Origin of the sequence: Malaciobacter halophilus (assembly GCF_002837275.1) — a bacterium.
Classification (GTDB): domain Bacteria; phylum Campylobacterota; class Campylobacteria; order Campylobacterales; family Arcobacteraceae; genus Malaciobacter; species Malaciobacter halophilus.
Map to the genome: position 1 here is coordinate 1 of NZ_NXIF01000023.1, position 115,343 is coordinate 115,343.

Annotated in this window: 117 protein-coding genes, 1 tRNA gene and 1 pseudogene (1 of these 119 running past the window's edge); 72 read left to right on the forward strand and 47 right to left on the reverse strand. The window is 28.5% G+C overall.

What is annotated here, in order from left to right:
* The 12 genes and pseudogenes from glyA to CP960_RS05640 all read left to right on the forward strand — a co-directional run.
* Positions 1-267, forward strand: a pseudogene (gene glyA, locus CP960_RS05585) (serine hydroxymethyltransferase); the annotation flags it as partial.
* A 12-nt stretch (positions 268-279) separates the two neighbouring features.
* Positions 280-1,212, forward strand: a complete 933-nt coding sequence (locus tag CP960_RS05590) for an SPOR domain-containing protein (RefSeq protein WP_101184431.1) — start codon at positions 280-282, stop codon at positions 1,210-1,212.
* Between the two features lie 12 nt (positions 1,213-1,224).
* Positions 1,225-2,637 (forward strand): anthranilate synthase component I family protein, encoded by a 1,413-nt coding sequence (locus CP960_RS05595; RefSeq protein WP_101184432.1) that lies wholly within the window; start codon positions 1,225-1,227, stop codon positions 2,635-2,637.
* Between the two features lie 86 nt (positions 2,638-2,723).
* The gene (locus CP960_RS05600) at positions 2,724-3,503 is read left to right on the forward strand and encodes a pyridoxine 5'-phosphate synthase (RefSeq protein ID WP_101184433.1); all 780 of its coding nucleotides are present in this window, start codon (positions 2,724-2,726) and stop codon (positions 3,501-3,503) included.
* Positions 3,500-4,426 carry a 4-hydroxythreonine-4-phosphate dehydrogenase gene (gene pdxA / locus CP960_RS05605; RefSeq protein WP_101184434.1) on the forward strand — a complete coding sequence of 309 codons (927 nt, stop codon included), beginning with the start codon at positions 3,500-3,502 and terminating at the stop codon, positions 4,424-4,426. The genes CP960_RS05600 and pdxA overlap by 4 nt, the downstream gene beginning before the upstream one ends.
* Positions 4,423-5,490 (forward strand): ATP-binding protein, encoded by a 1,068-nt coding sequence (locus CP960_RS05610; protein ID WP_101184435.1) that lies wholly within the window; start codon positions 4,423-4,425, stop codon positions 5,488-5,490. The genes pdxA and CP960_RS05610 overlap by 4 nt, the downstream gene beginning before the upstream one ends.
* Before the next feature lie 65 nt (positions 5,491-5,555).
* Complete coding sequence (gene pyrH / locus CP960_RS05615; RefSeq protein WP_101184436.1) at positions 5,556-6,263, forward strand: UMP kinase; 708 nt, start codon at positions 5,556-5,558, stop codon at positions 6,261-6,263.
* A 12-nt stretch (positions 6,264-6,275) separates the two neighbouring features.
* On the forward strand, positions 6,276-6,497 hold the full coding sequence (locus CP960_RS05620) for a DNA-directed RNA polymerase subunit omega (protein ID WP_101184437.1): 222 nt from the start codon (positions 6,276-6,278) through the stop codon (positions 6,495-6,497).
* Between the two features lie 42 nt (positions 6,498-6,539).
* On the forward strand, positions 6,540-8,684 hold the full coding sequence (locus tag CP960_RS05625; RefSeq protein WP_101184438.1) for a RelA/SpoT family protein: 2,145 nt from the start codon (positions 6,540-6,542) through the stop codon (positions 8,682-8,684).
* 20 nt (positions 8,685-8,704) lie between these two features.
* Positions 8,705-9,913: a tyrosine--tRNA ligase gene (gene tyrS, locus CP960_RS05630; protein WP_101184439.1), complete on the forward strand. Its 1,209-nt coding sequence runs from the start codon at positions 8,705-8,707 to the stop codon at positions 9,911-9,913.
* An 11-nt stretch (positions 9,914-9,924) separates the two neighbouring features.
* Complete coding sequence (locus tag CP960_RS05635) at positions 9,925-11,001, forward strand: nitronate monooxygenase (RefSeq protein WP_101184440.1); 1,077 nt, start codon at positions 9,925-9,927, stop codon at positions 10,999-11,001.
* Positions 11,002-11,096: 95 nt separating this feature from the next.
* A complete protein-coding gene (locus CP960_RS05640; protein ID WP_228152021.1) occupies positions 11,097-12,407 on the forward strand; it encodes an N-acetylmuramoyl-L-alanine amidase family protein in 1,311 nt (436 codons plus the stop codon).
* Here CP960_RS05640 and CP960_RS05645 read toward each other — a convergent pair.
* From CP960_RS05645 to CP960_RS05665, 5 genes are all read right to left on the reverse strand, one after another.
* Positions 12,370-12,816 (reverse strand): NUDIX domain-containing protein, encoded by a 447-nt coding sequence (locus CP960_RS05645; protein ID WP_101184441.1) that lies wholly within the window; start codon positions 12,814-12,816, stop codon positions 12,370-12,372. The two genes, CP960_RS05640 and CP960_RS05645, sit on opposite strands and share 38 nt — an antisense overlap.
* A gap of 9 nt (positions 12,817-12,825) precedes the next feature.
* Entirely contained in the window at positions 12,826-13,893 is a 1,068-nt protein-coding gene (locus CP960_RS05650) for an LptF/LptG family permease (protein ID WP_101184442.1), read from the reverse strand.
* A gap of 2 nt (positions 13,894-13,895) precedes the next feature.
* On the reverse strand, positions 13,896-14,447 hold the full coding sequence (gene pth / locus CP960_RS05655) for an aminoacyl-tRNA hydrolase (protein ID WP_101184443.1): 552 nt from the start codon (positions 14,445-14,447) through the stop codon (positions 13,896-13,898).
* Positions 14,448-14,454: 7 nt separating this feature from the next.
* Complete coding sequence (locus CP960_RS05660; protein WP_101184444.1) at positions 14,455-14,991, reverse strand: 50S ribosomal protein L25/general stress protein Ctc; 537 nt, start codon at positions 14,989-14,991, stop codon at positions 14,455-14,457.
* A 71-nt stretch (positions 14,992-15,062) separates the two neighbouring features.
* Complete coding sequence (locus CP960_RS05665) at positions 15,063-15,416, reverse strand: cytochrome c family protein (RefSeq protein WP_228152023.1); 354 nt, start codon at positions 15,414-15,416, stop codon at positions 15,063-15,065.
* A 74-nt stretch (positions 15,417-15,490) separates the two neighbouring features.
* On the opposite strand from CP960_RS05665, the gene folD reads away from it, so the two are divergent.
* The 5 genes from folD to CP960_RS05685 are packed head-to-tail and all read left to right on the forward strand — an operon-like array spanning position 15,491 to position 18,963.
* Positions 15,491-16,360: a bifunctional methylenetetrahydrofolate dehydrogenase/methenyltetrahydrofolate cyclohydrolase FolD gene (folD, locus tag CP960_RS05670; RefSeq protein ID WP_101184445.1), complete on the forward strand. Its 870-nt coding sequence runs from the start codon at positions 15,491-15,493 to the stop codon at positions 16,358-16,360.
* Positions 16,353-17,138 (forward strand): signal peptidase I, encoded by a 786-nt coding sequence (gene lepB / locus CP960_RS05675; RefSeq protein WP_101184446.1) that lies wholly within the window; start codon positions 16,353-16,355, stop codon positions 17,136-17,138. The genes folD and lepB overlap by 8 nt, the downstream gene beginning before the upstream one ends.
* A gap of 1 nt (position 17,139) precedes the next feature.
* Positions 17,140-17,595 carry a ribose 5-phosphate isomerase B gene (rpiB, locus tag CP960_RS05680; RefSeq protein ID WP_101184447.1) on the forward strand — a complete coding sequence of 152 codons (456 nt, stop codon included), beginning with the start codon at positions 17,140-17,142 and terminating at the stop codon, positions 17,593-17,595.
* 16 nt (positions 17,596-17,611) lie between these two features.
* A complete protein-coding gene (locus CP960_RS14055; protein WP_265734450.1) occupies positions 17,612-17,734 on the forward strand; it encodes a hypothetical protein in 123 nt (40 codons plus the stop codon).
* Positions 17,731-18,963 carry an HD domain-containing protein gene (locus CP960_RS05685; RefSeq protein WP_101184448.1) on the forward strand — a complete coding sequence of 411 codons (1,233 nt, stop codon included), beginning with the start codon at positions 17,731-17,733 and terminating at the stop codon, positions 18,961-18,963. Before CP960_RS14055 ends, CP960_RS05685 begins: the two co-directional genes overlap by 4 nt.
* Before the next feature lie 21 nt (positions 18,964-18,984).
* Here the strand turns inward: CP960_RS05685 and CP960_RS05690 are convergent, their stop codons facing one another.
* Positions 18,985-20,958: a TonB-dependent receptor gene (locus tag CP960_RS05690; RefSeq protein ID WP_101184449.1), complete on the reverse strand. Its 1,974-nt coding sequence runs from the start codon at positions 20,956-20,958 to the stop codon at positions 18,985-18,987.
* 103 nt (positions 20,959-21,061) lie between these two features.
* Here CP960_RS05690 and CP960_RS05695 point away from each other — a divergent pair, with 103 nt between their 5' ends.
* Positions 21,062-21,271, forward strand: coding sequence for a hypothetical protein (locus CP960_RS05695; RefSeq protein WP_101184450.1), 210 nt, complete (start codon positions 21,062-21,064; stop codon positions 21,269-21,271).
* Positions 21,272-21,276: 5 nt separating this feature from the next.
* On the opposite strand, the gene CP960_RS05700 is transcribed toward CP960_RS05695, so the two are convergent.
* From CP960_RS05700 to CP960_RS05715, 4 genes are all read right to left on the reverse strand, one after another.
* Positions 21,277-21,558, reverse strand: coding sequence for a hypothetical protein (locus tag CP960_RS05700; protein ID WP_101184451.1), 282 nt, complete (start codon positions 21,556-21,558; stop codon positions 21,277-21,279).
* A 71-nt stretch (positions 21,559-21,629) separates the two neighbouring features.
* A complete protein-coding gene (nth, locus tag CP960_RS05705) occupies positions 21,630-22,274 on the reverse strand; it encodes an endonuclease III (protein WP_101184452.1) in 645 nt (214 codons plus the stop codon).
* A complete protein-coding gene (locus CP960_RS05710; protein WP_101184453.1) occupies positions 22,275-22,718 on the reverse strand; it encodes a hypothetical protein in 444 nt (147 codons plus the stop codon). It lies immediately after the preceding gene.
* Complete coding sequence (locus CP960_RS05715) at positions 22,715-23,134, reverse strand: FecR domain-containing protein (protein ID WP_162919063.1); 420 nt, start codon at positions 23,132-23,134, stop codon at positions 22,715-22,717. The genes CP960_RS05710 and CP960_RS05715 overlap by 4 nt, the downstream gene beginning before the upstream one ends.
* Positions 23,135-23,194: 60 nt before the next feature.
* Between CP960_RS05715 and CP960_RS05720 the strand changes: the two genes are divergently transcribed.
* Complete coding sequence (locus CP960_RS05720) at positions 23,195-25,357, forward strand: CHASE2 domain-containing protein (RefSeq protein ID WP_101184455.1); 2,163 nt, start codon at positions 23,195-23,197, stop codon at positions 25,355-25,357.
* Positions 25,358-25,361: 4 nt separating this feature from the next.
* Here CP960_RS05720 and uvrB read toward each other — a convergent pair whose 3' ends face one another.
* From uvrB to greA, 5 genes are read right to left on the reverse strand one after another with little or no spacing between them, the layout of a single operon-like run.
* Entirely contained in the window at positions 25,362-27,335 is a 1,974-nt protein-coding gene (gene uvrB, locus CP960_RS05725) for an excinuclease ABC subunit UvrB (protein WP_101184456.1), read from the reverse strand.
* 10 nt (positions 27,336-27,345) lie between these two features.
* Positions 27,346-27,885, reverse strand: a complete 540-nt coding sequence (locus CP960_RS05730) for a hypothetical protein (RefSeq protein WP_101184457.1) — start codon at positions 27,883-27,885, stop codon at positions 27,346-27,348.
* On the reverse strand, positions 27,882-28,580 hold the full coding sequence (locus CP960_RS05735; RefSeq protein WP_101184458.1) for a UDP-2,3-diacylglucosamine diphosphatase: 699 nt from the start codon (positions 28,578-28,580) through the stop codon (positions 27,882-27,884). The genes CP960_RS05730 and CP960_RS05735 overlap by 4 nt, the downstream gene beginning before the upstream one ends.
* Positions 28,570-29,574: an N-acetyl-gamma-glutamyl-phosphate reductase gene (argC, locus tag CP960_RS05740; RefSeq protein WP_101184459.1), complete on the reverse strand. Its 1,005-nt coding sequence runs from the start codon at positions 29,572-29,574 to the stop codon at positions 28,570-28,572. Before argC ends, CP960_RS05735 begins: the two co-directional genes overlap by 11 nt.
* Positions 29,574-30,059: a transcription elongation factor GreA gene (gene greA, locus CP960_RS05745; protein ID WP_101184460.1), complete on the reverse strand. Its 486-nt coding sequence runs from the start codon at positions 30,057-30,059 to the stop codon at positions 29,574-29,576. The genes argC and greA overlap by 1 nt, the downstream gene beginning before the upstream one ends.
* Positions 30,060-30,119: 60 nt before the next feature.
* Between greA and CP960_RS05750 the strand changes: the two genes are divergently transcribed.
* Both CP960_RS05750 and CP960_RS05755 read left to right on the forward strand, forming a co-directional pair.
* Positions 30,120-30,764: a tRNA threonylcarbamoyladenosine dehydratase gene (locus tag CP960_RS05750; protein ID WP_101184461.1), complete on the forward strand. Its 645-nt coding sequence runs from the start codon at positions 30,120-30,122 to the stop codon at positions 30,762-30,764.
* A gap of 74 nt (positions 30,765-30,838) precedes the next feature.
* Entirely contained in the window at positions 30,839-31,747 is a 909-nt protein-coding gene (locus tag CP960_RS05755) for a chemotaxis protein CheV (RefSeq protein WP_101184462.1), read from the forward strand.
* A gap of 36 nt (positions 31,748-31,783) precedes the next feature.
* On the opposite strand, the gene argH is transcribed toward CP960_RS05755, so the two are convergent.
* From argH to CP960_RS05785, 6 genes are all read right to left on the reverse strand, one after another.
* Positions 31,784-33,175, reverse strand: a complete 1,392-nt coding sequence (argH, locus tag CP960_RS05760) for an argininosuccinate lyase (RefSeq protein ID WP_101184463.1) — start codon at positions 33,173-33,175, stop codon at positions 31,784-31,786.
* Positions 33,175-33,360: a hypothetical protein gene (locus tag CP960_RS05765; RefSeq protein WP_101184464.1), complete on the reverse strand. Its 186-nt coding sequence runs from the start codon at positions 33,358-33,360 to the stop codon at positions 33,175-33,177. The genes argH and CP960_RS05765 overlap by 1 nt, the downstream gene beginning before the upstream one ends.
* 40 nt (positions 33,361-33,400) lie before the next feature.
* Positions 33,401-34,672, reverse strand: coding sequence for a hypothetical protein (locus CP960_RS05770; RefSeq protein ID WP_101184465.1), 1,272 nt, complete (start codon positions 34,670-34,672; stop codon positions 33,401-33,403).
* A 14-nt stretch (positions 34,673-34,686) separates the two neighbouring features.
* Positions 34,687-35,130 carry a hemerythrin domain-containing protein gene (locus tag CP960_RS05775; protein ID WP_101184466.1) on the reverse strand — a complete coding sequence of 148 codons (444 nt, stop codon included), beginning with the start codon at positions 35,128-35,130 and terminating at the stop codon, positions 34,687-34,689.
* A gap of 99 nt (positions 35,131-35,229) precedes the next feature.
* A complete protein-coding gene (locus tag CP960_RS05780; protein WP_101184467.1) occupies positions 35,230-36,210 on the reverse strand; it encodes an iron-sulfur cluster assembly scaffold protein in 981 nt (326 codons plus the stop codon).
* Between the two features lie 26 nt (positions 36,211-36,236).
* Positions 36,237-37,433, reverse strand: a complete 1,197-nt coding sequence (locus tag CP960_RS05785) for a NifS family cysteine desulfurase (protein WP_101184468.1) — start codon at positions 37,431-37,433, stop codon at positions 36,237-36,239.
* A gap of 273 nt (positions 37,434-37,706) precedes the next feature.
* Here CP960_RS05785 and CP960_RS05790 point away from each other — a divergent pair, with 273 nt between their 5' ends.
* The 10 genes from CP960_RS05790 to CP960_RS13720 all read left to right on the forward strand — a co-directional run bounded on the left by CP960_RS05790 (position 37,707) and on the right by CP960_RS13720 (position 45,171).
* Positions 37,707-38,513 (forward strand): transporter substrate-binding domain-containing protein, encoded by an 807-nt coding sequence (locus CP960_RS05790; RefSeq protein ID WP_101184469.1) that lies wholly within the window; start codon positions 37,707-37,709, stop codon positions 38,511-38,513.
* A 132-nt stretch (positions 38,514-38,645) separates the two neighbouring features.
* Positions 38,646-39,311: an amino acid ABC transporter permease gene (locus CP960_RS05795; RefSeq protein ID WP_228152024.1), complete on the forward strand. Its 666-nt coding sequence runs from the start codon at positions 38,646-38,648 to the stop codon at positions 39,309-39,311.
* A gap of 81 nt (positions 39,312-39,392) precedes the next feature.
* Positions 39,393-40,826, forward strand: coding sequence for a Fe-S cluster assembly protein SufB (gene sufB / locus CP960_RS05800; RefSeq protein ID WP_101184471.1), 1,434 nt, complete (start codon positions 39,393-39,395; stop codon positions 40,824-40,826).
* Between the two features lie 14 nt (positions 40,827-40,840).
* On the forward strand, positions 40,841-41,596 hold the full coding sequence (sufC, locus tag CP960_RS05805) for a Fe-S cluster assembly ATPase SufC (RefSeq protein WP_101184472.1): 756 nt from the start codon (positions 40,841-40,843) through the stop codon (positions 41,594-41,596).
* Positions 41,583-42,707: a SufD family Fe-S cluster assembly protein gene (locus CP960_RS05810; protein ID WP_101184473.1), complete on the forward strand. Its 1,125-nt coding sequence runs from the start codon at positions 41,583-41,585 to the stop codon at positions 42,705-42,707. The genes sufC and CP960_RS05810 overlap by 14 nt, the downstream gene beginning before the upstream one ends.
* Complete coding sequence (locus CP960_RS05815; protein WP_101184474.1) at positions 42,700-43,884, forward strand: aminotransferase class V-fold PLP-dependent enzyme; 1,185 nt, start codon at positions 42,700-42,702, stop codon at positions 43,882-43,884. Before CP960_RS05810 ends, CP960_RS05815 begins: the two co-directional genes overlap by 8 nt.
* 1 nt (position 43,885) lies before the next feature.
* Entirely contained in the window at positions 43,886-44,293 is a 408-nt protein-coding gene (locus CP960_RS05820) for a SufE family protein (RefSeq protein WP_162919062.1), read from the forward strand.
* 9 nt (positions 44,294-44,302) lie between these two features.
* Complete coding sequence (locus CP960_RS05825; protein WP_101184476.1) at positions 44,303-44,653, forward strand: metal-sulfur cluster assembly factor; 351 nt, start codon at positions 44,303-44,305, stop codon at positions 44,651-44,653.
* A 70-nt stretch (positions 44,654-44,723) separates the two neighbouring features.
* Entirely contained in the window at positions 44,724-44,990 is a 267-nt protein-coding gene (locus tag CP960_RS05830) for a hypothetical protein (RefSeq protein ID WP_101184477.1), read from the forward strand.
* A gap of 28 nt (positions 44,991-45,018) precedes the next feature.
* Positions 45,019-45,171: a hypothetical protein gene (locus CP960_RS13720; RefSeq protein WP_162919061.1), complete on the forward strand. Its 153-nt coding sequence runs from the start codon at positions 45,019-45,021 to the stop codon at positions 45,169-45,171.
* A 65-nt stretch (positions 45,172-45,236) separates the two neighbouring features.
* Here the strand turns inward: CP960_RS13720 and CP960_RS05835 are convergent, their stop codons facing one another.
* From CP960_RS05835 to CP960_RS13725, 5 genes are all read right to left on the reverse strand, one after another.
* Positions 45,237-46,478, reverse strand: coding sequence for a TolC family protein (locus CP960_RS05835; RefSeq protein ID WP_101184478.1), 1,242 nt, complete (start codon positions 46,476-46,478; stop codon positions 45,237-45,239).
* Between the two features lie 9 nt (positions 46,479-46,487).
* The gene (locus CP960_RS05840; protein WP_101184479.1) at positions 46,488-49,613 is read right to left on the reverse strand and encodes an efflux RND transporter permease subunit; all 3,126 of its coding nucleotides are present in this window, start codon (positions 49,611-49,613) and stop codon (positions 46,488-46,490) included.
* An 8-nt stretch (positions 49,614-49,621) separates the two neighbouring features.
* Positions 49,622-50,662, reverse strand: coding sequence for an efflux RND transporter periplasmic adaptor subunit (locus CP960_RS05845; protein ID WP_101184480.1), 1,041 nt, complete (start codon positions 50,660-50,662; stop codon positions 49,622-49,624).
* 33 nt (positions 50,663-50,695) lie between these two features.
* Positions 50,696-51,298 carry a TetR/AcrR family transcriptional regulator gene (locus CP960_RS05850; protein WP_101184481.1) on the reverse strand — a complete coding sequence of 201 codons (603 nt, stop codon included), beginning with the start codon at positions 51,296-51,298 and terminating at the stop codon, positions 50,696-50,698.
* A 231-nt stretch (positions 51,299-51,529) separates the two neighbouring features.
* Positions 51,530-51,685, reverse strand: a complete 156-nt coding sequence (locus CP960_RS13725; protein WP_162919060.1) for a hypothetical protein — start codon at positions 51,683-51,685, stop codon at positions 51,530-51,532.
* Positions 51,686-51,956: 271 nt separating this feature from the next.
* Here CP960_RS13725 and CP960_RS05855 point away from each other — a divergent pair, with 271 nt between their 5' ends.
* Positions 51,957-52,352, forward strand: a complete 396-nt coding sequence (locus CP960_RS05855; RefSeq protein ID WP_101184482.1) for a DoxX family protein — start codon at positions 51,957-51,959, stop codon at positions 52,350-52,352.
* Positions 52,353-52,366: 14 nt separating this feature from the next.
* Here the strand turns inward: CP960_RS05855 and CP960_RS05860 are convergent, their stop codons facing one another.
* From CP960_RS05860 to CP960_RS05870, 3 genes are all read right to left on the reverse strand, one after another.
* On the reverse strand, positions 52,367-52,843 hold the full coding sequence (locus tag CP960_RS05860) for a MarR family winged helix-turn-helix transcriptional regulator (RefSeq protein ID WP_101184483.1): 477 nt from the start codon (positions 52,841-52,843) through the stop codon (positions 52,367-52,369).
* A 10-nt stretch (positions 52,844-52,853) separates the two neighbouring features.
* The gene (locus CP960_RS05865) at positions 52,854-53,078 is read right to left on the reverse strand and encodes a DUF2798 domain-containing protein (protein ID WP_101184484.1); all 225 of its coding nucleotides are present in this window, start codon (positions 53,076-53,078) and stop codon (positions 52,854-52,856) included.
* 65 nt (positions 53,079-53,143) lie between these two features.
* Positions 53,144-54,604, reverse strand: a complete 1,461-nt coding sequence (locus tag CP960_RS05870; protein WP_101184485.1) for a protein adenylyltransferase SelO — start codon at positions 54,602-54,604, stop codon at positions 53,144-53,146.
* Between the two features lie 131 nt (positions 54,605-54,735).
* On the opposite strand from CP960_RS05870, the gene CP960_RS05875 reads away from it, so the two are divergent.
* From CP960_RS05875 to CP960_RS05885, 3 genes are all read left to right on the forward strand, one after another.
* Positions 54,736-56,394, forward strand: coding sequence for a TIGR01212 family radical SAM protein (locus tag CP960_RS05875; protein WP_101184486.1), 1,659 nt, complete (start codon positions 54,736-54,738; stop codon positions 56,392-56,394).
* 74 nt (positions 56,395-56,468) lie between these two features.
* Positions 56,469-57,620: a trans-sulfuration enzyme family protein gene (locus CP960_RS05880; protein WP_099310059.1), complete on the forward strand. Its 1,152-nt coding sequence runs from the start codon at positions 56,469-56,471 to the stop codon at positions 57,618-57,620.
* A gap of 1 nt (position 57,621) precedes the next feature.
* Positions 57,622-59,124, forward strand: coding sequence for a PLP-dependent transferase (locus tag CP960_RS05885; RefSeq protein WP_101184487.1), 1,503 nt, complete (start codon positions 57,622-57,624; stop codon positions 59,122-59,124).
* On the opposite strand, the gene CP960_RS05890 is transcribed toward CP960_RS05885, so the two are convergent.
* From CP960_RS05890 to CP960_RS05900, 3 genes are read right to left on the reverse strand one after another with little or no spacing between them, the layout of a single operon-like run.
* The gene (locus CP960_RS05890; protein WP_101184488.1) at positions 59,117-60,484 is read right to left on the reverse strand and encodes an MATE family efflux transporter; all 1,368 of its coding nucleotides are present in this window, start codon (positions 60,482-60,484) and stop codon (positions 59,117-59,119) included. The two genes, CP960_RS05885 and CP960_RS05890, sit on opposite strands and share 8 nt — an antisense overlap.
* 59 nt (positions 60,485-60,543) lie before the next feature.
* The gene (locus CP960_RS05895; RefSeq protein WP_101184489.1) at positions 60,544-61,995 is read right to left on the reverse strand and encodes a nickel/cobalt transporter; all 1,452 of its coding nucleotides are present in this window, start codon (positions 61,993-61,995) and stop codon (positions 60,544-60,546) included.
* A 2-nt stretch (positions 61,996-61,997) separates the two neighbouring features.
* Positions 61,998-63,008, reverse strand: coding sequence for a metal ABC transporter solute-binding protein, Zn/Mn family (locus CP960_RS05900; RefSeq protein WP_101184490.1), 1,011 nt, complete (start codon positions 63,006-63,008; stop codon positions 61,998-62,000).
* A gap of 115 nt (positions 63,009-63,123) precedes the next feature.
* Here CP960_RS05900 and CP960_RS05905 point away from each other — a divergent pair, with 115 nt between their 5' ends.
* The 3 genes from CP960_RS05905 to CP960_RS05915 are packed head-to-tail and all read left to right on the forward strand — an operon-like array spanning position 63,124 to position 65,275.
* Positions 63,124-63,492 (forward strand): Fur family transcriptional regulator, encoded by a 369-nt coding sequence (locus tag CP960_RS05905; RefSeq protein WP_101184491.1) that lies wholly within the window; start codon positions 63,124-63,126, stop codon positions 63,490-63,492.
* A gap of 47 nt (positions 63,493-63,539) precedes the next feature.
* Positions 63,540-64,319 (forward strand): AraC family transcriptional regulator, encoded by a 780-nt coding sequence (locus CP960_RS05910; protein WP_101184492.1) that lies wholly within the window; start codon positions 63,540-63,542, stop codon positions 64,317-64,319.
* A 59-nt stretch (positions 64,320-64,378) separates the two neighbouring features.
* Positions 64,379-65,275, forward strand: a complete 897-nt coding sequence (locus CP960_RS05915) for a DMT family transporter (RefSeq protein WP_101184493.1) — start codon at positions 64,379-64,381, stop codon at positions 65,273-65,275.
* On the opposite strand, the gene CP960_RS05920 is transcribed toward CP960_RS05915, so the two are convergent.
* Positions 65,270-66,601, reverse strand: coding sequence for a TolC family protein (locus tag CP960_RS05920; RefSeq protein ID WP_101184494.1), 1,332 nt, complete (start codon positions 66,599-66,601; stop codon positions 65,270-65,272). The genes CP960_RS05915 and CP960_RS05920 overlap by 6 nt on opposite strands.
* 136 nt (positions 66,602-66,737) lie before the next feature.
* Between CP960_RS05920 and CP960_RS05925 the strand changes: the two genes are divergently transcribed.
* A complete protein-coding gene (locus tag CP960_RS05925; protein ID WP_101184495.1) occupies positions 66,738-67,430 on the forward strand; it encodes an exodeoxyribonuclease VII large subunit in 693 nt (230 codons plus the stop codon).
* A gap of 54 nt (positions 67,431-67,484) precedes the next feature.
* Here the strand turns inward: CP960_RS05925 and CP960_RS05930 are convergent, their stop codons facing one another.
* The 7 genes from CP960_RS05930 to CP960_RS05960 form a co-directional block, all read right to left on the reverse strand.
* Positions 67,485-68,192 carry an SDR family NAD(P)-dependent oxidoreductase gene (locus CP960_RS05930; RefSeq protein WP_101184496.1) on the reverse strand — a complete coding sequence of 236 codons (708 nt, stop codon included), beginning with the start codon at positions 68,190-68,192 and terminating at the stop codon, positions 67,485-67,487.
* 119 nt (positions 68,193-68,311) lie between these two features.
* Complete coding sequence (locus CP960_RS05935; RefSeq protein WP_101184497.1) at positions 68,312-69,472, reverse strand: cytochrome-c peroxidase; 1,161 nt, start codon at positions 69,470-69,472, stop codon at positions 68,312-68,314.
* On the reverse strand, positions 69,469-70,374 hold the full coding sequence (locus tag CP960_RS05940; protein WP_101184498.1) for a sterol desaturase family protein: 906 nt from the start codon (positions 70,372-70,374) through the stop codon (positions 69,469-69,471). Before CP960_RS05940 ends, CP960_RS05935 begins: the two co-directional genes overlap by 4 nt.
* Positions 70,374-71,312 (reverse strand): imelysin family protein, encoded by a 939-nt coding sequence (locus CP960_RS05945; protein WP_101184499.1) that lies wholly within the window; start codon positions 71,310-71,312, stop codon positions 70,374-70,376. The genes CP960_RS05940 and CP960_RS05945 overlap by 1 nt, the downstream gene beginning before the upstream one ends.
* Positions 71,312-72,718 carry a di-heme oxidoreductase family protein gene (locus tag CP960_RS05950; RefSeq protein WP_101184500.1) on the reverse strand — a complete coding sequence of 469 codons (1,407 nt, stop codon included), beginning with the start codon at positions 72,716-72,718 and terminating at the stop codon, positions 71,312-71,314. The genes CP960_RS05945 and CP960_RS05950 overlap by 1 nt, the downstream gene beginning before the upstream one ends.
* A complete protein-coding gene (locus CP960_RS05955) occupies positions 72,684-74,036 on the reverse strand; it encodes an imelysin family protein (RefSeq protein ID WP_101184501.1) in 1,353 nt (450 codons plus the stop codon). Before CP960_RS05955 ends, CP960_RS05950 begins: the two co-directional genes overlap by 35 nt.
* 168 nt (positions 74,037-74,204) lie before the next feature.
* Positions 74,205-75,770 (reverse strand): hypothetical protein, encoded by a 1,566-nt coding sequence (locus tag CP960_RS05960; RefSeq protein ID WP_101184502.1) that lies wholly within the window; start codon positions 75,768-75,770, stop codon positions 74,205-74,207.
* A gap of 258 nt (positions 75,771-76,028) precedes the next feature.
* On the opposite strand from CP960_RS05960, the gene CP960_RS05965 reads away from it, so the two are divergent.
* Together CP960_RS05965 and CP960_RS05970 are read left to right on the forward strand one after the other, a co-directional pair.
* Complete coding sequence (locus tag CP960_RS05965; protein ID WP_079579822.1) at positions 76,029-76,343, forward strand: F0F1 ATP synthase subunit C; 315 nt, start codon at positions 76,029-76,031, stop codon at positions 76,341-76,343.
* A gap of 245 nt (positions 76,344-76,588) precedes the next feature.
* Positions 76,589-78,712, forward strand: a complete 2,124-nt coding sequence (locus CP960_RS05970) for a methyl-accepting chemotaxis protein (RefSeq protein WP_101184503.1) — start codon at positions 76,589-76,591, stop codon at positions 78,710-78,712.
* Between the two features lie 41 nt (positions 78,713-78,753).
* On the opposite strand, the gene CP960_RS05975 is transcribed toward CP960_RS05970, so the two are convergent.
* The 3 genes from CP960_RS05975 to CP960_RS05985 all read right to left on the reverse strand — a co-directional run bounded on the left by CP960_RS05975 (position 78,754) and on the right by CP960_RS05985 (position 84,229).
* Positions 78,754-80,871, reverse strand: coding sequence for a methyl-accepting chemotaxis protein (locus tag CP960_RS05975; protein ID WP_101184504.1), 2,118 nt, complete (start codon positions 80,869-80,871; stop codon positions 78,754-78,756).
* Positions 80,872-80,961: 90 nt separating this feature from the next.
* A complete protein-coding gene (locus CP960_RS05980; RefSeq protein WP_162919059.1) occupies positions 80,962-83,370 on the reverse strand; it encodes a diguanylate cyclase domain-containing protein in 2,409 nt (802 codons plus the stop codon).
* Between the two features lie 145 nt (positions 83,371-83,515).
* A complete protein-coding gene (locus CP960_RS05985; protein ID WP_101184506.1) occupies positions 83,516-84,229 on the reverse strand; it encodes an SDR family NAD(P)-dependent oxidoreductase in 714 nt (237 codons plus the stop codon).
* Between the two features lie 148 nt (positions 84,230-84,377).
* Here CP960_RS05985 and nikA point away from each other — a divergent pair, with 148 nt between their 5' ends.
* The 6 genes from nikA to CP960_RS06015 are packed head-to-tail and all read left to right on the forward strand — an operon-like array spanning position 84,378 to position 89,734.
* Positions 84,378-85,955 (forward strand): nickel ABC transporter substrate-binding protein, encoded by a 1,578-nt coding sequence (gene nikA, locus CP960_RS05990; protein WP_101184507.1) that lies wholly within the window; start codon positions 84,378-84,380, stop codon positions 85,953-85,955.
* Positions 85,952-86,875: a nickel/cobalt ABC transporter permease gene (gene opp1B, locus CP960_RS05995; protein ID WP_101184508.1), complete on the forward strand. Its 924-nt coding sequence runs from the start codon at positions 85,952-85,954 to the stop codon at positions 86,873-86,875. Before nikA ends, opp1B begins: the two co-directional genes overlap by 4 nt.
* Before the next feature lies 1 nt (position 86,876).
* Positions 86,877-87,725 (forward strand): nickel/cobalt ABC transporter permease, encoded by an 849-nt coding sequence (gene opp1C, locus CP960_RS06000; RefSeq protein ID WP_101184509.1) that lies wholly within the window; start codon positions 86,877-86,879, stop codon positions 87,723-87,725.
* On the forward strand, positions 87,722-88,492 hold the full coding sequence (locus CP960_RS06005) for an ATP-binding cassette domain-containing protein (RefSeq protein ID WP_101184510.1): 771 nt from the start codon (positions 87,722-87,724) through the stop codon (positions 88,490-88,492). The genes opp1C and CP960_RS06005 overlap by 4 nt, the downstream gene beginning before the upstream one ends.
* The gene (locus tag CP960_RS06010; RefSeq protein ID WP_101184511.1) at positions 88,480-89,187 is read left to right on the forward strand and encodes an ABC transporter ATP-binding protein; all 708 of its coding nucleotides are present in this window, start codon (positions 88,480-88,482) and stop codon (positions 89,185-89,187) included. The genes CP960_RS06005 and CP960_RS06010 overlap by 13 nt, the downstream gene beginning before the upstream one ends.
* The gene (locus tag CP960_RS06015) at positions 89,180-89,734 is read left to right on the forward strand and encodes a GNAT family N-acetyltransferase (protein WP_101184512.1); all 555 of its coding nucleotides are present in this window, start codon (positions 89,180-89,182) and stop codon (positions 89,732-89,734) included. Before CP960_RS06010 ends, CP960_RS06015 begins: the two co-directional genes overlap by 8 nt.
* Before the next feature lie 54 nt (positions 89,735-89,788).
* Here CP960_RS06015 and CP960_RS06020 read toward each other — a convergent pair whose 3' ends face one another.
* Complete coding sequence (locus tag CP960_RS06020) at positions 89,789-90,904, reverse strand: DUF808 family protein (protein ID WP_101184513.1); 1,116 nt, start codon at positions 90,902-90,904, stop codon at positions 89,789-89,791.
* A 301-nt stretch (positions 90,905-91,205) separates the two neighbouring features.
* Between CP960_RS06020 and CP960_RS06025 the strand changes: the two genes are divergently transcribed.
* Both CP960_RS06025 and CP960_RS06030 read left to right on the forward strand, forming a co-directional pair.
* Positions 91,206-91,820, forward strand: coding sequence for a peroxiredoxin (locus tag CP960_RS06025; RefSeq protein ID WP_228152027.1), 615 nt, complete (start codon positions 91,206-91,208; stop codon positions 91,818-91,820).
* 222 nt (positions 91,821-92,042) lie between these two features.
* Positions 92,043-92,126: transfer RNA gene (locus CP960_RS06030), tRNA-Leu, on the forward strand.
* Positions 92,127-92,404: 278 nt separating this feature from the next.
* Here the strand turns inward: CP960_RS06030 and CP960_RS06035 are convergent.
* Complete coding sequence (locus CP960_RS06035; protein ID WP_101184515.1) at positions 92,405-93,046, reverse strand: hypothetical protein; 642 nt, start codon at positions 93,044-93,046, stop codon at positions 92,405-92,407.
* A gap of 186 nt (positions 93,047-93,232) precedes the next feature.
* Here CP960_RS06035 and CP960_RS06040 point away from each other — a divergent pair, with 186 nt between their 5' ends.
* A complete protein-coding gene (locus CP960_RS06040; RefSeq protein WP_101184516.1) occupies positions 93,233-93,841 on the forward strand; it encodes a hypothetical protein in 609 nt (202 codons plus the stop codon).
* Positions 93,842-94,040: 199 nt separating this feature from the next.
* On the opposite strand, the gene CP960_RS06045 is transcribed toward CP960_RS06040, so the two are convergent.
* Entirely contained in the window at positions 94,041-94,307 is a 267-nt protein-coding gene (locus CP960_RS06045; RefSeq protein WP_322866652.1) for a helix-turn-helix domain-containing protein, read from the reverse strand.
* A 202-nt stretch (positions 94,308-94,509) separates the two neighbouring features.
* Here CP960_RS06045 and CP960_RS06050 point away from each other — a divergent pair, with 202 nt between their 5' ends.
* The 17 genes from CP960_RS06050 (at position 94,510) to CP960_RS06130 (ending at position 110,094) form a co-directional block, all read left to right on the forward strand.
* Entirely contained in the window at positions 94,510-94,716 is a 207-nt protein-coding gene (locus CP960_RS06050; protein WP_165777362.1) for a hypothetical protein, read from the forward strand.
* Entirely contained in the window at positions 94,716-95,114 is a 399-nt protein-coding gene (locus CP960_RS06055) for a hypothetical protein (RefSeq protein WP_133121139.1), read from the forward strand. Before CP960_RS06050 ends, CP960_RS06055 begins: the two co-directional genes overlap by 1 nt.
* A gap of 425 nt (positions 95,115-95,539) precedes the next feature.
* A complete protein-coding gene (locus tag CP960_RS06060) occupies positions 95,540-96,178 on the forward strand; it encodes a type IV toxin-antitoxin system AbiEi family antitoxin domain-containing protein (protein WP_133121140.1) in 639 nt (212 codons plus the stop codon).
* A complete protein-coding gene (locus tag CP960_RS06065; protein ID WP_101184520.1) occupies positions 96,175-97,068 on the forward strand; it encodes a nucleotidyl transferase AbiEii/AbiGii toxin family protein in 894 nt (297 codons plus the stop codon). Before CP960_RS06060 ends, CP960_RS06065 begins: the two co-directional genes overlap by 4 nt.
* A gap of 2 nt (positions 97,069-97,070) precedes the next feature.
* Positions 97,071-97,295 (forward strand): hypothetical protein, encoded by a 225-nt coding sequence (locus CP960_RS06070; RefSeq protein WP_101184521.1) that lies wholly within the window; start codon positions 97,071-97,073, stop codon positions 97,293-97,295.
* A gap of 69 nt (positions 97,296-97,364) precedes the next feature.
* Positions 97,365-99,749: an EcoAI/FtnUII family type I restriction enzme subunit R gene (hsdR, locus tag CP960_RS06075; RefSeq protein ID WP_101184522.1), complete on the forward strand. Its 2,385-nt coding sequence runs from the start codon at positions 97,365-97,367 to the stop codon at positions 99,747-99,749.
* 25 nt (positions 99,750-99,774) lie between these two features.
* The gene (locus CP960_RS06080; RefSeq protein ID WP_101184523.1) at positions 99,775-101,205 is read left to right on the forward strand and encodes an N-6 DNA methylase; all 1,431 of its coding nucleotides are present in this window, start codon (positions 99,775-99,777) and stop codon (positions 101,203-101,205) included.
* Positions 101,206-101,360: 155 nt separating this feature from the next.
* Positions 101,361-103,097 (forward strand): restriction endonuclease subunit S, encoded by a 1,737-nt coding sequence (locus tag CP960_RS06085; RefSeq protein ID WP_196778329.1) that lies wholly within the window; start codon positions 101,361-101,363, stop codon positions 103,095-103,097.
* Between the two features lie 11 nt (positions 103,098-103,108).
* A complete protein-coding gene (locus CP960_RS06090) occupies positions 103,109-103,957 on the forward strand; it encodes a hypothetical protein (RefSeq protein WP_101184525.1) in 849 nt (282 codons plus the stop codon).
* The gene (locus tag CP960_RS06095; RefSeq protein WP_101184526.1) at positions 103,954-104,391 is read left to right on the forward strand and encodes a hypothetical protein; all 438 of its coding nucleotides are present in this window, start codon (positions 103,954-103,956) and stop codon (positions 104,389-104,391) included. The genes CP960_RS06090 and CP960_RS06095 overlap by 4 nt, the downstream gene beginning before the upstream one ends.
* A gap of 15 nt (positions 104,392-104,406) precedes the next feature.
* On the forward strand, positions 104,407-105,015 hold the full coding sequence (locus tag CP960_RS06100; RefSeq protein WP_101184527.1) for a DUF6037 family protein: 609 nt from the start codon (positions 104,407-104,409) through the stop codon (positions 105,013-105,015).
* A gap of 456 nt (positions 105,016-105,471) precedes the next feature.
* Positions 105,472-105,663, forward strand: coding sequence for a helix-turn-helix domain-containing protein (locus tag CP960_RS14090; protein WP_409454881.1), 192 nt, complete (start codon positions 105,472-105,474; stop codon positions 105,661-105,663).
* Complete coding sequence (locus CP960_RS06110) at positions 105,660-106,865, forward strand: AAA family ATPase (protein ID WP_101184529.1); 1,206 nt, start codon at positions 105,660-105,662, stop codon at positions 106,863-106,865. Before CP960_RS14090 ends, CP960_RS06110 begins: the two co-directional genes overlap by 4 nt.
* Positions 106,858-107,115, forward strand: coding sequence for a hypothetical protein (locus CP960_RS06115; protein WP_101184530.1), 258 nt, complete (start codon positions 106,858-106,860; stop codon positions 107,113-107,115). The genes CP960_RS06110 and CP960_RS06115 overlap by 8 nt, the downstream gene beginning before the upstream one ends.
* The gene (locus tag CP960_RS06120) at positions 107,108-108,262 is read left to right on the forward strand and encodes a tyrosine-type recombinase/integrase (RefSeq protein WP_101184531.1); all 1,155 of its coding nucleotides are present in this window, start codon (positions 107,108-107,110) and stop codon (positions 108,260-108,262) included. The genes CP960_RS06115 and CP960_RS06120 overlap by 8 nt, the downstream gene beginning before the upstream one ends.
* 260 nt (positions 108,263-108,522) lie before the next feature.
* Positions 108,523-109,743: a tyrosine-type recombinase/integrase gene (locus tag CP960_RS06125; RefSeq protein WP_101184532.1), complete on the forward strand. Its 1,221-nt coding sequence runs from the start codon at positions 108,523-108,525 to the stop codon at positions 109,741-109,743.
* Between the two features lie 93 nt (positions 109,744-109,836).
* The gene (locus CP960_RS06130; RefSeq protein WP_101184533.1) at positions 109,837-110,094 is read left to right on the forward strand and encodes a hypothetical protein; all 258 of its coding nucleotides are present in this window, start codon (positions 109,837-109,839) and stop codon (positions 110,092-110,094) included.
* A 22-nt stretch (positions 110,095-110,116) separates the two neighbouring features.
* On the opposite strand, the gene CP960_RS06135 is transcribed toward CP960_RS06130, so the two are convergent.
* Entirely contained in the window at positions 110,117-110,449 is a 333-nt protein-coding gene (locus CP960_RS06135) for a hypothetical protein (protein ID WP_101184534.1), read from the reverse strand.
* Between the two features lie 472 nt (positions 110,450-110,921).
* On the opposite strand from CP960_RS06135, the gene CP960_RS06140 reads away from it, so the two are divergent.
* The 5 genes from CP960_RS06140 to CP960_RS06160 form a co-directional block, all read left to right on the forward strand.
* On the forward strand, positions 110,922-112,721 hold the full coding sequence (locus CP960_RS06140; RefSeq protein WP_101184535.1) for an SUMF1/EgtB/PvdO family nonheme iron enzyme: 1,800 nt from the start codon (positions 110,922-110,924) through the stop codon (positions 112,719-112,721).
* The gene (locus CP960_RS06145) at positions 112,718-113,398 is read left to right on the forward strand and encodes an NYN domain-containing protein (RefSeq protein WP_101184536.1); all 681 of its coding nucleotides are present in this window, start codon (positions 112,718-112,720) and stop codon (positions 113,396-113,398) included. Before CP960_RS06140 ends, CP960_RS06145 begins: the two co-directional genes overlap by 4 nt.
* A 367-nt stretch (positions 113,399-113,765) precedes the next feature.
* Positions 113,766-113,972, forward strand: a complete 207-nt coding sequence (locus CP960_RS06150) for a heavy-metal-associated domain-containing protein (RefSeq protein ID WP_099311133.1) — start codon at positions 113,766-113,768, stop codon at positions 113,970-113,972.
* 1 nt (position 113,973) lies between these two features.
* On the forward strand, positions 113,974-114,327 hold the full coding sequence (locus tag CP960_RS06155) for an ArsR/SmtB family transcription factor (protein ID WP_101184537.1): 354 nt from the start codon (positions 113,974-113,976) through the stop codon (positions 114,325-114,327).
* 1 nt (position 114,328) lies between these two features.
* Positions 114,329-115,343, forward strand: partial view of a heavy metal translocating P-type ATPase gene (locus CP960_RS06160; protein WP_101184538.1) — the beginning only. Its footprint extends 1,163 nt past the window's final position; only the first 1,015 of its 2,178 coding nucleotides appear in the window; it begins with the start codon at positions 114,329-114,331; its stop codon lies off the right edge, out of view.

Genomic DNA, 115,343 nt, shown 5'->3' on the forward strand with positions numbered 1-115,343 from the left:
GATGCTGCTCTTGGTAGAGCTGGTATTACTGTTAATAAAAATACAGTTCCTGGTGAAACTAGAAGTCCTTTTGTTACTTCTGGTATTAGAATTGGTAGTGCTGCACTTACTACTAGAGGTATGAAAGAAAAAGAGTTTGAGTTTATTGCTAATAAAATTTGCGATGTTTTAGATGACATTGAAAACACAAAACTTCAAGATGATATAAACAAAGAACTTGAATCTCTTGCTTCTAACTTTGTTGTTTATTCTCAACCTACTTACTAATAAGGATTAGTTATGGAAATTAAAGGCGAAGACTTTTTAAAAAAAGTACAAAAAAAACAAGAAACAGAAGAGCTAGAACAAAGGCTATCACAGCTTAAAGGTGAAGAAGAATCAATTCAACCTAATTCTCAACAATACTCAGCTGTAAAAAGAAGTATGCAAGATGATGATGCGGTTAAAGTTGATATTGCAGATCAAGAGCTAGGAGATATTATGTTAAATGGCTCTACGGCTTCAAGTGAATCAAATGAAACAAATAAAAGAAAGTATCTTATTTTAGGACTTGTTTTAATAATACTTTTTTTACTAACAATTGTAATTATTCGTCTTTTAAATAGTCCTGATAATCAAGAGGATTCATTTAATAATCAAGATGAAACAGTGCAAGAAGAAAAAAGTTTAGAAAATGATAGTATTGAACAACAATATCAAAAAATAATAGATGAAAAATTGAAAAATATAAAAGAGCAAACAAATCAAACACAAGAACAAGCTGTTGATGAAAATGAGCTAAATATCGATTCAATTGAACAAAAAGAGAAAAAAGTAGAAGAAAAAAAAGCAAAACCTGATGTTTTTGGTATTAAACCAAAACAAGAAGAGGTTAAAAAAGAAGTAGTAAAAGAGGTTAAAAAACCTGTTGTTAAAAAAGAGGTTTCTAAAAAAGAGCCACTAAAACAACCTGTAAAAAAAGTAACTACTAGCTCAAAACCAAAAGGTACTTTTGTTCAAGTAGGAGCTTTTTCTAAACAACCTGCAAAAAAATATTTACAAAAAATTGAAGCTAATGGTTTTAACTACACTATTTATAAAGTTACAGTAAATGGAAAAGTTTATAATAAAGTATTAATTGGACCATATAAAAATAGAGCAAGTGCTGAACAGAACATGTCCATAATTAAAAGAAAGCTAAATATATCAAGTGCTTTTATCTTAAGATTTTAAGGGCACTTGATTATGACATTTTATTCAAAAGAGCTATTTTTAGACCAATTTACACCTGTTTCAATTTATGAAAAAGTAAAAAAACTTTATAAAGATGAAATTACTTTTTTATTTGAAAGTACTATTAACTCAAGTGAAGGCAACTACTCTTTTATAATTGTAGGAGATAGAGAAAGAGTTTGGTACAAAGATAATAAATGTTTTCATAAAGATGAAGAAGGAAAAATACATCAAGTAGAATCAAATCCACTGAAATTTCTTCAAAAATATTATAAAAAATTTGATAAACAAGTTTTTAAAGATAAAGCAAAAGAGTTAGGGATTGGTTTAATTGATGGTTTTATTGGAAGTGTTGGTTATGATATTGGAAAAGAGTTTGAGCCAAAACTTAAAGAATCTATGAATAACTTAGAAGACCAACTAAATATCCCTGATGTTGATTTAATAAGACCTAAAATGATTTTAGGTTTTTCACATAAAACCTCTAAATTAGTTATGGTTACTTCATTAAAAGAGTATAAACAAGAACTTGAAATAATAGAAGAAGAGTTACTTAATAAGCCTTATATTTTTACTCCATTAAAAAAAGCTACAATCTTAGATGAAGGAAAATTCAACTATACAAAAGAGCAATTTTTTGAAATGGTTAGAAAATCTAAAGAAAAAATAAGAAGTGGAGATGTATTTCAAATTCTTATGTCTAATAGATTTATTCAAAAAGCAAAAGTTGACCACTTTAGTTTTTATAGAGCACTAAGAAGTAAAAATCCTAGTCCATATCTATTCTTTTTAGAGTATGAAGATTTTTGTATTGCTGGAAGTTCTCCTGAAGTTATGATAAAACTTGTAGATAACCATCTACTTTTAAGACCAATTGCAGGAACTAGAAAAAGAGGTAAAACAGTTGCAAAAGATTTACAAATGGAGCAAGAGCTTATAAGTGATCCAAAAGAAAGAGCTGAACATATAATGTTAGTGGATTTAGGAAGAAATGATGTAGGAAGAGTTGCAAAAGCAGGCACAGTAAAAGTAAGTGACCTGATGAGAATTGAAAGATACTCTCATGTTATGCATATTGTTTCAGATGTAGAAGCTGTAATTGATGAACAATATGACATGTTTGATTTATTTGCTGCAACATTTACAGCTGGTACTATGACAGGTGCACCTAAAATTAGAGCTATGGAACTTATTGCACAATTTGAAGGCATTAAAAGAAGTTTTTATAGTGGAAGTATTGCATATTTTGGATTTGATGGAAATATGGATAGTGCAATTACAATTAGAACAACTTTACTTACAGAAGACAAAGTAGTATTTCAAGCAGGTGCAGGAGTTGTTGCTGATTCTGAAAACGAACTTGAATATCTTGAAGTTCACAATAAACTAGCTGCAAATATAGCTACATTAAAAGAGTTATCTTAAAAGATACTCTTTTAACTCATCATATTTTATTCTTATAAAATCAAATATTAGATAACATATTTAAAAATTTACAAAAAGGATATATAGTGCTACTTGGTGTAAATATAGACCACATTGCAGTTTTAAGAGAAGCTAGAAAAATCAATGACCCAAACCCACTTGATGCATTGGGAGTATGCAAATTAGCCAATGCAGACCAAATTACTATTCATCTAAGAGAAGATAGAAGGCACATTCATGATGATGATGCAAAAAAGATTATACAAAGCTCAACTCTACCTGTAAATCTTGAATGCTCAATAAATGAACAAATAATAGATATCGTTTGTAAACTAAAACCACAAAGAGCAACTTTAGTTCCAGAAAATAGAGAAGAAGTTACAACTGAGGGTGGACTTGATTTAGAAACAAACTATAAAAAAATTGAAAATGCTATAAAAAAACTTCAAGAAAATGAGATTGAAGTTTCATTATTTATTGACCCTTGCAAAAAGATGATTGAATTAAGTTCTAAATTAAATGTTGAATGGGTGGAGCTACATACAGGAAGATTTGCAAATATTTATGCAATGTTACACTCAAATTTAATTAATTCTCACCATAGTATAAAAGAGTTAGAACTTCCAAGATGTGAATTAAATAAACTATTAAAAGAGTCAAGAAAAGAGATAAAAAAAGCCGCAAATAAAGCAGTAGAATTAGACTTAAAAGTTGCAGCAGGACATGGTTTAAACTATCAAAATGTTAAAAAAATATCTTCAATTAAATCAATTAGCGAATTAAACATTGGACAAAGTATCATTGCAAGATCAGTTTATACTGGATTGTATCAAGCAATTTTAGATATGAAAGAGTTAATCAAATGAGACCTAAAATAGCGATTTCTATTGGTGATTTAAATGGTATTGGAATACAAATAGCTTTACAAAATCATGAAAAAATAAAAAAACTTTGTAAACCAATTTACTGCATAAACAAAAAGATGTTAAATCAAGCTGCTACTCTTTTAAATCTTCATGTACCTAAAGATTTTGAAATTTTTAAAACTAAAGGAGAGTTTGAAATTAAAGCAGGACAAGTATCAAAAAAAAGTGGGAAATACTCATATAACTCTTTTATTGATGCAATAACATTAACTAAACAAAAACAAACAAGTGCAGTAGTTACACTTCCTATAAATAAAGAGTCTTGGAATAAAGCAAAAATAGATTTCAAAGGACATACAGAAGTTTTGAGAAGCTACTTTGGACAAAATGCAATTATGATGCTTGGATGCAAAAAAATGTTTGTTGCACTTTATACAGAACATATTGCACTTAAAAAAGTTCCTAAAAAAATTAAAGAAGAGGAGCTAACAACATTTTTATGTGATTTTTACAAAAATGTAAAACAAGATAATATTCAAGTTTTAGGCCTAAATCCACATGCAAGTGATAATGGAGTTTTAGGTAATGAAGAAGTGGAGATATTTAAAGCTATTAAAAATGCAAATAGAATTTTAAAAAAATCAATTTTTAAAGGTCCTATTGTACCTGATACTGCTTTTTCCAAAGCAAATAGAAAATCTTGTAAATATTTTGTATGTATGTACCATGACCAAGGATTAGCTCCATTAAAAGCTTTATATTTTGACCAAAGTATAAATGTAAGTTTAAACCTTCCAATTATTAGAACTTCAGTTGACCATGGAACAGCTTTTGATATTGCTTATAAAAATAAAGAAGTTAACTCAAAAAGTTACATCAATGCTGTTAAAGAAGCAGTAAATCTAATAAATACAAAAGTATGAAAAGTTTAGAAGTATGTTATGAGCTTGACTTTTCAAAAATAAACTTTTTAGAAAGAAAAGTCAAAATACAAAACCCAAAAACTTATGTTTTTGGTGCTCCAAAATGTGGGAAGACTTACCTTATATATGACTATCTCGCAAGTTTTAACACAAAAGATTATATCTATATAGATTTTAAAGATTTTAGAAATGATTTAGAAGAGATAAAGACTCATTTAGCAGAGTTTATACTTCAAAATAGTATTAAAGTTTTAGTATTAGAAAATTTTGATTTTTCATTTAAACTACCAAAATGTGAAAATATAATTATCTCAGGACACAATAATATAGAGTTAAAAGAGTTTGATAAACTTCAAGTTAAAGCACTTGATTTTGAAGAGTACTTACTTCATGAGAATAGATTTCATACTGCAACACAAGCATTTAATAACTTCTTAAAATATGGGAATATGCCAGGAGTTGTAAATCTTGAAGAGCATAATAAAGAAAGAAGATTGCAAGAAATTCTAAGACTTTATGCTAAAGATAGCACTTATGAACAGATTTTAAAAGTGTTATTTTTGAATATTGATGAGAAAAAATCTCTATTTCAGCTTTTTAATACCCTAAAAAATCATATAAAAATTTCAAAAGATAAATTTTATGCCACTGTTAAAACCTTTGAAAACTCTGGATTAGTATACTTTTTACCTAAATATAATCAAGAAAAAGCAGTAAAAAAAATCTACTCATATAATCACGCTTTTTTAAATGCAATATCCCATTCGAAAAAGTTTAAAAATGAGTTTACAAATATGGTTTTTCTACAACTTGAAGTAAACTTTGAAAATATATTTTATCTTGATAATATTGATTTTTTTATCCCATCACAAAACTATTTAATTTTATCAATTCCCTTTTTTAATCCTTTATTAAAAAAAGGTGTCCAAAAAAAACTAAATAAAGTTTTAAAAGAACACACTATTTCAAAAATAGATATTGTTACAGTAGGTTACAATGAGAACTTTTTTATAAATGATATTGAAGTTGAAGTTGTTCCATTTTTTCAATGGGCAGTTAGTTAAAGCTTTGGCTTAAATCACTATTAATTTTTTTTTAGATATAATCACGAAATTCTAAAAGGAAATAAATGAATAAAAGAGTACTTGTTAAATTTTCTGGTGAGGCGTTGGCTGGTGAAGAAGGTTACGGTATAGATACTCAAATTTTGGACTATATCGCAGAAGAGATTAAAAGTTTGGTTGATAATGGTATAGAAGTTGGTATCGTTATTGGCGGAGGTAATATTATTAGAGGTGTTACTGCTGCTGCTGATGGTGTAATTAAAAGAACTAGTGCAGATTATATGGGAATGTTAGCAACTGTTATTAACGGTGTTGCCATGCAAGAAGCATTAGAATACAAAGGTTTAAATGCAAGATTACAAACTGCAATTAAAATGGAACAAATTGCTGAACCATTTATTGTAAGAAAAGCTATTAGACACTTTGAAAAAAATAGAGTTGTAATTTTTAGTGCAGGTACTGGTAATCCATATTTTACTACTGATACAGCTGCAACATTAAGAGCAACAGAAATAAATGCATCAATGCTTATTAAAGCTACTAAAGTTGATGGTGTTTATAACAAAGACCCAATGAAATATGATGATGCTGTTAAGCTTGATACTATTTCATATGATAAAGCATTAGAAGACCATATTAAAGTTATGGATGATACTGCTATTGCATTAGCAAAAGACAATAAACTTCCAATTGTAGTTGCTAATATGAATGAAAAAGGAAACTTACTAAAAATCATCAATGGTGATTGTAGTAAATGTTCAATTGTTAAATAAAAAGGATATTTAATGCTAAGATTAGAAGAGAGAATGGCTAAAGCCTTAGAAAGAGTAAATAACGATAGATATATTTTATCAATTGCTGTTGGACAAAGAGCAGATGAGTTAAGTAAAGGAGCAAAGCCATTACTTGAACAAAATACACAAAATATGAAATATACTGATATTGCAATTGATGAGATTGCAAATGGATTATTAGTTATTGAAGGTTTAGTAGATAAAGAGGACTAATTATAAAAGCTTTTGCTTTTATAATTCTCTTTATGTAATGTTATGAATCCATTTATAGAAAAAATTCAAAGCATCAACACAATTGAAGATGCTATTGCTGAACTGAAAAACTATACTAAAATAACTCCCAAACTCCAAGAGATTATTGACTTTACTATTAAAGCTCATGATAATCAATTTAGAAAAAGTGGTGAGCCTTATGCAGTGCACCCACTACTTGTTGCAACAATCACAGCATACTTTAGTCCAGACGAAGCAGTAATTGCTACATCACTACTTCATGATGTAGTAGAAGATACAGAGTATGAACTTGATTTTGTAAAAGATAATTGGGGCGAAGATATTGCACATATGGTTGATGGGCTAACTAAAATTGTTGAGATTAGAGAGAGTGAATTCTCTTCAAACTTAACAACTTCAGAAGCTAAAACAATCTCTTCAGCAATGACATTTAGAAAGATGCTAATTGCTTCTATTGATGATGTAAGAGTTTTACTTGTTAAACTTTGTGATAGATTTCATAATATGCTAACTTTAGATGCACTACCTGAGCTTAAACAAAAAAGAATCGCAGAAGAGACACTAGTTGTTTATGTACCAATTGCTCATAGATTAGGTATTTCTACACTTAAAAATCATCTTGAAGATTTAGCTTTTTATTATATTTATCCAAAAGAGTATAAAAAAATTGATGATTTTATAAAAGAGCATCAACATGCAATACAATTAACTTTTAATAATTTTATTGCAAATACTAAAATTATTTTAGAAAAAAATGGTTATGATTCATCAAAAGTTAAAATTTTAAGCAGAATTAAGCACCACTACTCTATTTATTTGAAGATGCAAAGAAAAGGTGTAACAATTGATGAAGTTCTTGATTTATTAGCAATTAGAGTATTAGTTCCTGAAGAGATTGATTGTTATAAAGTTTTAGGACATCTTCATTTAGCTTATAAACCTCTAATTTCAAGGTTTAAAGATTATGTATCAACACCAAAAGAGAATGGATATAGAACTATTCATACAACTGTATTTTATAACTCAAAAATTTATGAAATACAAATTAGAAGTTTTGAGATGCATAAAATTGCTGAGTATGGTATTGCTGCTCACTGGAAATATAAAAGTGGTGCGAAAAATGGTCCAAATTTAAACTGGCTTAAATCTTTAGAGTTTTCAAATGAAAATGTTGAAGAGTTTTATGCGGATACAAAAGATGATTTATACTCAGAAGAGATTGTAGTTTATTCACCACATGGAGATACTTTTAATCTTCCAAGAGGAGCAACTGCTTATGATTTTGCTTATGCAGTTCATACTGATGTTGGGAAAAATGCTTTTGAATGCTATATAAATAAAATAAAAAAACCACTATTAACAGAACTAAAAAGTTCAGATATTGTATCTATTAAAACCACTGACCAACCTATTCCAAGATGTTCATGGATAGATATGGTAAAAACTAATAGAGCTAAAAAACAGATAAAAATGCTTTGCTCTCATAGACAAAAAGAATTAAATGAATTAACAGGCAAAAATATTATTAATACAATTTTTAATAGATATACTGATGAAATAACAACAGCATATAATTTTGATTCACTTCATAAAGTTGTAAATAACCTTGATTTTTTAAGAAATATAAAAAAACAAATAGAAACAAGATTAATAAAGGAGCATGGACTTGTAACAAGATTTAAAATTCTTGCAAGCAAAATCAAAAAGTACAAATTTGATAATATTTTAATATATTCGAATTTTAGTATAAATTCTGTATCATTTGACCACTGTTGTCATCCTAAATTTGGAGATGATATAGTAGCTTTCAAAGATGGTAATAAAGCAATTATTCACCATAAAATGTGTGATAAAGCATATAAAAAAATAAAATCAAAAAAAAGTATGCTATTTTGTAAATGGACAAAAGATACACTATATCCATACAAAATGGTAGTTTCCCTTGCAAATACAAAAGGTGAATTAGCAAGATTATTGATGTACATGTCAAAATATGAAGGTTATATACTAAGTGTTGATTATGGTAGAGAAAAACACTCTTATAGACAATACTGTGATATAGAGTTCGAAATAAATAACTCAAATGTTGAAGAAGTTAGAAAAATTGTAGAACAAAAAGCAAAAGTTATTGAATTTTTTTCAAAAAAAGATGCTTATAATAAATAATAATTTATAAAAGAGGATGAATGGAAGAGAAAATTAAAAACGCACTATCAGAAATCAAAAGAGGATGTGCAGAAATAATTGATATAGAAGCTATTGAAAAATTAGTTAGAAACTTTTATGAAAAAGGTGAAAACTTCTATGTTAAAGCAGGTTTTGATCCAACTGCACCTGACTTACACTTAGGTCATACTGTACTTATTCAAAAACTTGCAACATTCCAAAGATATGGTGGAATTGTTCAATTTTTAATTGGTGACTTTACAGCAACAATTGGAGATCCAACAGGAAAAAGTGAAACAAGAAAAGTTTTAAGTACTGAACAAGTTTTACAAAATGCAGAAACATATAAAGAACAAGTATTTAAAATTTTAGACCCTGAAAAAACAGAAGTAATGTTTAATAGCAAATGGTTAAGCCAATTAGGAACTGGTGGGATTATCAATCTTGCATCTAATTTAACAGTTGCAAGAATGTTAGAAAGAGATGATTTTTCTAAAAGATACTCATCAAATACTCCAATTGCAGTTAGTGAATTTATCTATCCTTTACTTCAAGGATACGACTCTGTAGCTATGGGTACAGATATTGAAATGGGTGGAACAGACCAAAAGTTTAATCTTTTAATGGGAAGAACTTTACAAAAAGCATATGATTGTAAAAAACAACAAGCAGTTTTAATGACTCCTTTACTTGAAGGTTTAGATGGGGTTCAAAAGATGTCAAAATCTTTAGGTAATTATGTTGGTGTTACAGATAAAGCAAATGATATGTTTGGTAAGCTTTTATCTATTTCAGATGATTTAATGTGGAAATATTATGAACTATTATCTACAAAATCGTTAGAAGAGATTAAACAATTACAAGAAGGTGTAGAAAATGAGAGTTTACACCCTAAAAAAGTAAAAGAAGAGCTTGCTATGGAAATTGTTGATAGATACCATGGTAAAGGTGCAGGTGAACTTGCAAAAATAGAGTTTGAAAAAATATTTGCAAAAAAAGACATTCCAACTGATATGCCAGAATACGAGTTTGATTCAGGTATTTGGATTTGTCAAGCATTGGTTGATGCAAAACTTGTAAACTCAACTTCACAAGCAAGAAGAGATGTTAAAGCGGGTGCTGTGAAGATAAATCAAGAAAAAGTAACTGATGAGAAACTTAATTTAGAATCTGGAGAATTTATTTTACAAAAAGGTAAAAAGAATTTTGCAAAGATTACAATAAAATAAAAGGGCTAGTTTTGAGAATAGGAAAGTATGAGATTAAACATCCAATTATCCAAGGGGGTATGGGTGTAGGTATAAGTTGGGATAAACTAGCAGGAAGTGTAAGTAAAGAGGGAGGTCTTGGAGTAATTTCAGCAGTTGGAACTGGTTATTATAAAAGTGATGAGTTTTCGATAAAAACAAAAAAAGACAAACCAGTTGATGTTGTAAATTTTTACTCTAAAGAGGCTTTACACACTATTGTTAAAAATGCTAGAAAAATTTGCGCAGATGCACCCTTAGCATGTAATATTTTACATGCAATCAATGACTATGGTAGAGTTGTAAAAGATGCATGTGAAGCAGGTATTAATATTATTATTACAGGAGCGGGACTTCCAACAAATATGCCTGAATATACTAAAAATTTTCCAGATGTAGCACTTGTACCTATTGTTTCAAGTGCTAGAGCATTAAAACTTATTTGTAAAAAATGGAAAAGATATGATAAGGTACCTGATGCAGTAATTGTTGAAGGTCCAAAATCAGGAGGACATCAAGGTTTTACATATGAACAATGCTTTCAAGAAGAGTATCAACTTGAAAATATTGTAGGACCAGTAATTGAGGAAGCTAAAAAATGGGGAGATGATATTCCTATAATTGCAGCTGGTGGGATTTGGGATAAAAATGATATTGATAAATTTTTATCTCTTGGTTGTGCTGGTGTTCAAATGGCTACAAGATTTATAGGAACACATGAATGTGATGTTGATATAAATATGAAAAAAGTCTTAATGGATGCGAAAGAAGAAGACATAAAACTTATGAAGTCACCTGTTGGCTTACCTGCACGTGCTGTAATGACTAATTTACAAGCCTCTATGCAGACTAAAACTGCACCTAAGGTTGCTTGTATTTCAAATTGTGTTTCTCCTTGTAATAGAGGTCAAGAGGCTAAGATTGTTGGTTATTGTATTGCTGATAGATTAGGTGCAGCATATAAAGGTGATATGGATACAGGACTATTTTTCACAGGTTCAAATGGATATAAAATTGATAAATTAATATCTGTTCATGAACTTATGGAAAAACTAACTAAGGGAGAATAGTCATTTTAAAAAAAATACTACTATGTTTATTATTAGCATTTAGTATAAACTCAGCATTTGCACAAACTATTGCTCAAAAGTATGATGCAAATAGAATGAGTTACTTAAGAGCAGTATTAAAAAATGATACTGCTTTAGAAGTTAAATATCTAAAAAATGTAATAAAATATGGTAAACAGTTAAATCATGACACTACTAAATATGAAAATGAACTAAAAAAACTATCAAATAAAACAGTTGTAAAAGAAGTAAAAAGATCTACAAAAAAAACTATTTCAAAACCTAAAGAAGTTAAAAAGCCAACTATAAAAAAACAAACAAACCAAAATTCAAACTATACTGTAAAAAATGTATTTACAAAAAACAATATGATTATTTTAGACTTTTATACAAATGTAACAAAAAAACATATAGATTATAGTATTGATAAAACAAAATACTCTAATTTATATCTTTTTGATATAAAAGGTTCATATAAAGATGCTGCTCCAACAAAACTTAAAATTTCAGGAGTTGATAGAATATATATAATTCAAAAAAAGAGTAATTTACTTCATATAAAAGTAAGAGATAAAAATAAACTAAAGCCTATATATATTATTAATAAAAAAAGAATTATTATTAAGTTTTTAAATATAAGTTCAAATGCAAACTCAAGCACAACACAACTTAATTCATCAAAAACGACAAATACCTCAAGAAGTATAATAAATGTAAATAGATACAAAAGAAAAGTAGTAGTTATTGATGCTGGTCATGGGGGAAAAGATGTTGGAGCAGTAGGCCCTAATAAAAGATATGAGAAAAAAGTTGTTTTAGCAGTAGGAAAATACTTATATGATATTTTAAAAAGAAGAGGATATAAAGTATATATTACAAGAACAAGGGATAAGTTTATAAAAGTTAGAAACCGTACAGTTCTTGCAAACAAAAAAAATGCAGATATCTTTCTTTCAATACATGCAAATTCAATAGCAAAAAGTAAAGCTCATAAAGTAAGAGGTGTTGAGACATTTTTCTTAAGTCCAGCAAGAAGTGCTAGAGCAAAAAGAGTTGCAGCAAAAGAGAATAAAAGTGATATTAGAAAGATGAGTAAAGCTACTCAAAGATCTTTTTTAACAGTCCTAAATCAAAGTAAAATAACAGCATCTAACAAGTTAGCAATTGATGTACAACAAAATATGCTTTATTCTCTAAAACAAAAATATAAAGATACTGTTGATGGTGGAGTAAGAGAAGGTCCTTTTTGGGTTCTAGTAGGAGCACAAATGCCTTCAATTTTGATAGAAGTAGGATATATATCTCATCCTACAGAAGGGAAAAGATTATACCAAAGAAACTATCAAAAACTTTTAGCAAAGGGTATTGCTAATGGAATTGATTCTTACTTTTTAAAAAATCCTTAACCTTTAAAATAAGCTCTTTTTGTTTCTTTTTAAAAGAGGGTAACTCCTCTATATCAAAAAACTTAACTTTACTATTTTCCCAAGACAAATAGTTATTATTAAGTTTATCTTCAAAAAAATATTTTTGTAAATTTTTTACATTTTTGGCATTGACTAACCAAATTCCTATATCTTTTTGTTTATTTTTTTGCTCAAAATACTCTTCAAAATCTTCAATTTTAACATCTAAACTAGACTCTTCAAAGAACTCTCTTTTAGCACACTGTTTTGCACTCTCTTTTCCTAATTGAACACCTTTTAAAAAGCCCCATCTATTTTGACTCTTTACTGATTTACAAAGTAAAAGTTTTACTTTCTTATTCTCTATTTTATATAAAGCAATTCCATATGCTTTAATATTTCTACCCATATTTCTCCTTTAATAAGAAGTTTTTTTCTTATAAACAATAAAAGATAAAGTGTACCATAAAAACATAGGTAAAAGAAGAGATATTTCAGGTAAAAGTGTACCATTATTTGAAAATTTATGTAATAAAAAGAAAACTCCCCATGATACAAGCGTAAAAAATATAGATAAAGAAGTAAATTTTCCTATATTAAAAAATCTACTATTTAAAGCTGCATATGCAAAAATCAATATAATTAATGGCAAAATAAAAAAAGCAACTACAACTTCATAATATAAAGCTGCTCTTATTTTATCTGTATTTATACCTTGTTTATCCAAAAGTATAAGTGCAGAGATTGCATCTACAATAGAAAAAGTTGATTTTGCTTCATATACATTGTTTAGTATTTTTGGTTTAAAGCCTTCAAGAGTATGTAAAAACTTTTCATGCCTAACTTCTATTTTTGAAGAGTGAAAATCAATATTTTTAGGTTTTTTAGTAACTTTTGCATCTATTACATACCATCTATTGTTTTGAAAATATGCTTTTTTTGCAACTATACTCTCAACTAAATCTTTATCTTGAACCTTAAAAATATGTATATTTTCAGCTCTTTTTTCTATTGGATAAAGTTTTTGAAAGAAAATATGATAATCATTATATTTCAAAAAGATATCTGATTTAGTACTAATAAAATATTCATCATCTAAAATTTTACTTTTTTGCTCATATGAGTATGCCAAAGGAGTTGCTTGAAGAGCAATAAGAATAACTAAAAGTAAAAAAGATATTTTTAAAACTGGTGAATAGATTCTTCTTCTACTAACACCAAGTGCAATAAATGCAACTAACTCATTACCTTTAATTAAAATTACTAGTGTCAATATCCAACCAAATACCAAAGATAAAGGTAAAGTCAAAGTAAGTGTAAAAAAACTATTATAAAATAGATATAATAACTGTAAGTTTGCAGATTCAGGAAGACTTTTCATATTTTGAAAAAAATCAATACCCACAAAAAATAGTTGTAGGGAAACTAAAACAATTAAAAAACTTTTAAGATACTTTTGTAAAATATATTTTGTTAATACGCTCATTATTACTTCAATGTAAATTTAGATTTTACTTCATTTATAGATTCACTTTTTAGTGCGTCTATGGCTTTGATAGTATGCGGTATTATATCTTTTAATCTATTTAATTCCTCTTTTGAAAAGTTGTTTAATACATAATTTACAACATCTTCTTTATTTTCTGGTTTTCCAATTCCTATTCTTACTCTTATATAATCTTTTCCTATATGTGAGTCAATTGATTTTAAACCATTGTGACCACCATGACCACCACCAATTTTAAACTTAACAGCTCCAAAAGGTAAATCTAAGTCATCATGAATAACAATAATATCTTCATTTTCAATTTTATAATAGTTCTTAATTGCAATAACTGCATCACCAGATAAATTCATAAAAGTTTTTGGTTTTACAAGTAAGTCATTTGAAGATTTTAAAACATCTGCTTTAAAATTTGATTTATTTATAGAAGTAGTATTTAGATTTTTGGCCATCTCATCGATGACCATAAAACCTATGTTGTGCCTAGTTAATAGATATTTTTCACCTATATTTCCAAGTCCAACAATTAAAGCCATATTAAAATTACTTAGCCTTAATTACACCAACGATTGGTACTCTTGGGTCTAAGAAACACTCTACACCTTCTGGTAAGTCTAAATCTCTAATTAAGATATTATCACCAGTATCTAAGTTATCAATATTTAAAGTGAAACTTTCAGGTAAATTTTCTAAAGTTGTTTTAACAGGAACTCTTTTCTTATGGAAAATAAATAAACCTTTATTCTTAAGACCAATAGGTGTACCTTCTGCTTTTACAGGAACTTTATAAGTAGTTCTTACACCTGGTTGTGCAACCATTAAATCAACATGAACTAAGTCTGAAGTGATTGGACATTTTTGATACTCTTGAACAACAACTTTGAAAGTGTTTCCACCAACAGATACATCAAATGATAGTGTTTCTTTAGCTTTTAAAGTTTTAATAAACTCATTCATTTTAAATGCAGCATTAATATTCTCTAAACCTTTACCATAGATATTAGCAATTAAGTAACCATCTCTTCTTAAAGATTTAGTTTCTTGTTTTGTCATACTATCTCTTACGATACCCTCTAACATAAACATTCCTTTGTTTTAAAATAGTTGCGCATTATACTTAAGTTATTATTAATATTAGCTTTAAATTAAGCTTATTTTAGCTTTTGTATATAAAAGTATAAAGACTCTAACTCCTCATCAGTTAAAAAATATGTTGGCATTACTAAAGATTCAGTTTTGTCCGCTCTTAGTTTTGATTTAAAATCTTTAAAATTTACATTATTAATAGGAGGTGCTTTTATATATTTTAAAGCACCTTTTTTATTTCTATATTTAGCAATAATAACCTCTTTTTTACCATTACCATGACATTTATTACACCCTATTCCTCTAGGATTTTCATATAGCATTGCTCCATATTCAAACTTTGTAATAAAAGAGTTATCATCTTGGGTTGCATAAAGTATATTAGTTATTAATAAAAGTAATAAAGATGCTAACTTCAATCTTAACCTTTGTGTAAAAATGTTTTTGGTATTATATCAACCTAAAATTAAAACATATATAAGGTTTAATTCCCATGACAATACTTGACGGAAAAGCATTATCTAATAAAATAAAAGAAGAAGTAAAATCAGAAGTTCAAGATCTTCAAATGAAAAAAGGTATAACACCAGGTCTTGCAGTAGTTTTAGTAGGAGCAGACCCTGCTAGTGCAGCATATGTAAATATGAAAAGTAAAGCTTGTAAACAAGCTGGAATTTATTCAATAGTTCATGAAATGCCAGAGACTATCTCACAAGATAAAATCTTAGAAATTCTAGCCATGATGAATAAAAATCCAAATATTGATGGTATTTTAGTTCAGTTACCACTTCCAAAACATGTAGATACAACTGCGATTTTAGAAGCAATCGCTCCTGAAAAAGATGTAGATGGTTTCCATGCATATAATACAGGAAGAATGACTTTAGGACTTGAATCATTTGTTCCAGCAACACCATATGGTGTAATGCAATTATTAAAAGAGTATGACATTAATCCAGAAGGAAAAAATGTATGTGTAGTAGGAGCAAGTAATATTGTTGGAAAGCCTATGAGTACGCTTTTATTAAATGCAAATGCAACAGTTACAACATGCCACATCTATACAAAAAATTTAAAAGAACATACTAAAAATGCAGATATAATCTGTGTTGGAGTTGGAAAAGTAAATCTAATAACTGAAGATATGGTAAAAGAAGGTGCAATCGTAGTTGATATTGGTATAAACAGATTAGAAAATGGGAAACTTGTAGGGGATGTTGATTTTGAGAATGTATCAAAAAAATGTTCTTATATTTCTCCTGTTCCAGGTGGTGTTGGACCTATGACTATTGCTATGCTTTTAGTAAATACTATTAAAGCTGCAAAACTAAGAGAAGAGAGAGAAAGAAAACTAAATGATTAAAAAAGCTTACAACTGGGCTAGTTCTTGGACTGGTACAGTAATAATTGTTTTAGGTATTATATTTTTTATTGCGCAAGCTTTTGTGATACCAAGTGGTAGTATGAAAAATACTTTACTTATTGGAGATATGCTTTTTGTAAAAAAATTCTCTTATGGAATTCCTGTTCCAAGAATTCCTTGGATTGAAGTACCTGTTTTACCAGATTTTAATGATAATGGGCATTTGATTGAAGGGGATAAACCAAAGCGTGGAGATATTGTAGTTTTTAGATACCCTAAAAATGATACAATACACTATGTAAAAAGATTAGTAGCCACGGGAGGAGATTTAGTTCTTATACAAAATAAAAATCTTATTTTGCACCCAAAAGAAGGAAATGAATACGTTAAAAAACATTATAAAGAAGAACAAATCTTAAATGTTGATGGCAAACTTTGGGTTATAAATCCTTATCAAAAAGAGCATCCTGGTATACACAATGACCCAGCAGTACAAAATACAGGCTTAGCTCCTTCACAACTATTTAATATGCTTCCTATTAAAGTTCCTGAGGGTGAATATTTTATGATGGGTGATAATAGAGACCACTCTAATGACTCAAGATTTTGGGGAACTGTAAAATATAAGCATATTGTTGGTAAACCATGGTTTATTTACTTCTCTTGGGATAAAGATAAAAAAATCAGATGGGACAGAGTTTTTAGAACAGTTGAATCTTTAGAAGAGGATTTAAAAGGAAAAGAGCTAGATATAAATCATAAAGAGGGGATTTATTAAAATGAAATATTTCATAGCAGCAGACCACGCTGGAATTGATATTAAAAAGTATGTTAAAGAGTTATTTGAGAGTAAGGGTCATGAAGTTGAAGATTTAGGTCCTTACTCAAAAGATAGAGTTGACTATCCAGATTTTGCAGCAAAAGTATGTGAAAATGTACTTAAAAATGAAAATAGCTTTGGTATTTTAATCTGTGGCTCAGGAATAGGAATGTCAATGGCTGCAAACAAATTTGATGGTATTAGAGCTGCTTTATGTCATAATGAATACTCAGCAAAAATGGCTAGAGAACATAATGATGCTAATGTAATTTGTTTAGGTGAAAGAGTTAGTGGATATGGGATGATTGAAGCTATTGTAGATTCATGGCTAAATGCCTCTTTTGAAGGTGGAAGACATGAAAATAGAGTTGAAAAAATAAATGCTTTAGGCAAAATGGGAAGCTGTAGAGTATAAAAAAAGGAAAGACGTCATGCATGAACCTTGGTTTGCCTATGTTGTTGTTTTAAGTGTAGTTGCTTTAATGCTTTTAGGTAAAAAGATGATGTTCTTTCCAAAACAAGAGGATAAGTCTTCAAAAAAGGATAAGAAATGATAAATCCAAAAATCATAGATTATATCTTCTCTTCTGCATCTATACAAAGATGGAATGATTATCCAAGAATGGTTGAGTTAGTAGAACTTGACAAACAAGCACACAAATTTATCATCGCTTTTTTTATTGCAAAACTTGAAGATGATGTAAACTTTACACATCTTATAGAAGCAGGTATTTTTGAATTTTTAAGAAGAATTGTAGTAACAGATATAAGACCTGATGTTTTTAGAAAAGCTATTCAAAGAAAATCAAAAGAGATAAACTCTTGGGTGATTGAAAAATTAAAAGACTCACTAGAACCAATACAAAATGGAAGATTTTTAAAAAAATTTGAAGAGTATTTATATGATTCAAATATGTATAAGAAAGAGAGATTTATTTTAAAAGCCGCTTCATATCTTGCAACAAAATGGGAATTCTCAATCGTATATCAAACTTCAAAATTCTTAACAGATATTGAAAATGTAAAAAGAAGTGTTGAAGATGAAATTGAAGATTATTATGAACTAATTGGTGTTAGAAAAATTGCTTTAAATAAAAAACTTTCAAGAATTATTGATTTAAGTGGAAGATTAAGATTTCAAAAAAGATGGGCTCAAACTCCACGAATTCCAGAAACTTCTGTTTTAGGTCATATGCTAACTGTTGCACTATTTGCATACTTTTATTCAAAGGATATTGATGCTTGTGACAAAAGATTGCAAAATAACTTTTATACTGCTTTATTTCATGACTTACCAGAAGCATTAACAAGAGATATAATCTCTCCTGTAAAATATAGTGTTGATGAGTTATCTGATATTATTGCTGAATATGAAATAATAAAAATAGAAGATGATATTCTTCCATTTATACCTGATAGTTTAAAAGAAGAGTTTTCATATCTTTTAGGATTATATGAAGATAAGAAAAAAGATGAATTCTTAGATAAAATAAAACACAACAATAAAATAGACATAGTAGAAAATATTAATGATTATAATCTTGACAAATATAATCCTATTGATGGAAAAGCTTTAAAACAGTGTGATAAGCTTTCTGCTTTTATTGAAGCTAGTTTATCAATTTCACATGGAATAAAGTCAAAAGAGTTACAAAGTGGGAAAAAACATATTTTTAAAGGTTTAAAAACTGTACATGATATAGATTTTAAAGAGCTTGCAAAACAAATAGATGAAGAGTTTGGAAGTACTGGGCAAACTCAAACTACTTTTGATTTTGACTAAAAGAGGAAATCCTCTTTTAGTTTAAAAACTATATTTTATATTTACATATACATATCTTCCTGGCTCATTTAATAGCATAACCTCATCACTAGTTGATGAAAGTAAAGTTAAATCTTTATATGTATTACTTGTTGCATATGTTTTATCAAATACATTATCAACTCCTAAAGTAACCACAGTATTATTTATATAACTATTCTCATATTTTAAATTTAATATACCATATCCAGCTAATCTCTGCTCTGCATTATCTTCATCATAATTACTCCATGCCTTTGCAGCTACTAATGCAGCTCTAAATCTATTTTTACCCTCTTCATAATTAAAAGCTAATGTTGTTTTAAGTGGTGGAATTTCTGCTAAATCAGTATCACTTTGTCCATCTAAGGCTTCATCTTTTTTACCCCTTTGATATGCAACTGCATAATCAAAATATATCTCATCTGTAGCATAATAGTATCCACTTACATCAAAACCATAAATTTTAGCATCAACATTTTCAAACTTATTTATTGTTTTTGAATCATTAAAAGCAATATAATTTTTCAAAGTAGAATAGAAAAATTTTGTTTTAATCTTAAAATTTGTAAAAGTTTTTTCAAATCCTAAATCAATTTCATAATTTGTTGTTTTATCTAAATTTGGTGTTCCAATTAGTTTTCCACTTTTTTTAAAATACAACTCTCTTGCATCAGGAACTCTACTAGATTTACCAATACCTGCAAAAAAGTTTAAACTATTATTTACTTTGTAAGTCGTTAATAAATAAGCACTTAAAGAGTTATAATCATTATCTTGTTCATTTCCATCAGTTTTTATATCTGTTTTATCATATCTTGAAGCAAGTTCAATATTTAAACTATTAATATCTTTATTGTATTTTATAAAAGCTGCTTTATTTTTTGTATCTGTCTTTGAGATACTATCTGCTAAATAAGGATTGCTTTTATTACTATACTTTCCTTCCCAAGTTCTTTTACTCGTATCTAAACCTAAAGTTAGAGTACCTTTGTAAAAATTCATATCATTTTGAAGTTTTGCACCTTTTATTTTTGATTTCATATGATTAGTCATTTCCATTGCACCATTTTTTCTATATGTTGTAGCCATGGGATGGTCTACTTTAGAGTAGTAAGTGTTAAATTTTAGTTTTTTAGAGAATTTTGACAAATCATTTGCTATATAATTAAAACTATAAATATCAGAGTCATCATATATTGCATCCATACCAGTATTTGCATACAAAATATCATCACTTCTATTAGCAGTATATGATAGATTAATTTCTTGTTTGTCATTCAAATTAAAATACAATTTACTCATAAAACTCTTTTTTTCATAAGCATCCATATCTTTATATTTATCACTATATACTCTTGAAGCATCTTTACTATTTTTTTCAAGTTGTTGGGCTAAAGTATTACCATCTCCATCTTCATACTGTTCACTACTTTCAGTTGAAGCGGAAATAAGTGCTTTTATATCTTTTGTTCCTCCACTAAGTGTTGCTGAATATTTACTATATCCATAGCTTCCATAATTTACATTTACATCTGCATTAAATCCCTCTTTAGGTTTTTTAGTATTTACTTTTACTTTTGCACTTAATGTTCCAAAATTTTCAACATCATATGGACCTTCAACTACCTCAACACTTTGTATATTATTTGATAAAACATGAGAGGTAGGAGGGTCCATCCTATTAGGACAGGCACCATAAATTTTTGCATCATCAAGTAAAATATTAATATTATCTTTTTTTTGCCCTCTAACAATAATATCATTTGCAATGCCACTTCTTCTTACTAAAGATATTGAAGGTGATACTTCACTTAAAGCTTGTGCTAAATCTGCTGATTTTAGATTTTCATTACTTATATCATTTACTATTTTTGATTTTAAAGTGTCTGTTACAACCACAGAATCTAAACTTATCTCTTCATTTGCACTTAAAGCATAAATTGCAAATAAAGACAGAGCCAATGTTTTTCTCATTCTCTTCCTTTAATTTTTTGGAAATGTTAACTTTGTTGTGTTAATTATAAGTTAAATAGTAAAATCTTTTTTTGCTATAATAAAAGAAAAAAAGTGAGTTTAAATGGCAAAAATATCTTTTGAAGTAGATAATAAAAATTTAAATACTGTTATTACAATTATTAAAAATTTAAAAGTAGGATTAATAAAAAATCTCAAAATTGATGAAAAGAATAGTACTTTAGAAAAAGTTTCTAAGCCAGTTAGTTTAGGTACAAATAAATATTTATCTAAAGAGCAATTCAAACAAAAATTAAAGAAGAGCGCAAAGTAGTTAAACTACTGCCCTCCTCCAAAATCAGCACCTAATTCATCATGTGGAAAATTATGTGGAATTTCATGACAAACATCTTTAGATTTTTCAATAGCACTTACTAACTCTTTTAAATTTGCATAAGGAAGTTCTATTGAACTTTTTTCTCCTAAATCGTTTGTAACTTGCACTTTAAATACTGGATAACTAGCATCACCATATGGTTTTTCTACATGAAATACTTCTATTAAACCTTTTTGAGTGTGAGCTACTTTTAACTCTTTTACTTTTACAGTTTCTCTTGCCATACTAGCCTCCTTTTATTTATTATAAACAATAACAAACAAAAAGATAAACCAATATAAATTTTATAAACTAATTATGCAGGTTTAAAAGATTTCGTTGTTTTACAAACTTGAGGGAAAAGACAGTTATTGCAATCTGGATTTATAGCTTTACATGTATATCTTCCAAAAAGAACCATAGCTTGGTGAAAAATATGCAAATCATCTTTTAACTTTTTTACTAATTCAGCTTCTGTCTTTTCTACTGTTTTTTCATATGATAAGCCTAATCTATGAGATACTCTAAAAACATGTGTATCAACAGCCATTAAGTTTGCACCTGCATATTCAATCATAAAAACATTTGCTGTTTTATTACCAACACCTGCTAATTTTATTAACTCTTTTTCATTATGAGGAATATCTCCATCATAATTCAAAATAACACTTTGCGCCATTTTTATAATATTCTTTGCTTTATTATTATAAAAAGAGCATGATTTTAAAAGCTCTTTTACTTCTTCAATTTTTGCATCTGCTAAAGAAAATACATCTGGATATTTTTCAAATAATGCAGGTGTTATGATATTAACTCTTTTATCCGTACATTGTGCACTTAATATAATTGCTATTAATAACTCATAATCATTTTTATAATTTAGCTCAGTTACTGCACCACTATATTTTTCTTGAAAAGCCTCTTTTATTATTTGAATCTCAGCTTTTGTAGCCTTTTTCATCTATTTCCTTAAATACTTTTTTATTTCAGGGAAGATTTTTTTTGCATATGCATAATTTATATCTTCTAATCTAATTAAATAGTTTTGTTCATATTTAGTTATAAAAATCTCTTCTTTATTAAAGTAGTTTAATAAACCTTTATAAGTATCAAGAGCATCATTTTTATTAAAAACTCCCACTTTAATATTGATTTTTTTACTAAGGTCAGTTGTAGAAGTAAGTTTTAAAATATCTTTTAACTCACCTCTTTTTAGAATTCTAACCTCACTTAACTTACCATCTTGTTTAATTTCAACTACTTGTGCTACGCTTAAGTTTCTTGTAATATTTGAAGAAGTAACTGTAATGTCTGAACTTAAACTTGCAACTTTTTTTTGGTTACCAACAATAATTGCACCATTTAATATAAAACTTAAACTAAAAAGTAAAAATACTATTTTCATCCTCTAATTCCTATTGTAGAAAATTGTGTCTCAATTTTAAACTGTTTAGGAGCTAGTTTCTCAATATCTCCAGTTTTAATCTTATAGCTACCTTGTTTTATTTTGAAGTTTGTTTTATTATTTTGTTTATTTTGTTTATCATAATAGTATTGAGCAATTTCTAATGTAGTTTTAGGACCTATATAAATAATAGTATCATCTATAAATCTAATTTTTAATTTTGATGCTTTAAAAGTTTTAATAATATCTTTTTTTTGTACTTTAAAACCAGCACTTGTTATAAAAAGTACTTCTTCACCCCTTTGCACTAATGCAACTTGATTTTCAGTATCATCAACTACAACTTTTTCAACAATACCAATATCTTTTGAAAATAAAAAAGATACCAAAAATAGAGCTATAAATACTATTCTCAAAAAGAAGTCCTTATTTATTATTTAGTATTATGTTAACATTTTTTAGCTAACATTTAACATATGAAGGGTCTAATAAAATATCTACTAATTTTTATTACTGTTTTTTGCTCTATATTCTTTACATATCAAAGCAAACCTGCACTATTTGATGCAATTGATAATGAAATAGAGAGTTTTTTATTAAAATACAAAAATAAAAACCATACAAATAGTAAAAATATTGTAATCATAGATATTGATGATAAAAGTATTAATCAAACAACTCAATGGCCATGGAAAAGAGATATTTTTGCAAAACTAATAGATGAACTTCAAACAAATCAAATAAAAGCTATTGGTATAGATATAGTATTTTCTCAAGAAGATAGAAGTTCTCCTTCAACTGTTTTAAAAACCCTAAACATAGATATAAAAAAACAGCTTCCAAATTATGATAAGATATTCGCAAATTCAATAAAAAACTCATCAAAACCAGTAGTTTTAGGTTACCACTTTTTAAATACAAAATTTGATTTACAAAATGTACAAAAACCATATATTCCTGCAATGTATATAAAATCAAAAAATAGTGATATTAATCTAATAAAAGCAAAAGATATAAACTTAAATATTCCAATTATTCAAAACAGCTCATATTCAAGTGGTTTTTTAAATATAATTAACAATAAGCAAGTCCTAAAAAAAGCACCTTTACTTGTAGAGTATAAAAATGAAATATATCCATCCTTAGCCTTAGAAATTATTAGAGTTGTAAAACAAAATAAAAAAGTTTTGCTTAGAAAAAATAAAGACTTATACAATGAAATTAAACTAAAAGATTTAGATATAAAAGTCGATGAACAAGCATCTTTAAAACTAAGTTACTATAATAAAAATTGTTTTGTAAAAATTAAAGCTATTGATATTTTAAATAAAAATTATGATAAAACTATTTTAAAAGATAAAATTGTTCTTTTAGGAAGTTCAGCATCTGGTATAGTTGATTTAAATACAACAATAACAAATGAAAAACTATCTAGTACTGTAATTCATGCAACAATAATTGAAAATATCTTAAATGGTGACTTTTTAATAGATGCAAACTGGCAAGAAAACTTTATTAGTGCAACAATCTTTATAATCTTCGTATCTCTATTTTTAACACTATTTTTAAATAGCTTATTTATTACATCATTTGTTTGTTTGATTCTTACATTTTTTATAGCCTTTGTTATTTGTTATTTTTTCTATTTCCAAGGCATAATAATAAGTATTTCATATATTATACTTGCACTTATAAGTTCATATATATGTTCAACAGCAATTATTTTTACAAAAAATAGAAAAGAGCTAATTACTTTAAAAAAGAAGTTTGCTGCAAAAGTATCAAATGACGTAATGGGTGATATTTTAAAAGATGATAATAATCACTATTTAAGAACAAAACAAAAAGATATTACAATATTTTTTAGTGATATTGTAGGTTTTTCAAAAATAACAAATCAAATCCTTGACCCTGAAAAACTTACAAAATATCTAAATGAATATATGAACCCTATGACAAAAATTATTATGAAAAATAAAGGTACAGTTGATAAATTTATAGGAGATTCTATCATGGCTTATTGGAATGCTCCTTCAAGTACCAATAATCATCAAGATTTAGCTTTATGTTCAGCACTAGAGCAACTTAAAGTATTAAAAAAATTAAATAAAATATATGAAAAAAAATCTCTTCCAAAAATTGATATAAGAATTGGGATAAACAGTGGCAAAGCTTATGTAGGAGAGATGGGAGCAGATGATAGAAATGATTACACAGCAATTGGAAGTGAAGTAAATAAAGCTTCAATTTTAGAACAAGCTTGTAAAATATATAAAACCTCATGTATTATCTCACAAAGTGTAAAAATAGCTTTAAAAAAAGATTATACCTTAAGATTTTTGGATACAATTTGTATTGATAATAATGTAAAATCTTCTTTTAATATATATGAAGTATTTAAAGAAGGTAAACCCTCAATAGAAGAGCAAAAAGAGATACAACTTTTTGAAGAAGCCTTAAAATTTTACTATAAAAAAGAGTTTGTTAAAGCTTTAGATATTTTTAAAAGTTTACAAAATAAAGATAATAAACTAAATAGCAACTCAATTGAATTTCATATTAATAGATGTACTAAGTGCTTAGAAGGGTACTCTTTTTCACCTGTTACAATCATTAATAAAAAACTTATTTCAAAATAACTTTTTATAGTTTTTTTATTTTATCAATCTCATCTCTTAATCTAATAGCCTCTTCAAAATTTAAATCACTTGCAGCTTTTTTCATTTTCTTATTTAATTCAACTAAAAGTTTTTTCTTTTCACTTGCTGGCATTTTTTCTAGTTTCTGTTTTTTCCAAGCTAAATCATCATACTCTTCAAGTTTTAGATTTTCATCAAGTTTTCTTTTTGTTGATTTTGGAGTAATATTATGCTTTTTATTATACTCTTTTTGTATCTCTCTTCTTCTATTTGTTTCATCTATTGCATACTGCATAGAATCAGTAACTCTTTTTGCAAATAAAATTACTCTTCCATTCTCATTTCTTGCACCTCTACCCATAGTTTGGATAAGAGAAGTTCTACTTCTTAAAAAACCTTCTTTATCAGCATCAAGAATAGCTACAAGGGAAGTTTCAGGAATATCAAGTCCCTCTCTTAAGAGATTAATTCCAACAAGTACATCAAACTCTCCTAATCTTAACTCTCTAATAATTTGGTTTCTTTCAATAGCATCAATATCACTATGCATATATTTTACTTTTATTCCTAAATCAGAATAATAAGAGGTTAACTCTTCTGCCATTTTTTTAGTTAAAACAGTAACTAAAACTCTTTCATTTCTTTTTGTTACTTTTTTAATCTCATCATATAGTTTTTCAACTTGATATTCACTATCCATTATCTCAATTACAGGGTCAAGTAAACCTGTTGGTCTAATTATTTGTTCGGCAACAACTGAACTTTTTTCAACTTCAAGTTCATTTGGAGTAGCACTTACAAATAAAAAGTGTGGTGCTTTATTGATAAATTCATCAAACTTTAAAGGCCTATTATCAAGTGCACTTGGAAGTCTAAATCCATACTCAACTAAAACCTCTTTTCTACTTCTATCTGCTGCATACATACCTCTAAATTGGGGTAATGACACATGAGACTCATCAACAATTAATAAAAAATTTTCTTGCATTTGTTCAAAATAATTCATTAAAGAGTAAGGAGTTTCACCAGGTTTTTGTCCAGTAAGATGTCGTGCATAGTTTTCAATTCCTTTACACATTCCTGTACTTTCTATCATCTCCAAATCAAACTCTACTCTTTGTTTTAATCTTTGATACTCTACTAATTTATCCTCTTTTTTAAAAAACTCTAATCTTTGTTCTAGTTCTTCTTCAATTTGTTTTACTGCAACTGCTAATTTATCATTTGAAACAACAAAAGGATTAACTGAATAAATAATTATTTCATCTAAGGATTTAATTTTTGTATTTGTTAAATATTCATGTTTAGTTATTGACTCAACTTCATCTGCAAAAAACTCAACTCTTATAAACTCATCTTCATAATAAGCTGGAAAAATATCTATAACATCTCCATTTACTCTAAAATCAGCCCTATCAAAAAATTTATCATTTCTTTTGTAACCCATCTCTACTAGTTTTAATAAAAACTCTTTTTGTGAGTATTCAAAACCAACTTCTACTCTTTGAACCATAGCTTTATACTCTTCAGGGTTACCTAAACCATAATTTGCAGAAACAGAAGCTATTACAATAACATCATCAAAAGATAGAAGTGATGCAGTAGCACTTAATCTTAACCTTTCTAACTCTTCATTTATAGAGGAGTCCTTTTCTATAAAAAGGTCAGTTCTTGGAATATATGCTTCTGGTTGATAGTAATCATAGTATGAGATAAAATACTCAACATGATTATTTGGAAAAAATGCTTTAAATTCAGAATATAACTGTGCTGCTAAAGTTTTATTGTGTGTCATTATCAAAGTTGGTTTTTGAACTTTTTCAATAACTTTAGCCATTGTATATGTTTTACCACTTCCTGTTACACCTAATAAAGTATTATATTTTTCACCTTTAATTATTGAATCACTTAAGGCTTTTATTGCTTGTGGTTGGTCACCTGCTGGTTCATATTCACTTACTACTTTAAACTCTGCGATGATTTATCCTTTATTGTTTGTAAGTTGTTAAAAAATAAAAAAGTATTGATATATCTTTATTTGTCCAAATTGTATCTTCACTAAGAAGGTCTTTTGAAGCCTTTATATCAACATTAGCTTTATACTTTAATAAAATTGTTTGAATAAAACTATCAAGTGATTTATTATCAAGATTTAAAATAGTTTTATGAAAAATCTCTTTCTTATTTGGAATAAAAAAATCCCTATTATTTTTATAAAGATTAAGTAACATAGATATTTGCCAACTATGCCACTCTTTTTTATCTAACTGATTTTCATTTAAATCTTTTATATTTAGTATTTCAAAAGTGTGATAAATTTTTCTTACAATTTCACTATTTTTAGCTAAATCAAGTTTTTCAATTTTTGAAGGTAACTTTAAACTACTAATATTTATATGTTCTTTTATTTTTGGTTCTACTTTTTTTAACTCTTCTACTGTCATTTTAGCTCTTCTTTTTGAAAAAAACAAAAAAGGAACCAAACAAAAAAATACAATTGCTAAAAAAAGTATAAACTCTATTTTCATAATTTTACTTTCTCAAACTTATTATCATTTAAAACTGTATACTCTTTACTACAACATAATGAAGGTATATTAACATATCTTTTTTCATCAAAAATATACTCTTTACCTTGATGAAAATGTCCTTCTATTATTATATCAGCTTCAAAAAAAGATACTCTTTTTTTAGCTAAGTGTTCAAAAGCATTAAAATTATGACAAATATTTTTTTTCATTAAAGTATAATATATCTTTTTAGAGATAAAATTATTATAATCAATAGAGTTTAAAAATTTTAATAACATATGATTTCTAATAATCTTACAATATATATTATATAAAATTGGAGTAAAGTTATCTCCATGGGAAAGGGCAAGTTTTTTATTTTTATATTTCATAAAAATTGCTTGGTCTTCTCTTTTTACAACATATATATTTTTAAAAAGTGGCTTCATATTATAGTCATGATTACCTTCTAAATATACTATTTGCATCTTAAATGAGAGTTCGTTTATTATATCAATAAGCTTTTGATTTCTTTTTACAAAATAAGTACTTTCCGATGAGATAAAATCAAACATATCTCCCATCAAAAAAAGTTGTTTTGTCTTAATCTTTTCAGATTTTAATTTCTCTAAAAAGATTAAGAACTCTTGGTTTGTTTCATTGTAGTGCGAATCTGCTACAAAGATTGCACCATCTTGTATATTAAGGTGCATATGCTATTTTTGGTATACCCTCACCTTCTTCAAAGCCACACATAATATTTGCATTTACAACAGCTTGAGAAGATGCCCCTCTTAACAAATTATCAATTGAAGAATTAATAAAAAGTGCTTTACCATTTCTTGCTACAAAAATATCACAAAAGTTTGTTCCTGCTGTTGATTTTATATCAACAGCATTATCTCTAACTCTAACAAATTCACTATTTTTATATGTTTGAGCTAAAATATCATTTACATCAACTTCATTTTTTAATGTTGCATAAACTGATACTAACATTCCTCTTGTAACAGGAATTAAATGAGGAACAAAATTTACACTAAACTCTTTTTGTTTTAATAGTTTAATTTTTTCTTGAATCTCTGGCATATGTCTATGTTTAAAAGGGTTATAAGCATGTGTATTTTCGTTTATATGCCCAAATTGAGTTATCTCATTTAATTTCTTTCCTGCGCCTGTTACTCCTGATTTAGCATCTATAAATATTGGACTATTTTCATCAATATAATCAATAAATGGCAATAAAGCTAAAAGTGAAGCTGTTGGATAACACCCTGGATTTGCAACTAAAATAGCCTCTTTTAATTTCTCTTTATAATACTCAGGTAAACCATAAACTGCATCATTTATATTTTGCTTATCTTCATGCTCACAATAGTGCTTTTCATATGTTTCAAGCTCTAATCTATAATCAGCACTTAAATCAACAACTTTAACACCCTCTTTTAATAGCTCTTTTGCAAAAGACATTGATGTTTTATGTGGTAATGCTAAAAAAGCTATATCTGCAACTTTTCCTACTTCTTTAGGATTAGCTACTTCAACAGGCATATCAAGAAGACCTTTTAAACTTGGATGTAACTCTTGAACATTTATATTACCAGTTGAATTAGCAATATATGATATATTAAATTTTGGATGATTTATTAATATTTTTATTAACTCTAAACCAGTATAACCACTTGCTCCAATAATTGCTGCATTCATTATACTTCTATCTCCTTATAATAAACCTCTAATACTTCAAACGTAGTCAATCCAGCAGGAAGTGATGCTTGTAATTCATCCCCTTCTTCTTTCCCCATTAACTGTTTTGCTAAAGGAGAGTTAAATGAGATAAGCCCTTTTTCTGCATCTGATTCAATTCCACCAACGATTGTATAAGTATACTCTTTTTCTGTGTCAACATCTACTAAACTAACAGTTGAACCGAAACTAACTTTATCATGTGGTAGTGTTGAAGGATCAATAATTACGGCTTTACTAATTATATTGCTTAATTCTGCTATTTGAGAATCAATAAGCTTTAACTTATCCTTTGCAGCATGATACTCAGCATTCTCTTTTAAATCCCCTAATTGTCTTGCTTCATCTAATGCAATAACTGTTTCAGGTCTTTCTTTTGTTTTTAAAAAGTCTAGATTTCCAGTAATTTTTTCATATCCAGCTCTTGTCATTGGTTCTTTTTCCATCAACAACTCCATAAATTAATTTATGATATAATATCTAAAATTTTTAAAAGAGTAGATTATATGAGATATGATAGAACAAAAAAACTTTTTGGTGAAGAAAATTTTAATAAATTTAAAAATGCAAAAATTATCCTTTTAGGAGTAGGAGGAGTAGGAAGTTTTGCCCTTGATGCACTTTATAGAACAGGTATAACTGATATAACAATTGTAGATTTTGATATATATGAAGAATCAAACTTAAATAGACAAATGGGTAGTGAAGGTAACATAGGTAGAGTAAAAGTTGAAGCTTTAGCACAAAAATATCCAAAAGTGACACCAATTCATGTTAAGATTACAAAAGAGTGGATTGATAATTTTGATTTTTCACAATTTGATTATATTTTAGATGCCATTGATGATGTAACTCCAAAAGTTCATCTAATAAAAAAATACTATACTAAGGTAATTAGTACAAGTGGTGGAGCTAAAAGAATTGACCCAAGTAAAATTGAGTATTTATCTATTTGGAAAACTTATAATGATCCATTTATTAGAAAAATTAGAACAGAGTTAAAAGCACAAGGCTTTAAGAAAAAATTTAAAGTAATTTTCTCTTCAGAAGAGCCAAAATGCATAGAAAAAGGTAGCTTTGAAGGTGTTACAGGTTCATTTGGCCTAATGATGGCTTCTGTAACAGTAAAGAAGTTGCTAAATAGGAAATAAATAACTTTTTAAAAGAAAGTTGATTATAAGAAAAAAAGCTATATAATTTAAGCATCACATAAAAAGGGAATAGTATGAGCGATATTAATAGTAGCGTTGAACAAATGACGCAAGGTCACAGAAGAAATGTTCAACAGTTAGCCGTTTTTTACACTAGTCATAACAATATTTATGCAATTAATATTGCAAAAGTTAAAGCTTTTGTTATTAAAGAAGAAGTAACTATCAACGATACACCAAGTGATTCAAATATCATTGCAGGTATTGCTACTATTAGAGGAGAACCAGTTACTTTAGTAAATTTAGACGCGTGGCTAGGTCAACAAAAAATGACAATGGATGAATATAAACTTATTATCTATTGTGAATTTAACCACAAAAAAGTAGGTTTTTTGATAAAAGATATGCTAGATATTGTTGAAAAAACTACTGATGAGTTAAGACATACAGAAGAAACAAACTCAAAAATCACATACACAACTTATGTTAGAGTTCATGAAAAAGATGAGTTATGTACTGTATTTAATGCTGAACAATTATTAAAAGATATTGGTTGGACAGATGACGGAGAAGATGCCGTAAACAAATATGTTGATACACCTTTAAACTCTGAAAAGTTAGTTCTTGCAGCAGAAGACTCAGGAGTTGCAAGAGAAGTACTAAGAAAGTTCTTCCAAAAAGCAAAACTAAATTATGAAATTTATAACAATGGAGCATTACTTCTTCAAAGACTTGAAGAGCTAGACGCAAATAAAATTGGTCTTGTAATTACAGATATTGAGATGCCAGAAGCAGATGGTTTTCAAGTTGCTGCATTTTTAAAAGAGAATAGTTCGCATAGCCATATTCCTGTAGTAGTAAACTCATCTATGACAACAGATGCAGTTAAAAATAAAATGAATAATATTGGAGTTGATGGATTTATCGGTAAAACTGATGTTCAAGCTCTATATGAAGCTACTAAAAAATTCTTACTAAATTAATTTAGTTAGATGAGCTTTTAGCTCATCAAACTAATTTTATTTATTTGTTAGCCAATCTTTAAAAATCTCAATTTGTTCTTGTGTTTGTTGTGTTGAAGTACCACCAAAAGAAGTTCTTGCATTCATAGAAGCCTTTAAATCAAGATGCATTAAAATCTCTTCATCAATCGTGTCAATTTGACTATTAGATTCTCTAATCTCTTCAATTGTTAATTCGCTAATATCTTTATTTAATCTATTTGCAGTAGCAACAACATCTTTTGTTATATAGTATGCTGTTCTAAAAGGCATATTTTGTTTTTGAACTAAATAATCAGCTAAGTCAGTTGCACTTAAATGACCTACTTTACAAGCATTTTGCATGTTTTGTTCATTAACAATCATTGTTTTAATTACTTCATTTAAAATCGAAAGAGAAATTTCAATAGTTTTTACTGAATCAAAAACACCCTCTTTATCTTCTTGAGTATCTTTATTGTAAGCAAGTGGTAAGGCTTTCATTACAGTAAAAAGAGAAACTAAGTTCCCATACACTCTTCCAGTTTTTCCTCTTAATAACTCAGGAACATCTGGATTCTTTTTTTGAGGCATTATTGATGATGTAGTAGCATATTCATCACTCATTCTTACAAATTGAAACTCATAAGATGACCAAGTAACTAACTCTTCAGAAATTCTACTAATGTGCATCATTGCTGTACTTATATTAAATAAAATTTCAAGTGCAAAATCTCTATCACTTACACTATCCATTGCATGAAGTGTAGGAGAATCAAATCCAAGTTGTTTACTAGTACTTTCTCGATTAATATTATGAGGAGTTCCTGCTAAAGCTGCACTTCCTAAAGGTGAATAGTTATTTCTAGTATATGAGCTTTCAAATCTTTCATAATCTCTTTTAAACATATTAGCATATGCAAGCATATGGTAACCAAAATTTATTGGTTGTGCATGTTGTAAATGTGTCATACCAGGAATTAAAGTAGTTGTATGTTTTGAAGCAACATCAACAAATGTTTGTATTAAAGTTTTTAATTGCTCTTTAATACTTAATGTTTTTTCTTGAACATATAACCTAAAATCAGTAACAACTTGGTCATTTCTACTTCTTGCAGTGTGAAGTCTTTTTCCCGCATCACCTATAATTTCAGTTAATCTACTCTCAACTGCCATATGAATATCTTCATGCTCTATTTTAAACTCAAAGTCACCATTTTCTATCTCTTCTTTTACTTGTAAAAGTCCTTTATGAATAGCTTCTTTATCCTCTTTTGATAAAATACCTTGCTCAAAAAGCATTTGGCTATGTGCCATTGAACCTTTAATATCTTGTGCATATAACTCTTTATCAAACATTACAGAAGCATTAAACTCATCTAATATTTGTGCATTTGTATTTTTTAAAATCTGTTCATTATCATTTGACATCAATTCTCTTCCTCAATTTTTTTAATGGTATCTTTTATGATTGCTAGTATTTTTATTTTTGCTTCATCTTCATCATTTTCAGGTACATCCCAACCTACAATTGACATATACTTATCAACAAGTGAATTTACATCTGAAACAATAGTATCATGTAGTTGTTCTAACTCTTTATCTTGTGCAGTCATAATATCCCCTTCATTAGATTTTAGGAATATTATAACATAACTATGATTGTACGAAAGTTTGCAAAGGCTCTTTTTTTGAAATGCTTGCATACTTTTTCATTCCAAGTATGCAATTAATTAAAAATAATATATTTGATAAGATAAATAGTGTTGCAGCTATATCAACAAATATTTCATTAAAAAATCCATAAAGTAAAAAGAATATATATGAAAGCATATAGATATAAAAATGTATTTTTATCAGGTCTTCATTTATTACTTCTTTTATGGTTGGAATATCAAAATAACCTTTTGATGTCAAATGAAACCAACATAAAAATGGAATAATTTTATATATCATTCCTTGAAGTAAAGAGAATAAAAAACCAAAAGCAAATAAAATAGTTAATAAATAAGATGAATCTTGAGGAACAAAAAGCCAATTTAACATAGCTATTACAAGTGAATATAAAGATACCTTCCAGTACCACAAAGTAACATCACTTACAGGTCTTCTTCTATTATTAAGAGAGTTTAAACCATGAAAAGCATAAATTACAAAAAATATTGCAAATAATACTTTATATATATAAAAATCAAGATTTAAAAATGCAAAGGCAAAATAAGAAAGAATAAGTACAAAAATAGATATGGGAAGTCTATTTTGTACTGATTTAGGAAAGTCTAAAGCCACATAAAACATAGGTATAACTTGAAATGACACACCAATAATCAATAATGCTGCAAATCCAAATATTCCAAGTAATATGTGAATATTTACAAAAGAGTAGTGCGTTGAAGTAATATTACCTGTTAAATGTGCTATTGCTAAATGTAAACCTAACAATGTAGTTAAAACTCCAGTAATTGCAAAAAGTTTCATAACATTTACTGTTGAAGTTACATACTTAACTTTAAAAAGAAGTTTAATTGCTGTAATAAAAAAAGTAAGGAAAGATATACATAGACAGGCTATTGCAGCAATTAAAAACTCTTCTTTATTATATAAAAACTTTAAAACAAAAAAAATAGTTCCAAGTGTTAAAAAACTATGCACAACAGATGCAAAGAGTTTAGCTCTTTTTATTGGTGCACCTGCTAATACGGGCATCATTTGTTGCATAGCTCCAAAAATTATCATAGATAAAACACCCAAAGTAAACATATGAACCATTGCAATTGCTTCATTTGAGTACCTATTTGTAATCACTTCTGCTGGGTAAACTAAAAACATTACACCAATTAATATTGCAAATATAGGTGCAGTTAAAAAAAACCTAAATGGTACAGAAATCGGAGGTGCTTGTTCTAATGATAATCCTTGGTTAAACATCTATTACACTCTTTTTATTTTTTTAATTCTTTCATCTGTTTTATAATTGAACTTCTTTGTTCTTCTAAATGAGCATCTGCCATTGCATAAAGCATCTGCTCTTCTTTCATATTATGTTGTTGCATAAGCATCATCAAGCTTTCACTTAAACCAAAAAAATGATTTTTATCTTGCTTTGCAACATCTTCTCTCATTTGAGAGAGTACATTTGACATTTGTGAATGTTCCATTCTCATAACTTGTGTTGGGCCACAAGTCATACCTGTATTCTGTTCAAATATAGGAAATAGTACTTTTTCTTCCATGTCAAAATGAGTTTGTAATTCATTTTCAAACTCATTAAAAGCTTCTTGTGCTTTTTGCCAATCTCCTGAAGCTACAACATTTTCTAAATTTGCAAACTCTTCATCACAGTTTCTATGGTCTTGAGTAAGAAAAGATTTTATTGTTTCATCCATAATTAACCCTTATATGTTTTATGAAAGTTTACATAAAAAAGAGAAAATTTGGATTGATTATAATCAATAAAAGAGACAAATGTCTCTTTTATTTGTAGATTAAATAGGTAATACTCTTAAGTTCTCATCAATTTTTTGTTTTAATACAGACTCAATAGCATAAAGTGTACCTGTACTTCCAGATGCACATCCAGAACATGCTCCTAAATATCTAATATATAAATCATAATGAGGTAAGTTCTCTTTAATATCAATAATTTCCATATTACCACCATCCATAACAAGCATTGGTCTAATATCTTCATCTAATACTGTATCAATAGCTTTAATTCTTTGAACTAAAGTCATTTTATCAAAAGTTAATTCACCACTTGCACTTGCATCAGCTGCAGTTTTTAATTTTTCTTCATCCATTAAAGCTCTAGTATCTTTTAAAATATCTACTAAATAAATATCTTTTTCTTCATGTCCACCTGGTTTGATACATGATTTACAAAATGCTCCTGCTTTTGTATAATCAGTAATCTCTTCAACTGTTTTAAGGTCATTTATTTTAATAACTTCTTTAATAGTTGCTAATGAAACCCTTGCACATTCACATACAATCTCTTCTTCTTCAAAAGATTCCATATCAACACCTTTATACTGTGATGCTGCTTTTTTAATAACATCATAAGCCATAACTGAACAGTGCATTTTTTGAGGTGGAACAGCTGGTGTATCTGGATTATCTCTTAAAGCTTTTTCAACATCAATATTTGTAATTTTAACTGCTTCATCAACTGTTTTACCAACACATAGCTCAGCCATAACATCACTTGATGCAATTGCTGTACCACAACCAAAAGATTTAAATTTTGATTCTAAAATCTTATCAGTTGCTTCATCAACTGCCCAATAAAGTCTTACTGCATCACCACATGATTCAGCACCAAAATCAGCAATAATAAGTTTTGCATTTAACTCTTTTGCTCTTTCTTCTGTAATCTCGCCTTGATGTTGAGGATTATTCATTCTGTTTACAACTTGATTTGAGTATTCATCCCAAATAGATCCACTAACTAAATCATTTTTTGCCATTTATTTTTCCTTTTGTAATCTTCTTTTTATAATCCAGATTTATGTGTTTCTGGTGCGTATGCATATGAACTTGATAAATTTCTTAATCTTTTTACAGCATTTACTATAACTTCAATTGCATAATCAATTTGCTCTTCTGTATTAAATCTACTTAAACTAAATCTAACTCCTGTATGTGCAAGTTCACTATCACTACCAAATGCATTCATTACTGGATTTGCTTCTAAATCTTCAGATGCACATGCACTTCCTGTACTTGCACCTATTCCTTTTTGATTTAAATCCCATAACATAGATTCACCTTCAACACCTCTAATAGAAATAAGTGTTGTATTTGGAGTTCTATTCTCTTTTCCACCAATAACAACTGTTTCAGGTAGTTCTAAAATTGCATCTTCTAATTTATCTCTTAATTTTCTTACATGATTATCTTCATAAGCAAGTGCCATTGGAGTTGTAGCTAAATGCATAGCATAACCCATTCCAACCATTGAAGCTACATCAACTGTACCTGCTCTTTTACCACCCATTTGTTCACCACCATGTAATAATGGTGTTAGTTTTACACCATTTCTCATATAAGTTCCACCAACACCTTTTGGTCCATGAAATTTATGTGCTGAAAAAGAGATAAAATCTACATTTGCTTTTTGTACATCAACTTCAACTTTACCAATAGCTTGAGTTGCATCTGAATGAAACAATACTCCTGCTTCTTTACAGATTTGACCTATTTCTTCAATAGGAAAAAGTTTTCCAGTTTCATTATTTGCCCACATTATACTAACTAAAGCAGTATCTTCTTTTATAAACTGTTTTACTGTTTGTGCTTCTAAAACTCCAGCTTCATTCACAGGTAAGTAAGTTACACTAACACCTTGAGATTCTAAAAATTTACATGCTGCTGTAACAGCTGGATGCTCAACTTCTGAAGTAATAATGTGATTTTTATTACCATTTAAAATTTCATCAACCCATACACCTTTTATAACTGTGTTGATGCTTTCAGTAGCATTTGAAGTAATAATAATATCATCTTCATCATCTGCATTAATACCACTGTATAAATAATCTAATGCCTCCATCATTTTTGGATGAGTACCTGCTCCAAATCTATGTAAAGAGTTTGGGTTTCCATATGTTTCACAGAAAAATGGTTTCATCTGCTCAAAAACTTTTGGGTCAACCATAGTTGTAGCATTATTATCTAAATAAACTTCCATCATATTTCTTTTCCTAGTCGATAATTTTTTTACATTACCATTTAATTTTTCGTATTCTATTGCAAATAGGATAAAATTTGTCTTAATTAAACAACTTAAACTTTGTTATTTACTAAAAGTAACAAATTTTTTAAAACAATATTTTATCTTTTCTATGATTTAGATTCTCTTTTATAATATAAATGAATAAACTAATATTTAAACTTGATAGAGTTTTTACTAATAAATAGATATTATTAATCAAAACTTTTTCATACACACAAAGGACAAAACATGAAAAGATTACTTCTAATACTTTTATTAGCTATACCTTTTTTATTTATAGCTTGTAGTGACTCAACCAAACAATCAAAAGAGGAAAATAAAGTTTTAAAAGTTGGAATGGAACTGGCTTATCCTCCTTTTGAAATGAGTGACAAAGAAGGAAAACCAACTGGTGTTTCTGTTGATTTAGCAAAAATGATAGCAAGATCTATGAATAAAGAGTTAGTAATTGAAAATATTGCATGGGATGGTCTTATACCTTCACTTAAAACAGGAAAAGTAGATATGATTATCTCATCAATGACTATCACAAAAGAGAGAGAAAAATCAATTAGCTTCTCAATTCCTTATGCAAAATCAGCTTTAGCTATTCTTGCAAATAAAGATTCAAATGTAAGTAGTATTGATGATTTAGATAAAATGGGAAAAACAGTTGCTGTAAAAAAAGGTTCAACTGGACACATTTATGCACAACAAAACCTAAAAAATGCAAATGTATTAGTTTTTGATAAAGAGAGTGCTTGTGTTTTAGAAGTTGTTCAAGGAAAAGCTGATGGCTTTTTATATGACCAACTAACTATTTATAGAAATAATATAAAACATAAAGATACAACTATTGCACTATTAAAACCTTTTCAAAAAGATTTTGAGTATTGGGCAATAGCACTAAGAAAAGATGATACTAAACTAAAATCAAAAGTTGATGAGTTTATACAAAAAGCAAAAGATGATGGAACGTTTGATGATTTTGCTTATAAGTATTTAGCTGGTGCAAAGAAAACTTTTGATGAATTAAATATCCCTTTTTTCTTTTAGGAGTACAAAATTAACTTAAAAGATTTTTTTATAAAAGAACTATCTTATAAAAAGCAAGACTCTTTAGATAAAAGAGTTTATGCTTTTAATTTAACTATTTTAATAGTTGTTGTTTTTTCAGTTTTATATTTTATGTTTTCAAATGTAAATTATAATTTTAATTGGGATAGTGTTTTTGAGTATAGACAAAAGTTTATAGATGGTTTTTTGATGACTATTATAATATCAATTTTTGCACTTATTTTAAGTTTTATAATTGGTCTATTTTTTGCATATGCTCAAAACTCTAAACTAATCTTTTTAAGATTTATAGCAAGATTTTATATTGAAATAATTAGAGGAACTCCTTTACTTGTACAAATATTAATCTTTTTTTATGTCTTTGCAAATAATTTAGGATTTGAAAATAGATATATAGTTGGTGTTTTTATTTTAGCAATATTCTCTGGTGCATATGTATGTGAGATTATTAGAGCTGCAATTGAATCAATTGAAGTAGAACAGTATGAAACAAGTATAAGTTTAGGAATGAGCAACTATGAAATGTATAGATATATAATCTTTCCACAAGCTTTTAAAAGAATGCTTCCTGCTTTAACAGGACAATTTGCTACAATAATTAAAGACTCTTCTTTATTATCAATAATTTCTATTTCTGAGTTTACTATGAATGCACAAGAAGTAAATGCTTATACTTACTCTACTCTTGAAAGTTATATACCTTTAGCTTTAGGATACTTATTACTTACATATCCAATATCTTTTTATACAAATAGACTAGAAAAAAGCATTAAATGACAAAAAAATACCTTTACAACTTAGAAGATTTATGATACAATTTCCTAAATAAGACAAATTATGTCCTATTTAGGAGTTTTTATGAAAAATGAAACAATAAACAACGTTATACAAAACGATTATAGCCTAGGGTTTGAAACAATAGTAAATAGTGAAACTTTCCCAAAAGGCTTAAATGAAGATGTTATTAAAGCAATATCAGCTAAAAAAGAGGAGCCTGAGTGGCTACTTGAATTTAGACTTAAAGCTTACAAAAAATGGCTTACTATGGAAGAACCAAACTGGGCAAAACTAGGTTATGATAAAATTGACTATCAAGATATTTCATACTTTTCTGCACCTAAAAAACCACTTGGTTCATTGGATGAAGTGGACCCAGAGATTTTAAAAACATATGAAAAATTAGGTATTCCACTTGAAGAACAAAAAAAACTTGCAGGGGTTGCTGTTGATGCTGTATTTGATTCAGTATCTGTTAAAACTACATTTCAAGAAGAGCTTGAGCAATTAGGAATAATTTTCTGTTCTATATCAGAAGCAGCAAATAAATATCCAGATTTACTAAAAAAATATTTAGCTTCAGTTGTTCCTTATAGTGATAACTATTTTGCAACATTAAATAGTGCAGTTTTTACAGATGGAAGTTTTGTTTATATTCCAAAAGACACAAGATGTCCTATGGAATTATCAACTTACTTTAGAATAAATGCTTTAAATACTGGACAGTTTGAAAGAACATTAATTATTGCAGATGAAGGAAGTTATGTATCATATAATGAAGGATGTTCAGCACCTATTAGAGATGATAGTCAACTTCATGCAGCAGTAGTTGAATTAGTAGCACTTAAAGATGCGCATATAAAGTATTCTACAATTCAAAACTGGTATCCAGGGGATAAAGATGGTAAAGGTGGAATTTTAAATTTTGTTACCAAAAGAGGTATTTGCAAAGGTGATAACTCAAAAATATCTTGGACTCAAGTTGAAACAGGCTCACTTGTAACATGGAAATATCCTTCATGTATATTAAAAGGAAATAATAGTAGTGGTGAGTTTTATTCAGTTGCACTTACTTCACTTGCTCAACAAGCTGATACAGGTACAAAAATGATTCACATAGGTGAAAATACTAAATCAACAATTATCTCAAAAGGTATATCAGCACTAAAAGGCTCAAATGCTTATAGAGGTTTAGTAAAAGTTGCAAAAAGTGCAAAAAATGCAAGAAATATTTCATCTTGTGACTCTTTATTGATTGGTTCTAACTGCTCTGCACATACATATCCATATCAAGATATTAAAAATTCAAGTGCTAAAATTGAGCATGAAGCAACTACATCAAAAATATCTGATGAACAACTATTTTATATTAGACAAAGAGGAATAAGTGAAGAAAATGCCGTATCTTTAATAGTAAATGGTTTTTGTAAAGATGTTTTAGAAGAGTTACCAATGGAGTTCGCAGTTGAAGCAAAAGCGCTTCTTGATGTATCATTAGAAGGTAGTGTTGGATAAAAGAGAGGTTAAAAATGTTAAGTATAAAAAATTTAAATGTAAATATAGCAAATAAAGAGATTTTAAAAGATTTTAATTTAGATATTAAAGAAGGTGAAGTTCACGTAATAATGGGAACAAATGGAGTAGGTAAATCTACACTTGTAAAAGCTTTAAGTGACCACTATGATTGTGAAGTTACAAAAGGTGAAGTAACTTTTAAAGGTAAAAATCTATTAGAACTTGATGCTAGTGAACGAGCAAATGAAGGTATATTTATGAGCTTTCAAAATCCAGTTGAAGTTCATGGAGTAAATAATATGTACTTTTTAAAAAGTGCAGTAAATGAAAAAAGAGCTTATAAAAAACAAGAAGAGGTAAACTCTGCTCAATTTTTAAAAGAAGTAAAGTCAATCATAAAAGAGTATAATCTAAATGATGAGATTATAAAAAGAAATGTAAATGAAGGTTTTAGTGGAGGAGAAAAAAAGAAAAATGAGATGCTTCAACTTTTAGTTTTAAAACCTGAGTTGATTATGCTAGATGAGATTGATTCTGGACTTGATATTGATGCAATAAAACTTGTAGCAAAAGCAGTTAATTCAATGTTAGATGGCAAACGTTCAGTTTTAATGATTACTCACTATGATAGATTATTAGAGCTAATAAAACCTGATTATGTACATATTTTAAAAGATGGAAAGATTATTAAATCTGGAGATTACAATCTTGCTTTAGAGCTTCAAAAACGAGGTTTTGAAGGAGTAGGAGAGGATAATGAAAGTAGTTGAAATTAAAAATTTAAATCATGATATTTTACCAACTAAAAAAGTTGAAGAGTTTAGACACTTCAATATCTACCCTATTTTTGAAAAAGAGTTAGATTTTAGTATAGAAGAAAATATAGATTTGAATCAATACGCATATTTAAAAGATGAACACTTTTATAATATTTTTTTAATAAATAATGAATTAGTTTTTGAAAATGAGTTAAACAACTTTTTAAACGTAGAGTATATAGAGTTTGAAGATAGTGTAAATAGTTTATATAATTTAAACAGCTACTTAAATAATAAAAGTTTAAGTTTAACAATAAATAAAAGACTTGATAAACCATTAAATATAATCTCTATTTTTAAAGGAGATGATAAATTTTTTACAAACTCTTTAAATATTACAATAAAAGAAGATGTAGATATTTTAGAGACATTTCATAATGAATCTTCAAAAAATTTTTTAGTAAGTGCAAATAGAAAATATACAGTTTTAGAAGCTGTAAAAGCAAATATTGCAAAAATACAAACTTTGCAAGAGGGACAAGTAATTACTAATTATAAAACTTGTTTACAAAAAGATTCAAAATTAAATCTTGTAAATTTAGAGTATAAAGCAAATCTATCTTTAAATATCTTTGATAGTAAATTAGAAAATCAAAACTCTATTTTAAATATAGATGGAATAGTAAAAAATAAAGGTGAACAAAGAAGCGGTAATATTGCTTTTATTGAACACTTAGCGAAAAATACAACAAGTGATATTAAAATAAAACATCTATTAGATGAAAAAGCCCATTGTCTTTTTGATATAAGTTCAACTGTTCAAAACAGTGCAACTTACTCAAAAGCTTTTCAAAATAGCCAAACAATTATTTTAAGTGATGATGCAAAAATAAATGCAAACCCAAGACTTCAGATTTATGTTGATGAATTAGAAGCAGCACATGGTGCAAGTTGTGGTACACTAAATGAAGATGAATTATACTATTTATGTTCAAGAGGTATTAGTAAACAAAAAGCAAAAGAGATGATTATTGACTCTATTGAGTTAAAAGTAATTAAACAAATTGAGTTAAAAGCTATAAGAAGATACATCAAAAACTTAAAAAGGCTAAGCCATGTATAAAAAAGATTTTCCTTTTTTTGAAAATAGTAGTGTTACATATCTTGATAATGCAGCTACAACACAAAAACCAAAAGAGGTTATAAATAAAGTAGTAGATTATTATACACACTTTTGTTCAAATACTCACAGAAGTAATCATGGAGATGCAAACAAAGCTACAAAAGAGTTTGAAGCTACAAGAGAAACTTTAAAAACTTTTATAAATGCAACATACACAAAAGAGATAATCTTTACAAAAGGAGTAAGTGAGTGTTTAAATATGCTCGCTTCTACTTTTGCAAAAGAGTTTAAAACTATTATTATATCTTCATTGGAACATCACTCAAATATTACTCCTTGGCATATGCAAGGAAGAAGTTTGCATAAAGGTTTGGAAGTAGTTAATGTAAAACAGAATTTAGAGTTTGATTTTGAGCATTTTGAAGAACTATTAAAAGCTAATCCAAACTCATTTGTAAGTATTACTCATGTTTCGAATGCTTTTGGTGTTACTCATGATATAAAAGAAATTGCAAGATTAACACATAAATATGATAGCTATTTACTTGTAGATGCAGCTCAAAGCTTAGCACACTTTAAAGTTGATGTGCAAGATTTAGATGTGGATTTTTATGCTATGTCTTCTCATAAAACTTTTGGACCAACAGGAGTTGGAGCTTTATATGTAAAAAAAGAGTTACTTGAGAAATTACCTGTTTATCAAACAGGAGGAGCTACAATTAATGATGTTAGTTTTGAAAGAAGTATCATGCTAGATGCACCATATAAATATGAAGCAGGAACACAAAATATTGCAGGAGTAATTGGCTTTAAAAAAGCACTTGATTATTTAAATAATATCACTTTAAAAAAAGTGCATGAAGTAGAAAATGAACTTTACTATTATTTACATAATGAACTAAAAAAGATTGAAGATATTGTTTTATACAACAATACAAAAAATGCAATAGGTAGTAAAAGTTTTAATATAAAAAATATAAATAGTGAAGATATTGGAATCTTACTTGACAAAATGCACATAGCAGTAAGAGCTGGTCATCATTGTGCCCAACCAATTATGAAAAAACTAAATATTGATGGTACAATAAGAGTAAGTATCGCTTTTTATAATACAAAAGAAGATATTGACATCTTTATAAAAGGTTTAAAAAAAGCGATTATGATGCTAAAGGATTAAGATGGTTGAAAATAGAATTGATGAAATAAAAGATGACTTAGAACTTTTTGATGATGATTTACAAAAATATGAATATATAATTGATTTAGGAAAAAGTTTAGAACCACTTGATGAAGCGCACAAAAAAGATGAAAATCTTGTTCAAGGCTGTACTTCAAAAGTTTGGTTAATTTGTGAAAAAAAAGATGATATTTTAGTATTTAAAGCTGATTCAAATGCAGCAATTGTTAAAGGTTTAGTAAAAATACTACTAACAATATTTTCAGGTATGAAGCCTCAAGAAATTGTTGATTTTGATACACAAATCTTACAAAAACTAAACCTTCAAGAGATTATTACACCAAATAGACAAAGTGGTGTTCAAGGCATGATAAAAAGAATTAAAGAGTATGCAAATGCCTTTGCTTAAGGAGAAAAAATGAGCAATTTTACAAAAGAGCAACTAGAAGATGTAGAAAAGAAAATAATATTTAATTTAAAACAAGTATATGACCCAGAAATTCCAGTAAATATATATGATTTAGGATTAATATATAAAATAGAAATAGAAGAAAAAGAGCCATATTTACATGCAACTATAACAATGACTCTTACAAGTCCAGCTTGTCCAGTAGCTGATTCATTGCTAGACCAAGTAAAATATGTAACACAAGCTGTTGATTTAGTTGATGAGGCTTATGTTCATTTAGTATTTGATCCCCCATGGGATAAAGATATGATTTCAGAAGAAGGTAAAGATTATCTTATGATGAATGGTACATTAATTTAAACTATTATATGGCTTTAAAAGATTTTATGAGATAATAAATAATCAAATAAAATCTTTTAAAAGTAGTATTATGGCAAAAAATAAGAAAAAAAGCAGTCCAGTTTTTAAAATTGCAGTTATTATAGTAATTATATCTTTTATATTTTTAGTTATTAAAGAAGCAACAGGTCTTGGAACTAGTATTTTCTCTCCTGATATAAAAGGAAGTGGTTCTGTAAACAAACATATTCCTCGTGAACTAAGATGGGAAAAAGCTTTTAGATTTGGAGATGAAAAAGAGGAAAAAGGTGGTCAAAACTTTTTACAATACGAAAGTTCAAAGAATAAGGATAAATAAAACTAACAAATAGTAAAAAGGAGCTTTTATGGAACTTTTTTACGGAATTTTTATGGTAATAGTTTTTATTATTGCTATAATGCTAAGTTACAAAACTTTTGAATTCACAAAAACTATGTGGAAGTTTAAAAATAGAAAAAAAGATGGAAGTGAAGATAAAGATTTTAAATATTTTGACTAAAAGAAAAAAGTGAAGATTTTATATCTATATATATCCTCTTCACTTTTAAAAATAGAGCTAAATTTTTATTTTAAACTTTTTTCAAAAACTCTATCAAGTTTTACAATTGCTAAAAATTTATCATAATATGCTTGATAAAACTTCTGTTTAGCATTTGTAAGCAAATAGTTAGCATCTGTTAAATCAGTAGGTTTTACAATACCTTCTTCATATTTATTATTTACAATTTTATAGTTTTCTTTTGCTTGAACTAATGCAAGTTTTGCACTATCATAGTTTAAATTAGCAACTTCTAAATCACTTTTAGCTTTTTGATATTGAAGTTTAATGTCTAATTTTGTTTTTTCTAGTTGCTCTTTTAATTGACGCATTTTCAATCTATTTATATCAATATTTGAGTACTTTACTCCACCATTATATAAATTCCATTTTAATTGAACTTGCGCTACTTTTTGGTCATCTGGCTCTAAATCTTTTGGCATAGAGTCATCACCATATTTATTATAAGATAAAGAAGCATCAATAGATGGTAAAAACTCACCCTTTGTTGAATCAACCTTTGAATCGATACTTTTTATACTCATTTTTAAGGCCTTGATTTCACTTCTATTATCTAAATAGTCTATTTTATAACTATTTTTTGTAATAATCTTATCATCTAGTTCTTTTATAGTTTGATTTTGCAAGTCAATTCCGCCAAGAATATTACTTAACTCATATCTTGCAATTTTCAAATCACTAATCGCTCGTGTAAGATTTTGTTTGGCATCTAACATCTTTACTTGAATATCAAGTAAATCATTTTTTGCAATAAGACCTTGTTCAAATCTATTTTTTGAGTCTTCATACTGTTTTTTAAATAATTTATATGCAATTTCATATGTACTTTTGTTTTTTCTTTTATTTAAAAACTCAATATATGCTGTTTTAGTATTATAAACAATATCTTGCTTAAATGCAAAAAGTGTTAAGTTACTAGCTTTTGCATTATATTTTGCACTTTTTACAAGATTATAGTCCGAAAAACCATTAAAAAGATTATATGATAATACTGCACTTGCACTTGAGTCTCTTTTTAAACTATTCTGTGTTTTGCTTCTATCTGTATAAGTATATGACAAATCAAGTTTTGGTTTAAAACCTGATTTGTTTAACTCTATATTCTCTTTGGCTTCATCATATTCATAAAACTTCTGTTTTAATTCATTATTATTTTTTAGTGCAAGATTTACTGCACTATTTATATCTAAAGCATTTGCATTTATTATAAATAGTGTACTTAATAATACTATACTTCTTTTTATCATGCTATTTCCTTATGCTTTACTTACATCAACTGGTGCTTTTGAACTCTTTACTTTTTGTTCTAATTTAATAAAGAACATTAAAAGTGCAGGAGTTATAAAAATTGTAAAAATAGTAGATAAGGCTAATCCACCAGTAATTACAGAACCTAAACCTCTATAAAATTCACTACCTGGACCTGGAACTAAAACAAGTGGTAACATACCAAAAATTGATGTTAATGAACTCATATAAATTGGTCTAATTCTTGTTCTAGTTGCTTCAACAACTGCTTTTTTATGTTCAAATCCATGATTTCTAATAAGATTTAAACTTTGATGAACAATTAAAATTGCATTATTTACAACAATACCTACTAGAATAATAAATCCTAGCATTGTAAGTACATCAAGCGGTTGTGGAGCAATAAAAGCATTTGTCATTGCAAGCCCTAAGAAACCTCCAGCTGTTGCAAGTGGCACTGTAAACATAATAACAATAGGATATAAAAAATTTCCAAATAGTGCTGACATTAGTAAATAAATAATTACTAAAGCTAAAATAAAATTAATACTTAGCATATCAATAGTTTGAGATAGTTTATCAGCTGTACCACTAATATTTACCTCTACCCCTTTTGAAACTTTACCTTCACTTTTTATTTTACTAATTGCACCTTTTAAAACTCCCATAGCTTCTTCAATAGTCATACCATCAGGCGGAGTGATTTGTAAAGTAATAGTTCTTTTTCCATCTAAGTGTCTAATCTCACTAATACCTGTTGTACTTTCAGAACTTGCAAGTGAACTTAAAGGAACTATTGAACTATTTGGTAATACCACTTGTGAATTTAAAATATCTTGTGGTGTTCTTATTTGACTATCTTGTGCTTTTACAACTAAATCAATTTTCTTTTTACCATCTTGCTCAAAATCTCCTATTATTCTTCCATCCATATAAACATCAGCAATAACACCTAAATCTCTTGAAGATAGACCAAGTGATCTTAAAGCATCTTGATTTGGATGAAGTCTAAACTCAGGATAAAGTAACTCAATTGAAGGTACAGGTCTAACTTGACCACCTTTAATAATCTGATTAGCTGCTAAGAATAGTTGTGTACCAACACCTGCAATCTCTTCAATACTCTCTCCACTAATATCAATATTGATATTATTTCCTTCACCTACACCACTTTCAAATACACCACTTTGGATTGTAACTCCAAATGTTGATGGAAGTGAGTTTACTATTGGTCTAAATAGAGGTATTAACTCTTTTGCTCTTGTTTCATGCATTGATGTTCCACCAAATAAAGTAAAATCACCAAACGATACATAAAAGGCTCTATTAATACCTGGGTAGCCATCAACATCTTTATTTACATATGGCTCAACTCTTTTCATCAAATATGCACCCATGTCATATCTTTCTTGATATGATAATCCAGGAGGCGGAATTAAGATATTAAAAATTAAGTTTTTATTTCCTTGAGGAAGATAATCCATCTTTGGAAATAATATAAAAATAATACTCAAAGAAGAGACACCTAAAATTAAAATAGTCATAATCTTTGTAAAAGTATTTTTTAAAGATAAATTCACAACACTCATGAATTTTTTTACAATACCATCACCTAATTTAGTAAGAGAACTTTTCCCTCTTGGCTCTTTACCACTAATGCTTGCAAACTTTTTCCAAAGCATTGGAATAACTGCAATTGAAACAAAAAGTGAAAATGATACAGCTGAAGTTACAGCAATTGCAATATCTTTAAATAACTGCCCTGCTTCATCTTCTAAAAATACAATTGGTAAAAATACTGCCATTGTTGTTGAAGCACTTGCTATTAAAGCACCCCAAACCTCTTTTGCACCAACATATGCAGCTTCAGGAATACTCATCCCTTCTTTTCTATGTCTATCAATATTTTCTAAAACAACAATTGCACTATCAACTAACATACCAACGGCAAAAGAGATACCTGCTAATGAAATAGTATTTAAACTTCTTCCTAATAAATCAAGTACAATAAATGTACCAATTACAGAAATAGGAATAGCAATAGAAACAACAGCTGTTGGAGAAATTGCTCTTAAAAATAGAATTAAAATAAGTATGGCTAAAGCACCACCTATCATAATGTTTTGTTGAACTAAATCAACAGAACCAACAATATAGTTTCTTTGGTCATAAATCCATCTTATTTTTAAACCTTTTGGTTTTAAAACTTTTTCATTTAACTCATTTACAACAGCTTCTACTTCATTTGTAAGTTTTACTGTGTTTACTTCTGAATTTGGTTGTACACCTAAAAAAATACCATCTTTACCTAAAAACATTGCCACACCACTTGGTGTTTCATATCCAAAGTCAACAGTAGCAACATCACCAACAGTTACTCTTTGGTCTCTATTTGAAATAAGTACAATATTTTCTATATCTTTTGGTGTAGAAAACTTATGAACAGTTCTAATCCTATAAGCACGTCTTCCCATATTTTGAACACCAGCAGATACATCTACATTTTCATTTCTCAAAATATCAATTACTTGATTTACTGTTAAATTATATGAAGCAACTTTATTAATATCAAGTTTAACTTGCATTTGCTGTTCACGACCACCGCCGCCCATAGTTCCTGCAACACCTTCAACTCTTCTAATTGCAGGTTTTATTTCATTTTCAAAAAATGTTTTATACTCATCAATATGTCTAGTATTACCTTCAAGTGTTTGAAGCATCATCCAAATAACTGGACTTGCTGTTGCAGTTTCAATTACAGGTTCTTCAACATTATCAGGATAAGAACTTACCTCATCAAGTTTATTAGATACATCTTGAAGAGCTGACCTTAAATCTGTTCCTAACTTAAAAGTTAATGTAATCTCACCATAATCATCATTTGAAGATGATTCATACTCTATTAGATTATTTAAACTTTTAAGAACATCTTCTTGTTCTTCAATAACTTCTCGCTCTATTTCATAAGGTGTAGCACCAGGCCATGTTGTTGTAATTTTTATCTCCGGCTTTGTTACATTGGGAGTAAGTTGATAAGGTAAACTCTTTAAAGATAGCATACCAAACATTACAACAATCAAAACAGAAACGATTATAGTTACTGGATTTTTGATTGAAAACTTAATTAAATCCATTCAACTTCCTACTTGTTTAAAACTTTAACTGGTTGATTAGGGAAAACTCTCTCATTTCCTTTTACAACAATCTTCATACCTTCTTGTAAACCCTTAGCTTTTATTCCAGCTTTTAATCCATCAAAACCAATTATTTGAACTGGAATCATATTTGCTACTGATTTATCATTTATTGCAAAAATAACATTTTGTCCAAATCTTTTAATTACCGCATCTCTATTAATAACTAAAGCATCTTTTTTAATCTCTTTAGCAAGTTTTACCTTTGCTTGCGCCCCATCAAAAATAAATTTATCTTTTACAATAGCTTTAAATCTAACAGGAAATGTTCTTGTCAATTTATCTCCGCTAGGTATTGCTGCATATAGCTTTGCATCAACTACCATATTTGGCAATGCAATTTTATATATTTTTGTTTTACTTAATTCATCAACATAACCAATTGGTAAATTAAACATCATTTCAATATTATTTGTATTTACAATATTTGCAACTTTTGAACCATTATTAACCCACTCATTTAAATTCACATCTTTTGATACAATTACACCATCATAAGGTGCTTTTACAAATTTTTTATTTTTTTGAATTTTTAATTCTTGAAGTTTTGCTTCAGACGAAGTTAATTTTTGCTTTGCTAATTCATATGCTAATTGCATATCATCAAAAGTTTTTTGAGCAATAGATTTTTTATTAATTAATGCTAAATATCTATTATAATCATTTTTTGAATTTTTCAACTCAACTTTAGCAATATTTACAGCTGCTTGTGCAGCTTTTATTTGAGCATCTAATATTGAAGAATCTATTTTAATTAGATTTTCACCTTTTTTTACTTTTTTACCAACTTCAAAATATATCTTTTGAACTAGACCACTACTTTCACTAGCTAAAATTGAACTATTTTCAAACTTTACTGTTCCTATAAACTCAGTTAGTGGATTTATTTTCCCTTTTTCTAATGAGGCCACATTTACCAATGCAGGCCCACCTTTTGCAAACAGTGAACTACTTATCACTGCTAAAACTAATAACACTTTCTTTATCACTTTGTCCCCTTTAAAGTAATAGTTTTATCTCTCTTAATCTTTTTTAACTTCTACTAATTCAAAAAGATTGTCTATAAACTTTTTGCAAAGCACTTTTACGTCTGCATCGTTTTGCGTCATTTTTGTAATTGCAAGGCCTCTTTCATAAACCATTATAACTTCAACTAAATCAATAGCCTCTTTCTTTAATTCACCCTTTTGTATTCCTTCTTGTAAGATTTTGGCTAATTGAACTTGAAAGAAACTGCTACAACTACAATTAAAACTTAACATTTGCTCATTTTCTTCACTTAATACTATTGATAGATACTCTTTAAAACCATCAAAATGTTTCATATTCTCTTTACTATCATCAATTGCAAATTTAAAAAAGTGTAAAACCTTATCTCTAGTTGTTTTCTCTTTTTTTATATTTTGCTCAAACTCATTATGATATTTGTCAATATGAATATTTATTATTTCAAAAATAATATCCTCTTTATTTTCAAAATATTCGTAGATTGTACCTTTTCCTATACCTGCTGTTTTTGCAACTTGTGAAACTGTAAGTTTTTTTATACCTACTTCATGAATCAAATCACTACAAGCTAGTGCAATCTCTTTTCTTCTCTCTTCTTTATTTACAATTTTAGGCATCAAATCTCCGTAATTAAGCTAGTGGAATAGTCATGATTTTTTCATGACTGACTGTCGGTCAAATTGAATTATATAACATTTTTCTTAATAGAAACTTTTATTTCCGACTCTTGGTCGAAAAAAAATAATAATTTTTTAATTCAAGATATTAAGATATAAAATTTAAGTTATTTGTAGTACTGATAGGAGACTCTCCTATCAAAACATGAAGCAGTAGATAAAGTAGTAAAACTACTTGTTTTTTAGTAGTAAATGTCTATTTTTTAATAGATATGATTTAATATCTAAACCAGCTTTTGAACAAGCATCTTGTAAACTCTCTTTTTTTTCTAATAGTCTTAGAAAAACTTCAATTTTTTTCTTAGTTTTTATATGTGTAATTGACATATGTATTCTCCTTTATTTAATTTTGTTTGATTGTTTAGTTGTAAAATAACTAGAAAGGGTTATAAAGTAATAAACAGATGATTAATTATCATCTAAAAGTATTTCAGTATAACCAAATAAAAAATAAAAAGCAAGTAAGTCTATTTTATGAATTTAAGATTATAAAATAATAAATTAAAACATTTATATACTCTTTTTAAGAATCGTTATTAACTTTTAAGTTCAACTAGTGCATAATAGAAGTGAATGATAATTTATAAAGGTATAATGTATGAATAGAACTACTGATACAGATGTTGGAAAGCTTATACTAAGACTTACAGTAGCCATTATGATGCTTTTTCATGGTTACGCTAAGATTATTCATGGAGTGGGCTTTGTAGAGAATATGTTAGTTAAAAATGAACTTCCAGCTATACTTGCATATGGAGTATATATTGGAGAAATTTTAGCTCCTCTTCTTCTTATTATTGGATATAAAACTAGATTTAGTGCATTTATAATAATGTGCACTATGGTTATGGCAATATATTTAGTTCATCCACAAGAAATATTTGCAATATCAAAACATGGTGCTCCTTTACTAGAAACAATATATTTTTATATATTTAGTTGTATTGCAATTATGTTTTTAGGAGCGGGAAAAATTTCCGTTGATTCAAAGTAAAAGCTTGAAAGCTTTTACTTTATAGTTTTTATTACTTTAGATAAAGAGTTATTTGTTATATCTAACTCTTCAAAACTAAGTATAGAAAATATATCTTTTTCAATTTGAAGTATTTTAGGAAATACCTCTAAAACTAACCTTTGTCCCTTTTTTGTAATACTTATAGGTTTACTTCTTAAATCCTCTGGTAAAATCTCTTTTTTTACAAACTCTTTTTTTTCTAATCTTTTAATAATTTTAGTAATTCCACCAGAAGAGAACTGTAATTTTCCATAAAAGTCACTTGGCTTAAATATCTTTTTATCTGCCTCATGCAAAACCATAAGCAAATCTAACTCAGGAAAACTAATCCCATATTTCAAAAGAGATTTTTCAATTTCTTTTTTTAAAAGTGAATTTAATTTATAAACTTTTGAAGCTATTGTATAAATAGGATTTGTTTCAAAGTTATCATAATGCTTTGGCTGTATAATAGCTGATTTTGAAGGCATAATTTACCCCTTATTTTTTAATAATCACATCAACAAGTCTATTTACAAAAGGTGCTACAAAAAATACAGAAGGAAATGCAATAAAAAATGCTTTTATAAAAGCAGATATCCATTTGTAAACAAACTCATCAATAAACCCCAAATTCATAAATGTTATAGCAAAACTCATGATAAAAGTCATAAGTAAAGCCATCAAGAATGAAAATACTAATCGTCTATATTTTGCGTTAATCAATTCTATTCCTTAATATTATAATTTATTTTTAAAATACTAATTAATATCATAAAATAATTTAATATTTAAGAAGAGCATGATAATTTTATATTTGCAAACTGTATTGGTGTTGCTTGTGCATATCTTTCAAACTCTATATGTTCATCAAAAGGTGCTTGTGCGATAGTAAGTAAATCATTTACTAAAGTAAAATCACCCTCTTGAGCTTTTTGTATTGCTTCTTGAAGCATATAATTTTTAATTATGTATTTTGGATTGACCTTTTGCATACTTTCACATCTTTGATTTTGAGTTCTTGGGTCTAAAAGTAAATCTTGCTTATACTCTTGTAACCATTCTTTCATATGAAAAGCTTCAATACAATTATCTAAAATTGAAGAGAAATCATCTAAATTCTTTATTTTTGATAGTTTATAAAAGAATAAATTATAATCAATTTTTGAAGACTCTAATACATTTAGTAACCTAATAATTAAATCAAGATTTTTATCCCCACTTAAAGTTATATCAAGACCTAATCTTTTATTCATAAGTTCTAAATACTCTCTTTCATATTTTAAAAAAAATGTTTCTAAATATTGTTTTAATTTTTCAAAATCAGTAATAATACTTAAACAATCAGCTAAAACAAAAAGATTCCATTTTGCTATATATGGTTGATTGTTATATGAGTATCTTCCTTCTATATCTGATTGATTACAAATACAGTGTTTTTGGAAATAGTCCATAAAACTAAAAGGACCATAATCAATACTTACTCCTGAAACTGACATATTATCAGTATTCATAACTCCATGCATAAATCCATATACTTGCCATTTTGCTAAAAGTAAAGCTGTTTTATCAACCAATTCATAAAAAAACTTTTCATATTTATTTTCATCATCTTTTAAATGCTTATAGTTTTGAGAGATTACAAAATCACTTAATGCAGTTAAACTCTTTTTTGCATCTTTACTTCTTGCAAAGTACTCAAAAGTTCCTATTCTAATCCAAGAATCACTTGCTCTTAAAACAATTGCACCTTTTTGTGCTTGAAAAGGATTTCTATAAACATTATGGTTTGAGCCAATTATTGCTAATGCTCTTGTTGTTGGAATATTTAGTGCATGCATAGCTTCACTTATAATATACTCTCTTATACTTGAACTTAAAACTGCTCTTCCATCTCCTTGTCTTGAATATCTTGTAATTCCTGAACCTTTTGTTTGAAGATGCCAGTTATTAATACTTCCTAAATTTATAGCTCTTCCATCTCCAAGCTGTGGAACAAAATATCCAAACTGATGACCTGCATAAACCATAGAGTAAGGTTTTGAACCTTTTAGTATTTTTTTACCATTTATAAAATCTATAAACTCTTTTGTTTCACACTCACTATAATCAAGACCTATTTCATCGCAAAGTTTTTTATTATAAGAGATTAAGAAAGCTTCCTTTAATGAAGTTGCATTTAAAAGTTGATAAAACTTATTATCAACACTATTTAAGTATTCTGTTTGTAAGTTTAGTTCATTTAGTTTCATATAATATCTTTTTTAATATTAGACTATCAAAACAAGATAAAATTTGTCCTATATCAGCTTTATTATATATTTTTTTTAATTGAAAAATAACTTTTAATATAAATATAAATATAATTGCACAAAGGATTTAAATGTCACAAGCGCCCTACTTTAGTTTTAAAAATTATATGAAAGAAAACTATGGAAATACACTGCACTCAATCCCAATTGATTTAAATCTTGGATGCCCAAATAGAGATACAAATGGAATTGGTGGTTGTACCTTTTGTCCCTCAAATGGAGCAAGAGCAGCACAAACTCTTGATACAAATAGTGTGCAAGAGCAGATACAAAAAGCTATTACTTTTTCAAAAAATAGATATAAAGCAAAAGAGTTTATGCTTTATATTCAAGCTTATACAGGAACCTTCACCTCTGTAATAAATCAAAAAAAAGTATATTCGAAGCTTCTTAGTTTATATAATTTTAAAGCTATAAGTATTGGAACAAGACCTGATTGCTTAAATAAAAAAACACTAGAGTATTTAAAAGAGTTAAATGAACAAATTGATGTTTATATTGACTTAGGAGTTCAAACACTAAATGATACAACTTTAAAAAGAATAAATAGAGGTCATGATGCTAGTTGTAGTATCAAAGCTATACAAAAACTTAATGAGTATGGTATAAAAATTTTTGCACATATTATTGTAGGACTTGAAAAAGAAACAAGAAAAGATTGGCTTCATACAGTTAAAGAATTAGTAAAACATGAAGTTGATGGTATAAAAATTCATAATCTTCATATTATTAAAAATACTTTACTTCACAAAGAGTATGAAAAAAACAAGTTTAAAACTTTAGATGAGTATGAATATGCACAAGAATTAATCTACCTTATAAGAAATATTCCTAAAAATATTGCAATAGTTAGAATAAGTACAGATACACCAAGTAGTGATTTACTCTCTCCAATTTGGCATATGCAAAAAGGTCAATTTGTTGAGTATGTAAATCAACAAATGATTTATGCAGGATATACTCAAGCTGATATGATAAATAAACAAGAAGTATCTTTACAAAAAGAGAACACTTTTAAATTAAAAGATAAAAGTATAACAGTATGGGATAAGATACATAAAGATTATTATCATCCTAAAAGTGGTGCTTTATTACAAGCAAAAGAGGCTTTTATAAAGCAATCCAAACTAAAAGAAAAATTAGAAAAAAAAGATATAGATTTACTTGATATAGGTTTTGGTATGGGATATAACTCGCTTTGTAGTATCTTTTTAGAAAAGAAACACAAACTAAACATCACAGCAATTGATAAAAATAGAGTAATTATAAAAACAGCTTCAAAACTTATTGAAGATGAAAACTATTCAAAACTATTAGAAGAGATATTTGAAAAATATAGTTATAAAGATGATTTTAATAGCTTAAATTTTATAGTTCAAGATGCAAGATTTGCCCTTAAAAACTTAACAAAAAAATTTGATATTATATATCTTGATAGCTTTTTACACAATCTAAATGCCTCTTTATTAAGCTATGATTTTTTTAAACTTTTAAAAAGTGCACTTAAAAGTGATGGAGTTATGGTTTGTTCACAAACAAATCATGTAGTAAAAGTTGCACTTGCAAAAGCAAATTTTATTTATGAAGAGTTTAACTTAGAAAAAACAGATATAAAAGTTTTAGTGATAAAACATGGACAAAATAGTAGTGATGAGGTATGCTATGAAGATAGATATTTAGTTTATAGAGATAAACAAATTGTTACAAACAAAGAGCAGCAAAGCCTATAAATAGCCTAATATAACTAAATCTAATTTTTTTTATTGTAAAATATTATATATAAGTAAGAAATATAGAGGGAAATATGAATAAAAATATAGAAACAGCATTAAGTCACATAGCAAAGTATGCTCCATTTGAAGACAAAGCAGGAGCTTCACACTTTCCTATTTACAATACTGGAACTTTTGATTTAAAAAAACAAAATGGCAATAAGATTTATGATTATACAAGAAGTGATAACCCAACAAGAGAGATGTTAGAGAATCTTTTTAGTGATGTTGAGGGTGGTGCTGGTTGTGTTTGTACACACACAGGAATAGCATCTGTTGCACTTTTATTTGAAACAGTTTTAAAAGCAAACTCATCAATCTTAGTTGAAGCAGATTGTTATGGTGGAACTTTTAGATTGTTAAAAGTATTTAAAGAAAAATATAATATTACAGTTCATTTTGCCAACTTTTTAGACCAAGATAAAGTTGAAGAGATATTAAAAAACAATCAAATAGAGCTTGTACTTTGTGAAAGTCCTACAAATCCAGGTCTTAAAATTATTGATTTAGAACAAATAGCAAATATAGCACATAAATACAATGCACTTTTTGCAGTTGATAACTCACTTGCTACATTTATTTCACAAAGACCTTTAGAGCTTGGAGCTGATTTTAGTCTATTTTCAACTACTAAATATGTATCAGGACATGGAGCTGTTGTTGCTGGTGCTATTGTTGCAAAAACACAAGAGTTAGCACAAGAAATTCATTACTATGCAAATGCACATGGAAGAAGTCAAAACCCAATGGATGTATATCTTATAACACTTGGTATCCCTACTTTGAAAATTAGAATGAAAGAGCATGAACAACTATCTATAAAAATTGCAAACTTTTTACAAGAGCAAGATTATATAAAAAAAGTAACTCATCCAGCACTTAAATCACATCCACAATATGAACTTGCAAAGAAGCAAATGCAGTATATTCCAGGTGTTTTTTGTGTTGACTTTGTAAGTGAAGAACTTGCAGAAAAGTTTATTGAAAATACTAAAATTTTTGGAGAAAAATGTTCTTTTGGAAGTCCAGACTCAAGAGTAGAGATACCTGCAAAAATATCCCATGCAAGTTTTTCAAAAGAAGAGTTAGCTGCAATTGGAATAAGTGATAGTACAGTTAGATTTTCAATTGGTTTAGAACACATAGATGATTTAATAGAAGATATAAAACAAGCCGTAAAATAATATGAAAAAAGAACTATTTAAGCATATTCCTTGTGGTGAAACTTTACCTATTAATAACATACATGCTGTATCTGTAAGTATGCCAAGTTTACAAGATGTTATTGATTATGAAGAGCAAACACCACAGATTTTAGAAAAGATAAAAAGTGCTTATCCTAGATTTGTTTTGCATCCATACTTAAAACTTCTAGCAAACTATATAAAAAATAAATATAAAGTTAGTAATAAATATGAAGTTGTATTGCTAAGCTCAAAAGAAGCAGTAAAAATTGTAAGTAATAAATACTTTATTCATAACAAAATTGATATAGATGAACCATTTGGTGTAATTTTAGTATTAAAAGGTACAACACAGCTTCAAAAGGTACTTACATTTATTCAACATGTTGGCTGTAACTTATCTTCAAGATTTGCACAAGACTATTTATATGAAGTAAAAGTTATAAAAACTAAACAAAAAGAAGAGTTAGAAGATGAAAATACAGCTTTACACACAGTAAAACAAACTCTTGCAAAAGCATACAAGCAACCAATAAAAAACATAGGTCTTGCCCCATCTGGAATGAATGCAATCTATTCAGTAATTAGAGGATTAAAAAAGATACAAGAGAAAAATAATAGAACTATTTTAGTTCAATTAGGTTGGTTATATCTTGATACTATGAATATAGTAGAACACCACTACAATAGAACAAAGAAATTCTTAGATATAACAAAACTTGATGAACTTGAAAGTTTCTTAAAAATAAATGGCTTAAATGTATCTGCAATTATTACAGAAATACCTACAAATCCCCTACTTCAAAGTGTAGATTTAAAAAGATTGAGAGAACTTTGCAATAAATATAATATTGTTTTAGTAATAGATGTAACCCTAGCAACACCATACAATCTAAACTTAAAACCCTATGCAGATATTTTAGTTGAATCCCTTACAAAGTTTGCATGTGGAAATGCAGATGTTTTAATGGGAGCAATAATCTTAAATGAAAACTTCAAAATTTCACATATGCAAGGTGAGTTTTTTAAACATCTTGATATGGTATATATAAAAGACATTCAAAGACTAGCTTATGAGATTAAAGATTATGAAAAAAGAGTAGAACAAATAAGTGCTAATACAAAAAAACTAATTCACTATTTTGAAAATTGTCCTTATATAGATAAAATTTATCACTGTTTTAGTAAAGAGAATGAAAAAAATTATAAAATAGCAATACAAGATGATAACTCATACTCTGGTCTTATAAGTGTTACTTTTAATAAAGAGTTTAGAAAAATATATGACAACTTAAACTTTGCAAAAGGACCAAGCTTAGGTACAGAATTTACACTTCTAATGCCTTATGTTTATCTAGCTCATTATGATTATATCTCTTGTAAAAAAGGTCAAGAGTTTTTAAAAAAAATAAACTTACCTATTGATTTACTTCGTATTTCAGTTGGAACTGAAAATATTGAAGATATTATCAATGAATTTAAAAGAGTAGAAAGTCTTATTTAAGACTCTCTACCTCATAGTCTTTTTTATTTGTATTTATTAAAGATGTAGGCATTTTCTCTCTTTTTCTCAAGAATAAATAAATAGCAATTAAAAAAGTAAAAAACTCACTAAGTGCTAAAGTTATGAATATTCCTACACTTCCTAAATAAATAGGCAATATAATTATCAATGATATTGGAAAAACAAAACTTCTTGATAATGCTATTGTTATAGAGTAAAAAGGTCTTTGTATTGAAGTAAAATATGATGTAATTAAAATACTAATCCCAGAAAATAAAAAAGCTGGCCATGAATAGTAAATAAATTGTAAAGTCAAATTTTCAATACTTTTTTTACTATCTCCTTCTAAAAAAAGCTCTATTAAAACATCAGGAAAACTCAACACTAAACTTACTAAAACTATTGCAATTATGATTAAAAAAGTTACTGCTATTTTTAAAAACTTATTAATTCTAATAAAATTTTTTGCACCAAAGTTTTTACTAATTACTGGTTGCATTGAATCAGCTATTGCAAAATTTATCATCAAACTAACAGTAATAAAATATCCAATAATAGTATAAGCTGTTACTCCAAAAGTTCCAAAGTTTTGTAGCATAATATAGTTAAAAATAATTACTGTAATACCTGCTGAAGCTTCATTTATAAACTCAGAAGAGCCATTTTTCATAGCTTTATAAATTGAGCTAAAATCTCCATAAGGTTTTATAAAACTAAAGCTTGACTTTTTTGATAAAAAATAAGGAAGCAGTATAAAAAAAATCAATGCTTGAGAAATTCCTGTTGCATATGCTGCTGCTTGTATGCCAAAACCATACTCAACAATAAAAATATAATCAAGTATTATATTAGCAACTGCACTTGAAACCAATGCAAGAAATGCTAAGTTTGGCTGTTCATCAACTCTTACGAAAAAATCAAGAACAATTGCTACCATTAATATTGGCATAAAAAATAAAATTATAGATAAATAGCTTACTGTTAGATTTTTTAAATCCTCTTTTGCATTGAATAAACTAAAAATATTATCTAAATTAAAATATAATAATAATGCCAATAAAATAGATGAAAAAACAATAAATATTATAGATTTTGAAAAAATATTATTAGCTTCTTTTAGGTTCTTCTCTCCCATTAATTTTGCACAAATTACACTGCTTCCAACAGCGAACATAAATGCAAAACCTATAATAATAGTAATAATAGGATAACTCATATTCATTGCTGCAAGAGCAGTAGGACCTACATAATTTCCTACAAAATATCCATCAATAATTCCTGCAGATGATATTGCTAATAAGCCTAAGATAGAAGGGATAGCATATTTAAAAAAAACCGTTATTGGTTTTGTTGTTAACATTTTCAACCTCAGATTAAATATGCGAAATTATATCCCTTGAATCTTAACAAATAGTAAATTTACAAAGAGTTAGAACTAAAAAGTAAAAATAGTCCAAGAATAAACATAATAATAGGAGAAACAATCTCTAAAATATAAGTTAATTTATGTGATTTTGCACTTAATTTATGCAAGCTAACTCCTAAAAATGAACTTGCAAATATTACAAGTCCCATACCAAAACTAATTGCAATTGAAGCTAATAATACTGCAAAATAAGTTTTTAAAACAAAGGCATAGATAAAAAGTATTACTGTACCAGGACAAGGAATAAGTCCAGCAGTCAATACAAAATATAAATCACTTCTTTTTTTCTTTTTTAAATTTTTAAAATCAATTTTATCATTTGCTTTTAATGATAGGCTACTTGAAGTACTAAAAGAGATGGCATTACTATTTTTTGTACTACAAGAGCTACAAGAACTACAAGAGCAACCTTTATTATTTAACTTTTGAAGTAGTATATAAAAAGCTAAAAGCATAATCATAATAGCTGAAACTTGAGTCAAAATCTTTACACTATCACTTACAAAACTGTTTAATACAGATTGAAGTATAAAAACTGAAATTGATACTAAGATTAAAGCTCCTATTATATGAACAAAAGCCGAAGCAAGGGAAATAATAAAAGCTTTTGAGTAAGAGCTTTTAGTTGCAGAGAAATATGAAAATGCTAAAGCTTTTCCATGTCCTGGACCTAAAGCATGAATTATCCCATATATAAATGAAACAAAAAGTAAAGTAATTAAAGCAAGAGTATCTCCTTTTTGCACCTCAACTAAATACTTTTTAACTTTTTTTACAAACTCATCAAGTAAAGTTTCTTCTTTTTTACTCTTTTGAATAGATACTTCTTCTTTTTTTTGTGCACTATTTTTTATAATATCTTGTTTTTTTGTAGTTTGTGTTTTAATAGCTGCATTTGAGATATGAAATACTACACTTTGTGTATCTACAATCTTAGAAACTTTTGCTTTATTTCTAAAACTAAGATAATCTTTTTCTAAAAGTAAAACAAAATAGTTTTCATCATCATTGATTTTGATATACAAAGCATAATCATTTTTAATATCATAATTTACATCAATAGTATAAAAAAAATGTAGTATTCCATCTATAATTTTAGCTTCATAAGAGCTTACTTTTACTAAATCAGAATTTTGTTTATCTATTACTTTTCCATAAGATAAATGAGTCATGAAATTTTTCATTGATGCATAATCAACTAAGGCTTTTTGAATAAATTTCATCTCATATTCATCTAGTTTATTATCTAAATTTGTATCATATATCTGTTTTAATTGTTCAGTAAACTCTTTTGTAATAACCCACTTTATATCAATTGAGTTAATTTTTGTATCAGTAGAGTTTACTTTTATAGCTACTTTTGTTTGAGGAGAGTAAACACTACACAAAGCACAAGCAAATATCATGCTTTGTGTAAATAAAAAACAAAATAGTATTCTAAGCATATTTATTTATAAGAACTAACTATCTGTTTTGCAGTATTTAACAATGAAGTTTTTAAATTCTCTTCAAGAGGATTCATCACAACTGCATCACCTTTGATATTTGAAGCAATAACTTTTGCACTTTTTTGAGAAAATTGTGGTGCAACAAACACTACTTTTATATTGTGCTCTTTTGCTTCATTAATCAACTCAACTAATTGATTTGGTTTTGGTTCTTTTCCTTGCACCTCAACTGCAATTTGTTCTAAATCAAATCTTTTTGCAAAATATCCCCATGATGGATGAAATACCATAAATGCTTTACCTTTTACAGGTTTTAAAACTGTTTTTAATTGTAAATATAGTTCATCTAACTCTTTTATAAACTCTTCATAATTTACTTTATAAAAGTTTTTATTTTTTTCATCAATTTGTATTAGAGTTTTATAGATATTTTTAGCTTGTGTTTTCACTAAAATAGGGTCTAACCAAATGTGAGGGTCTAACCCAGCGTGTTCATGATGTGCGTCGTGGTCATGTTCTTCTTCACGGTGTGCGTCATGGTCATGTTCTTCTTCATGGTGTGCGTCATGGTCATGCTCTTCTTCATGGTGTGCGTCGTGGTCATGCTCTTCTTCATGGTGTGCGTCGTGGTCATGCTCTTCTTCATGATGTGCGTCGTGGTCATGCTCTTCTTCATGATGTTCATGCTTTGCCATTTGGATTTTTTCTATTCCTTTTGCAGTATCTACTATTTTCATATTAGAATTAGCATTTTTAAACTTTTCTAACCAAACCTTTTCAAAAGGAACACCAATAGCAAAATAGACTTCAGATTTTGCAAGCTTTCTCATCTGTGATGTTTTTGGTTCATAAGTTGCAGGTGAAAATCCAGGTTTAACCATCACATTTATATCAATTTTGTCTTTAGCGATTTTTTCTACAAAATATTTTTGAGGTAAGATACTAACTGTTACCTCTTTTGCAAAAATCATACTACTTAAGGCCAATAAAGCAATAAATAACTTTTTCATTTTTTCTCCTTTTGCAATCGAGTTGCATTTGTGGAATAATAATATATAAAAACTTTAACGCAACTTAGTTGCATCTTCTAATTATATTTTAAAAATAAGTTGCTATAATCTTTTCATGAATGTAGAAAAATTGATAAATGAAAAAAACTTAAAATTAACAACAGCAAGAAAAGCCATACTTGAAATACTTATGAGTTCAAAAAGACCAATTTGTTATGATGACATAAAAAGTAATCTTTCTATGGATAAAGCAACCTTTTATAGAAATATAACAAAATTTGAAGATGAACACATAATAAGTAGTTTTGAATCAAATGATAAAAAAAGATATTATGAAATTCAAAATACACCTCATGCCCACTTTATTTGTTGTAAATGCTCAAATATTGAGTGTATTGCCCAAAATATCAATTTTCAACTACCAAAACATGAAATAGATAATATTATCATAAAAGGTATTTGTCCTGATTGCTTAGAGAAATAAGCAATTTTATTCTATATTCACACTATTAAACTATTTTAGAATAAGCCATGAATAAGATACTAAAAAACACTACATTTGAGAGTGTTAAACTTTCAAATGACAACTTTTCAAAACATTTTCATGACACATATACAATAGGAATAACCTATGATGGAGTATTAAAATCTTTTAATACAAATCAAAAATACGACTCTTTTAAATATACTTCAAGAGTAAATAATCCAGGAGAAGTACACGGAGGAGTATCAAATGCTTGGTCACACTCAAACTTCTATCCAAATGTAGAACTACTTTCAAGTATATATGAAGATATTTTCTTTGAAAAAAGAATTCCTATTTTCCAAAAACATGTTATTAGTGATAAGATTTTATTTTTTAAACTTCATAATTTTTTTATAAATTACTACAATAAAGAGGATACTCTTCTTGTGCAAAGTAGCTTAATTGAAGCATTGTCTTATTTGATTATCAACTATACATCACATAGTAAAAAAAGCTTTGAGAATATTTTTGATGATAAAAGAGTAGTAAAAAAAAGCTATGAACTAATAAGCGATAACCTTGATACAAACTTTGATTTAAAAATGCTTGCAAAAAACTCAAATATGAGTAAATTTCATTTTTTAAGAGTATTTAAAAAAGAGTTAGGAATCACTCCTCATAATTTTATTATAAATCAAAGAGTAAATAAAGCAATCTCTTTAATAAACAATGGAGTAAGTCTTGCAGAAGCAAGCTTTCAAGTTGGATTCAATGACCAGTCGCACTTTACAAGAAATTTCAAAAAACTTTATGGATATACCCCTTCTAAGATTATAAAAAAATAGCAATATTATTCTATAAATAAAAATAAATTTTTGATATATTAAAAATAAAAAGAAGATAAATGACACAGACAAATAAAACTATTTTTTATATTTTAATGATTTTAGCAATGGCAGGCTGGGGAGCATCTTGGGTAAATGCAAAAGTTTTAAGTGCATATATAAATGAGTATGAACTTATGTTTTTTAGAAATATTTTTACTATTATTTCACTTGCACCTGTTTTAGTTATTAGTAGAAAATATTTTTATATAAATAAAAAAAGTCTTTTTTTAGCACTAATTGCAGCAATTGTTATGATTGCTTACATGAAGTGCTATTTCTTAGGTACAAAATATGGAACTGCTAGTTTAGGAGGAGCTTTAGTAACTACTCTTATACCTATTAATACTTTTATAATAATGGCAATTTTTTATTCAAAAAAAATATTAAAAAAAGATATTTTTGCACTTGTTTTAGGAGGATTTGGGGTTTTAACTATCTTAAATGTTTTCTCTTTTAGTGCAGAAGAGATTTTTACTACATACAATATGTATTTTTTAACTGGTTCACTACTTTGGCCTATATTGACAATAGTAAGTTCAAAAATCACAAAAACAAACCCTATGGTATTTACTTTATATATGTATGCTATTTCAACTATTTTAGTAATGATTTTCTTTTTAGATGTTACGACTATTGATTATAGTGGATTTGACTCTATTTTTTGGTTCAATATCTTATCTTTAGCTGTTGTTTCAACTACATTTGCTACAACTATTTATTTTGTTGGAATTGAAAAACTTGGGACAAATGAAGTAAGCTCTTTTATATTTTTAGTACCATTTTTTGCTATTGGATTTAGTGCAATATTTTTAAAAGAGAGTATTAGTATCTCAATAGTAGTAGGAACAATCATGACTTTATATGCAGTTAAAATCTTAAATAACATCAAAGTAGTTAGAAAAAAGAGTCTATAAGACACTATTTTCTAACTCATATTTTAAGCCATCATAAGCAAAAGCTCTAATTTTTCCACAGTTATAAAAAATAGCTACAATATCTTGTAAATATTCATAAGTTGCACTTGATTCATTTAAGGTTGAGATAAGCATACTATTTTGTGCACTTAATAGTGAATCTAAAGATATATCACCTTTTTCATAAACTCTTTTTTTGAACTTATAGTTTCTTTTTGCATTTGTACTTGAAATTTTTGAATTATTTATTGTTTTATAGTTTGATACTAAATTTTCTAAATTTTCAAAAATTGTTTTGTTTATTTTTGATTTTTTGTTTTGAATAGTTAGCTTTAGATTTTCAACTTCATTTTTATTTTGTTTGCTTTCTAGTGTAACTTTTGCATTTTTGTATAAAGGAAGTTTTTCTTCTATAATCTTATCAAACTCTTCACTACTCCAAGGTTTATTGTTTGTTGTTTTTTTGTGTTCTTTTATTACTTCATCAACTGTCTTTGACTTTCTTAATAACTCTTTTGTATAATCATCTTGAGCTGCTTTTTGTCTTTTACTATCCAATAAAGCTTGAATTATATATAACTCTACGTTATCATTGATATAATTTTTTGTCAATTTTCCTGCTACTCTTCTTAGCTTTCTTTTACTATTTACAAAAAAGACCAAAGACTCATTATGCAAAGTAAACTCACTACTTGAAAGGTCATAATCTTTTAAATTGAAGTTTTCAAGTTCTCTTCCTACAAGAGTTTCTAACTGAGCTTTTAGCTTATTTTTCTCTTCAAAAATCTTGATTCTATCTACACTTGTATTTCGTAACTGAACTTTTAAAGCTTTAAGGTCTTCATCTATTTTTATACCCAAAGCCTCTCTTTTTCTTGCTAATTTTATGGTATCTCTTAAAATCTCTGTTCTTTTTGTATTTAGTTCTAGCTGTTTTTCATAGTTAAGTATCTTAAAGTAAAGTTTTGAGATTGCATATAAAACTGCATCTTTTAAGCCCTCTTCTTTTTCGTAAATAGCACTATTTAGAAGATATTTACTCTGTTTAGTTTTTAAAATATGATTATTTGTATATAAAAGCTGAAGTAACACTACTAATGAATTATAATTGCTTTGAGAATATAGACCATTTACAAGTCTTTGGTTATCTATTAGAAAACTTTTATTTTGTACTATTAAATTGTTATCTTTTATACTTTTTTGTTTTGTCTCATTTAAACAGAGTAAGAAAAGTGACTTTAGGTCTATTCTATTTTCTATTTCTTGAGCAAAAAGCTTTGAAAAAAGTACAAACATAAAAAGTACTAAAAAGATTTTTTGCTTCATCAAATACCTTATGTAGTGTGTTTAAACTACTACATTATAAACAAATCTTTATAAAGCTATACTAAAAAGAATTTATAAAGTTTAATTAATATAAAATTCAAGCAAGGGAAGGCAATTTTTATTAAGGAAAATTAAAATGCTAAAAAAACTAACAATTGGATGTATTGGTGTATTATTATCACTAAATACTGCTTTTGCAAAAAAAGATACAATCCATGAGGGAAAAGTTCTTGAGTTCAAAAATGCGGGTGGATACACATATGTAAAGCTTCAAGAAAAAGATAAAAACTTTTGGGCTGCAGTACCAGCAGCAAACTTAAAAGTTGGAGAGACGATTAAGATTAGTGAACAAATGTGGATGACAAACTTCAAAAGTAAATCACTAAATAAAAAATTTGATAAAATCATGTTTGCTGAGATGCCAAATGCTAAAAAAGCTATTCATGGAGTTGAAAATGTACATGGAATCCATGGACAAATGACAAAAGGAACAAGACCAAATCCAAAGTTTGATGAGATTATTATCTCTAAAGATAAACCAATCAAAACAACTATTTCAAAACTTTTTGAAAACAAAAATAAATTTAAAAACAAAAATGTAAAAGTAGAAGGTGAAGTTGTTCAAGTATCAAATAAAGTTCTTGGAAATACTTGGGTAAAAATCAAAGATGGAAAAGATTTAGTTATCTTTAGGTCACCAAATGCAGATGAAAAAGTAAAAAAAGGTGATAAAGTTGAAGTTATAGGTACAATTAATACTGATGTTGATTATGGATATGGCTTTAAGTATCAAGTTATTGGAGTAAATGCGAAGTTTACAAAACTTTAATCACTATTGCTAGACACTAAAAAAACATAGCTAGAAATTTTCTAGCTATGTATCTTATCTTGCATATGAGCAGTTGTTTATATCAAGACAAGTTCCATTTATATACTCAGGACAATCAGTTGCTAACCACACTATTGCTTTTGCTACTTCTTCTGGCTGGGCAAATCTATTTGTAACAACTGTCTTTTTAAACTCTTTTTTTCTCTCTTCTGAATTATCTTTTTGCATATCTGTTTGTGTTGGACTTGGAGCTACACAATTTACAGTAATACCATGTGCACCTAAAAGTTTTCCATAGATTTTTGTAGCATTTATAAGTCCAGCTTTTGCAATACCATACCAAACATCAGGATGCCCTACTTGTCCAGCAATTGAAGCTGTATTTACTATTCTTCCATATTTTTGCTTTTTCATATGCTCACAAAATAGATTTATAAGTTCAACAGGAGCATATAAATCCACATTCATAATGTGCTCTCTTGCTTCAACAGGATAGTTGTCATATGTATATTTTGGTTGCATATAACCTGCATTGTTTATCAAAATATCAATATCACCAACCTCTTTTGCAAGTGCTGGTAAATCTTCAAGCTTTGATAAATCACACTCAATTGCTGTTACATCTTTTACCCCAACTAAAGGACAAGTTTCAAACTCCCTTGCAACTATAATAATCTCATGTCCTAGCTCCAACATAGCTCTTGAAACAGCTAAACCAATACCTTTATTTCCACCAGTTATCAAAACTCTTTTTTTGTTCATAGTTCTCTCCCTACTTTTATAACTAAAGTATATAAGTCAGTTGATTTCAAAACTCTTAAAAAATATTGTTATTTATAAATATTTTTTTAATAAAATAACCAAAAGGTAAAACCTTTTGATTATTTATTTTCTTCTAGTAGGTGTTCGTATCTTTTATCTGTAAGTAGTTTAAGAAAAGCCACAAGAGCTTCTACTTTTCTATCGCTTAATCTTTTTGCTTTTAAATCATCTAAAGAAATAGTCTCTTCTATTTCAGGCTCTGCCCAAGGTTTTCCAGTTTCAGGGTTGATTTTTCTATTTTGATTATTATATTTATCATAAAATTCAACAACTGTTTTTAAATCTTTAAAAACACCATTGTGCATATATGGTCCTGTAACAGCAACATTTCTTAATGTTGGAACTTTATATTTTCCTTTATGTTTTTCATCTGTTACAGCTGGATTATTTAAAAGCCCATTATCTATTGCTTTTACTCCATTTTTAGCTCTTAATTTATGATTTATTGGTGTTCCTATATTATGATATTCATAATTAGTAAATGTTTCACCCTCTTTATCTTCTCCTTTTAATACATGGCAATTTGAACAAGAGTTATTATTGTTTGAGAAAAATAATGCCTTACCTAAGTCTTCTAAAGGAGTTAAATCATACTCTCCTCGTAAAAATCTATCATATTTTGAGTCAAAAGGTGCAAACTCTTTTGTCATCTCAAAGGCTTCAATAAGTTCAGTCATAGCTGTATAAGCTTTTTCATCAGATTCAAATATATCATCTCCATAAAGCTCTTTAAATTTTTTTATATAGTATTCATTCTCTTTTAATCTATCTACTACTGCTTTTTTACTTGGCATACCCATCTCAATAGGATTTGTTGGTGGGCCTCCAGCTTGACCTGCTAAAGTAGCTTCTCTTCCATCCCAAAACTGTCCACCTTTATATTGTTTACTTTTTTTATCAAAATGAAACTTTGGAGAATACATTGCATAAGTTGCTGTTGGAGCTTGTCTATCACCAATAGATTTTTCATTATCCCCTAGTGATGCCATTTTTTCTACACCATTATCTCTATCATCAATAAACCCTCTTTTAGGATTGTGGCAAGTAGCACAGTTTTGATTTCTATTTTTAGATAAGTTTCTATCAAAAAATAGTATTTTTCCTAATTCCTCTTTTTCAAGTTGTTGCTTTGCTAACTGCTCTTTTGTCATAAATGTTTGATTACATCCACTTAAGATAAGTGCAGCTAAAGAAAAACCAATCAATTTTAGATACTTCATATCTTTTTCCTTTGTATTAAAGTTAAAAAAGGTGTACAAATAAGCTTAAATAAAGAATCATAATCACTCATTTGTTCCTTTCTAAGTCCAAATTTCATCGTTTTTACCTCTTTGGATAAGGTAAGTGTATTAAACACTCTATCCCAAATAGCAAGATAACCTCCATAATTTCTATCAAAATGTTTTGTACTATGATGTATTTGGTGCATATATGGAGAGATAAGCCACTTTTCACACCATGAAAAATATTTAAACTTCACATGAGTGTGTCTAAGGTTTGAGCCAAGAAGTGAAAATAAAAATACGAAAATATTCACTCCAAAAATATCATAAACACTAAGCATTGCACCAAAAAAGTATATAAATACTCCTGTTACAACTCCAATACTTAAAGAGTATCTAAATCCAAAAAGTATATTTTCAATAGGATGTACTCTATAAAAAGTTAAAGGATTTAATACTTTTGCACTATGATGTACCTTATGAAAATGCCATAAAAAAGGGATAGTATGTAAAAATCTATGTGTCCAGTAACGCGTAAAATCACTTACTGTAAAAAGCGTGATTGTGTACAAAATCATAATAGTTTCATATGAAAATGAGTTTGTATAAAAGTATCCAAACTGTTCACTCATAGTTGAGTTTACTGCTAAAGCTACTGTTTTTGCACTAACAACCACAGGATAAATCATAAATAACTTAATAAAATATGATATTAAAAAATAACTATAATCCAATCTTGCACTTGGATGCCACCAAAGTTTTGAAGAAAATAGTATCCTTGAACTACTATCTTTTTTCAAATATACATATACAAAAGCAATAAATATAGAACTTAATAAAAAGCCCCAATATACTCTTTTATTTGGATTTACAAAATATTCAAGTGCAAAAAAGTCCACTAGTCACCATCCGCATCTAAGATTTTTGCTGTTACAGAAAGTTCTTCAATAAGTGATAAATAATAAGCATTGTGAAACTTACTTAATGCTTCAAAAAGTCCTTGTGCATTTGAGAAATCATCTGTTTTCAATTTTGATAGCTCTTCATAAGACTCTTGTAAAGCTTTTCTTACTTGCATTACTTGTTTTTTTGCTCCACTATTTAAAGCCATAGTTGCAAAGTTTTTATACTCTTTTTCTCCTATTACTTCATTGTGAGCATCAAGTATTGCTTTTATTGCTGAAAAACTATTTTTAGATAAATAATATTCTGCTCTTTTATTATCTGGATTATCTTTATATTTTCTTGAATATCCAGCTGGGTCACCTACTCTCCACTCTTTTAGTTTATATGTTGAGTCAATTAGCTTATTTATAATAACTGCATTTCCCCACTTTTCACTTCTTTGTTTACTTTTTAAATAGTTCGAATATACTGTTTTTATATCCATTAAGTGTGATTTTATAGCTTTAAACATCACATCTAAAAGCTCTTTTTCTCTTTTTGAAAGCTTTTCATCTTTATAAAGCATATATTCAATAGCATTAATACTTTTTGTTGAATTTCTAAATAACTCAACACTTGCATCATCACTTGATTTTATAGCTCTATTTAGTTGCTTTGTAATATCTTCATTTCCATGATGAAAAATATCAATATATCTTGGTGTATCTATATAATCTTCATTTATAGAACCAGCTAAATACAATGCTTGTACCTTTTTCCAAGATTTCACTAATTTGTCAAAATCTTTTTTACTATAACTTTTTTCTAAACTATTTATATCTTCTAATGCTTTATTTACATTTGGTAATGATACATTTTGTATAATATTTGTAAATGTATTTGAAAATGCAAAAGATACAAATAGTGCTAATATTAAAACTACTCTTTTCATTATAACTTTCCTAAAAATTTAATTAATTCTTCTCTTTTTTGTTTTGGTAAATTCATATAATTATGTTTTGCTTTTGAAGCTTCTCCACCATGCCATAAAATAGCCTCTTGAAAATCTCTTGCTCTTCCATCATGTAAAAGTCTTGGTTTTACACCATTTATTTTTTCATGTAGCGCAAGTCCCCAAAGTGGAGCAGTTCTAAACTCACTTCCTGTTGCTTCAAACTCAACTCTTCCATCAGCTAAACCTTCTCCCATATCATGAAGTAAAAAATCAGAATATGGTCTAATCTTCCCTATTTTTGTTTCAAAACTTGTAATATGACAAGATGCACAACCAAGTTTTTTAAAAAGTTCAAGCCCTTTTTTAAACTGTTTATCCTCTTTTGGTCGATAAACTCTTAAGTTTGCTAAATAAAACTCAATAGCATCAAGTCTATTTTGAGGAACATCAAATTTATATTTCATATCCTTAGGAGCTTCATTGCACTGTTTTTGAGATTTTGTACAATTTTCATCAGGATGCAAAGGAGTAGTAAGTCCCATATCATTGTGCATTGCACCTGCTATTTGTTCTTCTACTGTTGCAGTACTTGCTTTCCAAGTATATCTTCCTAACTCAAATTTTTTTGTTTTAGGAGAATATACTTTATTTGCTTTACCTGAGATTCCATCGCCATTTTTATCATCTATATCTTCATTTGCTAATATTGCTTCATTTGATATTAACTCAATTAGTCCCATTCCCATAAGTGTAGAAGCAAGTCTATATGAAACTATTGCATTTTTATGTAAATCACCATAATTCAAATCTTTTAAAACATATTTTGGTTTTAAAAGAGTATCTACTTCTTTATCTGGAAAAGTTACTTTGATTTTCTCAAATTCAAAACTTGGTCGTCCTTCAAACATTACTCCATGTACACCATTTATAGATAGTTGTGCTCCATAGTTTGGTTCAGGTACAAAACCGATTTTTTTAATATATTGTTTATGCTCTTTAGAATCATTTGAAGGAATTGAAAGTCTTACAACTAAGGCTCTTGAAAGTTTATTACTATTTTTTTTATAAAAAGTTCCCCTACCATTTGCTGGATGGCAAGAAATACATGTATTTGCATTATATAAAGGTCCTAGTCCATCTCTTGCAGTTGTTGCACTTGGTGACTCAACCCAAGGAATTCTAAAAAAACTTTTACCTAATATATATTGGTCATACTGTTTATTATTTAAACCTTTTATTGGTTTAAATATACTATTTTTACTTAGTTTTTCTGTGTAAATATCATCAGCACTATTAACGGCAAAAAGCCCCGTAGCAAAAAGTGCTACAAGACTTTTTAAGACTAATGTTTTTTTTACAGCATTGAAACTATATTTTTGTTTCTTCTGGATCTGTAACATCATCTGTAGATAACTCAACTCCATTTGCTTTTGCAACATTAACCATCTCATCACCAAGTTTTCTTAACTCATTTTTTAGTTTTACGATAACTTTTGCTTGAGGGTCATTTGGTCTAATTTGATAATCAAAATGTCTTGAAGTTTCAGCAATTGTATTAATATCTGCTATTTTGTCTTCAATTGAAGCCATTAGATTTAAGATTCTATCTCTTGTTTCACCTTTAACCATATCAATCGGTGCTTTTCCAAAATCCATACCATTATATGTACCCATTAATACATTTTTGAAACCTTGATAATTTGTCACAATATCTCTGTGTGTATTATCTGAAAAGCAAGAGTGCTCATCTTCTTCACTTGGAGTTAATACTGCAACTGCAATTCTTTCATTTGCTAATTCTGATTTTATAAATACACCCATTCCAGCAAAGATTTGTCTAAGTGCTGTCTCTTCATTTATATTTTTAGATGCATTTTCACCTTTAAGTTGTCCTAAGATTGCAGCTCTATATAATCCATTGTTCCCTTTTACTTCTTTTTTCCAAGCTGAAGCAACAGTTTGTAAATCATCTACTAGTTTTTTACTAGAAGCTTTTAAATAGTCAAGTCTTCTTTTAGCATCTTTATGAGATGTAAAATCACTTAGTGGTCTTTGTCCAGCTACTAAAGCACCTTTAGTAATAGAGTCTTTTACAAAATTAGAGTAATCTTGGTCTTGTCCCCACAGTAAAAACTCAATTGCATGATAACCAGTACTAACATTTGCTTCCCCACCATTTTCATTTAAAGCAGTTAAAGCATCAACAGTAATATCTTTTACATTTACAACTGTACTCTCTTCGCCACCTGGATTAAATTCACCTTTAGTATCAATAATATTTCCAGATGTTTTTTTCCCATTTGCATCTATTGTGTAATCAATCATATTTTCATCAAGAGGCCAAGCATTTAATTGTCCTTCTAATGCACCATATGCATTTGCTACCCAACCTTCTTCAGCATCAATTGGACCATTTGAAAGTCTAAAAATTTCAGTTTGACCATATGATTCTCTTGATTTTAACCAAGCTGCTTTTGCAATATCAAGATTTTCTTGTGTTGGATTATTTGCAAAGTCATTTATTGCTTTATCTAACTGTTTTGCATCTTTAATAGCATCTTTATAGTTTACTAAAGCGATATTTGAATAAGCAGTTAATAGCTCTTTTGCTGTTACTTGATTATTTGTTGCATTAACTTGTGAAGTAGCGCAACCAGTTAATGCAAGTGTTGCAGCAAGAGAAAGAGAAGCTACAAGAACTTTTGTTTTTGTAAATGTCATTTATGTTTCCTTTTTTAATTTTAATATTTATTATCAATATGAAATTAAAACAAAATGTACTTTAAGAGTAACTTAAAAGTGACAATGATTATCAAAATAGAATAATGTATATATAAAAGGAGTTTTTAAAAAAATAATAAAATAGAGTTTGACTCTATTTTATTATATTTATTCTCCACCAAAGAATTTTCTAAATCCTTCGATGATTTCTTGTGAAGTTTTTTTACCTTGTTTTTCACCTAGTTTTTCTGTTAGTTTCTCTTCTAATCTTTTTGAGTGTTTTTTTATAACTTTTTCACTCTCTTCTTTTAGTTTAAGTTTTAGTAAGTTTGTTGTATCAATTGAAACTTTTGGACTTTTTAAATCTCCACTAATAACAGTATCAAACTCTACACCTTTTAATTGTGTTTTTACTAATGCATCTACTGTTGAGTTTTGTAAATCAATCTTACTATCTGTTACATTTATTTGTGTTAATTTACTTTTCATATCAATGATTGATTTTATTACTTTTTTGTCTATATTACTTTTTACATCTATTGATTCATAAACTTCTCTTGTAATATCAAACTTTGCAAAAGTATTTATAAGTTTTGAGAACTCATTTGGTAAAAACTGTCCATTTATAAGTTTAGCTACTAAATCACCTTTTTGAGTTTTTAAATTATATATGATATTTGCATCTGCTTTTGATGTGAAAAAGTCAGGATAATACATCATATATGTTAACTTTCTAATATCTAAATTTTTTAGATTTGCTTTAAAGTCATCATTTAGTAAAGTGAAATCTAAATTTCCATCTAATATATTTGAAGTTCCTGTAACTTTTGTAGTAGTAGCTGTTTTTTCTATATTCCCATCTATATTTAATGCTCCTCTCATTTTTGTTTGAGTTACATCATACAAGTTAGCTAAACTAGGAATACTTAATAAATAATCACTATTTATATTCATATTTTTTAGATTAACTACTGCTTGTTTTACAATAATATTTGCCATAGAAGTAAAAAAATCTATTTTTGAAACAGCTTTATTTGGTTCTAAATTAGTTACTATATCACCTTTAAATGTTAAACTATTTTTTAGTTTTTGATTAAAAGCTTTGTTTACTACTTCATTATTTACTTTACCATCAGTAATAGTAGTAGCAATTAATCCATCTAAAGTAGGTATGTTTGGATTTTTTATTTTACCATCAATATTTATAAAACCACTTGCATAATTAGGTTGGTTTAAAGTGTATAAAATCTCTTTAATTCTAGCTTGTTGTATCAAAAACTCAATATCACTTGGTTTAAAATCTTTAAGTTTTATATTATAAGTTGTTTTACTATCAAACACATTACTTATACCATCTATCTTAGTTAACTTCTCATCTCCTACAACTGTTCCTTTAGTAAAGAAATTTCCGTTAAGCTTTTGTTTTGTAAACTTTTGAAGTTTTGATAAATCTTTAATATTTATCTCATAGTTTAAATCGACTCTTTTTTGTAATAAAGCCAAATCCCCAACCACATCAATTTGCGAACTTTTATCAATTGTTGCAATGAACTTTATTTTGCTTGTAGTTAAACTAAACTCTTTAACTTCAAAAACAGCATTGACATTTTCATTTGCACTTTTTTGTATATATGAAGCAACTATTGAGTTTCCAAAAGGAGTAAATAGAAGACCATATAAAAGACCAAAAAATATTAAAAGTGATGCTAGGAAAAAAAGAAATACTCTTTTCATACAAATCCTTTAAGTTTTTCTTTGGATTATACTGCAAATAAAAGAAAAATCAAATTAGAAATTTTCTTTTGTTACAATTTGTAATTTTATTAATAAATCATTTTAAAGCTAAAGTAATTTTAATATACACTTTTGTATAATCAACCCAATCAAAGTGACAAGTAGGGAAATCTAGGCATTTATGTTTAGGTTGCTTTAGATTACTAAGGTTACGCAAGCCGAACGGACTTTGAATATAAAATTTTATAAGGAAAAGAAATGAAAAAAATCGTTCTTTTAATGCTAGCTATCGCTGGTGCTGCTTTCGCTGCTGATGGAGCAGTTGCAAACGAAACTTTAAAAGCTTACTCTGTAGTTGCTGCAGGTATCGGACTTGGTCTTGCTGCACTTGGTGGTGCTATTGGTATGGGTAACACTGCTGCTGCAACAATCGCTGGTACTGCTAGAAACCCAGGTTTAGGTGGAAAATTAATGACTACTATGTTCATTGCATTAGCGATGATTGAAGCACAAGTTATTTATGCATTAGTAATTGCTATGATTGCTTTATATGCAAACCCATTCCTAGGGTAATTTATAAAACTACAGATTTTATAAATTTACTAAAGGTCAAGAGTTTTACTCTTGGCCTTTTTTTATGCTCTTTTCATAACTAGTTAAACTACAATATGACACTTTAAAACTCAATTCATAAAAAAATTATATTTAGAATTTTTTTTGAAATTTGTACTATTTTTTATACAAAATAATACTTTTTTGCAACTATTTATGGTTATAATTACAGTATAATTAAAAAATTGACAAAAAAAGGAAGTGTCATGAAAACAAATAGTATTAAAACTAAACTTCTTTTCTTTATTTTGGTTAGCGTGTCTTTCTCATTTTTAGTACTTGGTATATATAGTACAACAAATGAATACAAGTCGCAGTTTACTTCAATAAAACAAAAAGAGTTAGAATTAGTAAAACAAAGTTCTAAGTTTATCAGTAGCTTTCTTCAATCTAAAGTTGATATTGTAGAAGCAGTAGCACAAGAAATTGAAAAAAGCACACTTGATATTACAAATAAAGAGTTAGTAGAAAAACTTCTTTTAGGTAAAAAATCAGGTAATTTTGTGGATTTATATATTGGTCTTCAAAGTACTGGTGAATTAGTATTATCTGATGGAAAAGTTTTAAATAAAGTAAATAACAACTATGATGCAAGAGTTAGACCTTGGTATAAAGATGCTGTTTCAAAAAATAGCTCTGGAGTATCGAAGCCTTACGTAGATGTATCAACTAAAAAGCTTGTTGTAACTGTATATACTCCATATGTAAGAGATGGAGAACTACTAGGTGTTGTTGGTTCAGATATATTTATTGATACTATAGTTGAAACAATTTTAAATGTAGAGTTAAAAAAGACTGGTTTTGCATATTTACTTGATGAAGAAGGTAATATAATAATTCATAAAGATAAAAAACTGTTAGAAAAAAAGAGTACAGTTTTCAATCAAATTAAAACATCTAATACTATTGATTTTGGTGAAGCAACAATCGCAGAAAAAGAGTTTTTAGCGGCATATAATACTGTTGATTTAACAAAATGGCACTTGATTATTCAACTTAATAAAGATGAAATTTTTCAAGAGATTTATTCAAGTATTGTAAAAGAGATTATTTTATATCTTGTACTACTTGCAATTATCTTAGCAATTCTATTTTTTACATTGATTAAATTCTTATCTCCTATTAAAACACTAGAAGATGGGCTTAACTTCTTCTTTAAATATTTAAAAGGTGAAGAAAAAGAGATTAAAGAGTTAAATATTAATACAAACGATGAGTTTGGTAATATGGCAAAAGTAATTGATATAGAGATGAAACAAGTTGCTAAAAGTTTCGATGAAGATAAAGTTCTAATTGAAGAAGTAAAAAAAGTTGTTAACTATATCAATAAAGGTAAACTTGATGTTCTTGTAAAAACTTCAACATCAAATAAATCTTTAAATGAGTTAAAAGATATTTTAAATGAAATGATTGAAACTATCAATGCAAATGTAAATAGTGACATCAACCCAATTTTAAATGTTCTTGAAGAGTATGCACAATTAAACTTTGTAAATATGATTGATAATCCTGATGGTAAAGTATCAAAAGGATTAAATGACTTATGTGAGATAATCAATGAAATGTTAAGAGAAAATAAACAAAATGGTATAAACTTAGACCAAAGTTCAAAAACTCTATTACACAATGTTGATATTTTAAATAAAGCATCAAATGATACAGCAGTTTCATTAGAAGAAACAGCAGCAGCAGTTGAAGAGATTACAAGTACAATTATAAATAATACAAATAGAATCACAGATATGTCAAAACATTCACAAGAGTTAACACAATCGATTCAAAAAGGTAATAGTCTTGCAAACTCAACTGCAAAATCAATGGATGAAATTAATGAGCAAACAAAAGCAATTGCAGAAGCTATTTTAGTAATTGACCAAATAGCATTTCAAACAAATATTCTTTCACTTAATGCAGCAGTTGAAGCAGCAACAGCTGGTGAAGCAGGAAAAGGGTTTGCAGTAGTTGCAGCTGAAGTAAGAAACTTAGCAAGTAGAAGTGCTGAAGCAGCTAATCAAATTAAAACGATAGTTGAAAATGCAACACTAAAAGCAAATGAAGGTAAAGCAATAGCAGGAGATATGATAGAAGGGTACAACTCTTTAAATGAAAATATTTCTAAAACAACTGAAGCAATTACAGATATTTCTGACGCTTCAAGAGAGCAAAAAACAAGCATTGAACAAATCAATGATGTTATTACTAGACTTGACCAACAAACACAAAATAATGCTTCTGTTGCGAGTCAAACACATGATATTGCAACAAATACAGCAAGAGTTGCAAAACAGATTCTTGATACTGTAAATCAAAAACAGTTTAGAGATTCATAAAGAGGAAACTCCTCTTTATGAAAACTTATTTTTTCTACTTACTACTCTTTAAATTTTTTATCATTTGCACTTTTTAAAATCTCAGAAGCAATACTTGAGCTTGTTTTAGCAATCTCTTGTGTATCAGATGATACTCTTGAGTTTTCTTGAGTTTGTGCATCTATTTTTGTAATCATCTCATTTACTTGTTCTATACTTATTTTTTGTTCATTTGAAGCTGCTGAAATATTACTTATAATATGAGTAGTTTTTTCTACATTTTGACTAAGTTTACTATAACCTTCAATCATATTATCAGCAATTACTTTTCCATTGTGAGTTTTAGAAGTAGCTTTTTCTACTAAATCTTTTATTTCACTAGCTGCTTGTGCACTTCTATTTGCAAGATTTCTAACTTCTTGTGCAACTACGGCAAATCCTTTACCAGACTCTCCTGCCGTTGCTGCTTCAACTGCTGCATTAAGTGAAAGAATATTTGTTTGAAATGCTATTTGGTCAATTACTAAAATAGCTTCAACAATAAGTTTTGTTTCTTCATTAATCTCATCCATAGCCTTAACAGTAGAAGAGGCTAAGGCTTCACCTTCATGAATTGCTGTACTTAATTCATTTGAGTATTGTTGCATTGTTTTAATATCTTGTGTATTTGCAATTACAGTATTTGTAACCTCTTCAATTGCAGAAGCACTCTCTTCTAATGAAACTGCCGTTTGATTTGTAGAAGTATTTAGTTTATTAACATTTTCTAATAAAAGTTGTGATTTTTCATTTAAAATCTCACCATTTGCTTTATTTGTTTGAAGCATTTTTGTTATGATTTGACAAAGTTCATTGATTTTTATAGCTATATTTCCAGTAGGATTTGATATTTCATTTGTAAAATCAAGTTTAGAGTAAGACTCTAAAACTTTTTTAATTTGATTAATGTCATCATTTACATCTAATCTAATTGTTTTAATCATATCATTTAAAATATCTTTTAATTCATTTAAAGATGGATTTGAAGTCTGTTTTGTAACTTCACAAGATAAGTTACCATTTTTAACAGTAGTAACTATTTGTTTTACTTCTTGAATTAAAAGCTCTTCTTCTTTATGAGAGTCTTCAATTATTTGCATCTGTTCATCAATAGTTTTACCCATTTTTCCAAACTCATCATTTGATTTGATATTAAGTTTTTCTATTGAATTACTCTCTTTTTTTAAATAGCTAAAAAATGAGTACAGACCTCTTTGAAAATCTTGTAATGGAGCTAGAGCCCTTGAAAGGAATAGATACAATATAGTTAAAATAGCAATTAGCAGTATCAAAAAAAGTACAGCAGTATTTTTCAACTCTTTATTTATTTGCTCAAAAATACCCTCTTCTGATACTTTAATAATAGAGTACCAATTTACACTATTTATTTTATTAAAAAAAATGTGTTGCTCACCTCCACTATCATTTTTTATTAGATAGCCTTTTTCATTATTTTTAATACTTTTATAAAATTTTGATTCTTTACCAATTAGTTTTTTATTTTTGTGAATTAAAATCTCACCATCATTATCTATAATATAAACATATCCATCAGCAGTAATATCTGCTGTCATTACTTTATTTATGAGTGTATCAAGTGCAATATCTGCACCTAAAACTGCCACTATTTTTCCATCTTTAAAAATTGGCTCATAAAGTGTAATTACATATGTATTTAATGTTTTACCCCAGTAAGGTTTAGTAACCCCAATAGATTTCTTTTTGACAGCATCTTTGTACCATGGTCTAGCTCTTGCATCAAAATTATCTTTTGCTAAAGTTAGAATCTTACCACTTGATTCAACTTCATAACCATTTTCTTCAAAACCAATAAAAAGTAACCCAAAATTACCTGAACGCTTACCTAAATTAAGTAACTTTGGAATATTTTCATTTTCTAAAGTTAACTTCTCTTTTTTCAAATCTTGTGCAATTGATTTTACAATAGAAACTTTCGATTCAAAGTAAGTATCAAAATACTCTGAGATATTTGAAGCTGTATTTGTCTCTTTATTTTTTACTAAACTATACTTAGATTCATAAGAAGTTGTAGCGTTTTGATACCCTAATACCAAAAAAGACAGACTCACACTTATAAAAATTAAGACCAATAGTTTTGTCTTTATACTATATTTCCCCATTTTGTTTCCCCTTTAGCTAAATAAGAAAGTTTATAGAAGTAAAATGAAATAAAAGTGATTTTTTGATATTTATAATAGTTAGATTATAATTTATTCGAAGAATGCTATAGTATTTTTTCCTGAACGCTTTGCCATATACATAGCTGTATCTGCTTGTTTTATTAGTTCTTTAACACTAAAAGTACTATCTCTAAATAGTGTTATTCCTATACTTGGAGTTGAAATATTTTCATATCCATTTATAGTTTTTATATCATTTAATGAGCCTTTTATTTTAGAAGCAAGTATTTGAATATTGTTTCTTGCACTTGGTTTATCATTTCCAATAAAATCAGCTAAAACAATAAATTCATCTCCACCAATTCTTGCAATAGTATCCTCTTTTCTAACTGTATTTTGAAGTTTTCTTGCAACCTCTTTTAAAAGTACATCTCCTGTTTCATGACCTAAAGTATCATTTATAGTTTTAAAGTTATCTAGGTCTATAAAAATAATTGCTCCATATGATTTATGTCTAGTGACTTTATTTATTGAGTTTTTTACCCTATCAAAAAGAAGCATTCTATTTGGTAAGGCTGTCAAACTGTCATGTGTTGCTTGATACTCTAAGTATTGTTGTTTTAGTTTTTGCTCACTAATATCATTGTATTGAGATAGATAGTTTTTTACACTCCCATCTTTTTCTTTAATTGCTGTAATAGTAGCTTTTAGTGGTATATTTTCACCATTTTTTTTCTTATTGTATATCTCTCCTGACCAAGTGCCATTTGAAAGAATAGAGTTCCACATAGATGAATAGAATTCATCAGAATGCTCTTCTGATTTGAAAATATTTGGATTTTGTCCTAAAATATCATCTTTTTCATATCCCATAACATTACAAAATGCTTGATTTACATCTATTATTCTAGCTTCACTATTTGTAATAATCATAGGTTCATTTGATTCAAAAGCATAAGAAGCTATTGTTAATCTCTCTTCTTGTTTTGCTTTTGTTTTTTCATAATCAATTTTTTCTAAAGCATACTCCATATCAATAATCATTTTATTAAAAAGTATCTCTATTTCATTGTCAAAGAAGCCCTTTTTATTTGAATATAATACTAATAATGCAGTAACTTTTCCAAATTTTTGTATAGGAAAAACAGCAAGGGATTTAAAATCTTTTGACTTAATAAAGTCTTCATCTAAATCACTATATTTATCTATATTTGAATTTTTTATTATATTTTTTTTACTTAAAATAGATTTTTTTAATATAGAATTATTTGGCTGTACAAGTTTAAATTTTGCCTCTTTATAACTTTCACCTTTTATTAAAAAACTTCTTCTTTGAGACTTTTTGACTTTATAAATAACACCTAAAGATATATTTGAATCACTTACAATAGTATCAAGAACTTTATTGAAAAGTCTTTTTTTTGTATTCATTTTCAAGATAACTTTATTGATTTTATTTAAAGCCTTATATATATTTTGCTGTTTTTTAAGTTTATTAAAGCTTCTTTGTTGATTTGAAACTATTGTTTTTAAAACAAACAATAAACTAATCAAAGTTACAAAAGAAACAAATAGAAAACTAAGACTTAAAATCTGTGATTTTGTAGCTTCTTTTTCTATTTGTTTTGCTAACTTTAAAACATCTGAACTAACTAGATAGTGAAGTTTTCCTAAATTATCTATTCTAGCAGATGATAAATTCCACCATGAATCTAGGCTTAATGAATCACTTGATATTAACTCTTTTAGATTTGTTCTAATATTTTTTAGTCTTTGATTATACGATTCTTTGATAATCTTATTATAAACTTCTATCTCTTTTTCTTCTGCTTTTAATAAAAACTCTTCAATGTTAAAATCTTGAATAGCATATGTTCTTATGAGTTTTTTATAGTTTTGTAAAGATATATCTTTTTGTACAATTAAAATAGAAGTTAATGCCCTTTCTACACCCGCTGCCTCTTTTGCAGCTAAAATATTCACAATATAAGAGAATTTTGTATTAAATTTTGTAGCAAACTTTATGGGTTTTATAGAATAAATAGTTTCTAAAAGGGCTTTGTTTATATTGCTATAAGAGAGTATTGCATCACTTGATTTTATATTATTGTTATCAACTTTTTGTCTTAATAAAGAAAACTGTTTAAATATATCTTGTATCTTTTTCACAGTAAAGTTTATTTTAGGTGTATTCTTTTGTATTTTTGCAATTGTAGATAAGAAATCATGATAAACTTCATTTGTTGATTCTCTTTGCTTTAAAAGTCTATTTTTATATTTTTGAGAGTTTAAATATATTACAGTATAACCTCTCTCTTTTTGAATTGAATCAATTACTTTTTCAGTAGCAAAAATATACTCTATATCACTTTGAATATTATCAACTTCACTTAATGTATCAATTTTTTCAAGTACAAGAACTGTACTAAAGTAAAGTATTCCCAATGCAGGGAGTGTAAATATTAATAAAATTTTTGCAAAAAGAGAGTTTTTTAACAACATTTTTCCTAATATTAGAAGTTATTTTTAGCTAGTGATGATATCTAAAAAGCTATTATAATTAAATTTTAATAATAAATTTTATGTATTATTTAAGTTAAAAAGTTATTTTTGCTAAGATTTGTTACAACTAGAAGATAATCTTCTAGTTTGCAACTGACATAGCAAACTCTTTTAAAACTTGCTTTGAATCTGCGTCTAGTCCTTGTTTTATACCTTTTGAAAAATCATCTGGAAAAATTTCAAACTCTTTATTGAAGTATCCATCAAAAATATTTGATGCAATTGATTCAGGTGTAGCTTTTGGCATATCTTGTCCTTTTGTCATATTTGTATCAATAGGACCTGGAAGAACTTCATAAACATCTATTTCATCTTTTGCTAATTCTGCTCTTAAAGCTTGTGTTACTGAATGAAGTGCAGCTTTAGAAGAACAATATAATCCCATAATTGGTAAATTTGCTAAAGCTAAAACAGAAGTGATATTTATAATTGCACCTTGTTTGTTCAATTTATTTCTTAAAATCTTGCACACATTTAAAGTACCATGTAAATTAACATCAAAGTCACTTGTATCTTCATCAAAAACTCTTTTTGCACTATTTACACCAGCATTATTTATAATAATATCAAGAGAGTCAATACTATTTGCAAATGAAATAATATCCTCTTTATTTGTAATATCTAACTTTATAGTTTTTATATTTGATGATAATTTCTCAATCTTTTCTAAAGTTTTTATATCTCTTGCAGCACAATAAATAGTTTTAGCTTCAAAAGAGATTGCTTTTTTTACTAGCATAGAACCAAGTCCACCATTTGCACCTGTAATAAGTATTGATTTGTTTTTTAAATTCATTTCAAACCTTTATGTAAATTTCAATAATCTTACTATCTTATAATAAAAAACAACTTAGAACTTGGTTCTAAAAATACATAAGAAGAGGGTAATATAACTTTCATTTTACATAAAAAAATTATAATTATAAAAATTTTAAGAGGTAAAAATGAAAAAGTTATTAATTTTAACAGTTACTTTTTTTGCAATTTTTATGTTTATTGGTTGCCAAGAAAATAAAAAAGAGTCAAATGAACTAACTTATGCTAGTACAAAAGATATTAGAGATATAAATCCCCATTTGTATAGAGGAGAGATGGCTGCACAAAATATGGTTTTTGAGCCATTGATTATTAATACTCAAGATGGAATCAAACCTTGGCTTGCAAAAAGTTGGCAAATAAAAGAAAATGGAAAAAAATATATTTTTAAATTAAAAGAAGATATTTTATTTACTGATGGTGTTAAACTTGATGCAAATGTTATTAAAAGTAATTTTGATGCGATTTTAGAAAACAAAGTTAGACACGCTTGGTTAGAACTTGTAAATGTTATAGATTCAACAAAAGTAATTGATAAATACACTTTTGAACTAAATCTAAAAAGCCCATACTATCCAACCCTTACAGAATTAGCCATGACTAGACCTTTTCGTTTTGTTTCACCAAAATGTTTTAAACAAAATGAAACAAAAAATGGTCTTTCTTGCTATAGTGGTACTGGACCTTGGATATTAAAAGAACACAATAAAAATAGTTTTGCACTGTTTGAACGAAATAATAACTATTGGAATAAAGCACCTAAAATATCTTCAATAAAATGGAAAGTAATACCTAATCATCAAGCAATATTATTAGCTTTACAAAAAGGTGAAGTTGATTTGATTTTTGGTTCTGATGGAGATATGATAAATTTAAATGCTTTTACTGCTTTAAAAAAAGAGAATAGTTTAAAAACACTACTAAGTAATCCTATTGCATCAAGAGCTATTCTTATAAACACTAAAAGAGAAATAACAAAAGATTCTCAAGTAAGATTAGCATTGGCTCACGCAATTAATAAAGAAGCTATAATCAAAGGGATTTTAAACAATTCTGAATCAGTTGCAAATACACTTTTTTCAAAAACTACACCCTATTCAAATATTGATTTGAAAACAAAAGAGTTTAATCTTAAGAAATCAAATCAATTACTTAAAGATTCAGGTTGGATTTTAAAAGATGATAACTTTAGATATAAAGATGGAAAGCTACTTGAATTAAAACTATATTACAATGCAAATAACGCACAAGAAAAAGTTATAAGTGAATATATACAAAGTAATTTAAAAGATATTGGAGTAAACTTAAAAATTATTGGAGAAGAGAAACAATCATTTTTAGATAGACAAAAAAGTGGTAATTTTGATTTACAATATGCTTTATCTTGGGGTGTTCCATATGACCCGCAATCATTTATCTCTTCATGGAGAGTACCTGCACATGGAGATTATCAAGCGCAAATGGGATTAAAAAGAAAAGCTTGGCTAGATGATACTATTCAAGATATTTTAACACAAGCAGATGAAGAAAAAAGAAAACAGTTATATAAAGAGATATTTACATATATTCATCAACAAAATGTATATATACCTCTTAGCTATTCAAGAACAAAAGTTGTATTTAACCCAAGGGTTAAAAATATTACGTTTAATCTTTCTCAATATGAAATTCCATTTGAAAAGATGTATCTTGAAAAGACAAAATGATAAGATATATAATAAAAAGAGTATTACTTATAGTTCCCCTTTTATTAGGGGTTTCTATAGTATGCTTTATTTTAGTAAATCTAAACCCTAGTAGTCCAGCTGAAGTTACACTAAGAATAAACAACATTACAGTTACTCCACAAGCAATAGAAGAGACAAAAAAAGAGTTAGGTTTAAATAAGCCATTAGTACAACAATATATTCAATGGATAAAAAATTTGCTAAACGCAGATTTAGGAACTAGCTATGAAACAAAACAACCTGTATTTGATGAACTTATTCAAGCACTACCTGTAACAATATATCTATCTTTTAGTGCTATTTTGTTAATAGCAATTTTTGGTTTTACAATCGGTGTATTGTGTGCAGTTTATGAAAATAGTTATTTTGATAAACTAGCTAGAGTATTTATCTTTACATCAGCTGCTATGCCTAGCTTTTGGTTAGCTTTATTACTAATTTGGCTTTTTTCTTTAAAGTTTAATATTTTTCCATCAAGTGGATTAGATGGTATAAAAAGTATTGTTTTACCAGCTATTACGTTAGCAGTAGCGTATATCTCTACTTTTATAAGAATTATTAGAAACTCTTTAATACAAATAAAAAGCTCTTTATTTATTACTTATGCTAAAGCAAGAGGACTTAATAAGTTTGAAATATTAAAACATAAGATAAAAAATATTATCAATCCATTTATTGTTGCACTAGCTATGTCTATTCCTAAACTATTTGCAGGTACTGTAATTATAGAAAATATCTTTGGTTTACCAGGACTTGGAAGACTTTGTGTACATGCAATTTTTGCAAGGGATTATCCAATAATACAATCTTATATTCTTTTTATTGCGATTTTATTTATCATATTTAATCTAATAGCTGATATTTGGTTACAAGTAAGAGATCCAAGATTAAGAGTTTGATATGAGAAAAGATTTTTTAATAAAAATAGTCAATAATAAACTAGCATTAGCAAGCTTGATATTTATAACACTTCTAATATTAACTGGGCTTTTTGCTCCTTTAGTATCTCCAAATGACCCTTACTTAGTCAATCTTGAAAATAAACTATTGTCATTTAGTTTAAAATATCCTTTAGGTACTGACCACTTGGGTAGATGTGTTGCTTCAAGATTGATTTATGGTATTAGAACTACTTTGTTTTACTCTTTGTTTGCTATGTTTATAACAGTATTCTTTGGCTTAGTTCTTGGATTGCTTGCAAGCTTTTTTAAACTCTTAAGAGTTGTGATTTTAAGATTTTGTGATATTATGTTATCTTTTCCAAGTGAACTTATGATGTTAGCAATTATAGGCTTTTTAGGTACAGGAATTGAAAATATTATAATTGCAGCAATAATATCAAAAGTTGCATGGTACACAAGAATGATTTACTCTTTTACTTTAAACCATGTAAATACTAACTATATACATTTTTCAAAAGTAATTGGCATACCATCAAGAACAATCATAAAAAAACATCTTTTCCCTCTAATACTAAGTGATATAATCATGCTAGCTACACTAAATGTAGGAAGTATCATCTTAAGTATTTCAGCTCTTTCGTTTTTAGGTCTTGGAGTACAAGCACCAACTTGCGAATGGGGAATAATGCTAAATGAAGCTAAAGAGTTAATGAGTATAAATCCATATATGATGCTACCTCCTGGCTTGATGATACTTTTTGTAGTTTTATCTTTTAATATATTAGCAGATAGCATAAGAGATATTCTTGACCCAACATATAATCTAAAAATAAAAGACAATTCATGAGATATTTAAAAATTGAGAATCTAAGTATTAAAGATAATAAAACAAAAGAGATTTTATTGGATGATATAAGTATTGATATTGAAAAAAATACTATTTTAGGAGTTGTAGGAGAGAGTGGAAGTGGAAAATCACTACTTTGTAAAACTATTTTAGGATTAACTTCTAGCAATCTTAATATTAAAGGGAGAATAACACTTAATAATAAAGATATTTTAAACAATAGTAAAATTATAAAAAATAACTTTTGTGTAATATTACAAGAAGCTATAAATGCCTTTAATCCCCTTTATACTATAAATTATCAAATGTTAGAGAGCATTAAAACAAAACAAAGTAAAAAAGAAAAATTAAAAATATGTATAAAATATCTTAGAAAAGTTGGTCTAAAAAGATGTAGTAAAATCTTAAAAAGCTATCCCCATGAATTAAGTGGAGGACAACTTCAAAGAGTTATGATAGCAATAGCTTTAACACAAAATAGAAAAATAATTATTGCAGATGAACCTACTTCATCTTTGGATAGTATAAATCAAAAAGAGATTATTAATATATTGAAAAATTTAAAAGATAAAACAATAATAATTGTTTCTCATGATTTAGCTTTGATTTCTCATATTGCAAAAGATATTATTGTTTTAAAAGATTCAAAAGTAGTTGAAAAAGCAGATACTAAAACTATCTTTACAAATACAAAAGATGAATATACTAAATTTTTAATTTCTACACAAGAAAATTTATCTAAAGAGTTCATATCATGCTTAAAATAAAAAACCTATGGAAAAAATATAAAAAAGAGTTTGTTTTAAAAGATATAAATCTAAATCTTCAAAAAAACTCTTCACTAGCATTAGTTGGAGAAAGTGGAGCTGGGAAAACAACTTTAAGTAGATTGATTTTAGGAATAGACACTCCAACAAAAGGTAATATACATATTGATAAAAACAGTATAAGTGTTGTCTTTCAAGATTATAGAAACTCTGTCAATCCACTTTTTACAATAATAGAGATTTTAAAAGAGCCATTTTGGTTAAGAAAGACTACTTTTTCAAATGAAAAATTAGAAGATTTATTAAAAACTTTCAATCTTTCAAAGAGTTTATTAGATAAATATCCCCATGAACTAAGTGGTGGACAACTTCAAAGGGTATGTATATTGCGTGCAATTTTGACAAAGCCATCTTTTCTTATCTTAGATGAGGCATTTAGTGCACTTGATGTATCTACAAAATCACAAGTTGTTACATATATAAAAAGTTTAAAAAAAGAGCAAAACTTAACAATTTTTTTAATAACTCATGATTTAGAAGTAGCAACAAGTTTATGTGAAAACATAAAAATACTTTTTAAAGGAGAAGTTATTGAGTCATTAAAAACCAACTGTTTAGGGCAAGCACAAAATCAATACACAAAACTTTTGATTGATTCAATAATACCTTTAAAAATAAAGGAAACAAATGAGTAAAGAACTACATTTTAAATATGTAAACAGCATCTTTCAAAAGCAAACTAAAGATTATATTATAAAAGAGTATATGAAGCATTATGACAATAAACTATCTAAAAGTAGATATGAAAAACTATATAAAAATATGGATAGTTTGATAAATGATACAAAAAACAATGCTTTTTTTATAGCTTTAGATACATCAAATAGTATTGTTGCCTCAATTAGTATATCTATTTTTGATAATAGAATAAAACCTCTTCAACAAAAATACAAAAACAGAAAAATTGCAGAGATTGGAAGATGTTATGTAAAAAAAGAGTATAGAAGACAAGGTATAGCTTCAAAACTATTAAACTTAGCAACTTTATTTGCTATAAACAAAGAGTATGAAAAAATGTACTTACATACTCACTATTTTTTACCAGGAGGATTTAACTTTTGGAAAAAAATGGGATTTTGTATCACACTAGATGAAAAAGATAGTTTACAAACAGTACATATGGAAAAAAGTTTACAAAATATAAGTAAACATAACCATAAATTAGCTAAGATAATCTTATGAATTACAATAAGATTATCTTCGCACTACTAATGATATATATTTTAGCTGATATTGTTAAGACTTACTTTTTTTAAAAAACTTCATAAAAAAAGGTAGTAACTTAACTACTAAAAACCCAACTATTGCTCCAAGTATTATTTCACTTAAAAATATTAAAAAACCTCCAATATATGCAATGCTTTTCAAGTAACTATCAAGAAAACTTAAAATATGTGTTTCATGAGCTATGATACCTCCACCCACAGCTAACATAGCTATTGTACCTACAATAGAAATAGTTTTTATTATCTTTGGCATAGAGTTTACAAAAGCACTTCCTATGCTTTTTGAAACTGCACTTTTTTTCTCTTGAAGATAAAATCCTATATCATCAAGCTTAATTATAAGTGCTACTACTCCATACACAACAATAGTAGCAATTAATCCCATAATTACTAAAACAGACAGTTTTGTAATAAAATCGCTCTTTTCTACTAAACTTAGAGTTATTACAATAATCTCAAAAGATAAAATAAAATCTGTCTTTATAGCACTTTTAATCTTTTGCTCTTCTAGTTTTTCACTTGAAAGCTCTTTTAAAGTATCTTTTTCACTTTTATGCTCTTGATGTTTGCCAAGCTTTTCTAAAATAGCCTCAACTCCTTCATACGCTAAGTATGTTCCACCTAAGATTAAAGTAGGAGCTATAAGCCAAGGAGCTAAAAAACTCATAAGTAAAACAATAGGAATAATGATAAATTTATTTTTTAAACTTCCAAGCGCAATCTTATAAACAATTGGAAGTTCTCTTTTTGCTGCTTTTCTTTTTGCTTGTATTATTGCTTTTTGTCTTATTTGCTCTAATTCACCAATAATCTTCTCTTGCTCTTGTTTTGATAGTTTTTGTATATTTTCTTTGAACTCTTCTACACTACTTGCATCTTTTAGCTCTTTTTTCAAAATATCTGATGTAGTTTCGTTTGTAAAGCTTGCAATTGCAGCTAAATCATCAATAACTAAACCAGAAGATTTTACACTTGCAAGTTTTGTATAAGTTACTATATCATCAAAAAGTACACCTACATCATCTAATGAAGTAGCAAGTGTTTTTGTAGCAGTAGCCATAGTTTTACTAGCAAGTGCACTAATATCATCTGATAAAATTGATAGATAGCCTAATAGTCCAGCCATTTTATTCCTTATATTGATAAATTTTTTGTATTTTATTTTATTTTGTATTAATTTGAACTTCATAAAAAAAATATTTTTAGATTATCATAAGTAAAACTTATCATTATTTTATTAATATTTATTATATTTTAAGTAAATATTAAGATATAATTTTGTAGAATTTTTTTATCAAAAGAAAAAAATTATCCTTTAGGATAATTAAAAAGGATTGTTTATGGCATGCGATACTGGTGCAAAACCAATAGCACAAAAAGAAAAAATAATAAATAACGATGAAAAAATTGAAAAAAAGGAAATAAAAATGAGTTCAAGTTTAGTACTAAGAAAAGCTCCAGAGTTTAAGATGGAAGCATATGATGCAAAGACAGGTCACTATACAGAAGTAAATAGTGAAGATTATAAAGGTAAATGGCATGTAGTTTGCTTTTATCCAGCTGACTTTACATTTGTTTGTCCTACTGAAATAGCCGCAATGAATGCAAAATATGATGAGTTTCAAGAATTAGGTGTAGAAATACTTGCAGTATCAACTGATACAAAGTTTTCACATAAAAGATTTGTGGAAACTGAACCTATTTTAAAAGGTCTAAAACTTACAATAGGTGCTGACCCAACTGGTGAAGTTAGTAGAGATTTTGGTGTGATGATTGAAGAGCAAGGAGTTGCTTTAAGAGGAAGATTCCTAATCAATCCAGAAGGTACAGTTGTAGCACAAGAAGTACAAGCACCTATGGTAGGAAGAAATGTACATGAATTTTTAAGACAAGTAAGAGCTTGGCAACATGCAGAAAAAACTGGTGAAGTTTGCCCAGCAGGATGGACTCCAGGTAAAAAAACACTTCCAGTAAATACTGATACAGAGCAAATGACAGGAAGAGTTGGGGATTATATTACTATTGAAGAAATAATGTCTTAATAACTTAGATTTAAGGAAACTCTCCTTAAATCTATAGCACTTCTTATATCTTAAAACTTTTTTAATAAAAAATTATACCTTTACTTTACTTCTTAATAATTATCATAACTTTATGTTGATATAATTCAATTTCTCAAACGCGACCGTGGTGAAATTGGTAGACACGCTATCTTGAGGGGAACAAATCAAGATAAATGGTCGTTGAAGAAATTTTTTATTGTCGCGGACGTGGTGGAATGGTAGACACGCACGCTTGAGGGGCGTGTGGCGCAAGCCGTGGGGGTTCAAGTCCCCCCGTCCGCACCATTAAAGAATCTCAAAATCAACAAAAATCTAGCAGTAGTTCTTGACTCATTTTACGCTTTTGACAACATTCTGGTAACTTATTTTTCTCGGTCTTTTCTCGGAAAACACAAAAATCTCCAATATTCTTAATGAAAACTTAAAAATAACTCTAAAACATCGATAAAATGGGACTTTACAAGCTATCAAACTGTGTTTCTACAGCTAATCTTCTCACAAACACCTTTCTAGCTTTGTTTTGCAAGATTTTCAAGATTTTCAAGTTCTGCAACTTTTATAAACTACAAGATATGATTTTCAATATCTTCATTTTCTTGCAATCTTTCTATTGTTTCATTCATTAATTCAAATGAAAAGTTTCGAAGATTGTATTCATTAGATAAATCTTGAACAATTTGAAATAGTGTTCTATTATGATAATCATGTGAAATTAAAGTATTTACTGTTTTAATAGCCCAGTCATCGGTTCTGCGACTATTAGGGTTTCTAACAAAATTTAAAATGCTTTGAATACTATTTCTTGGTAGTGTGTTCCATGCAACACAAATTAAATTAATAGCATTATAAACTTCTTGATTAAGTTGATCTCTTTGTAGTGCATTTCCAGCTCCACCAGCTCCACCTCCTAATCCACCACCATTATTTTCTGTAGCCAAAGGATTAAATAGCTTATATCTATTTTTATCAATGTTTAATAAGTCTAAAAATTGTTCACCGCAGTCATAGCCCACAAAGAAACTACCTTTTTCATTAGCATTTGCTTTATTTTGATATTCAAATACATAGTATTTATCTCTTAAGACTCCACAACATCCTTGTTTATCTTGATTTGGTAAAAGTTTTATATAAGATAATGGAGTAATATTATACTGATTTACGAGTCGTTGCTTAACTTCATGACCCCTACAATGTTGAAATGGCATTTAATCTCCTAATATGTATTTTGAAATTATTGTACCTTTTCGAAACATAGAAAAATATTTACTGTATCACTGTATATCACTATGTATCAATCAAAATTTAGCCCTAGAATTGGCATGTATTTTCAAATATACTCTTTATAGATAGCGATTTTGTCCTATCAAAACAAAGGTTATTAAGGAGAAAAAATGCCTAGAGTTAAATCAAAAGAAAAATCTTCACTTTTAGATATATATCCATATTCAAAGGATGCTTTTCAATATCTTTACGATAAGCTGACTGATGAAAATTTTAAAAGAAGATATATCATAAAAGATAAGCCAATCAATGCCGTAACAGGTATTATTTGGGATATTACACAAGGTGAACCAGAGATTACGGAGATTATCTCTACTATGGATAAGATGGTTGGCATCCGCTCAGAGAAAACAAGGTCACGACTTGAGAAGATCGTAGATACTTGGCTAAAAAAAGCGTACAATTTGAAACTTCAAAAGGGTTATGTAATTCATCGCTCTTTTTTACTAAAGTTTGTAAAAACTATTTATGAAAATTACGATGAAAATATAAAACGAGCAGCCATCTATCATTTTGATAAATACAACGATAAAAACAAAAAAAAGATTAAAAGAGCTTATAAAAATATTCGGTTAAATGATCTGCAAGAAAGGTATCCAGAGTTTAATATTTTGGATGCATACGCTTATGCACTAATTACTGAAAAGTTCAAAATCAAAGAGGATGATCTTATAGAGTTTGAGAATATTATTGCCCTATTAAATTCTCCAAATAAGTAAAAGGGATGAAAAGTTCAACCTAGTAACGATTTTTTCTAAGACTATGCTAGAAAGTCCTTAATATTGGGCTTTTTCAGTATAGATTTAGTAAGCATTTTATTTTAGGGGATAAAATCAAGTATATAAATACTTCTTTTTGTCCTTTTTAAAGGACGAAATCACGCTTATTATGAACGACAGTGAATAGCGACGGACTAAATTATTTTTGAAATATAAAAAAATCTCTAATATCTACTTGAAGTACATTAGCGATTTTATAGAGTTGTTCTATGTTGTAGTGTTTGTTTTCATGGCCAGCTTCAATCTTTGCAATTGTACTTACAGTTTTATGACCGATAGAATAAGCTAAATTTAATTGAGAAATATTTTTTAATTTGCGTATAGTTTTAACATTATCAGCTATTTTGCGGTGTAGTTCTTGTATCTCTTCTTGTGAGATTTCCTGTAAATTTTCTATGTAAAAAATCCTGTAACATTTTTATTTGATTATATAGAATCACATAAATTAATAAAATTCCCTATAGTGAAATATTTTTAAAGCTAAATCCTTTTATAATAAATCTATAAAACAAATATATCAGGAGCAAAAAATGGCAGAGTATTTTGCAAATGTAATAGCAAGACTGATTGTAAGTTATTTGACTTTATTGGTTATGTCGTTAGCAATTTTGGCAGGCTACTGGATCATCGCAGATTATAACTCTATGATAGCGTTTATACACAGTGTAAGTGACAATGCTTTTGCAGAGTTTGTTGTATGGATGCCATTTATATTTGCTTGGTTCAAGCCAGATAAGAGAGGGAATGCAAATTCTTATTATCACAGACAAGCAAATTTTTGGGCAATGTATGACACTACGGGAGGAAGATGGTAGTGTCAAAAACTAAATTTTTTTTGTTGTTAATATATCTTTTCGGTACTGCTCAGTCATATGCCTATAATTTGGGTGATACAATCAATTGCGAAACATCTACAACGACTTTTGAATATGTAAAATGCAAGCCAGAAAATAAGATCTTTGAAGTTAAAGACATTTTACAAGGTGGTTGGATTGCCATTAATAATCATTCATTTTATGTGACTTTTAAAAAGGTAAAAAGTTCTCAAAAAGTCATGAGATGTCTTGAGTCAAATAGATTTCCAAACTATTTAGGGGCTTGCAAGAGTGATAATTTTGATCAGACAAAAACTTGGTTGAAAGAAGAAGCTATTAAAAACGGTTGGAAATTTACATTGGCTATTGGCGATACTGTTTATTATGTTAAGGAATAGTGTTATAATATTTACTAACTGATATTTTGAGTATTAAATTACTTCGTTTAGGAAATTTGTATGCCATTTTTAGCTTTACTCTTTGCATTGTTCTTTTTTGCTTTCTATAAAGGGGAAAACAGTAGTGCTTTGACAATATTGATTATGATCGTTGCCGCACTTTTTGCTACATACAATAAATCATTTCGAGACTCTTTGAGAGAGTTTTTTTAGGGAGTTAAATTATGATACTAGAAACAATCGCAATAACTTTAATCATAGTTGGTGGACTTTTAAGCATTGCAAAGTATCGATATGAGAATGGATATTCACAATATAGTCCATTTTATAAAAACAAATAGATAAAACATATTATTTTACATATTAAATATTTAATAATTGGATTATCTATATAAAATTATATATTTTATGCTATAATCTTTCTTATGAAAACTATCGAGATCAAAAATGCTTTGCCGTTGTCAGTATTTTCCCATGAGATGCTTTATGCACTACTGGAAAAATCAGTGAGCAATGTAAATGACAAGATCTCAAACCTTGTAAAAAGTGGTGAGCTTGTGCGACTCAAAAAAGGTTTTTACACTTTTTCTAAAGCCTACCTCACAAAACCGATAGATCTGATCAGTGTTGCAAATACACTTTATACACCATCATATGTCTCTTTTGACTATGCACTTAGCTACTATGGGATGATACCTGAGCGAGTGAGTGAGATCACATCTGCTACAAGCAAAAACGAAAAGCTTTTTGAAACTCCAGTTGGAAGATTTAGCTATAAAAAAGTGCCACTTAAAGCTTACTCTGTAGGGATTGACTGGTTCTACGATGAAGATGAGGGCGGAAGATTTATAGCGACACCAGAAAAAGCACTATGCGATAAGATACGCTACGACAGAGGTATCGGTACTCTTACTCAAGGTGCGATGGTAGATTACCTCAAATATGATCTACGGTTAGAGATCACAAAGCCTTTGAATGCCGAACTTATTGAAGAGATAGCCACCGCATATAGATCACGAAATCTAAAAACTCTCTCTCAAGTAGTCGAAAAAGGAAAAGTATGACACATCCGGCACTTATAAAAATGCTTGAAAAATATGACTTCTCAGATTCCAATGCCAGCTTTGATGCTCTACGAGAGATACTGCAAGAGATAGTGCTACTTGGTCTTTATGATGCAGGATTTTTTAAGCACGCTGCGTTTTATGGTGGAACAGCTCTGCGAATACTGCATAATCTTCCAAGGTTTTCAGAAGACTTGGACTTTTCACTGCTTGAGACAAATTCAGAGTTTAATCTCAAGCCTTATGAAGAAACGATCATATCTACTTTAAAAGCATTTGGTTTTGATGTGAGTATAGAGATAAAAGAGAAAAACAATAGTAGTGCTATAGCTTCAGCGTTTGTAAAAGGCAACACTATTGAGCATCTTATAAATATAAATGCTCCAAAAGATATAACGAACAAAATCCATAAAGACCAAGCCGTAAAGATCAAACTAGAAGTAGATACAAATCCGCCACTAGACTTTGAAACTGAGAATGTTATACGACTGACTCCACGCCCGTTTTCGATAAACGCTTTCACATTGCCGTCTCTCTATGCAGGAAAAATGCACGCCATACTATGCCGTGCATGGAGTAGCAGACCAAAAGGACGTGACTGGTATGATCTTGTCTGGTACATAGCAAACGATGTAGAACTAGATACAAAACACTTAAAAGAGAGACTCTCTCAAAGCTGTAAATACCTAGAAGCAAATGAGATAAATATTCCAGATGAGCTTACAAAACAAAATATCAAAGAACTGCTTTTACAAAGGATACAAAGTCTTGATGTAGCCAAAGCAAAAAATGATGTACAGCCATTTATAAAAGATATGAGAGAGATAGAACTTTGGTCAAAAGAGTTTTTTATGGCAGTAGTAGAAAATATCAAAATCAAGGAGAAATAATTATGGAGGAAGTAAAAACTGTAATGCAAGAAGAGTTTACAAAAAACTATGATTTTTACAAAGATTATGATGATATGGTAATCCATAAAGAAACAGAACAAATCTTCAAAACTAACTTTATTAACGGCATGGTTCAGCTAGTGCCAGTGAGTAATCAAACAGCTATGGAAAAGATCGAGCAAGGGCTTAGTGAGTTTGCAAAAGAACTCAAAAGACAAGGGTTTTAAAAGCAAAAAATAACGCTTTTATGCAAGATATGATAATATAAAAACAATTAATAATTTTAGGTTTGTGGTATGTCAAAGAAAAATTTAACAGAACGAGATATTTGTACAAAGTATATAACTCCAGCACTCATTGAGTCTGGCTGGAACTTACACTCTCAATTTAGAGAGGAGGTAACCTTTTTTACAAACGGTCGCATCTATGTTCACGGTAAGATGGTACGCAGAGGTGAGCAAAAAAGAGCTGACTATATTCTTTACTATAAACCAAACATCCCAATAGCTATCATCGAAGCAAAAGACAACAAACACAGCATCGGTGACGGTATGCAGCAAGGTCTAAGCTATGCAGAGATTTTAGACATACCTTTTGTATACAGTACAAACGGTGAAGGCTTTTTAGAGCATGATCCAACATTAACTCATGGTGCACTTGAAAAAGAGATAACACTAGGTGATTTTCCATCTCCAGATGAGCTTTGGCAAAGATACAAAAAATACAGAGGTATCGAGGAAGATGAAGCGGAAAAAGTGGCACTTTCTCCTTATTACATCGATGATCCAAAAAGAGAGCCAAGGTATTATCAAAAAAATGCCATCAATAGAACTATAGAAGCAATTGCTAAGGGGCAAAAAAGAATCTTACTTGTAATGGCAACAGGTACTGGAAAAACTTACACCGCATTTCAGATTATCTATAGACTTTATAAATCAAGAAAAGCCAAAAGGATCCTATTTTTAGCGGATAGAAACATACTTGTAGATCAAACAAAGATAGGAGACTTTAAACACTTCGGTGACAAGATGACCAAAGTTACAAATAGAACTATCGATAAATCTTTTGAAATATATCTTTCCCTTTATCAAGCCATTACAGGCAACAGCGAAGAGAAAAAGATATTTAAAGAGTTTAGCCGTGACTTTTTTGATCTTATTGTCATAGACGAAGCACATCGTGGAAGTGCAGCAGAGGACAGCCAATGGAGAGAGATACTGGAGTATTTTGACAGTGCTGTGCAAATAGGTCTTACTGCAACTCCAAAAGAGACAAAATATGTGAGCAATATCTCATACTTTGGTGAGCCAGTATATACATACTCTCTCAAACAGGGAATAGATGACGGTTTCTTGGCTCCTTATAAAGTTATCCGATTATCGTTAGATAAAGATGTTGAAGGGTGGCGACCATACAACGGACAAACCGATGATAAGGGTGAAGAGATCGAGGACAGAGAGTACAACACAAAAGACTTTGATAAAAACCTTATCCTTACTCAAAGAACTAATCTTGTAGCCAAAAAGGTTACTGAATATCTCAACGAAAATGATCCTTACATGAAAAGTATCGTCTTTTGTGTAGATATAGATCATGCAGAGCGGATGCGTCAAGCTCTTGTAAATGCGAACCCTGCTATGGCAAAAGAGAGTAGAAAATATGTTATGCGTATCACAGGCGACAATGAAGAAGGAAAAAAAGAACTAGATAACTTCATAGACCCAGAATCTACATACCCAGTCATCGCAACTACCTCAAAACTTATGACAACTGGTGTGGATGCTCAAACGACAGGGCTAATTGTGCTTGATAGCAACATCGGCTCAATGACAGAATTTAAGCAGATCATAGGCCGTGGTACTCGAATAAACGAGACTTACGGGAAACTCTATTTTACGATCATGGACTTTAGAAATGTGACAAGACTTTTTGCTGATCCAGACTTTGATGGTGACCCAGTACAAATTTATGAGCCAAAAGGTGATGACCCTATAACACCTCCAGAAGATGAGATACCAGAGGAGTTTAGTGACACAGTAAACGAACCTACTGATGAGTCATACGGTGAAACTCCAGATGTGTCTATAACAGATGGTGAGGACGGCACTTCTAAACCTACTCGACACATAGTAAGCGGTGTAAAAGTAAAGGTTCTAAATAAAAGAGTGCAGTACATCGGAGCAGACGGTAAGCTCATCACAGAGTCACTTGTGGACTATAGTCGTAAAAACATCAAAAAAGCCTATGCAAGTTTAGATGAGTTTTTACAAGAGTGGAGCACGGCAGAACAAAAAGAAGCGATAATCAAAGCTCTAAGCGATCAAGGTGTGTTTTTTGATGAACTTGAGAGTGAAGTTGGTAAAGAGGGGCTAGATCCGTTTGACCTTATATGTCATATAGCATTTGACAGACCAGCTCTTACAAGGGCAGAGCGTGCAGGCAAACTAAAGAAAAACAACTACTTTGAGAAATACACAGGCATTGCAAAAGAGGTTATAAACGCACTCTTAGACAAATATACCGAATCGGGCATAGAGAGTATAGAAGATATATCAGTCTTAAAAGTACCGCCGTTTAACGAATACGGCACTATAAAAGAGCTTACAAAACTTTTTGGCGGTGGAAGAACTGGGTATCAGTCACTTATCAAAGAGATAGAACAACATTTATACGCATCATAACAATTTTAAAAGGAACAAATAAATTATGGCAGATATTTCAAATATCGTAAAATCAATTCAAAACATTATGAGAACAGATACGGGTGTTGATGGGGATGCTCAAAGAATTTCACAGCTTGTATGGATGCTTTTTCTAAAAGTATTTGACGCAAAAGAGGAAGAATTTGAACTAGAAAGTGAAAATTATAAATCTCCAATCCCTGAAAAACTTAGATGGAGAAGCTGGGCTACAGACGATGAGGGGCTTACGGGTGAAGAGCTTATGCTTTTTATAAACAACGAACTTTTTCCTACGCTAAAAGAGCTTGATATCACTACATCTAACGCTTACGCTCCACTTGTAAAAGGGATGTTTGAAGATGCTTACAACTATATGAAGTCTGGAACTCTTTTAAGACAAGTAGTCAATAAACTTGAAGAGATAAACTTCGACAATCTCTCAGATAGACACCTTTTCAATGACATGTACGAGCAGATACTTAAAGACCTTCAAAGTGCAGGAAACGCAGGAGAATACTATACGCCAAGAGCTGTGACAGAGTTTATAGTGCAGATGGTAGATCCAAAACTGGGTGAGAAAGTATTTGACCCTGCATGTGGAACAGGAGGGTTTCTAATCAGCTCCATAAACCACATCATGAAAAGCGATGTAAAAACTGCTGAAGATAAAAAGACACTAGAACATACGATCCAAGGGATAGAAAAAAAGCAGCTCCCTTACATGCTATGTCTTACCAACCTCATACTTCACGATATAGAAACGCCAAACATCAGACACGATAACTCGCTCTCATACCCCCTAAAAGACATCACTCCAAATGAAAGAGTGGACTGCATCGTGGCAAATCCTCCTTTTGGAGGAACGGAAGAGCAAGGGATAGAAAACAATTTCCCAGCAAGTTACCGTACAAGAGAAACAGCAGACCTGTTTTTACTGCTTTTTATACAGATGTTAAAACCAAGAGGAAGAGCTGGGATAGTTCTGCCAGACGGTACGCTTTTTGGTGATGGTGTAACTGCAAGGATAAAAGAGAAACTTCTTGGAGAGTGTAACCTACACACTATAGTAAGACTTCCAAACGGGATATTTGCTCCATATACGGACATAAACACAAACTTGCTTTTCTTCACAAAAGGGGAACCGACAAAAGAGATCTGGTACTACGAGCAGCCACTTCCACAAGGGTATAAAAAATACACCAAAACAAAGCCTGTAAAACTGCAAGATTTTGATGAGCTGAAAAGCTGGTGGAATGATAGAGCTGAAAATGAACAAGCTTACAAAGTAGATATAGACACTATCAAAGCAAATAATTTTAACATCGATGTAAAAAATCCTCATAAGGGTGAAGAAGAGGAAGAACTTACAACAAATGAGATTATAGATAAGATCGAAGCTTCGATGAGTAAAAGTGTTGAACTACTAGAGCAAATTAGAAAAGAGGCTCAAGAGTAATGAACTCGAAAATACAAGCAATAAGTTCATTTTTAACAGAGCGGAAAGAACGATTAACACCAGACGAAGCAAATAAACTCAATTTAAAACGGATTGAGAAAATAGATTTTAGCGGACAAATTCATCTAGTAGAAAACAAACCTACAAAAACAGGTATGATAGTTGTCAAAAAAGGCGATTTGGTAATCTCTGGTATAAATGTAGCTAAAGGAGCTTTGGCAGTATATGAGGGTGATGAAGATGTTGTTGCGACTATTCATTATTCTTCTTATAGCTTTGATAAAGAGAAGATAGATATAAATTTTTTAAAATGGTTTTTAAAAAGTCCAGCATTTGTAGATGCTCTTGAAGAACAAACAGGTAGAGGAATAAAAACTGAGATAAAAGCTAAAAAGTTTTTGTCTTTAAAAATACCTATCCCTACACTGAATGAGCAGAAAAAAATTGAATCTAATCTCAATAAGTTTGAAGAAAAATATAATAAGGTTTCAGAAGAACTCGAAATACAATCAGAACTTATAAATAAACTTAGAAGCTCAATACTTAGTGATGCAGTAAGCGGTAAGTTAGTCCCACAAGATCCAAATGATGAAAGTGCTGAAGTCTTACTAGAAAAGATAAAAGCAGAAAAAGAGAAGCTCATCAAAGAGGGAAAAATAAAAAAACAAAAACCTCTACTGCCAATAAGTGAAGATGAAATACCTTATAAACTTCCAGATGGATGGGTTTGGTGTAGATTAAGGGATGTTAGTAAATATATTACAGATGGAGAACATCAAACACCGCCAAGAATAAGCTTTGGTAAAAAACTCTTATCTGCTAAAAATGTTCGTGATGGATTTTTAGATTATGATAATTGTGACTATATTTCAGAAGAACATTATGAAAAAGCTAGAAATAGATGTTTACCAGAAATAGGAGACTTACTCATTGTATCTGTTGGAGGTACTATAGGAAGAACAAGTCTAATCCTTGAAAATAGTGATTTTGCTTTAGTTAGAAGTGTTGCCTTGATCAAACCATTGTTTATTTCTTCTGAATACTTGAGAGTTGTTTTAAATTCCAAACTTTTACAAGATATGATAAATTTGACTAAAAGAGGTGGAGCACAGCCTTGTTTATATCTTACATCGATCAATCAGTTTTTATTCCCTTTACCATCTCTGGAGGAACAAAAACGAATAGTTGAAAAAGTAGAAAAACTTATGGCTACATGTGATGCATTGGAACTTGAAGTACAAAAAAGCAAAAGGCAAACAGAAAAACTAATGCAAAGCGTACTTAAAGAGGCGTTTTCTAACTCAGATACATCAAAAAGTGAGAAGAAAGAACGAAAAGCTTCAAAAGCTTTTCAAAGAAGTGTTTTAGCAGCATATCTTGTAGATAATAGCCTTGAAGACAAGTATTTTGGTCATGTAAAACTTCAAAAAATGCTTTTTATGTGTGAAGCGGTGAACAGTTTGGATTTTGACTCAAATTACAAACGACATGCAATGGGACCGTATGATCCAAAACTTATACGCTCAGTAGATTCTCAACTCAAAAGAAGTAAATGGTTTGAATGTAAAAAAATGGATGGAGATAAAGGAAGATATGTTTATTCACCTTTAGAAAAACAAGATGAGTATAAAAAATATTTAGATAGATATTTCAACCTTGAAAACATAGAAAAAATGTTTGCTCTTATGAAACCAATGACTACACTTCAAGCTGAGATAGTTGCTACTCTTTATAGCGTGTATAAAGATTTAAAACCTACGCAACAAAATATCTCAAGTCAAATGTTAATCGAAGAAGCAAGAAACAATTGGCATGATAGAAAAAAGACTATTGAAGTAAAAAAATGGGAAAGAGCTATTGAGTGGATGAGAGAAAAACAACTCATTAGTTAGGAGAATAAGTTATGAAAAACATTAATTTTAATTTATATCGTTATCAAATTTTGCCAAAAGACAGATATTTTCAAGGAAGTTTATTTGGAGAGATCAAAACGGTCGAAGATTTGATTGCCCAGAAAAATAATTTGTTTTATAGTTCTATCAAAACTATTATTAACTGGAAAGGCAAGAAAAGCTCTCTCAAGGGGCAGCTGGAGTATGACCAAGATGATTTTTTACTTTTTCGGTTTGCTCCTAAAAGAACGACAAAAATAGAAAATGAAAATTTTGAAGAAGAGCAGCTTGAGAACTGGCCGTCTATTTTAGTCGGTATTTGGAATCATCCAGAAAAACAGATGATTATGATCCAAGACAGGAAAGTAGCATTTTCGGATACAAAAGTAGTTTTGAAAATTTTAGCAGAGTCAATCAACAATGTTTTAGAGTCAAAACAGCTCAAACTTTACGGGGAGCCTATTTTTCATAAAGAAGCTTTTTGGAGCATCATTGAACAGTATGATAGAAAGATAAAAAATATCAAATTTGAACTTATTACTCCAAATATGGCAAATATCTCTGGAGTTTTAAGTGATGACCTTAAAAACTTGGCAAAAGGAACAAATACTGCAAAAACATTACTAGAAATTGATGCAGATGATGACTCAACGCTTCATATAGATCAGCAAAATAAACAAGTGGGAGACCTTGTTGAGTATGCTAGTGAGGGTGGTGGTAATATCTCTCTAAAAGCAAAAGGTGTTAAAAAAAGAATTCAAACAGCAAATGCCGTGAAGTCGGTAGAGATAGGAGAAATTGAAATTTCTGGTGATAATGCAGAAAGGATTGCAGAGATTTTGAAAAGAGCATTAGAATGAAAAATAATATCATTTTCAATATTTTACTTTCAATCGGTGCTGGTTATTTACTTACAGAGTTACAGTCATTTTTAGGTACAACATACTTGACAAGTTTTTTGAAGCAAAATCTTATTACCTTGCTTGTTGCCTTGATAGCTATCAATTCTGCTACATTAAGTATAGTATTGACAAAAGTGAGAGAGCTATTAGATAAAAGTGGGCAGCAAGGAGCTTTTGCTAACACAAAAAGGCAGATGATTTTATCTGTAAATGAACAGGTCGTACTTATTGTCGTAGCAATGCTGTTGTTGATAGTGCAAGATTCTGATTTTATAAAATCACATGTAGAGTATGTGACTTTTTTGAATGTGTTGATTATTGGATGTTTTGTATATGCCTTGAGAATTTTACATGATACGGCTAAAAGCGTTTTTGTGATTTTAGATTACTGATAAAGGAGATATAGAATGAATTTTCAATTTAAAAACTGGAAAGCTTTTAGAGATCAGTTGAAGTTACAAGACATCAAGATAGTAACTTTTGATTTTGCATATGAAAAATGTGAATTTAAAATTATATACTCCATGGAACAAAATGCTTTTTATATTGCCAAAAGAGGTACACAGACAGTTTTTGTTTTATTTTTGGATTGGTACAAAATTACAGATAGCATAAATAAAGACGCATACGATCAATTAAAAGTGTGTAAAGACCAGCCATTTGACCCTAAAAAGCCATACAACCCATTTGATTTTTTACTAGCCTTAGATAATCACTTAAAAGAAAATGTTAAATTTAAAAAGACAACAAAGACGGAATATTTTACAACGACTAAAAAAGCTATTCCTGATGAAGAGAAGATATATTTTCAAAGATGGATTCCACATCTAAATGATAATAAAAATGTAACTGATAAAAATCTTGAAAAAGTTAAAAAAATTTTGGGTTTTCATTATGCAACTTTTTGTAAAGAGAACAATGTAAGTGTAGGGTTTACAAATATTCCAAATGACTTGTCTTTTGAAGTAATTGAAGATCCTAAAAAAGTTTTAGATGAACAAAAGAAAAAATTATAAAAAGTTTGTCAACACCGTTGTTGACAGGCAGTTTTCACTTAAGCAAAATCTAAAAAAACATACTTTAAAATTTGACCGTTGATGACCTTTATAGGGCATCACAAACACGAGCTGAAAAAGCTAGACAATTAAAGACACTAGGTTTCGTAAGGGTTGCCTTTTGTCAGACCATGAATAAATACGATGATGTATAATGAAGATAAATTAATATATGTAGACCAAGATCTACAATGTGCGCGCAAAATTAAAATTAAGATGATGAAAATACCTCGGGACGGTAATGGAGTTCCCGCTTTGATAAATTATTTTTAAACCCTTCAAGTTCAATCAAAGACCAATGTGAAAAATGTGAGAAATGGAAAAATGAAAATGTAAGTTTTTTCAGCTCCTAATTAAATTTAGGAGTTATCCATGTCTAACAATATTTATAAGTCTCTTTACCTCGATTACGGCTATATGTTGAGTAAAAATGACTTGGCAGAAGTTCTTAAGGTGAGCCTTTCTACGATAAACAGAAGGCTTAAAAACGGTAAACTACCACCTCACACAAACATTGGCAACAGAGTTTTGTTCCCGACTGAGGGAGTAGCAGTATTTCTTACTCATGTGAGTGATTGTCAGCTTGCAGTTGCAGGAGGTGAACTATGAAGTCCCTCCAAAAAGCAAAAACAAGAATACAGCAGCTAAAAGGTCTCCCTTATCTCGTCATAGAAGCCAAAGCATTTTTAGAAAAATTTGGCGAGTTTTTGAGTGAAGATGAGAAAAATGAGATCACTCAAGAGATCCAAGAAGCTCAAAACATCAAACTGACATCTAAAAAACCTCTTCAAGAGCGTTTTAAAAGTCACTTCTATACTTATGAAGAGATCAAAAATGCACCTGCTACAAGATGGCTTGTGCAAGACCTGATTCCATCAAGTTCCATCGGCGTGATGATAGGAGATAGCGGTGTCGGTAAAACGACCGTAGTATTACATATATGCACCACTATTTTAACTACCAAAGCAAATGTCTATATCTACATGATCGACGGTGATATGAACCAAACCAAGATCAAAGAGAGTGAAGCATACCCTCTGCTTAGAAAGTTTCCTAAAAGATTTATCTATGCAGGAAAACAAACAGGCGGTGATTTTTCAGAATTTGTTCAAGAGTTATTAACTGAAATTGTTGAAGAGCAGATGAAGCATCCAGATAGAGAGTACTTTGTCATCCAAGATTCACTGATGCTTACTGTCCCTAAAAAACGGGGTTTTGTGGATACACAAAAACTTTACTTCTATGAAAAGATACTGCGAAGTGTGGGAGGGAGTACGCTTTTTATCCATCATCTAAATAAAGACGGAAACTTTGCAGACTCTCAGCAGATCATCAACTATGCGGATTATTCGTTTTCTATCACGAGAAATAAGTTTAACTCTACGATACTTTTACATCCGCAAAAAGCTAGTAGATACGCCATAGAGGGCAAAGCATTTCTAACCGAAGATAGAAAGATAGTCAAAGAGGTTGAGTATGAAGCGGTTAACATCGAACCTCGTGAATCAAAATTTGTCTCTTATGTGCTAGAAGCTCTTGAAGATGGAGAGATGAACCAAAGTGAGATCATCTCCCACTTGGAGAAAATGCGATTTTTCAGTGAGTACAAAGTCGGCCAGAAAAAGGCTACAAAGTGGCTTACGGTTTGGGGTGATAAGGGAAAATGGAGCTATGAACGACGACCAGATCAAAAAAATGCCATCTATTTTTGGATAGAGCAAAACAAGTCTGAAAAAGTGGAAAACTTGCAGAACTTGAAAAACTGCAAAACTACTTTAAGCGACTCCGTAAAAGGAGTTTGTGATGAGTGAAATGCATTATTTGGAGTTAAAAACTTTGCTATTAGAGCAAAGAGAGATCTTTTTATCACTTTTCCCTAAAAAAGTTCCTATTTCATTTATAGTAGAGCGAACTGGCTTAACAAGGCAAGCCATCAGGATGAAACTTCTGAATAACTATGAGCCAGAAGTTGATTTTTGGAAAGAAAATGATAAAATATTCATCTCAAGAACTACTGCTTTACAGCTACTAAAGTTAGGTAAAGGAGTAGAGAGTGAATAATAATCTTATATGTTCAGAGGGTTCTTTTTATGTCAGAAAAGACACAAACATGATCTGCGTTCAAGGTACCGTAAACGGCAAACATTATAAGAGAAGCATAGGCAAAAAAGCGACTCCGTTAAATAAAAAATGGGTGGAGCGACAAAACCCTATGCAGGTTCTTTTAAAATTAATAGGTGTTGATATAAACGAAACTAAAAAGACTTCGTTTGAGAGTTTTGGATTGAGAGTCCTTAGGTCAAATTCTGAGTATCGAGGGGAAGAGACCCAGAAAGACTACGAAAGTATCTTTAATAGGTTAATTCTACCATATTTTGAGAAGAGTGAGTTTCATGAGATCAGTGCTTTAGATGTCACTGAGTTTCTAGGAACCTTGCAGAGCAAACATGGATACTGTTACGATAGATGTATCAGAGTCAAACGGGTTCTGGCAAATATTTTGAAAGCTGCTTTTGATGAACAGCTTATGCCTCACAATGTGATGAGTATGCAGCTGGTCGAAAAGTTTAAGTTCAAACAAACTCCAAGAAATACAAAAGTTTATAAGGTGTCTGAGGCACAACAAATCTTGAGCTTATCGAAAGGATGGCTCAAGATTTTTTTAGAACTTTCCTTAAAATATGGACTTCGTACGGGTGAAGCAATGGGTCTTAAATGGTCTGACTTTGATTTGGAACGAGGTTTCTTTGAAGTACGCAGAACCATTATAAAAGGGAAAATTGTCGAAGTGACTAGGGTCGTTCATAAAAATAAAAATCACGATCGGGAAATATTCTTATTTCCCGAGACCATTGAACTTTTGAAATCTTATGCAAATTTTCGTCCAAATGATGAGTGGCTCTTTGTTTCAAAAGATGGAAGACCTTTTATGAATGCGAAAACTATTGTCGATTTTCATTTTAGACCGTTTCTTGAGGAGATAGGTGTTGAGTATAAAACACTTTATGCTACAAGACGGACGTATGTCTCAATGATGAACCAATCTTCAAAAGTTTCACTTGAGGATATTCAAGAAGTAGTAGGGCATGTGAAAGGTTCAAGTGTAACAACTAAACACTATGACTTGGATTGTCTCGAAGATGTTCATAAACAGAAAAAAGCAGAGGAAAAATCCAAGATCTTTAATGCGTTGCTACATATAGCTTAAGGAAATGTTTAGTTTCGTTTTCTCGGATTTTTCTCGGTTTATAAAAATGGAGTTTTTAAAGCTCCATTTTTAGGGCTATCTTGGTCTCCCACGCTGTCTTGAGGGGGTAGTGCCTTCGGGTGTATGGGTTCAAGTCCCATCGGTCGCACCATTGATTTTTAGGCTTTTCTAAAGCTTTTTAAGTTTTATACTTAAGCTTAATTTACCTACCAATACACAAAACGATACACAAACTAAGACTATATTTAAAGGTTTTTAGTTTGACTTCTTTAGTTAAAACTTCTCATGGCTATTACAAACTTAGGCTAAGAGTTTATAAAGAACTAGTACCCTACTTCAATAGACAAGAATTAAATAAAAGCTTAAAAACAAAAGACATTAAAAAAGCAAAACTTAAAGCTAGAAAAATACTTAATGAGTACCATACTATAAAATCATATTGTGAGCTAAACAAAACTTCTGAAACATTTATAATACAACTATGCAAAGACTTCATAGAAAATACTTTAGAACTGAATAGTATTAATAGAGAAGTATCTAAACCTCATCAGTACACATATGAAGAAGTTATAGAAGACTTTTGTATTTACTATAATTCTAAAGAGATAAGTAATGAAACTAAACAAGCAGTAACAAGCTTTTTGAAAACTGTTTATATCCATCTTATAGCTCCCAAAAGTAATGTTCAAGACACAACTTTGAAGGACTTAATAAAAATCAAAAACCTAATTACAAATCTTCCTTCAAGGAACTATAAACAATACAAGTACAAAAGCATAGAGGAGTTAATGAAATTAGATATACCTGATAATCATAAGCTTTCTTTTGGTCGTGTTCAGACCTATATTAAGTATATAAAGAAGTTCTTTAAGTACTGTCAATCTCATAAGATAATTACTTATAACCCAGCTGAGTACATAACTATGAGTTCTTCTTTAAGTCCTATTGATGAAAGAGAAGATTACACAAAAGAAGAAGTATCTAAACTTATTAATATAATTGAGTCTTTTGAAGATGATAATAAGAGAGTCATATATCTAACTTTAATTTACACTGGAATGAGATTATCAGAACTGTGGAAAGCAACTATAAAAAGTGATAATGGTATTTTCTATTTTGATTTAACCAATAAAAACTTAAAGTTAAAAACTAAAAGTAGCTATAGAGTTATTCCTTTACATGATGAACTAGTTAGAAATGATGTTCATAAAAAACTGTCAAAAGCTCTTAGCACACTTAAGCCTTCTAGTATTAGTCACTACTTTACTGACTACATTAAACCTAAGATTAGTTCTAACAATAAGAAAGTTCTATATTCTCTTAGACATACATTTGCCACTCAATTAAAGTATGCAGATGTAAACCCTATAGTCATCTCTGAGTTACTAGGACATAGCCATGAAGGTATGACTATGGGTAGATATGCTAATAGGTATCCTATAAATGTATTAAAGGACTCTATAGATAAGTTAGAGTTTTGACTTTAAGGTCTTACAGAGATTAGTTCAACTAGTTTCTATAAGGTCTTATTTTGACCTAAAGAAACTAATTTAAACAACAAAGGAGTATTAACTATGATGTATATTGAATTAGAAAGTTTAGGACAAGTTTTAAGAGTTGAAGGTTCTAGTTTATGTATTGGTAATGAGTTAGATGAAGGTGTTTATGTAGATGACATTAGTAGCCTAGAGGGTACTGAGCTATACAAAAAGATTACTGAGTTAGAAAAAGAGCTTAGAGGTGCCCTTACAGAGCTTAAAGATATTGCTATTGATAAGGTTAAAAGAAATGAGTTAAAGGGAGTTATAGATGAGGCTAATGAGGTGGCTTAGAGGCAGACTTTAAGAGTCTGCTTTAGTTAATTTCTAAACTAAGTTGTTCTTCTAAAACTTTTCTGACTTTAGGTGCTAAATAAAGTCTTTTACTTTGGTATCTAGGGTCTCTTTCATCATCCCCTTGTACAATAAATCCATACTCAATTAATGTTCTTGTATGTGTTGACACACTATTGAAAGTCCAATTAAGATTTTCTTTAAAATATGCTTGATTTTCTCCTTCTTTTTTTGCAATTACAATAAGTAGTAATATAGTTCTTAGCTGAAATCCTTTTAAACTTTTGGTTTTATGGTTCATAGGTTCAAGCTCATCCATACCTTTTAAAAGCCTTATAGCTTGATTTATATTCACTCTTACTCCTTTAATAATATAATTAAGTATGTAATTTTACAAAATAAAAAATTAGTAAAAAATATCTCAAACCCTATAATGTAAACCACAGTAAAAGTTATCCCCCATACCCCCTCTTAAGTTCACAGATAAGAACTTAAAGGGAAACTTCAAGTACAACTAAAGTAACTTTTCTTATTCTGTGAGGAGCCTACAAGCTCTTTTTCTATCTTTAGTCTAATGTTTGTATTAAGAAATGAGTTCTAGTCTTCCTATGTGACCTTACAGACTTCTATAGTCATTATCTATCAACCTATAACCATGGTTTTAACTATATATAAGTAATATTTAATGTTATTTCTATTAAAATTTCTTAAAGGTTTAGGAACCTGCTGCATACCACTGATATAATGGTTATGACAAATTCCTTCTGCAAAGAAAACTATATTTCCACATTTTTTATATCGTAAATATAATTTACGAGGAAAAACCTATGAATTTAAAATATTTCTTTACAAAAGAAGATTGTAGTTGTCCGTTAAATAGTTTATCTCCAGAAGAGATTAAAAAATCATATTTAAAAGAGTTATCAAAACATGGTATAAAAAAAGTAAGATACTTGAACTTGGTATCTAAAACTTTAGGATTTCAAGATTGGACAGAGTACCAGAAAGAGTACATTGATAATATTCTCCCGTTTCTTGAGAAAAATGGTTTAAAACAATATGCACCAAACAATGAAAGTGAGATTCTAAAATCTCAACATGGTGATGTGAGTTTTTCATATCGTCAAATTGCAGATAGAATTTTTTTGTCTAATAAACCTATTCCAAAAAAAATATTTACAGGTCATAGTTGTAAAATTGATAATTTTTATTACTATTATAGAGGTCTTCCTTTTAACATTAATAATAAAATATTTACAAACTATGAAAAACTACATAAAAATAAAAATGATTTACAATCTTTTATTAAATCAGAAATCTATACTAATTTAAAAGAAGAACAAGAACTTGATTATCTTATAACTTCACTTGTAATATTTCCAAGTTTAAAAAATCTTATTGGGGATACATTTATTATTGATGATAGTAATGAAAAAGAACATATTGGACTGTTATATAAACATAACCAAGGGTTATCAAATGAATATATATTCCAAGAAATAGGAGATATTATTCATAAACAATTAAAAGAATTAGAAAAAGGTTGGATAGAAATAATTCCTTTTAATAAAAACCTTGTTTTCTTAAAAGCAAAAGATGGAAGTTATGATTTTGTTTTTAGGAGTTTAAGAGATAAACCTTTTATTTCTGAATTTGGAAAATATATTAGAACAAAAAACATACCATCCCTACTTAATGAAGAGTATGACTTTGACAGATGGCTATATTTTGGATTTAAAGAAAAGAATAAAAAAATAAAAGAGATTAAACCTTTTGATATTTGGCTTGAAAGAGATTCTCATTTAGCAGAAATAGAATATTATAAAAATAATGTACCTCAAAACTATCCTGGTCAAAATAGTATACTTAAAAATTATTACACTATAAAAGGAATTTATTCTTATTATAAAAAAGAAACAAAGAAAGCATTAAAAGATTTTGTTCCTTTTGAATTAGAGGATAAAATATTATATGTATCAAACTTAATTACAATAAAAGACTTTGAAGAGTTTTATCTAACAAAAGATAAAGATAATCAAAGCTATCTAGAAACTAGACTAGATACACTTGAAGATTTATCTATGATGAATGCAGAAGATAATGAAAATGCCCCTATTAGTGTAACTTGGTATGATGCAATTGCTTATTGTAGATACATTGAAAATAAATATAATGTACATGCACGACTGTTATCTCAAGATGAATTTGAACTAATTTGTCCACCTTTAATTAATAAAGAATACAATCGTGAAGACACAGATATGAATTTAAATTATGAACTAAATAAATCATATACTCCATTTACTAATGATATAAAAAATGAATTAAATTTTTTCTATGGAAATAAGCAACTATCTTCACCTCCACTTTACATGAATGATTTTGAAAATGTAGTTATGAAATGGGCTAAGCCATTAGAGTTTACAGAAAATAATGAACTATTATTTTGTACTAATGAAAGATTTAATGAATGGACAAATGAGTTTAGAGATGGCCGTTCAAGATTTGTGAGTGCTAAATATTATATTGATAAAAATTATTGGGTTTTAGCTTCATCTACTATGAAATATAAATATAGAAAAGTTGGTTTTAGAGTATGTTATGAAACACTAAAGGATATAAAATGAATGATAAAAAAATAGCTGTATTCTTTGACTGTGATAATATAAATGCAAAATACATAGATGATGTATTTAATGAGTTAGCTAATATTGGTGAAGTGATTATTAGACAAGCAATAAAAGATTGGACTAGCCCTCATCATAAGGACTGGAATCAAGGACTATTAGAAGAACATGGAATTGAACCTATTCAAGTATTTCCTTACAAAGCAGGGAAAAATACTGCTGACTTAAGAATTGTTAGAGGAGCAATGGAAATTATGACTTCTTCAGTTGTAGATACAGTTGCTATAGTATCAGGTGACAGTGATTTCATAGATTTAGCACGAACAATTAAATCAAAAGGTTTTACAGCAATTGGTTTTGGTGAATCAATAACAAAAGACCCTATTAGAAATAGCTATTCTAAATTTTTTGAACTTCCAGTAAAAATAAAGAATAAAAAGATTGATACTAAAGACCCTATAAGCTTATTAAAAGATGCAATAGAAAATCAAAAAGATGAAAGTGGATATGCTTATGTTGCTCAAATTGGTTCTTATTTACAAAATAAAAATTCATCTTTTAATGCTAAAAACTATGGCGCTAACACATGGGGAGATATAATTAAAAAATATGATAATTATTTTGAAGTTACCTATGCAGATTCAAAGAAAAGTGCAATGATTGTTAAACTAAAATAGTTAGTAACTAAAAGACAAAATCTATAATTGTAGATTTTGTCTTGGTATATTTGAATTTAATTATTTCATATTTATATTCCTTTGAAATGGCTATAAGCTATAGTATCTATTTTATGTCTTATAAATGGGACAACCCCTAAAAAGTACACAAGAATTGATTTATTTCACTCATCAAACTATTAATTTTATTATTATCTTTAATATTTTAAACTAATTTAATAAGTTATTTATATTCAATCACTTTTTTTAGTTTAGGATTATTAGTACTTATATCAAAATCTTCAATTTCTAAAATTAGTCTTGACTTAGATTTTTTTATATGATAAAATCATCATATGATAAAAATATCATATGAAAGGATTTATATATGAAAAAAACATTTAAAGCACAAAATATAGCTTGTTCAGGTTGTTCAAACCTTATAAAATCATCACTAGAAGATAGTTTTGGAACTATAGAGGTTAACTTAGATGTTGAACCAAAAGAGGTTACTGTTGAGATTGCTGATGATACAAAAGAGGCAACTTTTAAAGAAGAGATGAAAACTCTTGGATTTGAGATTATAGAAGAGTAGCATGAGTAAACCAAAAAATCTGACTAGGTCATGCTGTGAAGGTATAAGTCATATTCCTAAAATCAGAGAAGTCTTACCATCTCAAAATACTTTAGTTGAAATATCAAATGTCTTTAAAGCACTAAGTGACCCTACTCGTGCAAAAATGTTATATGCACTTTTAGATTATGAAATATGCGTAGGAGAGATGGCAAATCTTTTAAAAATACCCCAATCTCATGTATCACACCAACTAAGAATTTTAAAAAAGTATGGCATAGTCGATTTTGAAAAAGATAAAAAGATGTCGTTTTATTATATTAAAGATAAATACATTAAAGACCTTCTTAAGCTAATCTTAGAAGAAAAGGACTGATATGTCAAAAGAGAAAATAAATTTAAATATTTCAGGTATGACTTGTGTAAATTGTTCAAATGGAATTGAAAATTTTTTAAAAAGGCAAGATGGAGTTATTGATACAAAAGTAAGTTTTGCTTCAAGTGAAGGTGAGTTTACTATTGATTCAAAACTATATTCAAAAGATAAACTCGTTGCAAATATTGAAAAACTTGGCTATAAAGTTGAAGATGACTTTGAAAAATTAGAACAAGAGCAAATAAAAAGCTTTCATAAATTAAAACAACTATTTACTACTTCTATATCATTAACTGTTGTTATTTTTGCACTTATGTTCTCAAATATTTTTGAAGATGAATTAAACAAAAAAATTATATTTATATTTGCTACTATTGTTCAGTTTTATTGTGGTGGAAGATTTTATAAACTTGCATACAAAGCCCTTAGTAACAAAAACTTTGATATGAATGTATTAGTAGCATTAGGTACAAGTGCTGCTTATTTTTATTCGGTTTTTGTACTTTTTTTACCATGGCTTTTCCCAGAAAACTTAAGATTTATATATTTTGATGGGGCTGCTGTTATTATTAGTTTTATTCTTCTTGGAAGATATCTTGAAGAGCGTTCAAAACAAAAAGCAAGTGACTTTTTAAAAAAACTAATGAACCTAGCTCCACAAGAAGCAAACCTTATACAAGAAGATGGAAGTATCAAAACTGTTTTAGCAAATAGTTTAGAAATAGGAAATAAAGTTCTAATCAAATCAGGTGAAAAAATTCCAATTGATGGAAAAATCATAGAGGGTAAAGCAGATATCGATACATCTATGATTACAGGTGAATCTATGCCTGTATTTAAAGAGTTAGGAGAAGAAGTACTATCAGGAACACTAAATACAAATGGTGTAATAAAAATAGAAGTTCTAACAAAATCAAAAGATACTACACTATCTAAGATTATTCAACTTCTAAAAAGTGCACAAAGCAAACAAATTCCAATAAGTAGATTTGCAGATAAAGTTGCAAATATTTTTG

Bases quoted from the DNA above. Each gene is read 5' to 3' on its own strand.
- CP960_RS05775 (WP_101184466.1), bottom strand. From the start codon at position 35,130: ATGGATGAAACAATAAAATCTTTTCTTACTCAAGACCATAGAAACTGT.
- CP960_RS05870 (WP_101184485.1), bottom strand. From the start codon at position 54,604: ATGAAACTAAATGAACTAAACTTACAAACAGAATACTTAAATAGTGTT.
- CP960_RS06115 (WP_101184530.1), top strand. From the start codon at position 106,858: ATGAGTGAAATGCATTATTTGGAGTTAAAAACTTTGCTATTAGAGCAA.
- CP960_RS05695 (WP_101184450.1), top strand. From the start codon at position 21,062: ATGGCAAAAATATCTTTTGAAGTAGATAATAAAAATTTAAATACTGTT.
- CP960_RS05945 (WP_101184499.1), bottom strand. From the start codon at position 71,312: ATGAAAAGAGTAGTTTTAATATTAGCACTATTTGTATCTTTTGCATTT.
- CP960_RS05920 (WP_101184494.1), bottom strand. From the start codon at position 66,601: ATGAAGCAAAAAATCTTTTTAGTACTTTTTATGTTTGTACTTTTTTCA.
- CP960_RS06095 (WP_101184526.1), top strand. From the start codon at position 103,954: ATGAAAAATAATATCATTTTCAATATTTTACTTTCAATCGGTGCTGGT.
- CP960_RS05880 (WP_099310059.1), top strand. From the start codon at position 56,469: ATGAATAAAAATATAGAAACAGCATTAAGTCACATAGCAAAGTATGCT.
- CP960_RS05810 (WP_101184473.1), top strand. From the start codon at position 41,583: ATGAAAGTAGTTGAAATTAAAAATTTAAATCATGATATTTTACCAACT.
- CP960_RS05780 (WP_101184467.1), bottom strand. From the start codon at position 36,210: ATGGCAAAAAATGATTTAGTTAGTGGATCTATTTGGGATGAATACTCA.
- CP960_RS06005 (WP_101184510.1), top strand. From the start codon at position 87,722: ATGAGATATTTAAAAATTGAGAATCTAAGTATTAAAGATAATAAAACA.
- CP960_RS05935 (WP_101184497.1), bottom strand. From the start codon at position 69,472: ATGAAGTATCTAAAATTGATTGGTTTTTCTTTAGCTGCACTTATCTTA.
- CP960_RS05850 (WP_101184481.1), bottom strand. From the start codon at position 51,298: ATGCCTAAAATTGTAAATAAAGAAGAGAGAAGAAAAGAGATTGCACTA.
- CP960_RS05835 (WP_101184478.1), bottom strand. From the start codon at position 46,478: ATGATAAAAAGAAGTATAGTATTATTAAGTACACTATTTATAATAAAT.
- CP960_RS05875 (WP_101184486.1), top strand. From the start codon at position 54,736: ATGTCACAAGCGCCCTACTTTAGTTTTAAAAATTATATGAAAGAAAAC.
- CP960_RS14055 (WP_265734450.1), top strand. From the start codon at position 17,612: ATGCATGAACCTTGGTTTGCCTATGTTGTTGTTTTAAGTGTAGTTGCT.
- tyrS (WP_101184439.1), top strand. From the start codon at position 8,705: ATGGAAGAGAAAATTAAAAACGCACTATCAGAAATCAAAAGAGGATGT.
- CP960_RS14090 (WP_409454881.1), top strand. From the start codon at position 105,472: ATGTTGAGTAAAAATGACTTGGCAGAAGTTCTTAAGGTGAGCCTTTCT.
- folD (WP_101184445.1), top strand. From the start codon at position 15,491: ATGACAATACTTGACGGAAAAGCATTATCTAATAAAATAAAAGAAGAA.
- sufB (WP_101184471.1), top strand. From the start codon at position 39,393: ATGAAAAATGAAACAATAAACAACGTTATACAAAACGATTATAGCCTA.
- CP960_RS05720 (WP_101184455.1), top strand. From the start codon at position 23,195: ATGAAGGGTCTAATAAAATATCTACTAATTTTTATTACTGTTTTTTGC.
- CP960_RS05650 (WP_101184442.1), bottom strand. From the start codon at position 13,893: ATGAGCGTATTAACAAAATATATTTTACAAAAGTATCTTAAAAGTTTT.
- CP960_RS05690 (WP_101184449.1), bottom strand. From the start codon at position 20,958: ATGAGAAAAACATTGGCTCTGTCTTTATTTGCAATTTATGCTTTAAGT.
- CP960_RS06150 (WP_099311133.1), top strand. From the start codon at position 113,766: ATGAAAAAAACATTTAAAGCACAAAATATAGCTTGTTCAGGTTGTTCA.
- CP960_RS05930 (WP_101184496.1), bottom strand. From the start codon at position 68,192: ATGAACAAAAAAAGAGTTTTGATAACTGGTGGAAATAAAGGTATTGGT.
- CP960_RS06100 (WP_101184527.1), top strand. From the start codon at position 104,407: ATGAATTTTCAATTTAAAAACTGGAAAGCTTTTAGAGATCAGTTGAAG.
- lepB (WP_101184446.1), top strand. From the start codon at position 16,353: ATGATTAAAAAAGCTTACAACTGGGCTAGTTCTTGGACTGGTACAGTA.
- CP960_RS05730 (WP_101184457.1), bottom strand. From the start codon at position 27,885: ATGAAAATAGAGTTTATACTTTTTTTAGCAATTGTATTTTTTTGTTTG.
- CP960_RS05755 (WP_101184462.1), top strand. From the start codon at position 30,839: ATGAGCGATATTAATAGTAGCGTTGAACAAATGACGCAAGGTCACAGA.
- CP960_RS06155 (WP_101184537.1), top strand. From the start codon at position 113,974: ATGAGTAAACCAAAAAATCTGACTAGGTCATGCTGTGAAGGTATAAGT.
- CP960_RS06015 (WP_101184512.1), top strand. From the start codon at position 89,180: ATGAGTAAAGAACTACATTTTAAATATGTAAACAGCATCTTTCAAAAG.
- argC (WP_101184459.1), bottom strand. From the start codon at position 29,574: ATGAATGCAGCAATTATTGGAGCAAGTGGTTATACTGGTTTAGAGTTA.
- CP960_RS05590 (WP_101184431.1), top strand. From the start codon at position 280: ATGGAAATTAAAGGCGAAGACTTTTTAAAAAAAGTACAAAAAAAACAA.
- CP960_RS05795 (WP_228152024.1), top strand. From the start codon at position 38,646: ATGTTTTCAAATGTAAATTATAATTTTAATTGGGATAGTGTTTTTGAG.
- CP960_RS05975 (WP_101184504.1), bottom strand. From the start codon at position 80,871: ATGGGGAAATATAGTATAAAGACAAAACTATTGGTCTTAATTTTTATA.
- CP960_RS06065 (WP_101184520.1), top strand. From the start codon at position 96,175: ATGACACATCCGGCACTTATAAAAATGCTTGAAAAATATGACTTCTCA.
- CP960_RS05750 (WP_101184461.1), top strand. From the start codon at position 30,120: ATGAGATATGATAGAACAAAAAAACTTTTTGGTGAAGAAAATTTTAAT.
- opp1B (WP_101184508.1), top strand. From the start codon at position 85,952: ATGATAAGATATATAATAAAAAGAGTATTACTTATAGTTCCCCTTTTA.
- CP960_RS06025 (WP_228152027.1), top strand. From the start codon at position 91,206: ATGAGTTCAAGTTTAGTACTAAGAAAAGCTCCAGAGTTTAAGATGGAA.
- CP960_RS05820 (WP_162919062.1), top strand. From the start codon at position 43,886: ATGGTTGAAAATAGAATTGATGAAATAAAAGATGACTTAGAACTTTTT.
- greA (WP_101184460.1), bottom strand. From the start codon at position 30,059: ATGGAAAAAGAACCAATGACAAGAGCTGGATATGAAAAAATTACTGGA.
- CP960_RS06010 (WP_101184511.1), top strand. From the start codon at position 88,480: ATGCTTAAAATAAAAAACCTATGGAAAAAATATAAAAAAGAGTTTGTT.
- pyrH (WP_101184436.1), top strand. From the start codon at position 5,556: ATGAATAAAAGAGTACTTGTTAAATTTTCTGGTGAGGCGTTGGCTGGT.
- CP960_RS05950 (WP_101184500.1), bottom strand. From the start codon at position 72,718: ATGATGTTACAGATCCAGAAGAAACAAAAATATAGTTTCAATGCTGTA.
- CP960_RS05970 (WP_101184503.1), top strand. From the start codon at position 76,589: ATGAAAACAAATAGTATTAAAACTAAACTTCTTTTCTTTATTTTGGTT.
- opp1C (WP_101184509.1), top strand. From the start codon at position 86,877: ATGAGAAAAGATTTTTTAATAAAAATAGTCAATAATAAACTAGCATTA.
- CP960_RS06060 (WP_133121140.1), top strand. From the start codon at position 95,540: ATGAAAACTATCGAGATCAAAAATGCTTTGCCGTTGTCAGTATTTTCC.
- CP960_RS06090 (WP_101184525.1), top strand. From the start codon at position 103,109: ATGAAAAACATTAATTTTAATTTATATCGTTATCAAATTTTGCCAAAA.
- CP960_RS05645 (WP_101184441.1), bottom strand. From the start codon at position 12,816: ATGGGTAGAAATATTAAAGCATATGGAATTGCTTTATATAAAATAGAG.
- hsdR (WP_101184522.1), top strand. From the start codon at position 97,365: ATGTCAAAGAAAAATTTAACAGAACGAGATATTTGTACAAAGTATATA.
- CP960_RS06070 (WP_101184521.1), top strand. From the start codon at position 97,071: ATGGAGGAAGTAAAAACTGTAATGCAAGAAGAGTTTACAAAAAACTAT.
- CP960_RS06040 (WP_101184516.1), top strand. From the start codon at position 93,233: ATGCCTAGAGTTAAATCAAAAGAAAAATCTTCACTTTTAGATATATAT.
- CP960_RS05640 (WP_228152021.1), top strand. From the start codon at position 11,097: ATGAGTTACTTAAGAGCAGTATTAAAAAATGATACTGCTTTAGAAGTT.
- CP960_RS05625 (WP_101184438.1), top strand. From the start codon at position 6,540: ATGAATCCATTTATAGAAAAAATTCAAAGCATCAACACAATTGAAGAT.
- CP960_RS05885 (WP_101184487.1), top strand. From the start codon at position 57,622: ATGAAAAAAGAACTATTTAAGCATATTCCTTGTGGTGAAACTTTACCT.
- CP960_RS13720 (WP_162919061.1), top strand. From the start codon at position 45,019: ATGGAACTTTTTTACGGAATTTTTATGGTAATAGTTTTTATTATTGCT.
- CP960_RS06145 (WP_101184536.1), top strand. From the start codon at position 112,718: ATGAATGATAAAAAAATAGCTGTATTCTTTGACTGTGATAATATAAAT.
- rpiB (WP_101184447.1), top strand. From the start codon at position 17,140: ATGAAATATTTCATAGCAGCAGACCACGCTGGAATTGATATTAAAAAG.
- CP960_RS05955 (WP_101184501.1), bottom strand. From the start codon at position 74,036: ATGACATTTACAAAAACAAAAGTTCTTGTAGCTTCTCTTTCTCTTGCT.
- CP960_RS05700 (WP_101184451.1), bottom strand. From the start codon at position 21,558: ATGGCAAGAGAAACTGTAAAAGTAAAAGAGTTAAAAGTAGCTCACACT.
- nth (WP_101184452.1), bottom strand. From the start codon at position 22,274: ATGAAAAAGGCTACAAAAGCTGAGATTCAAATAATAAAAGAGGCTTTT.
- CP960_RS05710 (WP_101184453.1), bottom strand. From the start codon at position 22,718: ATGAAAATAGTATTTTTACTTTTTAGTTTAAGTTTTATATTAAATGGT.
- CP960_RS05770 (WP_101184465.1), bottom strand. From the start codon at position 34,672: ATGTTTAACCAAGGATTATCATTAGAACAAGCACCTCCGATTTCTGTA.
- CP960_RS05825 (WP_101184476.1), top strand. From the start codon at position 44,303: ATGAGCAATTTTACAAAAGAGCAACTAGAAGATGTAGAAAAGAAAATA.
- pth (WP_101184443.1), bottom strand. From the start codon at position 14,447: ATGGCTTTAATTGTTGGACTTGGAAATATAGGTGAAAAATATCTATTA.
- CP960_RS05660 (WP_101184444.1), bottom strand. From the start codon at position 14,991: ATGTTAGAGGGTATCGTAAGAGATAGTATGACAAAACAAGAAACTAAA.
- CP960_RS05765 (WP_101184464.1), bottom strand. From the start codon at position 33,360: ATGACTGCACAAGATAAAGAGTTAGAACAACTACATGATACTATTGTT.
- CP960_RS05785 (WP_101184468.1), bottom strand. From the start codon at position 37,433: ATGGAAGTTTATTTAGATAATAATGCTACAACTATGGTTGACCCAAAA.
- CP960_RS05610 (WP_101184435.1), top strand. From the start codon at position 4,423: ATGAAAAGTTTAGAAGTATGTTATGAGCTTGACTTTTCAAAAATAAAC.
- CP960_RS05685 (WP_101184448.1), top strand. From the start codon at position 17,731: ATGATAAATCCAAAAATCATAGATTATATCTTCTCTTCTGCATCTATA.
- CP960_RS05910 (WP_101184492.1), top strand. From the start codon at position 63,540: ATGAATAAGATACTAAAAAACACTACATTTGAGAGTGTTAAACTTTCA.
- CP960_RS05905 (WP_101184491.1), top strand. From the start codon at position 63,124: ATGAATGTAGAAAAATTGATAAATGAAAAAAACTTAAAATTAACAACA.
- CP960_RS05840 (WP_101184479.1), bottom strand. From the start codon at position 49,613: ATGGATTTAATTAAGTTTTCAATCAAAAATCCAGTAACTATAATCGTT.
- CP960_RS06020 (WP_101184513.1), bottom strand. From the start codon at position 90,904: ATGGCTGGACTATTAGGCTATCTATCAATTTTATCAGATGATATTAGT.
- CP960_RS06035 (WP_101184515.1), bottom strand. From the start codon at position 93,046: ATGCCATTTCAACATTGTAGGGGTCATGAAGTTAAGCAACGACTCGTA.
- CP960_RS05925 (WP_101184495.1), top strand. From the start codon at position 66,738: ATGCTAAAAAAACTAACAATTGGATGTATTGGTGTATTATTATCACTA.
- CP960_RS05890 (WP_101184488.1), bottom strand. From the start codon at position 60,484: ATGTTAACAACAAAACCAATAACGGTTTTTTTTAAATATGCTATCCCT.
- CP960_RS05855 (WP_101184482.1), top strand. From the start codon at position 51,957: ATGAATAGAACTACTGATACAGATGTTGGAAAGCTTATACTAAGACTT.
- CP960_RS13725 (WP_162919060.1), bottom strand. From the start codon at position 51,685: ATGTCAATTACACATATAAAAACTAAGAAAAAAATTGAAGTTTTTCTA.
- CP960_RS05620 (WP_101184437.1), top strand. From the start codon at position 6,276: ATGCTAAGATTAGAAGAGAGAATGGCTAAAGCCTTAGAAAGAGTAAAT.
- CP960_RS05595 (WP_101184432.1), top strand. From the start codon at position 1,225: ATGACATTTTATTCAAAAGAGCTATTTTTAGACCAATTTACACCTGTT.
- CP960_RS05830 (WP_101184477.1), top strand. From the start codon at position 44,724: ATGGCAAAAAATAAGAAAAAAAGCAGTCCAGTTTTTAAAATTGCAGTT.
- CP960_RS05965 (WP_079579822.1), top strand. From the start codon at position 76,029: ATGAAAAAAATCGTTCTTTTAATGCTAGCTATCGCTGGTGCTGCTTTC.
- sufC (WP_101184472.1), top strand. From the start codon at position 40,841: ATGTTAAGTATAAAAAATTTAAATGTAAATATAGCAAATAAAGAGATT.
- CP960_RS05860 (WP_101184483.1), bottom strand. From the start codon at position 52,843: ATGCCTTCAAAATCAGCTATTATACAGCCAAAGCATTATGATAACTTT.
- CP960_RS05790 (WP_101184469.1), top strand. From the start codon at position 37,707: ATGAAAAGATTACTTCTAATACTTTTATTAGCTATACCTTTTTTATTT.
- CP960_RS06110 (WP_101184529.1), top strand. From the start codon at position 105,660: ATGAAGTCCCTCCAAAAAGCAAAAACAAGAATACAGCAGCTAAAAGGT.
- pdxA (WP_101184434.1), top strand. From the start codon at position 3,500: ATGAGACCTAAAATAGCGATTTCTATTGGTGATTTAAATGGTATTGGA.
- CP960_RS05900 (WP_101184490.1), bottom strand. From the start codon at position 63,008: ATGAAAAAGTTATTTATTGCTTTATTGGCCTTAAGTAGTATGATTTTT.
- CP960_RS05985 (WP_101184506.1), bottom strand. From the start codon at position 84,229: ATGAATTTAAAAAACAAATCAATACTTATTACAGGTGCAAATGGTGGA.
- nikA (WP_101184507.1), top strand. From the start codon at position 84,378: ATGAAAAAGTTATTAATTTTAACAGTTACTTTTTTTGCAATTTTTATG.
- CP960_RS05815 (WP_101184474.1), top strand. From the start codon at position 42,700: ATGTATAAAAAAGATTTTCCTTTTTTTGAAAATAGTAGTGTTACATAT.
- argH (WP_101184463.1), bottom strand. From the start codon at position 33,175: ATGTCAAATGATAATGAACAGATTTTAAAAAATACAAATGCACAAATA.
- CP960_RS05895 (WP_101184489.1), bottom strand. From the start codon at position 61,995: ATGCTTAGAATACTATTTTGTTTTTTATTTACACAAAGCATGATATTT.
- CP960_RS06140 (WP_101184535.1), top strand. From the start codon at position 110,922: ATGAATTTAAAATATTTCTTTACAAAAGAAGATTGTAGTTGTCCGTTA.
- CP960_RS06130 (WP_101184533.1), top strand. From the start codon at position 109,837: ATGATGTATATTGAATTAGAAAGTTTAGGACAAGTTTTAAGAGTTGAA.
- CP960_RS05960 (WP_101184502.1), bottom strand. From the start codon at position 75,770: ATGAAAAGAGTATTTCTTTTTTTCCTAGCATCACTTTTAATATTTTTT.
- CP960_RS05915 (WP_101184493.1), top strand. From the start codon at position 64,379: ATGACACAGACAAATAAAACTATTTTTTATATTTTAATGATTTTAGCA.
- CP960_RS05735 (WP_101184458.1), bottom strand. From the start codon at position 28,580: ATGCACCTTAATATACAAGATGGTGCAATCTTTGTAGCAGATTCGCAC.
- CP960_RS06080 (WP_101184523.1), top strand. From the start codon at position 99,775: ATGGCAGATATTTCAAATATCGTAAAATCAATTCAAAACATTATGAGA.
- CP960_RS06085 (WP_196778329.1), top strand. From the start codon at position 101,361: ATGATAGTTGTCAAAAAAGGCGATTTGGTAATCTCTGGTATAAATGTA.